At 64.5% G+C, this 103,290-nt stretch carries 97 protein-coding genes, 1 tRNA gene and 2 riboswitches; of the genes, 34 read left to right on the top strand and 64 right to left on the bottom strand.

Annotated features, from left to right (window positions below; translation table 11 throughout):
• Both smpB and dapA read right to left on the bottom strand, forming a co-directional pair.
• Positions 1 to 439, bottom strand: a 439-nt coding sequence (smpB, locus tag PZ895_RS07080; protein WP_275838319.1) for an SsrA-binding protein SmpB, incomplete at its 3' end; no start/stop codon positions are given.
• A 25-nt stretch (positions 440 to 464) separates the two neighbouring features.
• Positions 465 to 1,346: a 4-hydroxy-tetrahydrodipicolinate synthase gene (gene dapA / locus PZ895_RS07085; RefSeq protein ID WP_275838320.1), complete on the bottom strand. Its 882-nt coding sequence runs from the start codon at positions 1,344 to 1,346 to the stop codon at positions 465 to 467.
• A gap of 251 nt (positions 1,347 to 1,597) precedes the next feature.
• Between dapA and PZ895_RS07090 the strand changes: the two genes are divergently transcribed.
• Complete coding sequence (locus PZ895_RS07090; protein ID WP_275838321.1) at positions 1,598 to 3,694, top strand: lytic transglycosylase domain-containing protein; 2,097 nt, start codon at positions 1,598 to 1,600, stop codon at positions 3,692 to 3,694.
• A gap of 312 nt (positions 3,695 to 4,006) precedes the next feature.
• Here PZ895_RS07090 and PZ895_RS07095 read toward each other — a convergent pair whose 3' ends face one another.
• Entirely contained in the window at positions 4,007 to 5,125 is a 1,119-nt protein-coding gene (locus PZ895_RS07095) for a porin (protein WP_275838322.1), read from the bottom strand.
• 413 nt (positions 5,126 to 5,538) lie between these two features.
• Here PZ895_RS07095 and PZ895_RS07100 point away from each other — a divergent pair.
• Positions 5,539 to 5,628, top strand: a tRNA-Ser gene (locus PZ895_RS07100).
• A gap of 191 nt (positions 5,629 to 5,819) precedes the next feature.
• On the top strand, positions 5,820 to 6,596 hold the full coding sequence (locus PZ895_RS07105; RefSeq protein ID WP_275838323.1) for an SDR family oxidoreductase: 777 nt from the start codon (positions 5,820 to 5,822) through the stop codon (positions 6,594 to 6,596).
• Here PZ895_RS07105 and PZ895_RS07110 read toward each other — a convergent pair.
• Entirely contained in the window at positions 6,589 to 7,290 is a 702-nt protein-coding gene (locus tag PZ895_RS07110; RefSeq protein WP_275838324.1) for a hypothetical protein, read from the bottom strand. The two genes, PZ895_RS07105 and PZ895_RS07110, sit on opposite strands and share 8 nt — an antisense overlap.
• 194 nt (positions 7,291 to 7,484) lie before the next feature.
• On the opposite strand from PZ895_RS07110, the gene PZ895_RS07115 reads away from it, so the two are divergent.
• The 3 genes from PZ895_RS07115 to PZ895_RS07125 all read left to right on the top strand — a co-directional run bounded on the left by PZ895_RS07115 (position 7,485) and on the right by PZ895_RS07125 (position 12,206).
• Positions 7,485 to 9,506 carry an exopolysaccharide transport family protein gene (locus tag PZ895_RS07115; protein ID WP_275838325.1) on the top strand — a complete coding sequence of 674 codons (2,022 nt, stop codon included), beginning with the start codon at positions 7,485 to 7,487 and terminating at the stop codon, positions 9,504 to 9,506.
• Positions 9,507 to 9,510: 4 nt separating this feature from the next.
• Positions 9,511 to 10,755, top strand: a complete 1,245-nt coding sequence (locus PZ895_RS07120) for a VpsF family polysaccharide biosynthesis protein (protein WP_275838326.1) — start codon at positions 9,511 to 9,513, stop codon at positions 10,753 to 10,755.
• Positions 10,756 to 10,820: 65 nt separating this feature from the next.
• Positions 10,821 to 12,206, top strand: a complete 1,386-nt coding sequence (locus PZ895_RS07125; RefSeq protein ID WP_275838327.1) for a hypothetical protein — start codon at positions 10,821 to 10,823, stop codon at positions 12,204 to 12,206.
• Here PZ895_RS07125 and PZ895_RS07130 read toward each other — a convergent pair.
• Positions 12,203 to 13,306: a glycosyltransferase family 4 protein gene (locus PZ895_RS07130; RefSeq protein ID WP_275838328.1), complete on the bottom strand. Its 1,104-nt coding sequence runs from the start codon at positions 13,304 to 13,306 to the stop codon at positions 12,203 to 12,205. The genes PZ895_RS07125 and PZ895_RS07130 overlap by 4 nt on opposite strands.
• Before the next feature lie 190 nt (positions 13,307 to 13,496).
• Between PZ895_RS07130 and PZ895_RS07135 the strand changes: the two genes are divergently transcribed.
• The 6 genes from PZ895_RS07135 to PZ895_RS07160 all read left to right on the top strand — a co-directional run bounded on the left by PZ895_RS07135 (position 13,497) and on the right by PZ895_RS07160 (position 21,764).
• Positions 13,497 to 14,930 (top strand): oligosaccharide flippase family protein, encoded by a 1,434-nt coding sequence (locus PZ895_RS07135; RefSeq protein WP_275838329.1) that lies wholly within the window; start codon positions 13,497 to 13,499, stop codon positions 14,928 to 14,930.
• A gap of 2 nt (positions 14,931 to 14,932) precedes the next feature.
• Positions 14,933 to 16,060, top strand: coding sequence for a glycosyltransferase (locus PZ895_RS07140; protein WP_275838330.1), 1,128 nt, complete (start codon positions 14,933 to 14,935; stop codon positions 16,058 to 16,060).
• Positions 16,057 to 17,361, top strand: a complete 1,305-nt coding sequence (locus PZ895_RS07145; protein ID WP_275838331.1) for a glycosyltransferase family 4 protein — start codon at positions 16,057 to 16,059, stop codon at positions 17,359 to 17,361. Before PZ895_RS07140 ends, PZ895_RS07145 begins: the two co-directional genes overlap by 4 nt.
• A 7-nt stretch (positions 17,362 to 17,368) precedes the next feature.
• Positions 17,369 to 19,309, top strand: a complete 1,941-nt coding sequence (locus tag PZ895_RS07150) for an alginate lyase family protein (protein ID WP_275838332.1) — start codon at positions 17,369 to 17,371, stop codon at positions 19,307 to 19,309.
• Complete coding sequence (locus PZ895_RS07155) at positions 19,306 to 20,289, top strand: GNAT family N-acetyltransferase (protein ID WP_275838333.1); 984 nt, start codon at positions 19,306 to 19,308, stop codon at positions 20,287 to 20,289. The genes PZ895_RS07150 and PZ895_RS07155 overlap by 4 nt, the downstream gene beginning before the upstream one ends.
• 62 nt (positions 20,290 to 20,351) lie before the next feature.
• Entirely contained in the window at positions 20,352 to 21,764 is a 1,413-nt protein-coding gene (locus tag PZ895_RS07160) for a hypothetical protein (protein WP_275838334.1), read from the top strand.
• Positions 21,765 to 21,785: 21 nt separating this feature from the next.
• Here PZ895_RS07160 and PZ895_RS07165 read toward each other — a convergent pair whose 3' ends face one another.
• The gene (locus PZ895_RS07165) at positions 21,786 to 23,099 is read right to left on the bottom strand and encodes a UDP-glucose/GDP-mannose dehydrogenase family protein (protein WP_275838335.1); all 1,314 of its coding nucleotides are present in this window, start codon (positions 23,097 to 23,099) and stop codon (positions 21,786 to 21,788) included.
• A gap of 202 nt (positions 23,100 to 23,301) precedes the next feature.
• Here PZ895_RS07165 and PZ895_RS07170 point away from each other — a divergent pair, with 202 nt between their 5' ends.
• The 3 genes from PZ895_RS07170 (at position 23,302) to PZ895_RS07180 (ending at position 26,661) form a co-directional block, all read left to right on the top strand.
• Positions 23,302 to 24,480 carry a serine hydrolase gene (locus PZ895_RS07170; protein WP_275838336.1) on the top strand — a complete coding sequence of 393 codons (1,179 nt, stop codon included), beginning with the start codon at positions 23,302 to 23,304 and terminating at the stop codon, positions 24,478 to 24,480.
• Between the two features lie 224 nt (positions 24,481 to 24,704).
• Positions 24,705 to 25,439 carry a TorF family putative porin gene (locus PZ895_RS07175; RefSeq protein WP_275838337.1) on the top strand — a complete coding sequence of 245 codons (735 nt, stop codon included), beginning with the start codon at positions 24,705 to 24,707 and terminating at the stop codon, positions 25,437 to 25,439.
• A 115-nt stretch (positions 25,440 to 25,554) separates the two neighbouring features.
• Positions 25,555 to 26,661 carry a pyridoxal phosphate-dependent aminotransferase gene (locus PZ895_RS07180; RefSeq protein WP_275838338.1) on the top strand — a complete coding sequence of 369 codons (1,107 nt, stop codon included), beginning with the start codon at positions 25,555 to 25,557 and terminating at the stop codon, positions 26,659 to 26,661.
• On the opposite strand, the gene PZ895_RS07185 is transcribed toward PZ895_RS07180, so the two are convergent.
• The 6 genes from PZ895_RS07185 to PZ895_RS07210 all read right to left on the bottom strand — a co-directional run bounded on the left by PZ895_RS07185 (position 26,662) and on the right by PZ895_RS07210 (position 31,689).
• The gene (locus PZ895_RS07185; protein ID WP_275838339.1) at positions 26,662 to 26,895 is read right to left on the bottom strand and encodes a hypothetical protein; all 234 of its coding nucleotides are present in this window, start codon (positions 26,893 to 26,895) and stop codon (positions 26,662 to 26,664) included.
• Between the two features lies 1 nt (position 26,896).
• On the bottom strand, positions 26,897 to 27,985 hold the full coding sequence (locus PZ895_RS07190; RefSeq protein WP_275838340.1) for a hybrid-cluster NAD(P)-dependent oxidoreductase: 1,089 nt from the start codon (positions 27,983 to 27,985) through the stop codon (positions 26,897 to 26,899).
• 205 nt (positions 27,986 to 28,190) lie between these two features.
• The gene (locus tag PZ895_RS07195; protein ID WP_275838341.1) at positions 28,191 to 29,438 is read right to left on the bottom strand and encodes an aromatic ring-hydroxylating dioxygenase subunit alpha; all 1,248 of its coding nucleotides are present in this window, start codon (positions 29,436 to 29,438) and stop codon (positions 28,191 to 28,193) included.
• Positions 29,439 to 29,550: 112 nt separating this feature from the next.
• Positions 29,551 to 29,763: riboswitch (cobalamin riboswitch) on the bottom strand.
• A 74-nt stretch (positions 29,764 to 29,837) separates the two neighbouring features.
• A complete protein-coding gene (gene purD / locus PZ895_RS07200) occupies positions 29,838 to 31,109 on the bottom strand; it encodes a phosphoribosylamine--glycine ligase (RefSeq protein WP_275838342.1) in 1,272 nt (423 codons plus the stop codon).
• Positions 31,110 to 31,165: 56 nt separating this feature from the next.
• Positions 31,166 to 31,438 (bottom strand): Txe/YoeB family addiction module toxin, encoded by a 273-nt coding sequence (locus tag PZ895_RS07205; RefSeq protein WP_275838343.1) that lies wholly within the window; start codon positions 31,436 to 31,438, stop codon positions 31,166 to 31,168.
• The gene (locus PZ895_RS07210) at positions 31,435 to 31,689 is read right to left on the bottom strand and encodes a type II toxin-antitoxin system prevent-host-death family antitoxin (RefSeq protein ID WP_275838344.1); all 255 of its coding nucleotides are present in this window, start codon (positions 31,687 to 31,689) and stop codon (positions 31,435 to 31,437) included. Before PZ895_RS07210 ends, PZ895_RS07205 begins: the two co-directional genes overlap by 4 nt.
• Before the next feature lie 98 nt (positions 31,690 to 31,787).
• Here PZ895_RS07210 and ubiA point away from each other — a divergent pair, with 98 nt between their 5' ends.
• Complete coding sequence (gene ubiA / locus PZ895_RS07215; protein ID WP_275838345.1) at positions 31,788 to 32,762, top strand: 4-hydroxybenzoate octaprenyltransferase; 975 nt, start codon at positions 31,788 to 31,790, stop codon at positions 32,760 to 32,762.
• Here ubiA and PZ895_RS07220 read toward each other — a convergent pair whose 3' ends face one another.
• The 3 genes from PZ895_RS07220 to PZ895_RS07230 all read right to left on the bottom strand — a co-directional run bounded on the left by PZ895_RS07220 (position 32,763) and on the right by PZ895_RS07230 (position 35,951).
• Entirely contained in the window at positions 32,763 to 33,326 is a 564-nt protein-coding gene (locus tag PZ895_RS07220) for a DUF6101 family protein (protein ID WP_275838346.1), read from the bottom strand.
• A gap of 201 nt (positions 33,327 to 33,527) precedes the next feature.
• Positions 33,528 to 34,955, bottom strand: a complete 1,428-nt coding sequence (locus PZ895_RS07225) for an FAD-binding oxidoreductase (protein ID WP_275838347.1) — start codon at positions 34,953 to 34,955, stop codon at positions 33,528 to 33,530.
• Between the two features lie 9 nt (positions 34,956 to 34,964).
• Positions 34,965 to 35,951, bottom strand: coding sequence for an L-threonylcarbamoyladenylate synthase (locus PZ895_RS07230; RefSeq protein ID WP_275838348.1), 987 nt, complete (start codon positions 35,949 to 35,951; stop codon positions 34,965 to 34,967).
• A 148-nt stretch (positions 35,952 to 36,099) separates the two neighbouring features.
• On the opposite strand from PZ895_RS07230, the gene PZ895_RS07235 reads away from it, so the two are divergent.
• Positions 36,100 to 36,402, top strand: a complete 303-nt coding sequence (locus tag PZ895_RS07235; RefSeq protein WP_275838349.1) for a hypothetical protein — start codon at positions 36,100 to 36,102, stop codon at positions 36,400 to 36,402.
• Positions 36,403 to 36,405: 3 nt separating this feature from the next.
• On the opposite strand, the gene glyS is transcribed toward PZ895_RS07235, so the two are convergent.
• The 5 genes from glyS to PZ895_RS07260 all read right to left on the bottom strand — a co-directional run bounded on the left by glyS (position 36,406) and on the right by PZ895_RS07260 (position 42,923).
• On the bottom strand, positions 36,406 to 38,712 hold the full coding sequence (gene glyS, locus PZ895_RS07240) for a glycine--tRNA ligase subunit beta (RefSeq protein ID WP_275838350.1): 2,307 nt from the start codon (positions 38,710 to 38,712) through the stop codon (positions 36,406 to 36,408).
• Positions 38,713 to 38,793: 81 nt separating this feature from the next.
• Complete coding sequence (locus tag PZ895_RS07245; RefSeq protein WP_275838351.1) at positions 38,794 to 40,731, bottom strand: DUF2207 domain-containing protein; 1,938 nt, start codon at positions 40,729 to 40,731, stop codon at positions 38,794 to 38,796.
• An 8-nt stretch (positions 40,732 to 40,739) separates the two neighbouring features.
• Complete coding sequence (locus tag PZ895_RS07250; protein WP_275838352.1) at positions 40,740 to 41,309, bottom strand: LemA family protein; 570 nt, start codon at positions 41,307 to 41,309, stop codon at positions 40,740 to 40,742.
• Positions 41,310 to 41,375: 66 nt separating this feature from the next.
• Complete coding sequence (locus tag PZ895_RS07255; RefSeq protein ID WP_275838353.1) at positions 41,376 to 41,972, bottom strand: cysteine hydrolase family protein; 597 nt, start codon at positions 41,970 to 41,972, stop codon at positions 41,376 to 41,378.
• The gene (locus tag PZ895_RS07260; RefSeq protein WP_275838354.1) at positions 41,973 to 42,923 is read right to left on the bottom strand and encodes a glycine--tRNA ligase subunit alpha; all 951 of its coding nucleotides are present in this window, start codon (positions 42,921 to 42,923) and stop codon (positions 41,973 to 41,975) included.
• A gap of 135 nt (positions 42,924 to 43,058) precedes the next feature.
• On the opposite strand from PZ895_RS07260, the gene PZ895_RS07265 reads away from it, so the two are divergent.
• Entirely contained in the window at positions 43,059 to 43,346 is a 288-nt protein-coding gene (locus PZ895_RS07265) for a hypothetical protein (protein WP_275838355.1), read from the top strand.
• 21 nt (positions 43,347 to 43,367) lie between these two features.
• Here the strand turns inward: PZ895_RS07265 and PZ895_RS07270 are convergent, their stop codons facing one another.
• Positions 43,368 to 45,371, bottom strand: coding sequence for a tetratricopeptide repeat protein (locus PZ895_RS07270; RefSeq protein WP_275838356.1), 2,004 nt, complete (start codon positions 45,369 to 45,371; stop codon positions 43,368 to 43,370).
• Between the two features lie 124 nt (positions 45,372 to 45,495).
• Positions 45,496 to 46,512 carry a polyprenyl synthetase family protein gene (locus tag PZ895_RS07275; RefSeq protein ID WP_275838357.1) on the bottom strand — a complete coding sequence of 339 codons (1,017 nt, stop codon included), beginning with the start codon at positions 46,510 to 46,512 and terminating at the stop codon, positions 45,496 to 45,498.
• 144 nt (positions 46,513 to 46,656) lie between these two features.
• Here PZ895_RS07275 and PZ895_RS07280 point away from each other — a divergent pair, with 144 nt between their 5' ends.
• The 6 genes from PZ895_RS07280 (at position 46,657) to moaB (ending at position 50,238) form a co-directional block, all read left to right on the top strand.
• Positions 46,657 to 46,878 (top strand): DUF2007 domain-containing protein, encoded by a 222-nt coding sequence (locus PZ895_RS07280; RefSeq protein WP_275838358.1) that lies wholly within the window; start codon positions 46,657 to 46,659, stop codon positions 46,876 to 46,878.
• Complete coding sequence (locus PZ895_RS07285) at positions 46,875 to 47,642, top strand: methyltransferase (protein ID WP_275838359.1); 768 nt, start codon at positions 46,875 to 46,877, stop codon at positions 47,640 to 47,642. Before PZ895_RS07280 ends, PZ895_RS07285 begins: the two co-directional genes overlap by 4 nt.
• A 64-nt stretch (positions 47,643 to 47,706) precedes the next feature.
• Positions 47,707 to 48,561: a S49 family peptidase gene (locus PZ895_RS07290; protein WP_275838360.1), complete on the top strand. Its 855-nt coding sequence runs from the start codon at positions 47,707 to 47,709 to the stop codon at positions 48,559 to 48,561.
• 72 nt (positions 48,562 to 48,633) lie between these two features.
• Positions 48,634 to 48,819, top strand: a complete 186-nt coding sequence (locus tag PZ895_RS07295) for a hypothetical protein (RefSeq protein WP_024586313.1) — start codon at positions 48,634 to 48,636, stop codon at positions 48,817 to 48,819.
• Positions 48,806 to 49,696 carry a 4-(cytidine 5'-diphospho)-2-C-methyl-D-erythritol kinase gene (locus PZ895_RS07300; protein ID WP_275838361.1) on the top strand — a complete coding sequence of 297 codons (891 nt, stop codon included), beginning with the start codon at positions 48,806 to 48,808 and terminating at the stop codon, positions 49,694 to 49,696. The genes PZ895_RS07295 and PZ895_RS07300 overlap by 14 nt, the downstream gene beginning before the upstream one ends.
• Positions 49,693 to 50,238, top strand: coding sequence for a molybdenum cofactor biosynthesis protein B (gene moaB, locus PZ895_RS07305; RefSeq protein ID WP_275838362.1), 546 nt, complete (start codon positions 49,693 to 49,695; stop codon positions 50,236 to 50,238). Before PZ895_RS07300 ends, moaB begins: the two co-directional genes overlap by 4 nt.
• On the opposite strand, the gene PZ895_RS07310 is transcribed toward moaB, so the two are convergent.
• On the bottom strand, positions 50,239 to 50,694 hold the full coding sequence (locus tag PZ895_RS07310; RefSeq protein WP_275838363.1) for a glycosyl transferase family 2: 456 nt from the start codon (positions 50,692 to 50,694) through the stop codon (positions 50,239 to 50,241).
• A 146-nt stretch (positions 50,695 to 50,840) separates the two neighbouring features.
• On the opposite strand from PZ895_RS07310, the gene PZ895_RS07315 reads away from it, so the two are divergent.
• A complete protein-coding gene (locus PZ895_RS07315; protein ID WP_275838364.1) occupies positions 50,841 to 51,995 on the top strand; it encodes a PA0069 family radical SAM protein in 1,155 nt (384 codons plus the stop codon).
• A 131-nt stretch (positions 51,996 to 52,126) separates the two neighbouring features.
• Positions 52,127 to 52,789, top strand: coding sequence for a ribonuclease HII (locus PZ895_RS07320; RefSeq protein ID WP_275838365.1), 663 nt, complete (start codon positions 52,127 to 52,129; stop codon positions 52,787 to 52,789).
• A 169-nt stretch (positions 52,790 to 52,958) separates the two neighbouring features.
• On the opposite strand, the gene PZ895_RS07325 is transcribed toward PZ895_RS07320, so the two are convergent.
• The 13 genes from PZ895_RS07325 to PZ895_RS07385 form a co-directional block, all read right to left on the bottom strand.
• The gene (locus tag PZ895_RS07325; protein ID WP_275838366.1) at positions 52,959 to 53,438 is read right to left on the bottom strand and encodes a F0F1 ATP synthase subunit B; all 480 of its coding nucleotides are present in this window, start codon (positions 53,436 to 53,438) and stop codon (positions 52,959 to 52,961) included.
• Between the two features lie 9 nt (positions 53,439 to 53,447).
• On the bottom strand, positions 53,448 to 54,023 hold the full coding sequence (locus PZ895_RS07330; protein WP_275838367.1) for a F0F1 ATP synthase subunit B: 576 nt from the start codon (positions 54,021 to 54,023) through the stop codon (positions 53,448 to 53,450).
• A gap of 107 nt (positions 54,024 to 54,130) precedes the next feature.
• Entirely contained in the window at positions 54,131 to 54,355 is a 225-nt protein-coding gene (locus PZ895_RS07335) for a F0F1 ATP synthase subunit C (RefSeq protein ID WP_024586321.1), read from the bottom strand.
• Positions 54,356 to 54,446: 91 nt separating this feature from the next.
• Positions 54,447 to 55,196: a F0F1 ATP synthase subunit A gene (locus PZ895_RS07340; protein ID WP_275838368.1), complete on the bottom strand. Its 750-nt coding sequence runs from the start codon at positions 55,194 to 55,196 to the stop codon at positions 54,447 to 54,449.
• 46 nt (positions 55,197 to 55,242) lie between these two features.
• A complete protein-coding gene (locus tag PZ895_RS07345) occupies positions 55,243 to 55,629 on the bottom strand; it encodes an AtpZ/AtpI family protein (protein ID WP_275838412.1) in 387 nt (128 codons plus the stop codon).
• Between the two features lie 221 nt (positions 55,630 to 55,850).
• Positions 55,851 to 56,966 (bottom strand): cell wall hydrolase, encoded by a 1,116-nt coding sequence (locus PZ895_RS07350; RefSeq protein WP_275838369.1) that lies wholly within the window; start codon positions 56,964 to 56,966, stop codon positions 55,851 to 55,853.
• Between the two features lie 283 nt (positions 56,967 to 57,249).
• Positions 57,250 to 58,683: a ribosome biogenesis GTPase Der gene (gene der / locus PZ895_RS07355; RefSeq protein WP_275838370.1), complete on the bottom strand. Its 1,434-nt coding sequence runs from the start codon at positions 58,681 to 58,683 to the stop codon at positions 57,250 to 57,252.
• Positions 58,680 to 59,345, bottom strand: coding sequence for a tetratricopeptide repeat protein (locus PZ895_RS07360; RefSeq protein ID WP_275838371.1), 666 nt, complete (start codon positions 59,343 to 59,345; stop codon positions 58,680 to 58,682). The genes der and PZ895_RS07360 overlap by 4 nt, the downstream gene beginning before the upstream one ends.
• A gap of 119 nt (positions 59,346 to 59,464) precedes the next feature.
• Positions 59,465 to 60,034 (bottom strand): NnrU family protein, encoded by a 570-nt coding sequence (locus tag PZ895_RS07365; RefSeq protein WP_275838372.1) that lies wholly within the window; start codon positions 60,032 to 60,034, stop codon positions 59,465 to 59,467.
• Positions 60,035 to 60,085: 51 nt separating this feature from the next.
• Complete coding sequence (locus PZ895_RS07370; protein WP_275838373.1) at positions 60,086 to 61,195, bottom strand: YbfB/YjiJ family MFS transporter; 1,110 nt, start codon at positions 61,193 to 61,195, stop codon at positions 60,086 to 60,088.
• Positions 61,196 to 61,335: 140 nt separating this feature from the next.
• Positions 61,336 to 61,686, bottom strand: coding sequence for an arsenate reductase (locus PZ895_RS07375; protein ID WP_275838374.1), 351 nt, complete (start codon positions 61,684 to 61,686; stop codon positions 61,336 to 61,338).
• A gap of 4 nt (positions 61,687 to 61,690) precedes the next feature.
• A complete protein-coding gene (guaA, locus tag PZ895_RS07380) occupies positions 61,691 to 63,253 on the bottom strand; it encodes a glutamine-hydrolyzing GMP synthase (RefSeq protein WP_275838375.1) in 1,563 nt (520 codons plus the stop codon).
• Positions 63,254 to 63,305: 52 nt separating this feature from the next.
• Positions 63,306 to 63,764, bottom strand: a complete 459-nt coding sequence (locus PZ895_RS07385) for a PaaI family thioesterase (protein WP_275838376.1) — start codon at positions 63,762 to 63,764, stop codon at positions 63,306 to 63,308.
• Positions 63,765 to 63,883: 119 nt separating this feature from the next.
• Here PZ895_RS07385 and PZ895_RS07390 point away from each other — a divergent pair, with 119 nt between their 5' ends.
• A complete protein-coding gene (locus PZ895_RS07390) occupies positions 63,884 to 64,276 on the top strand; it encodes a GFA family protein (RefSeq protein WP_275838377.1) in 393 nt (130 codons plus the stop codon).
• Here PZ895_RS07390 and PZ895_RS07395 read toward each other — a convergent pair.
• The 4 genes from PZ895_RS07395 to katG form a co-directional block, all read right to left on the bottom strand.
• Complete coding sequence (locus PZ895_RS07395) at positions 64,273 to 64,623, bottom strand: cupin domain-containing protein (RefSeq protein WP_275838378.1); 351 nt, start codon at positions 64,621 to 64,623, stop codon at positions 64,273 to 64,275. The two genes, PZ895_RS07390 and PZ895_RS07395, sit on opposite strands and share 4 nt — an antisense overlap.
• 52 nt (positions 64,624 to 64,675) lie before the next feature.
• Positions 64,676 to 65,128 (bottom strand): TspO/MBR family protein, encoded by a 453-nt coding sequence (locus PZ895_RS07400; protein ID WP_275838379.1) that lies wholly within the window; start codon positions 65,126 to 65,128, stop codon positions 64,676 to 64,678.
• A gap of 128 nt (positions 65,129 to 65,256) precedes the next feature.
• Complete coding sequence (locus tag PZ895_RS07405; RefSeq protein ID WP_275838380.1) at positions 65,257 to 66,546, bottom strand: RsmB/NOP family class I SAM-dependent RNA methyltransferase; 1,290 nt, start codon at positions 66,544 to 66,546, stop codon at positions 65,257 to 65,259.
• Positions 66,547 to 66,684: 138 nt separating this feature from the next.
• Positions 66,685 to 68,898 carry a catalase/peroxidase HPI gene (gene katG / locus PZ895_RS07410; RefSeq protein ID WP_275838381.1) on the bottom strand — a complete coding sequence of 738 codons (2,214 nt, stop codon included), beginning with the start codon at positions 68,896 to 68,898 and terminating at the stop codon, positions 66,685 to 66,687.
• A 130-nt stretch (positions 68,899 to 69,028) separates the two neighbouring features.
• On the opposite strand from katG, the gene PZ895_RS07415 reads away from it, so the two are divergent.
• Positions 69,029 to 69,922, top strand: a complete 894-nt coding sequence (locus PZ895_RS07415; RefSeq protein ID WP_275838382.1) for a hydrogen peroxide-inducible genes activator — start codon at positions 69,029 to 69,031, stop codon at positions 69,920 to 69,922.
• On the opposite strand, the gene PZ895_RS07420 is transcribed toward PZ895_RS07415, so the two are convergent.
• The 4 genes from PZ895_RS07420 to PZ895_RS07435 form a co-directional block, all read right to left on the bottom strand.
• A complete protein-coding gene (locus PZ895_RS07420; protein ID WP_275838383.1) occupies positions 69,915 to 70,325 on the bottom strand; it encodes an MAPEG family protein in 411 nt (136 codons plus the stop codon). The two genes, PZ895_RS07415 and PZ895_RS07420, sit on opposite strands and share 8 nt — an antisense overlap.
• A gap of 8 nt (positions 70,326 to 70,333) precedes the next feature.
• On the bottom strand, positions 70,334 to 71,836 hold the full coding sequence (gene guaB, locus PZ895_RS07425; RefSeq protein WP_275838384.1) for an IMP dehydrogenase: 1,503 nt from the start codon (positions 71,834 to 71,836) through the stop codon (positions 70,334 to 70,336).
• 111 nt (positions 71,837 to 71,947) lie between these two features.
• The gene (locus PZ895_RS07430) at positions 71,948 to 72,439 is read right to left on the bottom strand and encodes a CAP domain-containing protein (protein WP_275838385.1); all 492 of its coding nucleotides are present in this window, start codon (positions 72,437 to 72,439) and stop codon (positions 71,948 to 71,950) included.
• Positions 72,440 to 72,561: 122 nt separating this feature from the next.
• On the bottom strand, positions 72,562 to 73,545 hold the full coding sequence (locus PZ895_RS07435; protein WP_275838386.1) for an MBL fold metallo-hydrolase: 984 nt from the start codon (positions 73,543 to 73,545) through the stop codon (positions 72,562 to 72,564).
• A gap of 175 nt (positions 73,546 to 73,720) precedes the next feature.
• Here PZ895_RS07435 and PZ895_RS07440 point away from each other — a divergent pair, with 175 nt between their 5' ends.
• Positions 73,721 to 75,136 (top strand): MFS transporter, encoded by a 1,416-nt coding sequence (locus PZ895_RS07440; RefSeq protein ID WP_275838387.1) that lies wholly within the window; start codon positions 73,721 to 73,723, stop codon positions 75,134 to 75,136.
• On the opposite strand, the gene PZ895_RS07445 is transcribed toward PZ895_RS07440, so the two are convergent.
• From PZ895_RS07445 to hisD, 7 genes are all read right to left on the bottom strand, one after another.
• Positions 75,112 to 75,852, bottom strand: coding sequence for an RlmE family RNA methyltransferase (locus tag PZ895_RS07445; protein ID WP_275838388.1), 741 nt, complete (start codon positions 75,850 to 75,852; stop codon positions 75,112 to 75,114). The two genes, PZ895_RS07440 and PZ895_RS07445, sit on opposite strands and share 25 nt — an antisense overlap.
• On the bottom strand, positions 75,849 to 77,219 hold the full coding sequence (locus PZ895_RS07450) for a Ppx/GppA phosphatase family protein (protein WP_275838389.1): 1,371 nt from the start codon (positions 77,217 to 77,219) through the stop codon (positions 75,849 to 75,851). The genes PZ895_RS07445 and PZ895_RS07450 overlap by 4 nt, the downstream gene beginning before the upstream one ends.
• A 93-nt stretch (positions 77,220 to 77,312) precedes the next feature.
• Positions 77,313 to 78,062, bottom strand: a complete 750-nt coding sequence (locus tag PZ895_RS07455) for an energy-coupling factor transporter transmembrane component T (protein ID WP_275838390.1) — start codon at positions 78,060 to 78,062, stop codon at positions 77,313 to 77,315.
• Positions 78,056 to 79,705, bottom strand: a complete 1,650-nt coding sequence (locus PZ895_RS07460; protein ID WP_275838391.1) for an ATP-binding cassette domain-containing protein — start codon at positions 79,703 to 79,705, stop codon at positions 78,056 to 78,058. The genes PZ895_RS07455 and PZ895_RS07460 overlap by 7 nt, the downstream gene beginning before the upstream one ends.
• On the bottom strand, positions 79,680 to 80,264 hold the full coding sequence (locus PZ895_RS07465) for an ECF transporter S component (RefSeq protein WP_275838392.1): 585 nt from the start codon (positions 80,262 to 80,264) through the stop codon (positions 79,680 to 79,682). Before PZ895_RS07465 ends, PZ895_RS07460 begins: the two co-directional genes overlap by 26 nt.
• 58 nt (positions 80,265 to 80,322) lie before the next feature.
• The gene (locus PZ895_RS07470; RefSeq protein ID WP_275838393.1) at positions 80,323 to 80,934 is read right to left on the bottom strand and encodes a YkoF family thiamine/hydroxymethylpyrimidine-binding protein; all 612 of its coding nucleotides are present in this window, start codon (positions 80,932 to 80,934) and stop codon (positions 80,323 to 80,325) included.
• Positions 80,925 to 81,038: riboswitch (TPP riboswitch) on the bottom strand. (Overlaps the previous gene by 10 nt.)
• 67 nt (positions 81,039 to 81,105) lie before the next feature.
• Complete coding sequence (gene hisD, locus PZ895_RS07475) at positions 81,106 to 82,383, bottom strand: histidinol dehydrogenase (RefSeq protein ID WP_275838394.1); 1,278 nt, start codon at positions 82,381 to 82,383, stop codon at positions 81,106 to 81,108.
• 121 nt (positions 82,384 to 82,504) lie between these two features.
• On the opposite strand from hisD, the gene PZ895_RS07480 reads away from it, so the two are divergent.
• From PZ895_RS07480 to PZ895_RS07500, 5 genes are all read left to right on the top strand, one after another.
• Positions 82,505 to 83,053: a cupin domain-containing protein gene (locus tag PZ895_RS07480; protein ID WP_275838395.1), complete on the top strand. Its 549-nt coding sequence runs from the start codon at positions 82,505 to 82,507 to the stop codon at positions 83,051 to 83,053.
• Positions 83,054 to 83,150: 97 nt separating this feature from the next.
• Positions 83,151 to 84,200, top strand: coding sequence for an ABC transporter substrate-binding protein (locus PZ895_RS07485; protein WP_275838396.1), 1,050 nt, complete (start codon positions 83,151 to 83,153; stop codon positions 84,198 to 84,200).
• Between the two features lie 71 nt (positions 84,201 to 84,271).
• Complete coding sequence (locus PZ895_RS07490) at positions 84,272 to 85,315, top strand: ABC transporter ATP-binding protein (protein ID WP_275838397.1); 1,044 nt, start codon at positions 84,272 to 84,274, stop codon at positions 85,313 to 85,315.
• The gene (locus tag PZ895_RS07495) at positions 85,312 to 86,496 is read left to right on the top strand and encodes an ABC transporter permease (protein ID WP_275838398.1); all 1,185 of its coding nucleotides are present in this window, start codon (positions 85,312 to 85,314) and stop codon (positions 86,494 to 86,496) included. Before PZ895_RS07490 ends, PZ895_RS07495 begins: the two co-directional genes overlap by 4 nt.
• A gap of 1 nt (position 86,497) precedes the next feature.
• Entirely contained in the window at positions 86,498 to 87,283 is a 786-nt protein-coding gene (locus PZ895_RS07500; protein WP_275838399.1) for an ABC transporter permease, read from the top strand.
• Here the strand turns inward: PZ895_RS07500 and PZ895_RS07505 are convergent.
• From PZ895_RS07505 to recQ, 13 genes are all read right to left on the bottom strand, one after another.
• Positions 87,280 to 88,221 carry an ABC transporter permease gene (locus PZ895_RS07505; protein WP_275838400.1) on the bottom strand — a complete coding sequence of 314 codons (942 nt, stop codon included), beginning with the start codon at positions 88,219 to 88,221 and terminating at the stop codon, positions 87,280 to 87,282. The two genes, PZ895_RS07500 and PZ895_RS07505, sit on opposite strands and share 4 nt — an antisense overlap.
• The gene (locus PZ895_RS07510; RefSeq protein WP_275838401.1) at positions 88,221 to 89,270 is read right to left on the bottom strand and encodes an ABC transporter permease; all 1,050 of its coding nucleotides are present in this window, start codon (positions 89,268 to 89,270) and stop codon (positions 88,221 to 88,223) included. Before PZ895_RS07510 ends, PZ895_RS07505 begins: the two co-directional genes overlap by 1 nt.
• A gap of 12 nt (positions 89,271 to 89,282) precedes the next feature.
• Positions 89,283 to 90,818, bottom strand: a complete 1,536-nt coding sequence (locus PZ895_RS07515) for an ABC transporter ATP-binding protein (RefSeq protein WP_275838402.1) — start codon at positions 90,816 to 90,818, stop codon at positions 89,283 to 89,285.
• Entirely contained in the window at positions 90,818 to 91,855 is a 1,038-nt protein-coding gene (locus PZ895_RS07520; RefSeq protein WP_275838403.1) for a BMP family protein, read from the bottom strand. The genes PZ895_RS07515 and PZ895_RS07520 overlap by 1 nt, the downstream gene beginning before the upstream one ends.
• Positions 91,856 to 92,000: 145 nt before the next feature.
• Positions 92,001 to 93,200: an AMP-binding protein gene (locus PZ895_RS07525; protein ID WP_275838404.1), complete on the bottom strand. Its 1,200-nt coding sequence runs from the start codon at positions 93,198 to 93,200 to the stop codon at positions 92,001 to 92,003.
• A gap of 25 nt (positions 93,201 to 93,225) precedes the next feature.
• On the bottom strand, positions 93,226 to 94,062 hold the full coding sequence (locus PZ895_RS07530; protein ID WP_275838405.1) for an ABC transporter ATP-binding protein: 837 nt from the start codon (positions 94,060 to 94,062) through the stop codon (positions 93,226 to 93,228).
• Between the two features lie 63 nt (positions 94,063 to 94,125).
• On the bottom strand, positions 94,126 to 95,439 hold the full coding sequence (locus PZ895_RS07535) for an ABC transporter substrate-binding protein (RefSeq protein ID WP_275838406.1): 1,314 nt from the start codon (positions 95,437 to 95,439) through the stop codon (positions 94,126 to 94,128).
• Positions 95,440 to 95,503: 64 nt separating this feature from the next.
• The gene (locus tag PZ895_RS07540; protein ID WP_275838407.1) at positions 95,504 to 96,580 is read right to left on the bottom strand and encodes a branched-chain amino acid ABC transporter permease; all 1,077 of its coding nucleotides are present in this window, start codon (positions 96,578 to 96,580) and stop codon (positions 95,504 to 95,506) included.
• A 3-nt stretch (positions 96,581 to 96,583) separates the two neighbouring features.
• Complete coding sequence (locus PZ895_RS07545) at positions 96,584 to 97,543, bottom strand: branched-chain amino acid ABC transporter permease (RefSeq protein ID WP_275838408.1); 960 nt, start codon at positions 97,541 to 97,543, stop codon at positions 96,584 to 96,586.
• Positions 97,544 to 97,563: 20 nt separating this feature from the next.
• Positions 97,564 to 98,391 carry an ABC transporter ATP-binding protein gene (locus tag PZ895_RS07550; RefSeq protein ID WP_275838409.1) on the bottom strand — a complete coding sequence of 276 codons (828 nt, stop codon included), beginning with the start codon at positions 98,389 to 98,391 and terminating at the stop codon, positions 97,564 to 97,566.
• On the bottom strand, positions 98,388 to 100,301 hold the full coding sequence (locus tag PZ895_RS07555; protein ID WP_275838413.1) for an AMP-binding protein: 1,914 nt from the start codon (positions 100,299 to 100,301) through the stop codon (positions 98,388 to 98,390). Before PZ895_RS07555 ends, PZ895_RS07550 begins: the two co-directional genes overlap by 4 nt.
• Before the next feature lie 236 nt (positions 100,302 to 100,537).
• Positions 100,538 to 101,212: a Crp/Fnr family transcriptional regulator gene (locus PZ895_RS07560; RefSeq protein WP_275838410.1), complete on the bottom strand. Its 675-nt coding sequence runs from the start codon at positions 101,210 to 101,212 to the stop codon at positions 100,538 to 100,540.
• 99 nt (positions 101,213 to 101,311) lie between these two features.
• Positions 101,312 to 103,114: a DNA helicase RecQ gene (recQ, locus tag PZ895_RS07565; protein WP_275838411.1), complete on the bottom strand. Its 1,803-nt coding sequence runs from the start codon at positions 103,112 to 103,114 to the stop codon at positions 101,312 to 101,314.
• Positions 103,115 to 103,290 lie beyond the last annotated feature (176 nt).

Below are 103,290 nucleotides of genomic sequence, written 5' to 3' on the forward strand. Positions count from 1 at the left end.
GGCTCCAGTCGCGCTTTTTTTCGGTCTCGCGCTTGTCGTGCAGCTTCTTGCCGCGTGCCAGGCCGAAAAGCAGCTTCGCGCGGCCCTTTTCGTTGAAGTAGATCTTCAACGGGACCATCGTCATGCCTTCGCGCTCGACGCCCTGCTTCAAGCGCGCCATCTCCTTCTTCTTCAGGAGAAGCTTTCGGCGGCGGCGCGGCTCGTGGTTGAAGCGGTTGCCTTGCGTATATTCGGGAATGTACGAGTTGATCAGCCAGATCTCGCCGCCTTCGGCGGACGCATAGGATTCGCCGATATTCGCCTGGCCCTCACGCAGCGATTTCACCTCCGTACCCGTCAGCGACAGGCCGGCCTCGTAGGTGTCGGTCACCTCGAAGGAAAACCGTGCCTTGCGGTTTTCGGCGACCAGCTTGGAATTGTTGTCCTTGTCCTTGCTCATGAATCGGCAACGCAAAAAGCAGGCATCAGTTCATCAGCCCGGCATGGATCATGGCCGCATCGATCGCCTTCGCCGTCGATTCCTCGACGGTGACGAGCGGCATCCGCACGACATTTTGAACCCTGCCGAGACGCGACAGCGCGTATTTGGCGCCGGTGACGCCGGCCTCGATGAAGATCGCCTTGTGCAGCGGCATCAGCCTGTCCTGCAATTCGATCGCGCGCTCGCGGTCGCCGGCGAGCGAGGCGCGCTGGAATTCGGCGCAGAGACGCGGTGCGATGTTGGAGGTGACCGAGATCGCCCCCTGCCCGCCATGCGCGTTGAAACCAAGCGCGGATGCGTCCTCGCCGGAAAGCTGGATGAAATCCGGCCCGCAGGTGATGCGCTGCTCGGAGACACGCTCGATCTTCGCCGTCGCGTCCTTGACCCCGACGATGTTCGAAAAGTCCTTCGCCAGCCGTCCCATCGTCTCGGGCGTCATGTCAATTACCGAGCGCGGCGGGATGTTGTAGATGATGACGGGCAGCTTCACCGCCTTCGCCACCTCGGCGAAATGGGCATAGAGCCCGCGCTGGTTCGGCTTGTTGTAATAGGGCGTCACGACCAGCACGGCATCCGCGCCCGTCGTCTCGGCGAACTTCGCCAGTTCCACGGCCTCCGTGGTCGCGTTCGATCCCGCACCGGCGATCACCGGCACGCGGCCGGCCGCGACCTCGACGCAGATCTCGACGACCCGGCGATGTTCCTCATGGCTGAGCGTCGGTGATTCACCCGTCGTTCCGACCGGAACCAGCCCGTTCGTTCCCTCCGCAATCTGCCACTCTACCAAGCTGCGAAAGGCTTTCTCGTCCAGGGCGCCGTCCTTGGTGAACGGGGTCACGAGCGCGGTCATCGAACCTGTGAACATGATCTGGAAGCTCCTGGAAAGGCACGCGGCAAGCAGAAAACGGCTATTTAGCCCGCCTTCTAGACGATCATCGAAGGATGCACCATAGTCTTGAGACGGTCCGCGTCCCAATTTCGCCTCGCGGCGCGACAGAATGCGCGGCATTCGAACGATGACGATAACCAATCGTTTACGTCGTCTTCACCCGCGGCCCCTAGCATGGATGTCTCGTTAACCTAACTGTCCATGAAGACCGACCCAGGACCGAAAGAATGCAGGCAAAACTCAGGACCCGCGTCGCGCTTACCGGCTTGACCCTCGCCCTTGTTCCAGGGCTCGCGTTTGCCAATCCGGTACTGCCCTCCAATCCGCCGATTCCCGGCCAGCGGCCCTATCAGGCAGCGGCCAGCGGCGTCGACAATGCCTTCACGACCGGCTCGGTCGTGGCGCAGTCGGCCGCGGCGATGGCGACCGAACTCGTCGTGACCGGCGATGTTTCCAAGCTGAAAGCCGGTCTCGACGCCCTGCAATCGGGCAATATCTCCCGCGCGCGCCTGACGCGCGACAACCTGCCGTCGAATTCGCTGGACCGCCAGATTCTTGCCTGGGCGATCGCCACCAGCGGCGCGGACGGTGTGCCTTCGGGTGAAATCGCGCAGGCCGCATTCGCGCTCAAGGGCTGGCCCGGCATGTCGCGTCTGCGCGCCAATTCCGAGCGCGCGCTGCTGCGCGAAAATCCCGGCCCGCAAGGTGTCCTGCGTGCCTTCGGCGATACGCAGCCCGAAACGCCCGAAGGCATCATCGCGCTGACCCGCGCGCATCTGGCGGTCGGCAATACGCAGGCCGCGAAAACCGTTCTTGCGCCCTATTGGCGCAACGAGCGCATCGAGCCGCGCGAAGAGGCGGCGATGGTGCGCGAATTCGGACGTCTGCTCACTGCGGCCGACCACTGGCACCGCATGGAACGGATGCTCCACATCGACCGGATCACTTCGGCCGAGCGCGTTGCGGGGCTCGCAGGCGGCGAGGCGCTAACGCGTGCCTGGGCCGCCGTCATCCGCGGCGAATCCAGCGCCGGAAAACTTCTCGCCGCCGTGCCGCAGGCGCAGCGCAAGGCCGGATTCTACTTCGCGCAGGCACGCCATCTTCGCCGTGCCGAGCGCTACAAGGAAGCGGCGCAAGTCGTTCTTCAGGCGCCGAAGGACGCCGCTTCCCTCGTCAATGCCGATGCGTGGTGGATCGAGCGGCGCGTCCTGTCGCGAGAACTGATCGACATCGGCGAGAACCGACTCGCCTATCAGGTCGCGGCCGCTCAGCCCGCCGAAAGCCCGGCCAATTCGGTGGACGCGGAATTCCATGCCGGCTGGTACGCGCTGCGCTTCCTCAACGACGCGGCAACGGCAAGCCGCCATTTTGCCCGTATCGTCCAGATCGCCGAAGGGCCGATCTCGCTGTCGCGCGGCCATTACTGGCTCGGCCGCGCCGCGGACGCCGGCGGTCCGGGCAATGCGCGCGACCACTACCAGCGTGCGGCGCGCTACGGCACCGCCTTCTACGGCCAGCTTGCCGCCGCGAAGCTCGGCGCGACGACGATCTCGGCCAGCTTCCCGTCTCCGACCGATGCCGACCGCCGCAATTTCGAGGGGCGCCAGGCGGTGCAGGCGATCCGCCGCCTCGAGCGCGCCGGCCACCAGGGCCGGGCGAACACGCTTTACCGCGATCTGGCGCTGCAACTCGACAGCATCGGAGAACTGGCCCTGCTCGCCGTCATGGCCGAGCGGCGCGGCGACCATCCGCTGGCGCTGCGCGTCGGCAAGTGGGCGGCCGGCCGCGGCCTCGACGTCGGCGCGCTCGCCCATCCGGTCGGCGCCATTCCGGGCAATGCCAACATCTCGGCCGCCGGAAAGGCGCTCGCCTATGCCATTGCCCGGCAGGAGAGCGAGTTCAACATTTCCGCCCGCTCCGGCGCAGGCGCGCTCGGCATCCTGCAATTGCTGCCCGGAACGGCCCGCGACATGGCGCGCAAGGTCGGCGTTTCCTACGATCAGGCGCGCCTGACCCGTGACGCCGGATACAATGCCGCGCTCGGCGCCGCCTATCTCGGCGAACAACTCGACCGCTTCAATGGCTCCTATATCCTGACTTTCGCCGGATACAATGCCGGCCCGAACCGTGCCGCCCAGTGGGTCGGCCGCTATGGCGATCCGCGCGGCCAGAACATCGATGCCGTGGTGGACTGGATTGAGCGCATCCCGTTCCACGAGACGCGCTCCTACGTGCAGCGGGTTATGGAAAATTATCAGGTCTACAAGATGCGCCTTTCGGGGCGAACCGACGTGGTTGCCGATCTGGTCGGCGGACGTCGCTGACCATTTGACGAAGTGACGATCGCAAAGGGCGGGCCTTCGGGTCCGCCCTTTTTCTGTCGGGTCGGACGAAAGTGGAAGGCATATCCCCTCCCGACGCGACTTCACGCGCGACCCGACGCGTCGCGTTCGTGCCGTCCTGCGGAAATGCCCGTCTGCGGCAAGCGTCTTCGGTCCGGCAATCATCATCATCGGGCAAGTTCAATATTTCGAGATGCCCGCCGGCCTAAAGCGGATATCGCATGTCCGTCACAAACGAAAAGAACCCGGCGGTTGCCCGCCGGGTTCTCCATTCAAGCTTTGGAAAGCTCGGTCTTAGAACGAGCGCTGCAGACGCAGGAAGCCCGAGTTCGTCGAAGGACGCAGGTCGATGTCGGTGTAGACATACTCAGCGCGGACTTCGAAGTTCGTGACCGGGGTCCAGATCAGCGACGCTTCAGCCTGCCAGCCGTCGAGGCCGGTGTTGGTGCCGAGAGCAGGCGTGAAGTTGTGGATGTCGTTGAAGTACTGGGCGCCGACCGAAGCAGCGAAGGTCTGCGAGAACTGCTGACGGTAGGAGGCCAGGACCGACCATTCCGAGCCGACCGAGTAGGCATTCGCGTTGTCGGCATAGTAGCCGATCAGGCGGAACGAGGAGCCCGGTGCGTTCGGGACGTTGAGCTGGATACCAGCCTGAGCAGCCCAGCCGCCATCGTTGACTTCGAGGTTGTTGAAGCCACGGTCTTCGTCATAGGCAGCCTTTGCCCAGACGCCGCCCCATGCCTGGTTGTACGACACGACGCCGACAACATCCGGGGTGTAGTTGCTGTTCGCATCGTCTTCGAGCGAGATCGTGGCTGCGAAGCCCGATGCGCCGCCGAAGGTGTACGAGACCAGCTGGCGCTGCTGGTAGCCATAGGAGAGGCCACCCCAGGAGTGCGAGCCGAACTGGGCAACGCCGGCGCCCTGCGAGGCAACCCAGGCCGATTCGGTGTAACCGGCGCGGAAGCCGCCGAGTTCGAGGAAGGCCTGATCGAAGCCGACATTGCCGCGGCCGTCCGACGAACCGGTGCGGCTGGTGAGCGGGCCATTCAGGTTCGAGAAGGCGTTGAAGTCAGCCTGAACGCGGAGGTAACCGCGCAGCGTGCCCCATTCGGTGTCCGAACGGGCGTCGAAGTTGACGCGAGCGCGGGTCGACTTGTTCCAGCGGTCGGCAGCGAAGCCGTGATAGTTGCCAGCTTCGTCGGTCGCACCCATCTGGTACCAGACGAGACCGGAAACCTGAAGGCAGGTCTCGGTGCCCGGGATGTAGAAGAAGCCGGCGCCGTACATGTCGCAAACGCGAACGTACTCGACGGGCTCCGGCTCGGCATAAACGATGGCGTCGGCAGCCTGGGCACCGGAAACGGCAACCAGTCCTGCGGCGGAGCCGAGAAGAAGGCTCTTAATGTTCATTTCTGACCTCCAGTCAAAAGTTGTTTAGCGGGTCTGGGCTCTTTTTGCTGAAGGACAGCGTTTCCCTGCCCCATCCCCAATCTCAGAAAAAGGAAGCGTGTTTCGCCGCCCCTTCTTCGATCATGACAATACGCAGGACCGCTCCCCGATCAACCGCGTTTGCACCGTCGGGGACGTTCATGCACCCCTATGGAATAGGCTTGTTGCACAAAAGCCACGTTTTACCCCATCGCCTTTACGCTCTATTAATAGCTGTGGCGCGAGCGCAGGCCCGAACGTGCTCATAAACGCCTGCCGCGACGGATGGAATCGATCATGTCCGGGCGAATCGCCCGTTTCGAGTCGTTTTTCCGCGCTTCGAGGGATTGTCCGTATTGATTGTGAGGACCGACTTCTTTATCGACCGGTTCACCGGAGAGGTGGCCGAGTGGTCGAAGGCGCTCCCCTGCTAAGGGAGTAGACCCGGAAGGGTCTCGAGGGTTCGAATCCCTTCCTCTCCGCCATTTTCGGCGCTGCTTTATTTTTCCCGATCAGGACTGCCCTCCAGGCTCTCGCCCGGCATGGACAAGCCCGCCGCGTTGCCTACTTTGCGATTCTGTATGCAGGTGCGATCAGATTGCAGGGTCGGGGCGCTCGCGGCGGCGGTCGGCGAATCGGCGGGCGCTCGCGCGCAAGCGATATGGGAGAGGATGATATGGATCTCGGCATCACCGGACGTCATGTGCTCGTCACCGGAGGATCGAAGGGCATCGGGCTTGCCTGCGCCAGGGCGTTCCTGGACGAAGGCGCCAGGGTGACGATCGTCTCGCGCAGCCGCGAAAACCTTGAAAAGGCAGCTTCGATCCTCGGCGATGTCGGTCTCGTCGCGGCCGATCTTGCCCATGCCGCAGAGGCCGTGCGCGCGGTTATGGAGGCCGAGGCGGTCGGCGGGCCGGTCGACATACTCGTCAACAGTGCCGGCTCGGCGCGGCGCACCCCGGCAGACGATCTTTCGCCGGACCATTACCGCGCCGCGATGGACGCCAAGTTCTTCAGCTACGTCAACGTCATCGACCCCGTCGTGAAGCGGATGGCAGAGCGCGGCGCCGGGGTCATCGTCAATGTCATCGGCAATGGCGGCAAGATCGCCTCGCCGATCCACATCGCCGGCGGTGCGGCCAATGCGGCGCTGATGCTCGCCACGGCGGGTCTTGCCAATGCCTATGCCGGACGCGGCGTTCGGGTGCTCGCCGTCAATCCGGGCCTGACCGAGACCGATCGCGTCGCGGAGGGGCTTGCCGCCGACGCGGCAGCGCAGGGCATCACGGTCGAAGAAGCACGCCGGCGCGGGGTGTCGCGGATCGCGCTCGGCCGTTATGCGCGGCCTGAAGAAATCGCCGATGCGGTGGTTTTCCTCGCCTCGGGCCGGGCGAGCTACGTTTCCGGCGTATCGATCACGATGGACGGCGTCGCGGTGCCGACGATCATCTAGGCTCGTCGAGGCTGCTCACCATCCGGCGGAGTCTTTCGAGCGTCTGCTGGATGGGATCGAGGTCGGTCCGACCGGGCTCCGTCTGACCGCTTATTCCTTCGCGAAGACCGCGCAGGCGGGCGAGCTTCAGCTCCTCGTCGCGAATCAGCCCTCGCGCCTGTTCGAGCGCGGCATTGCATCTGGCGATTTCCTCGGCCAGCCACCCGGCCTTCGACAGAGCCAGCGTCAGGCGCTTTTCGGCGTCGTGCAGGTCGACTGCCGACGCATGAGACTCGGGCCGGTCCATCTGCCGGCGAATGTCCTCGAAAGCCTCTTGGTCGATCGCGGCGTCTTCCCGCTCACCCGCCGCGCCTTCCCCTGTCAAACGGGCGATCCAGCCGCCGAGGCGCGCTGTGCGCAATGTGGCGCGGCTGCGTGACGGAGACGCCGCCAGAATGGTGTCGTCGTCCTTGCCTGCCGAACCCAGCCCAAATCTCTTTTTCGGCTGCATGTCTTCGCCGGCCAACCGGCGCAGGAGTGGAGGTCGCGTGGCGCCTGGCGCTTCGGGTGCCGGCTTCGGCGTCGTTTCGACGACTTGCGGAAAGGGCTCCGTCTCGATCTCCGGTTCGACCGAGAGAAGCGATGCGGGGGCGCGCGGCGCCGAGCTATCGGGTGCCGGTTCCCTGCGCCGAAACCTGTCCGCAAATCGCGCCATTGCCATGCTCTGTCCGTCCTCGAACCGGCAGACGCGCGTCTGCGGCCATCAGAACCTAAATCCACATGGGTAATGAAGGGTTAACGCTTCGAATTGTGCGGTCCGTCATGGTGAACATCTTCTTAAGGAGTGTCCCTTAGCCTTGCGCGCACGGAACTGACGGCGCATCGCGCCCTATCGACGAGCGAGGCAGGATGAGCGACGTGGCATTCGGTGGCGCCGGCCAGCCGCAAGGCATTCACGACGACGGCAAGGTCACTATCTTCGATTTCGCCGCACTGCTGCGCACGCTGCGTCGCCGGCTCTTGTGGATCGCCGTTCCGACGGTCGCCTTTCCGGTTCTCGCCGCAGCGGTGTCGCTTGCGATTCCCAACTATTACTGGGCGAGCGCGCAGGTGCTCGTCGACCCGGAAGGTATGCAGGTTCTGGAAGGCGAACTCGCCACCAACGGTCGCTCGGAGCAGACCGCTCTCATCTACGCGCAGAACCAAGCCTACATCATGGGCTCGAACCGGGTTCTGATGGAAGTCATCGAGCGCGAAGGACTGGCGCGCGACGAGGAATTCGGCGTTCCGCCTCCCGGCTTTCTTGCGTCGTTCTTCCCGGCTTCGTCCAGCGCCGTGCCGCCGGAGCGGATCGCGCTTCGCGCATTGCAGCGCAATTTCAACGTGACGCTCAACGAGGCGAGCTTCGTCGTGGAAGCATCCGTAAAGTCGAAAGACCCGCAAAAAGCAGCCCGCCTCGCCAACGCGATTGCCCAGACCTATGTCGAGCGACGCGCCGACACGCGCGCGGAAGCGGTGGGCCGTGCGGCGGATGGCCTCTCGGCCCAGCTCGACCGGCTGCGCGAGCGCGTGGAAGACGGCGAACGCGCCGTTCAGGCCTACAAGGTCGCCAACAACATCATCGATGCCGATGGCCGGCGCATCGGCGAGCAGCGACTGGCGGACATCACGACCGAGATCACACGCGTCGGAGCGCGGATCGCCGAGGACGAGGCTCTGGCGGCGGAGGTCGCGCGGCTGCGCGCGGATTCAAGTTCGTTCGGTTCGGTCGCCGAAACCAATCTGACGCCCGCGATCGTGACGCTTCGCGCGCGTTTGACCGAGGCGCGGGAGGAGGAGGAAACGCTCGCCTCGTCGCTCGGCGCGCGCCATCCCTCCTACCAGCTTGCCCGCACGCGTTCCCAGTCGGTCAGCCGTCAACTCGATGCGGAACTCGACCGCTTCGCTCAATCCGTCGGCCAGCGGCTCGCCCGCTCGCGCGCCAATCTCGCCAGCCTCGAAGCCCAGCTTGCAGCGGCCGGCGCAACGGTCACGGCCGAAAACCAGTCGAGCGTCGAGTTGCGCCAGCTCGAACGCACCGCCGCCAGCGACCGGCTCGTCTACGAGGCGTTCCTGCTGCGTACGCGCCAGCTTTCCGAACAGGAACAGGCGGTCAATCCGGAAAACCCGCAGATCATCGCCGCAGCGCTCGCACCGCTCGAAAAGGCCGGTCCACCGCGCACCATGATGACAGGCGGCGCGCTCGCCTTCGGTTTCCTCTTCGGGGTCGGCCTCGCCATGCTGCGCGAACAGTTCGACCAGACAGGAGCCACGACCGTCCAGCGCCGCTCCCCTTCCCGCGCGGCAGCGCCGCCCGTCTTCCGTCTCGCCCGCCCGACCCGGACGGATGACGAGATGGCGCTTCTTGCGACGCGCGGCCAGGCGCCGGCCTTCTTCGAGATCGCCGGGCTGATCGGCCGTGTGCCCACCGCCGGCCCCGTCGCCTGTATCGCCATCACCGGCAAGGACGCGGACGACCGCGCATTCGCCGCGCTGAACACCACGATCGCCGCCGCCAAGACCGGCCGCAAAGTGCTGCTGGTCGATGCGTCCCGATCGGACAACCCGCTGACCGCCGCCTTCGGGCTCGAACGTCATCCCGGATTGAACGACGTCCGTTCGTTGCGCCGCTTCGAGCCCGAATTTGCGCTGGCCGTCGATGCGGCCGGCTTCTCCTTCCTGCCACGTGGGCTCAACGCCATCGGCGCCAGCGACACGCAAAGCGATCTCGATATTGCCGGCTGGGTCGGCACATCCGGCCAGGCTTTCGATCTCGTGATCGTCGACACGGCACCGGGCGAAGCGATCCGTCACGACGGGGCGATCGCCATAGGCGACAACGCCACTCCCGTCGGCCCGGCACCGCTCCTCGCCAGGATCGTGCGGGGCTGAGCGGATGAGCGACGCGGCCATCTCCGGTGCGTTCGGACGCGAACGCGACAGGTCGCTATGGCTGTTCCTGTTCGCCGTGATCATCGGCGCGATCTCGCTTCGTGTGCTCATCACCAACCCGCTGATGAACGAGTTCGTCGAATACACGACCGAGAAGGGCGCGATCTACGAGAAGATCCATTTCGGCACCTATGCGCTATTGGCCATTGCCGCGCTCGTCCCGCTGTTCCGCCCGATCCGCCTCGAATTGTGGGAAGTCGCGCCGTTTCGCGCCCTCATCTCCTTCGGGTTCTGGGTTCTGGCCATCGCGCTTTGCCTCGTCGCCATCGGACGCGGCGGCTCGGCCGGATATCTGATCGATTCCTATGTCGCGGCCGCCGCAGCGGGCCTCCTCCTCTTCATGCTGCCGCTCGCCATGCGCCGGATCGCCGGCCAGTGGATGCTGATCGTTCTTCTGGCGAGCGCCGTGATCGGAATTCTCGAGGTCGGATCGGGAACGCGTTTTCTCCCCTATGATGTCGGCGAGTTGCAGTTTCGCCCGACCGGGCTGATGGGCCACCCGCTCAATCAGGGACTGATGCTCGCAACCGGCATCGGCTTTCTGGTCGCCAGCCCTTTCGGGCTTGCGTTCAAGCTGTTCGGCGCGCTGCTGCTGCTCGTCGGGACGGCTGCGGCCGGTGCGCGCACCGCAACGATCATGGCCGCCCTCGCCATTTTCGCCTGCCTCATGCTGACACGGTGGCTGCATGTCGACGCTGCCCGGCAGGCGTCGATGAAACTGATGGTCTTCGCCTTTGCGGTCATCGCGACACTGCCGGTCATCGGCCTTCTGGTCGGCGCCGGATTTCTCGACCGCTTCGAAGGCGGTCTGATCGACGAAAGCGCCATGGCGCGTCTCGATGTCTACCGCGTATTCACCTATGTCTCATGGGGCGACATTCTCGGCGGAACCGACATCGCCCACATCCAGAACATCGTCGAGACGCGGCTCGATCTTGCCTATATCGAGAGCACGCCCGTCATCCTGACGTTCCAGCTCGGGCTTCCCGGCGCGCTCTTGTTCACCGCGCTTATCGTCGTTCTCTTCGCCCATCTCCTGCGGCTCAACGGGCGCGCGGCCGCCATCGCAACCGCGATCTTCTTCCTCGTCGCGCTGTCCAACAACCATTTGTCCACCAAGATGCCGACCGTCACGATGGTCGTCGTCATGCTGGTCGCCTTCATGCAGCGGCCTGCCGCCCGGCGCTGACTTCAACCTTCCTTAAGCCGATCCCTGTATTCCCGATCCAAGGATTCATCACGGCGGAGAAGAGCGTGCGCCTTCTGGACATTGCGCGCAGTGCCTATGTCAGCAGTCCGGTCGGTTTGCGCCGGTCGATCGCGCCGTTCATGGCGATGGTCCCGACGTCACTGAAATATGGCAGCGCCTACCGCACATGGCGCGGCAACATCGCCCGCAGCGTCCACGATCCCGGCTTTGCCGATGCCGAGCGCCGGCGCGCCTTTGCCGAACTCCTCGCCATCGCCTCGAAAAGCCCGTTCTACGCCAAGATCATCGGCAGCGATGTCCGGCTTGAACCACAGGACATTTCCCGCCTGCCCGTCCTGACGAAGGATGACCTGATGCAGGCGGGGACAAGCGCGCTCGCCGTGCCGAAAGCAACGCTCGACGCCGGCAACACCAGCGGATCAAACGGCGAAGCGCCGTTCGGCTTCTATCTCGACCGCGACCGCTCGGTGCGCGAGATCGCATTCATCCACCATGTCTGGAGCCGGTGCGGCTTTCAGGCGGGCGAGCCGCGCGCCATGCTGCGCGATGCCTATCTCTACGACCGCAAGGGCTTCATCCACGAATGGGAAGCCGCGCTTGGCGAGTTGCGCCTGTCGGTCTTCCCGATGACGCCGCAGGACATGGACCTTTATCTCGACCTGATCGACCGGCGCCACATCCGCTACCTGCACGGCTTCCCCTCGGCGATGGAAATGCTCGCGCGCCACATGCTTGCATCGGGACGCCGGCTCGACCTGCCGCTCAAGGGCGTGTTTCCGATCTCCGAGCCGATCTTCGCCCATCAGCGCGAGACGATCCGCGCCGCCTTCGGCGATGCCGCGATCCTGCCCTTCTACGGCATGAGCGAAAAGGCGATCTTCGCCGGCGAGATCGAGAGCGAGCCGGGCACCTACGAGTGCGAACCGCTCTACGGCATCGCCGAACTCGTCGACGATACGGGCGCCCCGATCACGGAACCCGGTCGCGAGGGACGCCTCGTCGGCACCTCGTTCATCACGCGCGGAATGCCGTTCATCCGCTACGACACGGAAGACCGCGCGAAGCTGGTGCGGCCCGCCATGCGCGAGAACGGCTGGCGGATGCGCGTGGCGCAGATCACGCCGCGGCGCAAACCCGCCTGGCTCGTCGACCACGAAGGCCGGCGCGTCGTCTCGACCGACTTCACGCCTTCCGACCCGGCCTTCTTCGAGGGCATCCGCGAATTCCAGTTCTATCAGGACACGCCTGGCGTCTGCGTGATGAAATACGTACTGAGCGAAAGCGGCACGACGGAACAGGCGGAGGGCATCGCCGCCACCCTTCAGCACAAGGCCGGCAGGGCCATCCAGTTCCGGCTGGAAAAGGTACGCACGCTGATGGCGAGCAAGAACGGCAAGCGTCCGTTCATCGACCAGCGCCTGAAGGTCTAGGCGGCCTTTCGCGCGCCTTCCATCAAGTCGCGATAGCGCTCGATCAATCCTGGAACGACCGTCTCGGCCGTGTAGTTCTGCGCGATGCGCATGGCTGCCCGGCGCGACAGGTCGGACCACTCACCGCTCGCAACGATTTCGCGCACGGCCTGCGCATAGGCCTCGCCACCGTCCTGTTTCTCGAATATCCGGCCGCACTGGGCGACGATCGACCGGTTGAAGCCATTGTCGGCGCAAAGCGGCACGAGCCCTTCCGCCATCGCCTCGGTCAGGGCGTTGGAGTGACCTTCCCCGTCATGGCGTGTCGGGAAGATGAAGAAATGCGCGCCCCGGATCGTCCGGCGCACATCCTCGGCCTTGATCGCGCCGCGGAACGTCACCGGCAATCCGTCCGCGAGCGCATCGAGGCGCCTGGCATAGTCGGGCGATGCCCCGCCCAGCACGTCGAGCGTGGCGTCATGTCCCGTCGCGACGAGCGAACGCACCGCCTCGATTGCGGTCTCGATGCCCTTTTCCGGCACGATCCGCGCCAGGAAAACGAGCCGGACCGGACCGACCGGCGCGCCGGGCTCGAGACCTCCCGGTCCCTGCGATACGTAGTTCGGCAGATAGTGGACGGGCGCATCGGTGAAGCGTCCTGCGAACTCCACATATTCGAGCCCCTCCACCGTCACCAGATCGGCGCGGCGCAGAAGCTGGGCCTCCGCGCGCGCGCGCATGGCTCCGGGCCGTGACATCTCGCGCATGAAGCAGCCGGCACGGATGTCAACCACGATCTTTCGGCCACGCGCCTTCGCATTCATGCAGATCACCGCCTCGGGCAGGATGAAGTGCCGGCGCAGCGGTGTGATGTGGAGAATGTCGAATCGTCCCGCTTCGGCCAGCACCCGCGCTGCCGTTCCGGCGAAGTTCGAGGCATAGGCGAGCGCCTTGCCGGCAGGCGTAAGCCGCTCGGGCGCATAGGGATATTCGATCACCGCGAGCCCATGGCCGCGCAGGTCGTCGATCAGCCGCCGATTGGCCGATTCATATCCGCCCCGCGCCGGTTCGCCCGGTCGGGCGATCGGTCCGCAATAGGCAATGCGTGGCGGAACGTTCATGGCCGGCTCCTGCAGAGATCGGATGGACCCTAACGCCAAACGATTTGCAGACCGCTAACGACATCGTCGCGCCTTGCCGTCACCGGTCAACGGCTTGGTAACCCAACTCGCCGAAAGCCGGCGTCGTTCACCATTACTTGGCTGATCTCCCGTAACGTGCAGCCGAAATCGAACAGGCGCGCGCATCCTCATGCTGATCCGATCCACGATCATCTATCTGCCGGCAATCCTTTTGCCGCGCATCTCGGCGATCCTGCTTCTGATCGTCACGACGCGGCTCGTCAGCCAGACGGAATATGGCCTTCTTGCGCTCGTCGTTGCGATCGGCGAGATGACGGATGCGGCCGTGTCGAACTGGCTGCGCATCGCGCTTCTGCGCCTCGGCGGCACCGGCACCATTGCATCCGGCAGCCTCAAACGCGCGACGACCGTTCTCATCGGCACTTCCGCCGCCGCCATCCTCGTCGCGATCTTCGCCTCCATGCTGATCGTCCCGGAGCGCGCTGGCGAATTCGCCCTTGCCGTATCCGCCTACATCGTCGCCGGCAGCGTCTCGCGCCATGCGCTTTGCATTCTCCAGATGCAGCAGAGACGCGTCACCTATACGATGATGGAATTCGCGCGCTCGATCTGCGTCATCGTCCTGCCGATCACGGCGATCATCTTTGTCGAGCCGACCTTCCTCGCCGCCTCGCTCGCCACCAGCCTGGGCACGCTTACCTGCGGGATCGTCGGCCTGCGCATCGCCTACAGACAGGTCGAACGCGGTCCGGCACGCTTTTCCTATGGCGAACTCTTCTCGCTCGGCGTGCCCCTGATCGTTCTGGCACTGATCAGCTTCGGGCTCGACGCCATCGAACGGCCGCTCCTGAAACTGTTCCACGACGCAGGCGTCGTCGCGGTCTATGCCGCCGCCTACGCGCTCGCGCGCCAACCGATCGACATTCTCGGCAATGCCATCAATCAGGGCGCATTTCCCGAAATGGTTTCGATCTTCGACACGCGGGGACCGGCGGCAGCGGGCGCGTTCATCGTCCAGCAGCTCAATTTGATCGCCATGCTGATCCTCCCGGCGGCCGCCTTCCTGATCGTGCTCGGCCCCGACATCGTCGGCCTGATTCTGCCCGAGAACTACCATGCCGACGCTTCTGCCGTGTTCCCGGTCGTCGTCGTTTCGGTCGTGCTCTTCAACTTCAAGGTCTTCGTATTCGACAATGTCTTCCACGCCCACAAGCACAATTGGCTGCAATCCGCCTCACTGCTGCCCGGCGCCGTGATCGGCATCGCGCTCAGTCTCTACCTGATCCCGACATATGCGGCGCTCGGCGCGGCATGGGGGTATCTGGCGGCCTGCGGCATCGGACTTTTGACCAGCATCGCCATGTCGTCGAGCCTGCTCAGACTGCCGATCGCACTCGGTGATCTCGCCCGCGCGCTCGCCGTCGCTCTCGGCGTTTTCGTCGCCACCGCAATCGTCCGGCAGTGGGCGGCCGACGAATGGGTGCTCGTCCGTCTCGTCCTAGCAGGCGCTGCCGGCGGCATAGCCTTTCTGGCGCTCGTCGCCCTTCTCCATCGGCAGGAGGCGCGGATGCTGATGACCAATTTGCGGCTGAGGCGGGCATAGGGATGCGCATCGGGCTTTATCTTCCAAGCCTCGAAGGCGGCGGCATCGAACGGCTCCATCTCGGCCTCGCGCGCGAGTGGATCTCGCACGGCCATCTGGTCGAGCTCGCGCTCAACGAGCGGCGCGGCGAACTCCTTCGCGACGTTCCCGAAGGCTTGCGCATCGTCGATCTCGGCATTCGCCGACAGGCGGCCTCGGTTCCCGCCCTCATCCGATATCTGCGCGCGTCGCGACCGGATGTCGTCATGGCCGGTCACGACCACAACAACATCATGCTGTGCGCGGCCGGCTTCGCGCGCCCGGCGAAGACCCGCATCGTCGTCAGCCAGCACAACACGCTGTCGGCCAACGACACGCGCGGCGTCAAGTTCGGCCCGGTTCCGATCCTCTACCGCGCCCTGTTCGGCCAGGCGGACGCCATCGTCGCGGTCTCGTCCGGCGTCGCCGACGATCTGGCCGGGATGTGTCATCTGCCGCGCGGCCGGATCGACGTGATCCATAACGGCATCATCCCGGACGACCTCGCGCACCGTATGGCCGCTCCGGTCGACGCATCGCTTTATTCCGAAGGCAGCCCCACCATCCTGGCCATGGGCCGCATGGTCGAGCAGAAGGATTTCGCGACGCTGCTGACGGCGTTCGCGCAAATCCGGCAGTCGCGGCCGGCGCGGCTCGTCATTCTCGGCGACGGTCCGCTACGGCCCGCGCTCCAGGCGCAGGCCGAGGCGTCGGGCATTGCAGGCGACGTCGCCATGCCGGGTTTCGTCGACGCGCCCTTCGCGCATCTCGCGCGGGCCGCTCTCTTCGTCCTGTCCTCGCGTCACGAAGGCTTCGGCAACGTCGTCGCCGAGGCGCTGGCCTGCGGCACGCCGGTCGTTTCGACCGACTGCAAGCACGGTCCCGCCGAAATTCTCGACGGCGGCCGCTACGGCGCGCTGGTGCCGGTAGGCGCCCCGGCTGTCATGGCCTTGGCCATCCGCAATGCGCTCGACCGCACCTGGGACCGCGAAGCCCTGCGCGCACGCGGGGCCACATTTTCCGAAGCCGCCTGCGCGGCCCGCTATCTCGAACTCTTCCGGCGCATCGCCCCACGGGGTCTTGCCGAACAGACCCGCAAGGAGGTCGCATGACCGCTCTTCCCAGACACGACCGATCGACGAAAGTCGTCGCCCAACCGACGCCGTCCGCACGCAGCGCGGCCGAAGCGCGCGAACGCGCCGATTCAATTCTGGCGGCCAAGCCCTTGTCGGGAAAAGGCATTCTCATCATCGTCGAGAACCTGCCGGTGCCCTTCGACCGCCGCGTCTGGCAGGAAGCGACGACCTTGCGGAAGGCGGGCGCGACCGTCAGCGTCATCTGCCCGACCGGAAAGGGCTTCGACGCGCTCCACGAGACGATCGACGGCATTCATGTCTATCGCCACAAGCTGCCGCTCGACGCCCACGGCGCGCTCGGTTATCTCGCGGAATATTCGGTCGCGCTCTTCTGGGAAACCGTGCTCGCCTTCCGCGTCCTTCGCCGTCATGGCTTCGATGCCATCCACGCGTGCAATCCGCCGGATTTGATCTTCCTCGTCGCCGCGCTCTTCAAGCCCTTCGGCAAGAAGTTCATGTTCGACCATCACGACATCAATCCCGAACTCTACGAGGCGAAGTTCGGCAGGCGCGGCTTCTTCTGGCAGCTGATGGTACTCGCCGAGCGGATGACATTCGGCCTTGCCGACGTATCCATCGCGACCAACAATTCCTATCGCGACATTGCCATCGCGCGCGGCAGGATGGCTCCCGAAAACGTCTTTGTCGTGCGCTCGGGTCCCAATCTCGACAAGCTGAAGCGCGTGCCCGCAAACCCCGACTGGAAAAAGGGCCGCCAGCATCTCGTCGGCTATGTCGGCGTCATGGGCCAGCAGGAGGGCATCGACCTGCTGCTCGAATCCGTCTCGCATCTCGTCCACGACAAGGGCCGCACGGACATCCAGTTCTGCCTCGTCGGCGGCGGTCCCGCGCTGGACGAACTGAAGGCGCAATCCAGCGCCATGGGACTCGACGATTTCGTCACCTTCACCGGGCGAGCCAGCGACGCGACCTTGTTTGAGGTGCTGTCGACGTCGGATGTCTGCGTGAACCCCGACCGGGTGAACCCGATGAACGACAAGTCGACCATGAACAAGATCCTCGAATACATGGCGTTCGAAAAGCCGATCGTTCAGTTCGAAGTGGTCGAGGGCCGCTATTCGGCGCAGAGCGCATCTGCCTATGCGCGGCCCAACGACCCTGTCCACATGGCCGAGCAGATCGAGCTTCTGCTTGCCGATCCCGAGCGCCGTGCCGAGATGGGGCGCGTCGGCCGCGCGCGCGTCGAGAACCAGTTCAGTTGGGACCATCAGGTGCCCGCACTGATTGCGGCCTATCGCAAGATTTTCAGGCTCTGAGGCAACGATGTCGCTCGGCTGGTACGTCAACCGCCTGCGCAATATGGGCCCCGCCGAGGTTGCGCATCGTGTCGTCGAGAAGAGCCGCAAGCTTTCCTCGAAGGGTCGGCACGAGGGTTGGGCACGCTTCGGCCAACAAGGTGACGTCGTTCCGCGCGTTCCGGGGCTGGAAGATGCCGTGTTGCACGCCTCGCCGCCCGTCCGTGAGGCGCTCGACCGGACCTGCGCCGCGCTCCTTGACGGCCGCTTCTCTGCCCTCGGCGTCGACTGGCCGAAACGCTCGGCCGATACGCTGTTTCCAGTCGACATCTGGCGGCTCGATCCTGTTTCCGGCCTTTCCTGGCCTGGCGCCGACGCCTATTGCTTCGATATCGGCTACCGCCACGAAACACGTTTCGGCGACGTCAAATATGTCTGGGAGTTCAACCGCCTCCAGTTTCTCCAGCCGCTCGCCGCCAAGCTCGCGCTCGACGACGACACAGACGCGCGCCGCGTCATCGAGTCCGTCATCGAGAGCTGGCACCGCGCGCACCCGCCCTTTCGCGGGCTCGTCTGGAATTCCGGCATCGAGCTTGCCCTGCGCGCGATCTCGCTCCTCGTCGTCTCCAGCATCTGCGGTTCGCATCTGTCGCCCGACACGATCCGCCGCATCCGCGAAATCCTCGCTGCGCACGCCTTCTGGCTGACGCGCTTTCCCTCGCGCTTCTCGTCGGCCAACAACCACCTCATCGCCGAGGCCGCAGGCGAATATCTGATCGGCATCGCCCTGCCCGACCTTGCCGGCGCCGGCGTTATGGCGGCAAAGGCGAGAAAGGTTCTCGAAAAGGAAATCGAAAAGCAGATCCTTCCCGACGGCGTCCCGGCCGAACAATCGCCGACCTATGGCGCGTTCTCGATCGAATTCGCGCTTCTGGCCGCCCTCGCCGCACGCCATCAGGGCGATCCGTTCGGACCGAACTTCGAGTCTCGACTGGACCACTTCGCCGGCTGGGTCGCCGCCATTTCGTCGAATTGCGCAGCCCCGGCGATCTGCGACGACGACGAGGGCCGCGTCATCGCGATGTGCGAACCGGAGCCGCGCTATCCGGCGGCAATCGCCAATGCCGCCATGGCCTTTCTCGGCCGCCCCTCACCCGTTGCCGCCCCCGCACCGCATCTGCGTGATGCCATTTTCGGCGAGGCCGCGCAGGCAGAGCCGCGCGCGCATTCGGGCATCATCGCCTTTCGCGAGGGCGGATACAGCGTTCTCGACGCCGAAATCTGTGGCCGACATGCCAGATTGATCATGGATCACGGCCCGCTCGGCTATTTGTCGATCGCCGCCCACGGTCATGCCGATGCGCTTTCCATATTGCTCTGCGTCGACGGCGAACCGATCCTCGTCGACCCCGGCACCTATCTCTATCATTCGGGCGGCGCATGGCGCGACTGGTTCCGCTCGACCCGCGCCCACAACACGCTGACGATCGCCGGCACCGACCAGAGCATCATGTCCGGTGCGTTCAACTGGTCGCACAAGGCGAATGCACGGCTGGTCGAAGCATCCGATACCGCGATCCTTGCCGAGCATGACGGCTATTCCGCGCGCTACGGGGCGACGCATCGCCGGCAGGTGTGCCTCGCCGAAGAGGGTTTGCGCATCGAGGACGAGGTTTCGGGCAAACCGCAGCCCGTCGAGATCTCCTTCCAGTTCGCGCCCGGTCTCGATGTGCGCATCGTCAGCGCCGTCGCCAGCGTCTCCAAAGACGAAATCCCGATTGCCACCTTCACCCTTCCCGGCGACCGGCTCGAAGTCGCCTCCGGCGGAGACGGTTTCGATGGCGGATGGATCTCACCATCCTTCGGCGTCAAGATTCCCGCACCACGCCTGTCGTGGCGTGGGCAGTCCGGCGTCAGTCCGCTCGTCACGGAAATCCGTCTCATCCAACGCCCAGGAAGCCGCCCATGACCGACATCGTCGCCTCCGGCCGCCTCGCCTCCGCATCTCAATCCGGCACCATTGCCGTCCGGCCGATCGTGTCGCTCGCGGAATGGCAAGACCTCATCGCCGGCGTTCCAGCCCCGCATCTGACCCAGGCCCATGCCTATGGCGAGGCGCGGCGCACCAATGGCTGGACGCCGACGCGCGTCGCGTTCGAAGCCGATGGCCGGCCGGTCGCGATCTGCCAGATCCTCGAAAAGCGCATCGCCGGGATCCGGCTCCTGTCGCGCGTCAGCCGCGGTCCGCTCTTCCTCGACGCTGTGCCGTCGCACGAAACCATTCTTGCGGTCTACCAGGCGCTGAAGCGCGGCTGGGGGCGGCTCGGCAAGGGCGCGCTCGTCGTCGCGCCGTCGCTCGAAAGCACACCGGACCGCCTCGAACTGATGCGCGCCGCAGGCTATCGCGTTCTTGGCGAGACCGGCTGGGTTTCCGCACAGGTCGACCTCACGCGCAGCGAGGATGAGATCATCGGCTCCTTCCAGCCGAACTTCCGCAACAAGCTGCGCAAATGCGACAAGCTCGACATCACCCTTCGCGTCGGCAACGAGCCGGAACTGGTCGAGTGGATGATCGCGCGGCATGAGGAGAACAAGCGCGACAAGGCGTTTTCCGCGGTCGACGATCGCTTCCTGCGCGTGCTTCGCGATGCGTCGGGCGAAGATTTCACCATCCTTCAGGCAATCCATCAGGACCAGGCAGTCGCGGGCATTTCCGTCATCCGCTACGGGCTCGGCGCGGAATATTTCGTCGCCTGGTTCGGACCTGACGGGCGCGCCGTCAATGCCGGCAACTACCTTCTGTGGCAGGCGATCCGGCACATGAAGTCGCAGGGCGTCGCCACTCTCGACCTTGGCGGCCTCGATCCGAACACCGGCTACTCCACCTTCAAACGGGGCCTGCGCCCGCGTGAATACACGCTGATCGGCGAGTGTCTGACCCTTCTTTAGCTTTGCAGAATGTTAAGCGCGCGATGACAGATTGGTGATCGCATTCTTCAGGGGGACCGGCCTTGCGGCTGCTCGACATCGCGCGCAGCGCCTATGTGAAAAGCCCGCCCGGCCTGCGCCGGTCGGTCGCGCCGCTCATTTCGCTGATGCCGCTCTCGCTGCGCTATGGCGCGGTCTATGAACGCTGGCGACGCGACATCGCATATGCGCGAACCGATCCCGACTTTTCCACCGCGGCGACGACGGCGGCCCTGCGCACGCTGGCAAGCACGGCAACCCATGCGAGCCCCTTTCACCACGCTCGCTTCGCGTCGGCCCTCGGTCCGGCTTTCGATGCGCGGCGCATCGAGGTGGAAGACCTCGGCCGCCTGCCGATCCTGACCAAGGCCGACCTGCGCGCAGCCGGCGAAGCTGCCCTCACCCGCCCCGCGAAAAGCCTCGTGCGCAACTGCACCAGCGGCTCTAACGGCGAAGAGCCGTTCGCGTTCTTCGTCGACCGCGACCGCTCGGTGCGGGAATTCGCCTTCGTCAACGATGCCTGGACGCGCGCGGGTTACACGAGGTCCGACACGCGCTGCGTTCTCAAGGGATTTCGGATGAAAGGCGCGGAGGATCGCCTGTTCGAATGGGAGCCGGCGCTGAACGAGCTTCGGCTATGCGTCTTTCCGATGAGCCGGGCCGATGTGGCGCTCTATATCGACCTGATCGACGCGCGCGGGATCAGGTTCCTGCATGGCTATCCTTCGGCCATCGAAGTGTTCTGCCGGCACATGCTGGCACTTGGCCGCAGCTTCAAGCTTCCGATCAAGGGCATTTTGCCGATTTCTGAACCGCTTTACAACCACCAGCGAGCCGTCATTCGCGAGGCGCTGGGCGACGTCGCTTTCGCGCCATTCTACGGCCTCAGCGAAAAGGCGCTCTTTGCCCGTGAAATCTCCAACGACGTCTATGAATTCGAGCCGCTTTACGGCATTGCCGAACTCGTCGACGATGCCGGAGCGCCGGTCGTCACGCCCGGTATGGAGGGCCGCCTCGTCGGCACTGGCCTCATCAGTTCGGGAATGCCGTTCATCCGCTACGACACCGAGGACCGCGCGACGCTCGTCGAACCAGGCACGCGCGCCAATGGCTGGCGCATGAAAGTCGAGGCCATCTCGCCGCGTCGCAAGCCGGGCTTCTTCATCGGCAAAACGGGCAACCGCATCATCGCCACCAATTTTCCGCCGCAAGACCCTTTATTCTTTCGCGGCATCGGTGAATTCCAGTTCGTCCAGTCGGAGCCCGGCAAAGCGGTGATCCGCTACGTTGCGGCGGAGGGCGGCAGCGAAGGCGATGCAGAACGTATCCGGGTGGCGCTCGAAGCCAAGGCGGACGGTCATATGGCCTTCACGCTGGAACGCGCCGAATGTCTTGCCAGCGGCACCCAGGGCAAGCGCGCCTTCATCGACCAGCGGCTCGATCTGGCGCGGTATTGAGGCCCCCTCTCCGTCGTTGCCCTACCAGTTGATTCCGTCCACCCGGCCCGTCGCGGCGGCGACGTTGGGCAAACGCGCCATGTCGAGCAGAACCTGATCGGGGCGCATCGCGGTCACGATGGGCTCGTATTCGGGCGCGCGGTTCGTGGCGACGATGATTTCCGAATGCGCGACGATCTCGTCGAGCGAGGACACCATCAACTGCGTCACGTGCGGGATCGCGTTCATCAGATAGGCCTTGTTGGCGCCGACGAGGCGGGCCACCGACACGTTCTTGTCGAAGACGCGCACGTCGCAGCCCTTGCCGATCAGCCGCTCGATCAGTTCCAGGTAGGGGCTTTCGCGCAGATCGTCCGTGCCGGCCTTGAACGAGAAGCCGAGGAAACCGACCTTCTTCTTTCCCTGCCGCAGAACCCAGTCGAGCGCGCGTTCGACCTGCTGCTTGTTGGACGGGATCAGCGAGCGAAGGAGCGGCGCCTCGACGTCTTTTTCCACCGCGAATGCGTTGATGGCGCGCACGTCCTTCGGGAGGCACGAGCCGCCGAAGGCGAAGCCGGGCAGGAGATAGGCGTTCGAGATGTTCAGCTTGTCGTCGGCGAAGAATATCTGCATCAGTTCGTGGCTGTCGACGCCGGCCGCCTTGCACACATTGCCGATCTCGTTGCCGAAGGCGACCTTCAGCGCGTGCCAGGTGTTGTCGGTATATTTGACGAGTTCGGCGACGCGCGGGTCGGTGAGGATCAATTTGCCCGGCAGGCCCTCATAGAGCGCCTTCAACCGGTCTCGGGTCTCCGCGTCGCTGGCGCCGATCACCGTCTTGGCCGGGTTGTCGAAATCGGCAACGGCCGAACCTTCGCGCATGAATTCGGGGTTGGAGGCGACGCCGAAACCTTGCCCGTTGATTTTGCCGGACGAACGCTCGAGCGCCGGGACGGCAAGCGTCTCCAACGTGCCCGGCAGGACGGTCGAGCGCATGACGACGGAGTGGAAGCCGCTTTTTTCTTTCAACGCCGCGCCGATCTGCTCGCAGACCGCCTCGACATGGCCGAGATCAAGCGAGCCGTTCTGCTTGGACGGCGTGCCGACGCAGAGCAGCGAAATGTCCGAGTTCGCGATGGCCTCGGCTGTCGACAAGGTGGCACGCAGGCGCCCGGCCGCGACGTTCGACGCGACCAGTTCGCCGACATCCCTCTCGATGATCGGGCTCTGGCCCGCATTGACGAGATCGACCTTCGTCTCGTTGACGTCGCAGCCGATCACCTCATGGCCGCGTTCGGCAAGGCAGGCCGCGCAGACTGTGCCGACATAGCCAAGCCCGAATACCGAAATCTTCATCGCACCACCCCGTCCGAGTCCAACCATGTCCTCGACAGCATGAATGCGCGGGGACTTGCGTGCACCGTAACTACCAGCGTCAGGTAAAGGTCACCTTAGCGCAGTGGTGAAAAGCCGATCTTGCGGGCTGGACCAACGGCAGACGACTTGACTGGGCGCGCCCGAACCGCATCTGAAAAGGGAACAAAACGATGGAGGCACCATGACGATCGAACAGGTTTCCCGCCACGAAGTCACTCTCGCCAATTGGCGCGAACATCCGTTCAGCACGCTCAGTTTCCAGTCGGTCAGCGAGTTCGTCCCCGTCGCGACGATGACGTGCGCCCGCGAACGTTCGCGTGAGGCGGTCGGCAGCGCGGCCATCCAGGGAATCGCGCTCGACGTCGCCGGGCAGCCGACATCGCTTAACGACTATCTCCGCGCCTCGTGGACCGACGCGCTTGTGGTGCTGCGCGACGGCAAGGTCGTCGCCGACTGGAATGCACCCCATGCCGATCCCGCGCGGCCGCACGTCATCTTCTCGATTTCGAAATCCGTCACCGGGCTGCTCGCCGGCATCGCCGTCGACGACGGGCTTCTCGATCCCGACGCGCCCATTACCGACCATGTCGCCATGCCGCCGGCGAGCGCCTATGGCAGCGCCCGCATCCGCGACCTTCTCGACATGACCGTCGACCTCGATTTCGACGAGGAGTATACCGACAAGGACAGCGCCTTCGATCGCTATCGCCGCGCGATGCTCTGGAACCCCGAGCGGGCCGACACCACTGCCCAGACGATGGAGGAATTTCTTGCCACCCTGCCGCCGCGGCGATCCGGCGAGCACGGCAGACGCTTCTACTACGCCTCCCCCAATACCGACCTGCTCGGGCTCGTCGTCGAGCGCGCAGTCGGCCGACGCTATCATGACTATCTTGCCGAACGGCTCCTGAAGCCGATGGGAATGACCGGTGCATCCTATGTCACCGTCGACCGCGTCGGCACCGCGCGGGCGGCGGGCGGCATCTGCATCACGGTCGAAGACCTTGCGCGTCTGGGCGATCTCGTTCGCATGGGCGGGCGCAACGCGGCCGATCAGCAGATCGTCCCGGCGGCCTGGATCGAGGACCTGCACGCCAATGGCAACCGCCAGGCCTGGGTCGACGGCAATTTCGCCGACATGTTCGCCGAAGGCCGCTACCGGTCCTGCTGGTATCAGGTCGGCGATACGCGCGGTTCATTCTGCGGCGTGGGCATACACGGACAATGGGTCTGGGTCGACCCGGTCAGCCGAATCACCATCGCAAAGACCTCGTCGCGCCCCGATGCCAGCGACGATGCGGGAACAGCGCGCGAGATATCGGTCCTCACGCAGATCGCCCGCCATCTCGAAACTGCCTAAAGGCGCGGCAAATCGGTTAACGAAACCCTTTTCGCCGACGCCGTTGCGCATTGTCTGTGCATTTTTCGTTGCAACGACGCAACAGTTTTCCGCAACGCATCATAGGCCGCGTCTTCCCAATTGCGCCGACGAATATTTCCCGCACATTTTCCTCAGCGACATGGCGCAGACGACCGGAGGGGTTGGCGAGCGCAGTGTCTTCGAGACATCTTTCTGGGGGTCCAATGAACCTGATCCGTACCTCGGCAGCCGCTTTCGCAATCGCCGCCGTTTCCGCTCTTCCCGCGTTCGCAGCCGATGCCGTCGTCTATGAGGCGCCCGTCGTCCTTCAGGAGGATGTCGCCTCCGCGATCGACATCGCCTTCGGCGCCACCTTCACCTCGCGCTACGTCTCGCGCGGCGTCGCGCAGTCGGACGGCCCGACGCTTCAGGGCTATGTCGAGGCGTCCTATGACTGGGCCTATATCGGCGTTTGGGCCTCCGGTGTCGACATCGATCCCGACAAGGTCGAGATCGACGTCTATGGCGGCATCCGCCCGACCTTCGGCAACCTCACGGTCGATATCGGCTACGCGCACTATTTCTACGACGAGACCGGAAGCTGCTGCGGCGAATTCTACGTCAAGCCGAGCTACCAGTTCACGGAAGAGTTCTCAGCGGGCCTCGAACTCTATCACGACTTCAAATTCGACGCGACCTACGGTGTCGCGACGGCAGCTCTCGCCCTGCCCTACGACTTCACTGTTTCGGGTGGTGTCGGCACCAGGTTCACCGGCGGAGACGACATCGACTGGAATGTCGGTCTTTCCTATACCTATGCCGATTTGATCACGCTCGACCTGCGTTATCACGACTCCAATTTCGACCGCGAATACTTCGTCGCCTCGATCTCCTTCGACACCTCGTTCAACTCGGTTCGCGAGATGTTCGCCGGCGGACAGTTCGGCGGCGGCCGCTGATTTCTTAGCCTGCACCTCCCAGACCTGGCCCGTCGAGACATCTCGGCGGGCCTTTTTTGTTGTCATTCAACATGTTGAAAGGTAGTGCGACGGTAGAGATTCAGGAGCCCGCCGCATGATCCGTCCTCGCCTCACCGCCCTTGCCGAAACGCTGCCGGCAACCGTGCCCTTCGTCGGGCCGGAAGCACAGGAGCGCGCGCGCGGAAAAGCCTTCAGGGCGCGGATCGGCGCCAATGAAAGCGGGTTCGGTCCATCACCCGAAGTTCAGGCCGCGATCGCCGCGGCGGCGGGCACAGTGTGGATGTATGGCGACGCGGAAAGCGCCGAATTGCGTGAAAAGCTGGCTGAAAAGCACCAGGTTTCGGCCCGAAACATCGTCATCGGCGAGGGAATTGACGGGCTTTTGGGCCTGATCGTGCGACTTTGGGCCGAAAAAAACGCCGCCGTCGTCACCTCACTCGGCGCCTATCCGACCTTCAACTACCATGTCGCAGGGTTCGGCGCGCGGCTCGTCACCGTTCCCTACGAGGCCGATCGCGAGAGCCTTCCCAGCCTGCTCGACGCGATCAAACGCGAGAACGCGCCGCTGGTCTATCTCGCCAATCCCGACAATCCGATGGGCACGTGGTGGCCGGCCGTCGAGATTCAACGCTTCATCGACGCGCTGCCGGAAACGACCATGCTGGTTCTGGACGAAGCCTATGGCGAGACGGCGCCGGAGGGAACCTTGCCGCCGCTCGACGTGACGCGGCCCAACGTTCTGCGAATGCGCACGTTTTCAAAAGCTTACGGACTTGCCGGCCTGCGCTGCGGCTATGCGATCGGCGAGGCGACGACGATCAACGCTTTCGAAAAGGTGCGCAACCATTTCGGCATGACGCGCATCGCTCAGATCGCGGCATCGGCGGCGCTCGACGATGAAAAATATCTGCAAAGCGTCGTCGCGCAGGTTGCTTTGTGCCGCGAGCGGCTGGCGAAGATTGCAACCGACAATGGCCTGACGTCGATCCCATCCGCCACCAATTTCGTCGCGATCGATTGCGGCGACAACGGCGTGTTTGCGCTGAAGGTCATGCAGGCATTGATCGCGCGCGACGTCTTCGTGCGCAAGCCGATGGCGCCGGGGCTCGACCGCTGCATCCGCGTCTCGGTCGGACCGGCGGCCGAGATCGATATCTTCGAACGCGAGCTGCCAGAGGCGCTGGCGGAGGCGCGGAGCTGATCAGTTGGTGGCGAGATCGGCGAAAAGGGCGCGAAGCCTCGCCGGCCCCTCGCCTTTCGCTTCGCTGGCATCGATTCGGCTGACCTCCCGCGCGGCGGCTTGCTGCCGGTCTGCTTCTGCCGGGAGCCACATGAGCCAGGCGAGAAACACTTCCTCGGGCTCGGGTTGGCGCGGCTTGAAGAGCGCCGGACGTGAGGGTGCCGGCGTCAGGCCGTATTGACGTGCCTGTCCCATCCTACGCCTCCACCGTGACGGGGCCGAGCGGGCGCGAGCAGCAGGCAAGGATGTAGCCTTCCTCGATTTCGTGGTCGAGAATGCCGCCATTGTGGCTCATATCCACCTTGCCGGAAGTCTTCATGGTCTTGCAGGTGCCGCAAAGGCCGAACTCGCAGGCTGCGGGTATGCGGATGCCGGCCGCGCGGGCGGTCTGGAGTACGGTCTGGCCCGGAAGACACAGCGCCTCGACATCGGAGAGCGCAAAGCGCACCGGCTGGGCGTCTGCCGGCGGTTCGGCGGCGATTTCTTCCTCGAACGGTGCCTGAATGCGCTCGATCGCCGGCGCGCCGAAGCTTTCCTGATGGTAATGCGCCATGTCGAATCCGGCCGATTCCAGCATCTCCCGCACCGCGCGCATGAAGGGGTCGGGACCGCAGCAGAAGATCTCACGCTCGCGGAAATCAGGTGCCAGCAGCGGAAGTCGCACCGCGTCGATGCGGCCCATATGGCCGAACCAGCTCTCCCGGCTCGACCGTTCCTCGATCAGGAAGCCGAGCGACAGGCCGGGCATGTGGGCGCCCAGGAGTTCGAGTTCCTTTCGGAAGATGATCTCTTCCGGCCGGCGCGCGCAGTTGACGAAGGCGACATCGGTCTGCGGCGTGAAATCGTTCAGCCAGCGCAGCATCGACATCATCGGCGTGATGCCCGAACCGGCGGAGATGAAGAGATATTTCGCTGCCGGGTGGTTGTGCAGCGAGAAGGTGCCGGAGGGGCCAAAGGCGCGGATGTGGTCGCCGGGCTTGAGATTGTCGAACATCCAGCGCGTGCCGAGGGAATCCTTCTGCGCCTTGACCGTGACGGCGATGGAAAAGGGTCGCGAGGGGCTGGAGGACAAAGTGTAGGTGCGCATCAGCGGGTCGGGTGTGGCCGGCAGTTCCAGTGTGATGAACTGGCCGGGCTGGTAGCGGAACCAGGTCTGGCTGTCGGAGCGGAAGGTGAAGGTCTTGACGTCGGGGGCTTCGTCGACGACCCGCAGGCATTCGAGCACCTGAAGCCGGTCGTCCCAGGGAGTCATTTCGTCGAGATATTTGTAGAGGTGGGCGGTCATTGACGTTGATCCTGGAGGTCGAGTCTTGACGAGCCCCCCTCTGTCCTGCCGGACATCTCCCCCGCGCGGGAGGAGATCACGCGGTGTCGATGACGAGAATAATCTCCCCACTTGCGGGGGGTCCGAAGGACGGGCCGAGACCCGCGGCTCGGGTCAGAGCGGGCGGCAGCCCAGAGGGGGGCAACATAGAGCATGGTCGTATCCCTCAAGCCACCGACCGCAGCGCCGGCTTGGCGTCGCCTGTCAGCCGTTCCTCGGCAAACCGGCAGTACCAGTCCACGAACTGCATGACGCCGCCTTCGTGCTCTTCAGAATACGGCCCAGGCTGGTAGGCAGGCGAGGCGATGCCGAAGGCGTTTTCCTCGACGATGCGGCGGTCCTGGTCGTTGGTTTCGGTCCAGACATGGGTCAGTTCCGCAAGGTCGTAGTCGACGCCCTCGACGGCATCCTTGTGGACGAGCCATTTGGTCGTCACCGCCGTCTGCGTCGCGCTGATCGGCAGGACACGGAAGGTGACGGCGTGGTCGCCGAGAACGTGGTTCCAGGTCGTCGGATAGTGGAAAAGCAGGAGCGAGCCGATGCGGTCGGTGGTGACGGTGTCGGACAGGTTCTTCTTCACCGCGCGCTTGCCCGTCATCGTGTAGCTGACGGCATCACGCAGGAGCGGCACGCGGGTGACCCGGTGCTGGCCGGTCTCGGCGAGCTCAAAGCGGGACGGCAGGCCCGCCGCTGCGCACTTCTGCCAATGCGCGACTATCTCCGGGTCGCTCTCGGCGGCCTGGACGCCGGTGACGGTCGGCGCTTCGGGGAAGGTCTTGCAAAGCTCGGGATGGTTGCCCGCGCAGTGATAGCACTCGCGGTTGTTTTCCCAGACGAGTTTCCAGTTGCCCTTTTCGACGATGGTCGATTCGAAGGCGACCTTCGTTTCCGTCAGCCGGTGTGGCGCGAGATAGGGCTCGACCTGCGCGCGGAAGGGGGCGAAATCGGCGGGCGCGTCGGCAAGGCAGATGAAGAGGTAGCCGGCGACGCTTTCGCAGGCTACGGGCTTCAGGCCGAACTGCGAGGCATCGAAATCCGCACCCATCTGGCGGGCGAAGACGAGACGGCCGTCGAGATCGTAGGTCCACTGGTGATACGGGCAGACGAGTTTGGCCGCCGTTCCCTTAGCGGCCGTGCAGACCCGCGAGCCGCGATGGCGGCAGGTGTTGTGGAAGGCGCGGATCGCGCCCTTGGCGTCGCGCACCACGACGACGGGATAGTCGCCGATCTGCACGGTGAAATAGCTGCCGGGCTTCGGCAATTCGCAGTCATGGCCGATGAAAAGCCAGTCGCGATACCAGATCAGGTCGAGATCGAGCCGGTAGAACTGCGGGTCGATGTAGAACACTTGGTCGAGGCTGTAGCCGGGTTTGCGGCGCTGGAGCCGGGCCAGCATTTCGTTGCGCGCATCCATGTCCTGTCCTGCCTTCATGCAAGGACTGAACTGGTGGAGATTTCGAAGGAGAAGGCCGCGACGGCAAAATGACCGCGCGCGCATCCGCCCCTTGACCGCCCACCGCGATCAGTCGGTTTGTCGAGATTCAGGCTGGTTTCCGGGCTCAAGAGCCGGTCTTCGGATCGCTCCATCGACCTGTCGCAACACCTTCCCAGGCACAATGCCCAGTGGCTCCCGTTGCGACCTCACTCCATTTACCGTTGCGGGGGCAGCGCCGGCTTTTCACCGGCTTCCCAATTCTCCGCCTCGATCAGAAGGCGGCACCTGAACTGACTGCATTCAAGCATTCGCGCGAGGCTTCTGGAAGCTGGAATGCGACATGGGATGAGCATGGGGCGACGCGCTGAAAAATCGACGTCAGCGCGCTTCGCGCTCGACCTCGCGCCAGCCGATGTCACGGCGGCAGAAACCTTGCGGCCAGTCGATCCGGTCGATGGCGGCATAGACCTTTTCGCGCGCTTCACCGACGGTTTTGGCCGTCGCGGTGACATTCAGGACGCGGCCGCCATTGGCGACGATGTCCTCGCCGTTCTTTGCCGTGCCGGCGTGGAAAATCTCGACTTCGTCGCCGACCCTGTCGAGGCCGGGGATGACGCTGCCCTTCTTCGGCTTACCCGGATAACCTTCGGCGGCGAGCACCACGGTGAGCGCGACCTCGTCGCGCCAGCGCGCCGACATGTGCGCCAACTGGCCGTCGGCGGCGGCGTTGAGCAGGATCAGGAGGTCTTCCTTCAGCCGCATCATCAGGACCTGGCATTCGGGATCGCCGAAGCGGGTGTTGTATTCGATGAGCTTCGGGCCGTCCCCGGTCAGCATCAGGCCGGCATAGAGCACGCCCGAGAACGGCGCGCCCATCTCGGCCATGCCCTTCATGGTCGGCTCGATGATGGTTTGCATGACCTCGTCGACGAGCGCCTGCGTCAGGATGGGAGCAGGCGAATAGGCTCCCATGCCGCCGGTGTTCGGCCCGGTGTCTCCGTCGCCGACACGCTTGTGGTCTTGCGCGGTGCCGAAGGGAAGCGCGGTCCTGCCGTCGCAGAGGCAGAAGAACGATGCCTCCTCACCTTCGAGGAATTCCTCGACGACGACTTCGGCCCCCGCCTCGCCGAACCCGCCCTCGAAGCAATCATCGATGGCGGCGAGCGCCTCCTCCAACGTCATTGCCACCGTGACGCCCTTGCCTGCGGCAAGACCGTCGGCCTTGATGACGATCGGCGCGCCGGTCTGGCGGAGGTAGGCTTTCGCCTTCGGGGCGTTGTTGAAGCGCTGATAGGCGGCGGTGGGGATGTCGTAGCGAGCGCAGAGGTCCTTGGTGAAGCCCTTCGAGCCTTCGAGGCGCGCCGCGGCGGCGGACGGGCCGAAAACGCGGATGCCGCGTCCTGCGAGCACGTCGGCAAGGCCGGCGACGAGCGGCGCTTCCGGGCCGACGACGACGAGATCGATCGCCATCAGCTTGCAGAATGTGGCGATGCTCTGATGGTCATCGAGGTCGAGCGTCACGCATTCGGCATGTTCGGCGATGCCGGGATTGCCGGGTGCAGCGTAAAGCCTCGAGAGCATCGGCGAAGCGGCGATCTTCCAGGCCAGCGCGTGCTCGCGTCCGCCCGAACCGATGAGAAGAATGTTCATGACCGCCCTCGCTCTGTCTTGCGAGGGCGATAGGGGCTGACGGTAGCAAGGTCAAGTCAACGGCCATAATGGAAGCGGCAGGCTGCGATCTCGAGTGCCTGTGCATCGCCCTTCCCGGTAACGCGGTAGACGAGGCGATGCTCCTGGGTGAGGCGGCGCGACCACCAGCCGGCCATGTCATTGCGTAGAGGTTCCGGCTTGCCCAATCCGCGAAAAGGGCTGCGACGCGTGTCCTTGATCATCACATTGATCTTGGCGATCATGTCGACATCGTTCAACTGCCAATAGAGATAGTCGTCCCAGCCCTGCTCAGTCCATTGAAGCTTCACGGCTCGATCAGCTCGCGTTCAATCAAACGGCCTGCCTCAGCTTCCGCCATGGAGGCGCGTAGGCGCTCGGCATTGGCGGGCGAGGACAGGAGATGCAAAGTTTCCTGCATTCCCTCCCATTCCGACAGGGGCATGACGACGACCGGCTCGCGGTTGCGACGGGTGACGATGAGCTTGTCGCGATCGTCCAGAACTTTTTCAATGTATCGGGCCATGTTGGCGCGGAATTCGCTGAGATTGGCGACGATCATGGTGGCGGCCTCCGATGGAAGTGTACATATAGCCGTACAATGACGGTTGCGCAAACCGATCGCTTGACGGTGCCGCCCCGCCCTGCCAATCCGTGGCGATGGAAACGATCCAATCCAAGGGCGCGCGCGGGCGCGTCGCCGATGCGCCATCCGGGCATTGGGTCTATCGCGCGCTGCCGCAAGGGGTGTGGCCCTATGCGCAGCTCGCGCGGTGGGACCGGCCGATCGGCTGGTGGCTCCTGCTCTGGCCGTGCTGGTGGTCGGCGGCGCTGGCCGGGGCCGCATTTTTCGACGCGGGCGACGGGGTCGCCGCGCAACTGCCGTCGGTCTGGCATCTGGCGCTGTTCCTGATCGGCGCGATCGCGATGCGGGGGGCGGGATGCACCTATAACGACATCGTCGACGAGGACATCGACGCGATGGTGGCGCGCACGCGCTCGCGGCCGCTGCCATCCGGCCAGGTTTCGCGCCGGCAGGCATGGGCGTTCCTTTTCGGGCAGTGCCTCGTCGGGCTGGTCGTTCTGTTGCAGTTCAACTGGTTCGCGGTGGGGATGGGCATCGCTTCGCTCGGCACGGTGGCGATCTACCCGTTCATGAAGCGCTATACGGACTGGCCGCAACTCTTTCTCGGCTTCGCGTTTTCGTGGGGCGCGTGGATGGGTTGGGCGGCGTATTTCGGTTCCGTCTCGCTGGCGCCGGCGGTGCTTTATCTCGGATCGATCCTGTGGGTGATCGGCTATGACACGCTCTATGCGCATCAGGACCGCGAGGACGACGCGCTGGTCGGCGTGCGTTCGACGGCACGGCTTTTCGGCACGAACACAAAGCCGTGGCTGGTGGCGCTCTATTCGGGCGCGCTGGCGCTGTTTGCAGCCGCCTTTGCCGTCGCCGAGGTCGCTTGGCCTGCCTATCTCGGCCTTGCGGCAGCGGCCGCGCATATGGCGCGGCAGATCGTGGTCGCCGACATCGATGACGGCGACCAGTGCCTCAGGCTGTTCAAGTCGAACTCGACCGTGGGCTGGCTGATCTTCGGCGGGCTGATGCTGGGGAGCGTGGCGGCGGCGCTCGCCTGATCAGCGACGTGCGATGATTTCCTCGCCGCCGACGACGAGGCGCATCCCCAGATTGCCGAATTTGCGGCGAGCCAGAAAGCGCGGGCGGCGGTTTTGGGACACGCGCCGCTTGCGGCGTTCCTTGAACGGGGCCGTCTTCACGCCGCCGAGCGATTCTTCCAGCGAACGGGCGACGCCGTCGGCCTCGAAGAGCAGCATGGGAAGCTGGTAGGCATCCGCCCAGGCGCGCCAGTCTGCCGCAACGTCGTCGAGGTCATGAGCGACGAGAAGCGGAACGGAGAGCATCGGATCGCTGTGCATCAGTTCCAGCGTGACCGTGACGGCACCCTCGCCGTCCTCGATCGCGCGGGCTGCCACGCCCTTGAAGGCGTTGGCCGGCAGAACGACCGTCACCGGAAGCTGGCTCTTCTCCAGAAGGCGGCGGATGGTGACGCGGCGGCGATCGATCTCGAAGGAAACGTCGCCGAATGCGTCCTGCGTCGCATAGGTGGTAGCTTGCGGCAGCCTGAAGGGGTCGAGCCGCATGTCGCGGCCCGCCCAGGCGGGTTTCAGCCCGGTGTTCATGTTTCGCCTTCCTGTCTCTCCTGAGAGCCGCCTTCGGCGGTTTCTCGCGGGCGGTTTTCCGCCTCGTTGGATTGGAGACTAGGCGCGGGCTGTTACCGTCGGCCTTAGATTTTCGGTTAAATTTGTCTGGATGCGCCGGATGGTTATCGCTTTCCAACCCGCTGAAAGGATTGGGAAAGCTCCCTTTCCAACCCGTTAGGATCAGATGATCTTGCCCGGATTCATGATGCCGGCGGGATCGAAGGTGGACTTGATGCGTCGCATCAGGTCGATCGCAAGCGGGGGTGCGGTGGCGATGAGTTCGTCGCGCTTCATCCGGCCGATGCCGTGCTCGGCGGAAATCGAGCCGTGCATCGCGCGGACGACAGCGTGGACGGCGTCGTTCATCTCGCGATAGCGGGCGAGGAACGCGTCCCTGTCGCCGCCTTCCGGCTGGGTGACGTTGAAGTGGAGATTGCCGTCGCCCATGTGGCCGAAGCAGACGAGGCGGACATCGGGGACGACCGAACGTACGGCCGCCTCGCCTTCGGCGATGAAGGCGGGGATTGCGGCGACGGGGACGGAGATGTCGTGCTTGATAGAGCCGCCTTCGGGCCCCTGCGCCCAAGACATGGATTCGCGCAACTTCCAAAAGGCATTGCCCTGCGCGAGGTTCATCGCGAGCGTCGCGTCCGCGACGAGGCCCGCCTCAAGCCCCTCGCCGACGATCTCCTCGATCAGCGTGCGCGCATCCTCGGCCGAGCGGCCGGAGGAGATTTCCATCAGCACATGCCAGGGCTGCGGGGTAGAAAGCGGATCGAGCGTGTCGGGGATGTGTTTCAGGGTGAAGTCGAGCGCGCGCTTCTGGATGAGTTCAAAGGCGGTGAGGCCCGCACCGGCGCGGTCGGACGCGATGGCGAAGAGGTCGAGCGCGGCCCTAGGGCTTTCGAGGCCGATCCATGCGACTTCGCGGCCCTTCGGCTTCGGGACGAGCCTGACCACGGCGGCGGTGATGACGCCGAGCGTGCCTTCGGCGCCGACGAAGAGGTTCTTCAAGTCGTAGCCGGTGTTGTCCTTCTTCAACTTGCGCAGATCGTCGAGCACCTCGCCGGTGGGCAGGACGACTTCGACGCCGAGGCAGAGTTCGCGCGCGTTGCCATAAGCAAGGACGCCGGTGCCGCCGGCATTGGACGAGAGATTGCCGCCGATCTGGCAGGTGCCCTGTGAGCCGAGGGACAGAGGAAAGAGCCGGCCGTTTTCGTCGGCCATTTCCTGGATGGTCTGGAGGATGACGCCAGCCTCGACAATCATCGTGTTCGACTGAAGGTCGATTTCGCGAATGCGGTTGAGGCGACCGAGGGACAGGACGATCTCGCGGCCGGTGCCGTCCGGCATCTGGCCGCCGACGAGCCCCGTATTGCCGCCCTGCGGAACGATGGGCGTGCAGGTCTCGGTGGCGAGTTTCAAGATCGCCGACACTTCCTCGACGCTGCCGGGACGCAGGATGAGCGGGGACGCGCCGCCATAGCGGCCGCGCGGCTCGACGAGATAGGGCGCGAGCGCATCGGAATCGGTGATGGCGTATTTCTCGCCGACGATGGCGGCGAATCTGGAAAGAAGGGCGGAATCGAGAGGCGGCGTGGTCAGCATGGCCGGAGCCTATTTGGCGACGGCCGGATTGTCACGCGGGGCTGCGGCGCGGGCGAGCCGGTCGTTGATCGCCTCGCCAAGGCCATGTTTCGGGATCGGCGTTACGGCGATGGTGGAGGCGCCGGAAGCGTCGAGTTCGGCCAGATGGGAGAAAAGGTTCGCTGCCGCCTCGCGCAGATCGCCGGAGGGCGACAGGTTGCGCGTAGCGAGCGGGCTGCCGGAGATGGAGAAGGAACCGAAGGCGAGCAGCGCTTCGCCGGGCATCAGCGCGGCCGCGTCGAGCCGGACCGAGGCGGCGGGCGCGTAGTGGGAGGCAAGCATTCCGGGCGCTTCGATCTTTTCGGACAGACCGCGCAGGAGCGGCGTGTTGACGACCGCCTCGATATCCTCGGCCGAGACGCCGCCGGGGCGCAGGAGGCGCACCATGCCGTCCTCGATCTTGACGATGGTCGATTCGACGCCGACGGAAGTCGGTCCGCCGTCGAGGATGAGGGGGATTTTCGACCCGAGATCGGCTTCGACAGCGGCGGCGTTCGTCGCGCTGATGCGGCCGGAGGAATTGGCGCTGGGGGCGGCGAGCGGCCTGTCGAGACGGCTGATCACCTCATGCGCCGGCCCGTCCGGCATTCGCAGGCCAACGGTATCGAGCCCCGCGAAGACCAGCGGATGAACCGTGTGGCCGATGCGGAGCGGCAGGACGATGGTGAGCGGGCCCGGCCAGAAGGCGGCGGCGAGCTTGCGCGACAGGCTGTCAAAGATCGCGATGTCGGCCGCCATCTTCATGTCGGCGACGTGGACGATCAGCGGATTGAAGCGCGGGCGGCCCTTGGCTTCGAAAATCCTTGCGACGGCCTCGCCATTGGTGGCGTCGGCGGCAAGGCCATAGACGGTCTCGGTCGGCAGCGCGACCGCCTCGCCTGCCGCCAGAAGCTCCACCGCGCGGGAAAGCCCCGCCTGCCCTGTCACGATGTCCGCCAAATCGATCTTCCGATTCATCTCTCCCGGCCAAGTCGTTGATCCGGGATTCCTTTTCGGCCCGGATTAACGCCGTGAAATTGATGCCGCAAGGCAAAGCTGATCCGAAATGTTAAGGAATTGATGCCGTCATGCGAGGCTCGATCAGTTCGATTGTTCCGGGAAGCCCATGTCACGCGTTCTTCTTGCCACGTCCCTCATTGCCGCCCTGCCCCTTGCGGCCCAGGCCGGGTCGATCAGCGTCCTTCAGGAACTCAAGGGTCCGGCACCGTCGATCATCGCGCGCGGAACGCCGGCGGAGCCGAAGGTCGAGGCCGTGGTCCCGACCAAGGCCGAAACCAGGCGCGTCGTCACGCCGATGGTCATGCGTGGTGGAATTTCCGATGGAACCGCGCCGGTGCTGGCGTCCCGCGATGCAGACGCGCCGGAGGCCGAGTCCGACGCCGAGACGAATGGCGGCGGACTCGAGTAAGGTTCAACCAGCAATCTTCGAGAAATCGGCAACAGCGCCGGTCGCCGCGCGGATGCGGGCGAGCAGTGCGAGGCGATTGGCGCGCACGGCCTGATCTTCGTCATTGACCAGCACCGCCTCGAAGAAGGCGTCGACCGGCGCGCGCAGCACCGACAGCGCCAGCATGGCGGCGGAAAAGTCCTGCGTTTGAATCGCTTGGCCCGCGTTTTTCTCGGCCTGGTTCACCGCGTCGAAGAGCGCGCCTTCCTCCGGCTGGCGGAAGAGCGACGGATCGACGGATGGGGCGATGGCGGTGCCCTTCTTTTCCTCGGCGGCGAGGATGTTCGCGGCGCGCTTGGTGCCGGCGAGGAGGTTCCTGCCGTCTTCGGAATCGAGGAAGATGCCGAGGGCGGCGACGCGGGAGGTGATGAGAAGGAGGTCGTCTGTTTCAGGCGAGATGACCGCGTCGATCAGGTCGTGGCGCGCGCCCTTGTCGCGCATGTAGACCTTGAGGCGGTCATGGAAGAAGGAGAGGAGATCACGCTCGATGCCATTGATGCGTTCAACATCTTGTTCCAAATTGAACGATGCGTCGTCCGCAAACGCTTCAGCTACTCGGTCACGGAGATCATCTTTTGTGGCATCATCGAAATGCGCACCAAGGCTAGAAGCGGACAGAAAAGCGGGTTCGTACTCCAGCTTTCTAATGTCCAGAAGCAGCCTGACAAAGGCGTTGTGCCATTGATTTTGAAGCCCCAATCGCACCCCATTCTCCACCACGATCCTGATCACACCCAGCGCCGCCCTGCGCAGCGCATAGGGGTCCTTCGAGCCGGTGGGCTTCTCGTCGATGGCCCAGAAGCCGACCAGCGTGTCGAGTTTGTCGGCGAGCGCGACGGCAATCGCGACGGGATCGGTCGGCACGGTGTCGGACGGGCCTTGGGGCTTGTAGTGGTCTTCGAGGGCGGCGGCGACTGACGCGTCTTCGTCTTGGAGGAGCGCATATTTGCGGCCCATCGCGCCCTGGAGTTCGGGAAATTCGCCGACGATTTCGGTCGTCAAGTCCGCCTTCGCGAGCACGGCGGCGCGGGCGGCGAGGTCGGGATCGGCGCCGACGATGGGAGCAAGTTCGCGCGCGAGTTTCGCGATGCGCGCGACGCGCTCGCCTTGCGTGCCGAGCTTGGCGTGGAAGGTGACGCCGAGATGGTCGAGCCGGGCCATGCGCTGGTCGAGCGGTTTCTTGAGATCGAGGTCGAATTTTTCGGCCGACGCGGTGAGTTGCTTGAGATCCGGCAGATCGGCCTGGTCGGTCTTCCAGAAATGGACGGCGTCGGAGAGGCGCGCGCGCACGACCTTGCCGTTGCCATGAACGATCTCCTTGCCGCCATCGGTAGCATCGATGTTGGCGGTCAGCAAGAAGCGGTTGGCCAGACCGTCCGCATCGCCTTGCGGCCGGACGACGAAGCATTTCTGGTTGGCGCGGATGGTGAGGCGGATCACTTCCGGCGGGATGGCCAGATAGTCTTCCTCGAACGCGCCCATCAGCACGACCGGCCACTCGACGAGGCCGGAGACTTCTTCCAGAAGCCCCTCGTCCTCGACCAGTTCGAGGCCAGAGGCGAAGGCGAGGTTCCTGGCGTCGTCGAGGATGATGCGCTTGCGCCGTTCGGCGTCGAGCACGACCCTGGTGGCTTCCAGCTTCGAGACATAATCGTCGAAGCGGCGCACGGTGATCGCGTCCGGCGCATGGAAGCGATGGCCATAGGTGATATTGCCCGAGCGGATGCCGTCGATCTCGAAATCGACGACGACCGGCTCTTCGGTTTCGGGGCCGAAGGTGCAGACGATGGATTGCAGCGGGCGCACCCAGCGCATCGAGCCGGGTTTGGCCGACGCAGTGCCCCAGCGCATCGATTTCGGCCAGGGGAAGGCGCGCACCACGGCGGGCACGATTTCGGCGATGATCTCCTCGGCAGCACGGCCGGGCTTGAGCAAATGGGCGACGTAGAAATCACCCTTCTTCGGGTCGGTGTGCGTGTGGGCTTCGGAAACGTCCGACAGGCCCGCCTTGCGCAGGAAGCCTTGGATCGCCTGTTCGGGGGCCTTGGTGGACGGACCCTTGATCTCCTCGCGCACATCCTTCGACCGTGCGGTGAGGCCGCGAATGTCGAGCGTCAGGCGGCGCGGCGTCCAGTATTCGGTGGCGGCCTCATAGGTCAGGCCAGCCTCGACCAGACCATCCGTGACCATCTTCTTCAGATCGCCCGCCGCCTTGCGCTGCATACGGGCGGGGATTTCCTCGGAGCGGAGTTCTAGGAGAAGGTCGGGCATAGGATCGGTCACGATGCTGGTGTGCGAGTGGAACGCTGCCTCTAGCAAGAGGACGGCCGGTTGTCATGCCGGATGGAAAAATTACCAGCCGCCGCCTCCACCACCACCGCCACCGCCGCCGGAAAAGCCGCCGCCACCCGACATGCCTCCGCCGCCGAAGCCGGAGGATGAGGATTGCGGTGCGGGCAGCGAGGCGGTGAAACTGTCCGAAAGCTGGCCGGCGAGCCCGCCCATGGTCGCACCGATGGAGCCGCCGTCGAAGCCGCGTCCGTGATACCACATCGGAGCGACATAGCCCGCGGCGGCGCCCGTCGCGGCGGCAGTCGCCAGCCACGAATCGAAAGCGCGCGACCACGGCTTTTCGACGCCGAGCGCGACGGCATAGGGAAGCAGGGTTTCGAAATGGCGCGGCGACATCTGCGGCGCGCCCTGCATGTTCATGCGCTCTTTTTCGGCGACCGTCAGATACTGCCTGAGGCCGGCGATCTCATCCATCGACTTGCGGCCGAGCGGCGTCGGCGCGCCCATCAGGAAGAGGAAGATGACATTGACCATTACGATGCCGAGGATGGCGGCGATCGGCATGACGTCGGCGGGATCGAGGATGACGGAGAGGATGGTAGTGCTGAGGCCGGAAAAGACGACGAAGCCGGCAAAGCCCATCATCACGACCGCCATCAGACGGCCGCCGAGCGAGGTGGCGCTGCGCATCCGGCGGCCGAAATTGACGGCGAAGACGGAGAGCACGATGGCCGGAATGGCGGCGGCGAACATCAGGCCGAGAAGGCCCTCGCTGAGCCCGCCAAAGGCGATGAAGGCGACCAGCGTCAGCACCGAAAGGGCAATGCCGGCAAAGACATAAAGCCTGTTGTGGCGGTAGAAGCGGTTGCGATGCTCCTTTTCCATCGCCGAGCGGAAGGACGAGCCGACCGCGATGACGCGCGTGCCGTTCGCCTTGTCGACGGTGAGCGTATCGCCCGCCTGCGGCAGATGGGCGAGGATCGCGGCTTCGCCGACGGGAAGGTCCGCGGCAGGCTTTGCGGTGCGGCGGATGGTCAGGTTGCCGTCGAGATCGTCGAGTTCGGTATAGCCCTTGACCGCGAGGTTGATCGTCGCGGCGGAGAGCGCGTCCCAGCCCTGCCCGCGAAATCCGCGCTTGTCGATGTAGTTGGTCAGCGCCGGCGATATGCCCTGCGGCGGCTCCCAGCGCGGCACGACGACGCCGGCCGGCGGATCGCGGCCGACGCGGCTCCAAGCCCACAGGTAGTAGGCAAGGACGACGGCAAGGCCGAGCGCGCCAATGAGAAGCGCGCGGTTGTCGCGCAGCCACCATTCGCGCTCCTGCGCGGCGGTGGGCGGCGCGATCGAACCCTTGGGCATGGATATTGAGACGGTCAGACCCTCGCGCGGCGCCAAAGCCGCGTCTGCTTCCACGACGATGCGGTTGCCCCCGTCGAGCGTTTGTGTAGCGGCGTCTTGTGCGGTCGAGCCGAACGGACCGGTGTAGAAGGTGACGTCGTCGGCCGAGACGCCTTGCGGCAGGCGGATGTCGGCGACCGCGTCGCGGATCGGGAAATCCCAGCCATTGCCGGTGACGTTCCAGTAGAACTCGTCATGGGTGTCGAAGAAGCGCATCTGCCGGCCGGTCGCGTAGGTGATCTCGTAGGTGTGGAGGCCGGGGGCTAGGAGTGTGTCGGCGTCGCCGATGCGGATGCGCACGATGCCCGAGCCGCGCTCGGTGGCGTAAGGCTCGGCATCGCCGTCGCGGGTGATGGAGAGGATGTCGAAATCGATCTCGCGCAGGCGGCCGTCCGCATCCTCGAAGCGCAGCGGAAAGTCGCGGAAGATGCCGCGTCTTATCCGGTCGCCTTCGGCGTTGACGGTGATGGTCTCGGTGACCGCGATCGTGCCGCCTGCTGCGAGGTCGATGTCGGCGCGGAAGGCGGTGATCTCTTCTTGCGCCAGCGCGCCGGAGACGAGCGCCAGGAGGACGAGGAGCGAGGCGAGGATGCGCGTCATGCGAAGGCTCAGGAGAAGGAGACCTGGGGCACGACGCGATCCTGCGGGTTCTCGATCTCGAAATAGTCGGCTTTTTCGAAGCTGAAGGCGCCGGCGACGAGGTTGGACGGGAAACTCTCGACCTTGATGTTCAGATCGCGGGCGGCGCCGTTGTAGTAGCGGCGGGACATCTGGATTTCGCCTTCGAGCGTTTCCAGCGTCGTCTGGAGTTGCATGAAGTTCTGGTTGGCCTTCAGGTCCGGATAGGCTTCGGCGACGGCGAGCAGGCGGCCAAGCGCCTGGGAGAGCATTCCTTCGACCTGCGCACGGCCGGCGACGTCGCCGGCGGGAAGGCTCTGGGCGCGGGCGCGCAGTTCCGTCACCTCCTCGAAAGTGCCGCGCTCGTGGGTAGCGTAGCCCTTCACCGTCTCGATCAGGTTCGGGATCAGATCGGCGCGGCGCTTCAACTGGACGTCGATGCCGCTCCACGCCTCGCGCACCAACTGGCGGGCACGCACGAGGCCGTTATAAGTGACGACCGCGTAGCCGGCGACCAGCACCAGAAGAATGATGAGAATGGTGCCGATGCCGAAATCCATGATGCGCGTCCCGTTTGATGAGGACCGCAAGCTAGCCTTTCCCTCAAAACAAGGGAAGCGGCCGGATCACGCAGCGAGTTGGTCCGTGGTGCAGACGATGGCGAAGCGGTCGGCGAGCATGGCGAGTTCGGCGCGGTGGAGATCGCCGGCGGTCAGCACCTCGCCGTCGTCGCCGGGAACCGGCAGATCGCGGGTGCCAGAGGCGTCGGAGACGACGACGGTCTGGAAGCCGAGGTCGAGCGCGGCGCGGGCCGTCGAGGAAACGCACATATGCGTCATGAAGCCGGCGAGGACGAGGCGCTTGCGGCCGGTGGCGTCGAGAACGTCTTTCAGATTCGTGCCGGCGAAGGCGTTGGGCAGGCCCTTTTCGACGACGGATTCGCCGTCTTTCGCCGCAGCCTGATCGGCGAGCGCGAAGGAGGTCGTTGCGGGATCGAAGAGGCCGCCGGCCTTGCCCTTGTGCTGGACATGGATGACGGGCGCGCCGGCCGCGCGGGCCTTTTCCAGCAGACGGGCGATGTTGGCGAGCGCGATTGCTGCGCCCGGCAAAGGCAGTTTGCCGTCGACATATTCGCGCTGCGCGTCGATGACGACGAGCGCGGTATCGGACAGGGCGGGCGGCGTTAGATCGGCGCCGGCGAGTTCGAGCAGTGTCTTTGCCATCTATGCGGTTTCCAACTTGAGATTGGCGCCACCGGCGTCGGTCAGGAGAAACGCTTCGCCGCAGGCTTTGGCCAGATTGCGCACGCGCAGGATGTAGCTCTGGCGCTCGGTGACGGAGATCACGCCGCGCGCATCGAGAAGATTGAAGACGTGGGATGCCTTGATGGCCTGATCATAGGCCGGCAGGACCATCTTGTGGAGCGTCGCATTGTCGCCTGCCTTCGGCGCGCCGGCATCGAGCAAAGCCCGACATTCGGCTTCCGCATCCTCGAAATGCCTGAACAGCATCGCCGTATTGGCATGTTCGAAATTGTGGCGTGAATATTCCTGCTCGGCTTGCAGGAAAACGTCGCCATAGGTGACTTTTTCCGCGCCATCGCGGCCGTTGAAGTTCAGGTCGTAGACGTTGTCGACGCCCTGCACATACATGGCGAGACGCTCGAGACCGTAGGTCAGTTCGCCTGAAACCGGCGCGCATTCGATGCCGCAGACCTGCTGGAAATAGGTGAACTGCGAGACTTCCATACCGTCGCACCAGCATTCCCAGCCGAGGCCCCAGGCACCGAGCGTCGGGCTTTCCCAGTCGTCCTCGACGAAGCGGATGTCGTGGACCAGCGGATCGAGGCCGATGGCCTTCAGCGAGCCCAGATAGAGTTCCTGGAGGTTGGGAGGATTCGGCTTCAGGATCACCTGATATTGATAATAGTGCTGCAACCGGTTCGGATTCTCGCCGTAGCGGCCATCCTTGGGCCGGCGCGAAGGCTGGACATAGGCCGCATTCCAGGGCCTGGGACCCAGCGAGCGCAAGGTGGTGGCGGGATGGAACGTACCCGCGCCGACCTCCATGTCATAGGGTTGCAGGACCACGCAGCCATAGTCGGCCCAGTAGTCGTGCAGTGCCAGGATGAGCCCCTGGAAGGAGCGCGAGGGATGCATGTGGGGCGCTGTCATGAAACTCTTCGTGTTCGCCTCTCGTCATTGCGGGAGGTCTACAGCATCGAGGCGCCGTGCGTCCAGTTGGCTTGCGATGGCGCTTGCAAGTTGCGGCCGGCGCGCCAGATTGACGAGACAGACAGGAGGCATTCCATGAAGACGACATTTCTTGCGACCTTCGCCGCCGCTATTCTCATCGGTGGCGCAGCACTGGCGCAGAACTTTCCGACCGGCGGCAGCGACGGCTATCAGAACGATCCGGTGACCGGCTATCTTTGCGTGACTCCCGCCTGCGACGTGGTGCGCTTGCCGGAGACGAATTGCGTGTGCTCGAAGACCAATCCCGCGGCGCGCAACCTGTCCGAAACACGGCTTCAATGCTCGATCCGCGAGAACGGGCAGTGGGTGCAGTGCCCGGTTACGCCGCGATATGGCGGGTAGGACCGGCGCGTGGGCTCGGCCTCAATTCTGCGGGAGTATAAGCGTCTGGCCGGGCCGTAGCAGATTGGGATTCCCGCTCAGGTCCGGGTTCAGGTCGAGGATTTCGCGGTAGCGGTTTCCGTCGCCGAGGCGCTCGCGGGCGATGTCCCAGAGCGACTGGCCGGGTCCGACCGCGTGGGTCGCCTCGGGCAAGGCCGTGGCGGCGGGCGCGCTGGCCGCGACCTGCGCGGCGGGTGCTTCGGGGGCGGCGGATATCTCGGCCTCGGTTGCGAGGCTGGCGAAGTCCTGCTCGTCTTCCGGCTCGGCGGCAGCCTCGACCAGACCTTCGCGCAGCTTGCGATTGATGTCCTCGAGCAGGTCATCCTCGGGCTCGAGATCGCGCGCGTGGCTCCATTGGAACGTCGCTTCGAGACGGCGGCCGACCTGCCAGTAGGCATCGCCAAGATGATCGTTCAGGATCGGGTCGCTGGGCAGCAGATTGACGGCGCGTTCGAGTTCGGTCACCGCTTCCTCGTATCGTCCCAAGCGGTAATAGGCCCAGCCCAGCGAATCGACGATGTGGCCGTCGCTCGGGCGCAGTTCGACAGCTTTTTGAATGAGCGCCAGCCCCTCCTCAAGGTTCATGTTCATGTCGACCCACGAATAGCCGAGATAATTGAGAACCTGCGGATGGTCGGGATAAAGTTCGAGCGCCTGATTGAAATTCGGCTCAGCCTTGTCCCACTGCTTGATGCGCTCATAGGCGATGCCGCGCTGGTAGTAGAGGTTCCAGTCCGCTTCGACGGGCGTTTCGATGCGTGCTATCGCGCGATCGTATACCTCGGCTGCTTCCGCGAATTTCTGCTGCGAGGCGTAGACGCCGCCAAGCGCCAGATAGGCGCGGCGGTCGTCGGGCGCAGCTTCGAGAAGCGGTTCGAGATGCTCGACCGCCTCGTCATGGCGGTCGAGATCTGCAAGGTTGAGACCGACCTGCAATTCGGAGACCTGACGGATCGGCGAATCCTCGGGAATGCGGCCGTAGATCTCGATCGCCTCTTCGGCGTTGCGTTGCATTTCTGCGATGCCGCCGAGTTGAAGAAGCACGGCGTCGCTCGAAGGCTGGAGTGCCAGCGCATAGCGAAGATAAAGCCGCACGAACGCCTCGCCGCCGCCCCGATTGAGCGCGGTGGAAAGATTGAGCAGGATTTCGGCGGCGCCCGCCTCGGTTCCGGCAACGAGCGGCGCGATTTCCCCACCCGCCTCGATGGTCTCGCGAAGAGCGACGACGGTCACGCGGTCCGGGGCGAGTTCGTCCGCCTTCGCAAGGATGTCGAGCGCGGTGTCCGTATCGCCGTTTCCGGCACGGAAACGGGCATAGGCTTCATGCGCACGCAAGAACACTTCAGGCGCAGCGCCGCCAGCCTCGATGCTGATGGTCGTCGCGGAAAACGCCTGCTCGGCGACATCGTTGCGGCCAGCATCGGCTGCAATGAGCGCACGGTGGTAATTGACGAAGAGCGCGTACCAGGGCGGCCCCTCGACGGCGTCGAGCCGCGCTAAAGCGGCATCGACCTCACCCGATCCGGCCTCCACCCAGGCGCGCATGATCGACGTTATGAGCCGGTCGAGATCGGATGCCTGCGAAAATTCGAGAAGTTCGAGCGCCTCGTCACTCCGATCCGAACGTATCGCATCGACAGCCAGCGCGAGCCTTGAAAAACGCTCGATGTCGGGCGTGTCGCGCAGATCCTCCGCGAGCGTCAGCGCCTCGTCGAAATCCCCGCGCGAAATCAGAAGCATCATCAGGCTCTGCTGGATCGCCTCGTCGGTCGGGCTGAAGGCCAGCGCCCGCTGATAGTAGGCGATGGCTCGGTTCACATCATTGTCGACCTCGGCCGCGCGGGCGGCGAGATAGGCGCCTGAGAAGGAGTTGACGCTGATTCGGTCCTGCCCGGCGGCGCCATCCTGCGCGAATGCGGGGATGGCGGTCGTCAGCCCGAACGCAAGTGCAAGGGCTGCAAGGACTTTATCGGTGGAGCGCGGCATCGCTTCCCTTCCTGATCGGGTTGCCCGGTTCGAGGGCTAGGCGTTCATGCAAAGCATGGCCTTTTTGGGGTCGCGCTTCAATCGCCCCTCTTTCACGTTCCGGTCACCCGCACACGAAACACGCCTACGACACGCGGCTGATGCAGAAATCGATGACGTCGACGAGCGCGTGCTTGTGGCCGCTGTCAGGCAGCGGAGCCAGCGCATCGCGCGCGATGGCGCCGAAATGGCGGGCGCGGGCAATGGTGTCGTTGATCGCACCGTATTTGACCATCAGGCCGCGCGCCTTTTCGAGGGCGGCGTCGTCGCTCTCGGCGTTCTCGATGGCGCTCTTCCAGAAGGCGCGCTCGTCCGGCGTACCGCGTCGGAAGCTCAAGATGACGGGCAGCGTCACCTTGCCTTCGCGGAAGTCGTCGCCGACATTCTTGCCCAGATCCTTGGCGTTGCCGCCATAGTCGAGCGCATCGTCGACGAGTTGGAAGGCAAGACCGAGATTGACGCCGTAGGAACGCAGCGCAGCCCTTTCAGACTTCGAGGCTCCGGCGATAATCGGGCCAACTTCGGCGGCGGCGGAAAAGAGCGCGGCGGTCTTCGCCTTGATGACAGCCAGATAGTCGTCCTCGGTGGTCTCGAGATTCTTGGCGACGCCGAGCTGCATCACCTCGCCCTCGGCGATGACCGAGGCGGCGGAGGACAGGACGTCGAGCGCGTCGAGCGAACCGACATCGACCATGACACGGAAGGCCTGCCCGAGCAGGTAGTCGCCGACCAGAACGCTCGCCTGGTTTCCCCAGATCATGCGCGCGGTGCTCTTGCCGCGGCGAAGCGCGCTCTCGTCGACGACGTCGTCATGGAGCAGCGTCGCGGTGTGCATGAACTCGACCGCCATGGCGAGCTTGACATGGCCGTCGCCGGAATAGCCGAACATCTGCGCGGCTGCGAGCGTCATCATCGGCCGCAGGCGCTTGCCACCCGACGAAATGAGGTGATTGGCGATCTGCGGGATCATCTCGACATTGGAGCCGGCCTTGGCGAGGATCAGTTCGTTCACCTTGGCCATATCGGCGCGCGTGATGTCCAACAGCGCATCGATCGATGCCGTGTCCTCGCGCGTGCTGCCGATATTCACTACTACGCTCAAAATCGTCTCCCAAGGGCTCTGCCGGGTTCGGCGCGGACCTTATGGCGGCGCCTTATTGCGGGCAAGAGGCGAATTGGCGCAAGACCGGGGTTTCAGGCCATCCGGCGGCTCGCTACAAGGAAGGAAAGCAAGCGAAGGGAAGCCATGAAGGAACTGATGCGCACCAACGATATCGTTCTCATCTCCTTCGTGGAGAGCCTTCTGCGGGACGCCGATATCGATTTCTTCGTCGCGGACCAGAATATGAGCATTCTCGAAGGCTCACTCGGCATCCTGCCGCGCAGGGTGATGGTCGTCGACGACGATCACGCGCAGGCGCGGCGCGTCCTCACGGATGCCGGTATCGTCGACGAACTCAAGCCGTGACATCGAAGACGATCGATGCGTTTCACCGGGGACGGTTTCATCTCGTCCAGCCGGCCGGCCGCGGGCATCGCGCAGGGCTCGACGCCATGCTGCTGGCGGCAGCCGTGCCGGACGGATTTGAAGGCCGGGTCGCCGATCTCGGCGCCGGCGCGGGCGCGGCCGGGTTCGCGGTGCTTTCACGCTGTCGCAAGGCCGTCGCCCTGCTCGTCGAGCGCGAGGCGGACATGGCGTCATTTGCGCGCGCGACGCTGGCGCTTCCCGAGAACATTGCGATGGGCAATCGGGCAAGCGTGATCGAGACCGATGTGACCTTGCGCGGAAAGGCGCGGATGGCGGCAGGACTCGGCGACAATTGCTGCGACTTCGCCATCATGAATCCGCCCTATAACGATGCCGTCGACCGTTCGTCACCCGACGCGCTGCGCAGGGCCGCGCATGTCATGACGGACGGGTTGTTCGAGGACTGGGTTCGCACGGCCACTGCAATCGTGAGGCCGCGCGGCGGGCTGGCGATCATCGCCCGCCCCGGCTCGATCGGAGACATGCTGGCGGCGATCGAGGGTCGCTTCGGCAGCGCCGAACTGATGCCAATACACCCGCGCCCCGGCAAAGCGGCGATCCGCATCGTGTTGCGCGCATGGCGCGGACAGCGCGGCGCCCTCTCGATCGGGCCGCCGCTCACGCTGCATGGCGAAACCGGCAACGCGTTCACGCCCGAGGCGGATGCGGCGGTCAATGGCGAGCGCGCGCTTTATCCGCAATAGGCAGGCGCATTGCGGAAGGCCGCACGAGCCCTACATGGAGAGGGCAACAGGAGACCGACCGAACGTGCGACGCCTCGTCAACAAGATCCTCCCGAAATCGCTGCGCTCCACCGCCGTCACCATTCCGGTGATCCGGCTGCATGGCGCGATCATGTCGGGCGCAAGCCCGCTCCGGCAGAGCCTTTCGCTCGCGACGACGGCCGGGCTGATCGAAAAGGCTTTCGCCGTTCCCGATGCACCGGCCGTCGCGATCTCGCTCAACTCGCCCGGCGGATCGCCCGTCCAGTCGCGACTGATCTACAAGCGCATCCGCGACCTTGCCGAGGAAAAGAAGAAGACCGTGCTGGTCTTCGTCGAGGATGTGGCGGCCTCGGGCGGGTACATGATCGCCTGCGCCGGCGACGAGATCATCTCCGACCCCTCCTCCATCGTCGGCTCGATCGGCGTCGTCTCGGCCTCCTTCGGCTTCCAGGATCTGATCAAGAAGATCGGCGTCGAACGACGGGTGCATACGGCCGGGCAGAACAAGTCGGTGCTCGACCCGTTCAAACCGGAACGGCCGGAGGACATCGAAAAGCTGAAGGCACTTCAACTCGAGGTTCACGAGACCTTCATCGAGCTCGTGCGCGAGCGGCGCGGTGTCAAGCTCACTGAGCATCCCGACCTTTTCACGGGTCTTTTCTGGAGCGGACGCAAGGGGCTGGAACTCGGCCTCGTCGATCATCTGGGAGACATGCGGCAGGTCCTGAAGGATCGCTTCGGTGACAAGACGCGGATGCAGCTCATCACCATGCCGCGCGGCCTTTTCGGACGAAAACTCGGAATTGGCGGGCTGAGCCAGGAAATCGCGCATTCGGCCGCGCAGGGCATTGTCGACACGGCGAGCGAACGGGCGCTTTGGAGCCGTTACGGGCTTTGATAGCGATCACGAAAATGCCTAGTATATGTTCTGTCATGCCCGTCGCGTGATGATCGGGAGCGGATGATCGCAATGCCCCAGCTACTTTTCTTCGCGGCCGTCGGCGCCGCAGCAGTGCTCGGCTACCGGCGCTTCATTCGCGAAGCCGAGAAGATCACGGCGCGCGCGCGCCGCAACGAGAGCGAAGCGCGCACAGGCGCGATCGGTACGCTCGTCAAGGATCCGGCGACCGGCGAGTACCGGGTTGCCAAGGACTGAATCGGGCACGGCCGGCGTGATCGAGCGGCTGCGCCTGCGCGCGCCGGCAAAGATCAATATCGCGCTGCATGTGACCGGCAAGCGCGCGGACGGCTATCACCTGCTCGATTCGCTCGTCGTGTTCACGCAGTTCGGCGACGAGTTGGAGATCGCGCCCGCCAAGGGCGACAGTTTCGAGGCGATCGGACCGTTTGCCGTAGGCGTGCCGACCGATGGACGCAATCTCGTCCTCAAGGCCCGCGATGCGCTGCGCCTGACGCATGGAGCGGGCGAGCCGCTGGCGGTGCGTCTGACCAAGAATTTGCCGCCGGCTTCCGGTATCGGCGGGGGATCGAGCGACGCTGCGGCATTTCTGGCCGGGATGGCGGGGGCGGATGACGACCTGACCGGGATCGCACTGAAACTCGGCGCCGACCTGCCGATGTGCCTTGCGGCCGAGCCGTTGCGGGCACGAGGGGTCGGCGAAGAAATCGATCTCGTGCCGGATTTTCCGGCGCTGGCGCTGGTTCTGGCCAATCCCGGCGTCGATGTGCCGACACCGGAAATCTTCCGCCGTCTGCCCTCGTCCGACAATGCGCCGCTGGCAGGATTGCCGGGTGACGATGTGATCGACTGGCTGCGTGAAACGCGCAACGACCTTCAGGCGCCGGCCATCGCCTATGCGCCGCAGATCGGCCAATGCCTCGACTTGCTGGAAGGTTCGGGCGCGCTTTTTGCGCGGATGTCGGGGTCGGGCGCGACGTGCTTCGGCGTATTCGCAGATATTGACGAGGCAGAACGGGCGGCGGAACGAATGCGGACCGAGAAGGGTTCGTGGTTCGTGGTCGCAACGAAAAGCCATGCCTCGAGAAGCTTCAGGAGACGGATCGAACCATGAGCGAACGCCCCTTCATACCCGTCACTTTCGCCGTGCTGACCATATCGGACACACGCGATCTCGATGAGGACAAGTCCGGCGCGACGCTTGTCGAGCGAATCCGGGCTGCCGGACATGCGCTCGGCGCGCGCGAAATCGTCAAGGACGACATCGCCGCGATCCGCGCCAAGGTCAACTCGTGGGCCCGAGACGAGACGATCGACGCGATCATCACCACAGGCGGCACCGGCTTTACCGGGCGCGACGTGACGCCCGAAGCGCTCGAACCGCTGTTCGAGAAGCGCATGGAGGGGTTCTCGGTGCTGTTCCACAAGATCTCGGCCGACAAGATCGGGACCTCGACAATCCAGAGCCGGGCGACGGCCGGGCTCTTGAACCAGACCTTCGTCTTCGTCCTGCCGGGCTCGCCGGGCGCCTGCCGCGACGCCTGGGACGGCATCCTGAAGGACCAGTTCGACTATCGGCACATGCCGTGCAATTTCGTGGAAATCATGCCGCGGCTCGACGAGCACCTGAAGCGCGGAGCCGGCCAGATCGTCTGATCAGACCGCGTGGATTTCGGCGCGCAGGCGAAGCGGCCTGACCTTCATCGAAGACGTCCTGCGCATCAGAAGGCCCTCGGCGAAGCGTTCGCGCCGCTTCAGCCATTTCGACCAGAACGGCAGTTCCGACTGGCGCGAGCGGGAGAAGATGGCCGGACTCTCGGCGGCCGCGACATGCTCGCGCGCCGCTTCCACCCAGCCGGGAGCGAGACGCGCACCGGGCTTCAGCATCAACACCCATTCGCTTCGCGCCCCGGCCACCGCTTCCTCGCAGCGTGTTCCCGCAAGGAAGATGCAACCCGCATGTTCGGCCACCGTTTCCGTGCCATCGGACGAGCCAAGATCGCAGACGATGACCTCCCGCACCAGCCCTTCGACGGCACCGGACACGAGCGAGGCCAGCGTCTTTGCCAGCCCTTCCTCGTCGTCTTTCGTCTCGATCAGAACCGAAATCATGCCCTTCAATAGCGCAGTCGGAATGAGGTGGCCAGACACCGGTCGGACGAAGAAAGTTCTTGCTTTGTTCTTTTTCGCCGAATAGGAATTGTTTCATCGAAAAGCCGATTCCCGACCCGCCGGCAAAGCGGCGCCAGGAGAGCGACATGGAACAGATCAGACGAGCCGACGTTGCCGCTTTCACAAGCGGAGATGCGCATATGGCCAATGCGATGATCGAGGAAAGCGGCCTGCGCGTGGTGCCGGACAGGCGGCGCGGGCGCGGTGCCGGCGTCAATCCCAGCGTGCGGTTCGAGAAGTTCGAACGTCACGTCTTCGACGATGGCTGGAACTCGTTCGAGGAACTGCCGCCGTTCAAGACCGACGTGCAGATCGAGAAGCCGCGCACGATCATCACCCGGAACGATTCGCCCGACATTTCCTTTGATCGCTCGATCAACCCCTATCGCGGATGCGAGCATGGCTGCGTTTACTGCTTCGCGCGGCCGACGCACAGCTATATGGGGCTGTCGGCCGGGCTCGACTTCGAATCGAAACTCTTCGCCAAGCCGGACGCGCCGCGCCTTCTGGAAAAGGAACTGTCCAAGGACGGCTACCTGCCGAAGACGATCGCGATCGGCACCAACACCGACCCCTACCAACCGATCGAAAGAGAATGGCGCATCATGCGCGAGTTGCTGGAAGTGCTCGAACGGCACAACCATCCGGTCGGTATCGTCACCAAGTCGGCGCTCGTCATGCGCGACATCGACATCCTGTCGCGCATGGCCGAAAAAGGCCTAGCCAAGGTCGCGCTGTCGGTGACGACGCTCGACCGGAAGCTTGCGCGGGCGATGGAACCGCGTGCAGCGACGCCGCCGCGCAGGCTCGAAGCTGTCCGAGCGCTCTCGGAAGCGGGCATCCCGACCTCGGTGATGATCGGTCCGGTCATTCCCGGCCTCAACGATGCCGAGATGGAGCGCATTCTGGATTCGGCCGCCGCTGCCGGGGCCAAGGAAGCCGGCTACGTCATCCTGCGCCTGCCGCTCGAGGTCAGCTCGATCTTCAAGGACTGGCTGCTACAGCATTATCCGGACCGCTATCGACATGTGATGTCGCTGGTACGCTCGATGCGCGGCGGCAAGGACTATGATGCCGAATTCGGCAAGCGGATGAAGGGGGCAGGTCCCTATGCCTGGCAGATCGGTCGGCGGTTCGAACTCGCCGCCAAGCGGCTCGGCCTCAATACGCAAAGGCTGAAGCTGCGGACCGACCTTTTCGTCGCTCCTCTCAAGCAAGGAGAGCAGTTGACGCTGCTTTAGCCGCTTCTCTCGTCATTTTCCGTCTCCGTCCGGCTTGTCCCCAATCATTGCCCGACGGTGCCCTTCCCGCCCCGCCCCACGGACGGGAAGGACTTGCGGAGAATCGGACGCAATGCGAGCATTGCCGCAACATGGCTCGCCCGCGCTCCGATTCTCCGCTTCTCTTCGACCTGCCCGTCCGTCCGGATTTCCGGATGGAACGCGCCGCCGAACGGGAAGGACTGTGGCCCGTCTGCGGAACCGACGAGGCCGGACGTGGACCGCTTGCCGGACCCGTCGTCGCGGCTGCCGTGGTCCTCGATCCGAAACGCATTCCGAAAGGTCTCGACGATTCCAAGCGCATGACGCATGGCGAGCGCGAGGCGCTGTTCGACGAGATCCTGAAGAAGGCGTTGGCGGTGTCGGTCGCATCGGTGTCGGCCGCTTCCATCGATTGCAGCGATATCCGCAAGGCGAGCCTCGAAGCCATGTGCCGGGCGGTGACGCTTTTGGCGGTTGAGCCGAAGCTGGTGCTTGCGGATGGGCGGGACATACCGCCGGGCCTGAAATGCGACGGCAAGGCGGTGGTCAAGGGTGACCAGCGTTCGCAGTCGATCGCGGCGGCGTCGATCATCGCCAAGGTGACGCGCGACCGGATGATGTCGCGGACGGCGACGATCCATGTGTCATACGGGTTCGAGGTGCATATGGGCTATGCGACCGTGCGCCATCGCACGGCGATCGAGGCGCATGGGCCGCTGACGCGGCTGCACCGATTGTCGTTTGCGCCGTTTCGGCTGGACGCGGCGGAGTAGGACCGCTTTCGTTCAAAGCCGCAGACTTCATTTTCGGCTGCCCCCTCTCCGTCTCGGGCTTCGCCCGAGCCACCTCTCTCCAATTGCATGGGGGCGAGGAAACGCCCTCATCAATGAAACAAAAAAACCCCGCCGGGCGGGGTCTTTCGAAAGTCGATTCCGACAATTGTCAGTTCATGCGGGCCTTCACGTCGTCGAGGGACGATTTGAAGAGTTGCGCCTTGACGTCGGCATCGGCGCGTTCGTCAAGCAGTCGGGCTGCGGCGGCGACGGCGATGTCGACAGCATTGGAGCGGACGGCGTTGACGGCGTCGCGTTCGGCCTGGGCGATCTTCTGCTCGGCGAGAGCGGTGCGACGGGCGACATATTCCTGCGTCCGCGCCTTGGCTTCCTCGACAAGGTGGTTCGCCTCACGCTTGGCGGCGGCGACGATGTCGCCCGCTTCCTGCTCGGCTTCCTTGCGCTTGCGTTGATACTCGGCGAGGAGCTGCTGCGCTTCTTCGCGCAGGCGGCGAGCCTCTTCGAGTTCGTTGCGGATGCGCTCGGCGCGCTGATCGAGCGCTCCGGCGATCTTGCCCGGCACCTTGAGATAGACGATCAACCCGAGGAAGATGACGAGGGCGACTGTGGCCCAGAATGTTGCGTCCATGGCTGGCTCCTATCGAACCTGGCTGACCGCCGCGGCAACCGCCGCGTCGTCGGGCTTGCGATCGATGAGCGCCTCGACGATGGCGCCGGCGGTATCCTCGGCGATCGTGCCCACATCCTTCATGGCCGTCTCGCGCACGGTTGCGATGCGACGCTCGGCCTCGACCAGTTTCTGCTCGAGATCGGCCTCGACCGATTTGCGCTCGGCTTCGGCATCGGCCTTGGCGGCGTCCTGCGCCTCCTGGGCGATACCGTGCGCCTTGACGCGGGCGTCGGCCAGTTCCTGCTCGTAGGCGGCGACCGCCGCGTCGGCTTCTTCCTTGTTGCGCGCCGCCTGATCGAGATCATGAGCAATGCGGTCGCGGCGCACCTCGAGGATGTTGCCGATCCTCGGGAGCACGACCTTCTGCAAGAAGAGGTAGAACAGGCCGAATGTGATCGCCAGCCAAAGAAGCTGGGACGGGTAGGTCGACGTGTCGAAAGGGGGGAAACCCGCTTCGCCGTGACCTTCGTCCTGCACGATCTCGGTCTGCAATTCGCCTTCGGCGGGAGCTGTCTCCTGCGCGTATCCAGGCGTTACGAACATGTGCATCCCCTGCTCATGTTGCCGGTCAATGAAATGACCGGTAGGTCTCGGCACTCGCAAATGACGGCGCGAGCGGGCGCGGATGCGCCCGCCGGCCGGGCCTCATCTTACGTGAAGAGGAGGAGCAGAGCGATGAGGAGCGAGAAGATGCCCAGAGCTTCCGTCACGGCGAAGCCGAAGATCAGGCGGCCGAACTGGCCGTCGGCTGCCGACGGGTTGCGCAGCGCGCCCGAGAGGTAGCTGCCGAAGATGTTGCCGAGACCGAGCGCGGTGCCGGCCATGCCGAGGCAGGCGATGCCTGCGCCGAGAGCGCGTGCTGCTTCTACTTCCATTTTGAAACTCCTTTTTGGATTCGCTTTGGCATCATTCATGCCGGTTGGAAGATGTTCGGCCCAGGGGCCGGTGATGGCTAACCCCGTCCGATCAATGCTCGGGATGGACGGCGTCGTTCAGATACATGCAGGTCAGGACCGCGAAGACGTAAGCCTGCAGGAACGAGACGAGGAATTCGAGACCGGTGATCGCGATGGTCAAAAGCAGCGGCAGCACAGCGCCGATGACGCCGAACGCGCCAAGGCCGCTCAAGGTGGTGACGAAGCCCGCGAAGACCTTCAGCGTGATGTGGCCGGCCAGCATGTTGGCGAACAGACGAACCGAAAGGCTGATCGGGCGCGACAGGAACGAGATGACCTCGATCGAGGCGACGAGCGGCACCAGCACTCCTGGCACGCCATGCGGCACGAACAGCTTGAAGAAACGCGCGCCGTGCGTCTTGAGGCCGTAGCCGACCAGCGTCAGCATGACGATCATGGCAAGCGCGAAGGTGACGATCAGATGGCTCGTCACCGTGAAGAAATACGGAATCATGCCGTACATGTTCGCCACGAGGATGAACATGAAGAGCGAGAAGACGAGCGGAAAGAAGCGCATCCCTTGCGGCCCGGTCGCGTCGCGCAGCATGTTGGCGACGAATTCATAGGACATTTCAGACACCGACTGGCTGCGGCTCGGCACGAGGCCGCGGCTCGACGTCGTCAGGTAGAGGAATGCACCGGTGGTCACGACGGTGGCGACCATGAAGAGCGCGGAATTGGTGAAGGAGAAGTCGAGCCCACCGATCTCGATCGGAATCAATCTGGAGATCTGAAACTGGTGGATCGGATCTTCGGCCATCAGGCGCCCCTCGATACAAATGTCGGCGCAGGCGCGCCGGATAAAACTACGTTTCGTCTCGGCCCCGGCCGCCTTCCGGCGGCTCGACCCCGCGCTCCGCGACAACACCGGCGGAACGAAGGACGTTCAGGACCCCGGCGGCAAATCCGAGCAGAAGAAATACGACGAGACCCCAGGGGGTCGTGCCCGCCGCCGTGTCGATGAACCATCCGATGGCCGCCCCGACCACGATGCCGGCGATGAACTCGCTCGACAGCCGCAGGGCCTTGCCCATACCGGCCATTCCGCCGGTTTTCGAACCGTCCACCTCGACAGCCTTCGCCGGTCGCTTCAACGCCAGCCTGGCGTCGAGCTCGCGGCGGCGACGCTCGAGATCGTCTCCGCTGCCATCCGGCTCCGGGCCTGTCCGGCCGGTTTCGCCTGGCCCGTTCATGTCGGCCACCGCAACCTCCTGACCCGCCTGGCATCCATCTTGGCTTGCCGCTTCAAAGTCGCGCGCAACATATTCAGGGCACCCGCGCCAGTCAAGCCACGGCTCCGGATTGAATCGGACAGGATTTCACCAGGAAAATCATACAATTAGCAGACTGCGACAATGCGCGCAGGCGCCTGCGCCGAGAATCGCCCCGCCAGACCGCGCAAGCGGGCCTGCAATCAGCTCCAGCCGCCGCCCTTGGTGCGATAGAAGATGTGGAGCCCGATCTTCTTCACCTTGTCCATGGTACGCGCCCAGCGTGGGCTGACATAGGTGGCATGATAATGGGTGGAGGAGCCGACCTCGGGCAAGAAGATCTTCCCGGCGGTGACCGCCATCGCAACATCGGAGGCGAGCTTGTAGTGCGGCGCACTGGTCACGCGCGGCTTGGTGCCGTCGCAGGCGAAAGAGAACTGGCAGCGGTTGCGCCAGGTGCGGTTCTGGTAGACGACGCCGCAGATCGTGTTGGGATAGGCCGGGGCACGCACGCGGTTGAGAATGACCTGGGCGACGGCCGCCTGTCCCTTCACCTCCTCGCCGCGTGCCTCGAAATAGATGCCCTCGGCCAGGCACTTCTGCTCCTTGTCGGAAAAGACATGGGGCGGAAGCGGCATCTTCATCCAGGCATGATCGCCCGGTGCCATAGGCGGAATGAAACGGCCATCGGATGGGTCCTCGCCTTTCAAGAGGCTCGCGAATGGCGATGCCGTCGCATAATTGGGCGCAGCCGGCGCATAGGCGGTGGCGAGGATATCGGCCTTCTCGTTGGTGACCAGCGAGGCGAGCACGATCGGCATGTCGTTCTCGATCGGCCGGTGAGTGGGATGGAAGGCGAGCGCGATGTCGAGTTCCTTGCCCTCGATCTCCGGCTTGACGAAGGCCATCGCAAACTCAGGCTCGACATCGTGCAGCGAGGAGGTGCGCTCGAGGATCGAGCCGGCATTGAAGAATTTCGGCGGAGAGACAGGTGCGATCTTCAACAGTCGGCCCTGCTTGCCCGTGCGGTTGACGCGATCCTCGTCGGGCCGGATGTTCTTTTCGCCATCCTGCGAGCGAAGCGCGACCGTGCCGAGGCCGGGAACCTTGAAGCCCGCACCTGCGATCGCGCCGGTCACGGTCGCATCGACGAAGGGAAGCTCCGCCTGCTGGATCGAGCCGGCCTGCGCCTGCTCGACCACCGCGCCCCAGCGACCTGACCCGGTTTCAAGACCCGAGACGAAACTCGTCATGTCCTGGAAAGCGGCGGCGGTGGGAAAGGCCAGCCAGATGCCGATGCCGAAAAGCGCAGGGGTCATCGCAGACCTGCCTTCGAATACGCTTCTCAAGCGACGCGACAAACGCCTTACCTGCAATGATCCCGCTCCATACGCATCTGAAAGCCAACACCGGCAAAAAATGATCGATTAACCTTTATGGGCGGTTAATGACGCTGGGACAGCGCCAGTGGCCCGATCATGTCCCGGTGATGACCGACGGTCGCCCGTCCCCTCAAATCACTCAAGAGACGGCGTTTCGCCAAGGAGTAAGGCGTGAATGTGACTTAGCGGCAATTGAACGGCCGAATGGCCGACATATCCGTCATGTTCTCTTTCTGGCCCGACCGGCGAACGGATTTTCCGACGCGCGCAGCATCATGCGGATCGGCACGCCCGGCATCTCGAAGTCCTTGCGAAGCTCGTTCGTCAGATAACGGATATAGCTTTGCGGCACGGCCTCAGGGCGCGTGCAGGAGAGCACGAATCCGGGCGGGCGAGTCTTGATCTGGGTGATGTACTTGATCTTCAACCGCCGACCGGCGACGGCCGGCGGCGGATGATGCGCCGTGACGCCTTCCAGCCATCGATTGAGACGACCGGTCGAAATGCGCGTGTTCCAGACACGATGCGTCGTTTCGATCGCCTGCATCAGCTTGTCGAGACCGCGCTCGGTTTCGGCCGAGATGGTGACGGCCTGAAGCCCGCGCACCTGCGGCAGGAGCCGCGTCGTCTTCTCACGCAATTCCGCCAGAAGTTCCTGACGATTTTCGATGAGATCCCATTTGTTGAAGGCCAGCACCGGCGCCCTGCCCTCGCGAATGATCAGGTCCGCTATGGTCAGATCCTGCTTTTCGAACGGGATCGTCGCATCGAAGACGATGACGACGACCTCGGCGAAGCGGATGGCGCGCAGACCATCGGCGACCGACAGTTTCTCCAGCTTTTCCTGCACACGCGACTTGCGGCGCATTCCCGCGGTGTCGAACAATTTGATCTTGCGGCCGTTCCAGTCCCAATCGACCGAGATCGAATCGCGCGTGATGCCCGCCTCCGGGCCGGTCAGGAGACGCTCCTCGCCGACGAGTGCATTGATCAGGGTCGACTTGCCGGCATTCGGACGCCCGACGACGGCGATACGCAGCGGCTTCGTCGCGTCATAGGCGGGAATCGCCTCCTCGTCCTCGTCGGAGACGTCTTCGCCGATCAAGGGCTGATCGGCGACTCTGTCGTCCTCGTCTTCCTCGCCCCCGAAGGCCCTTTCCTCGCCAATCGCGGCGACGATGGCGTCGCGCAGGTCGACCATGCCCTCGCCGTGTTCGGCCGAAATGCCGACCGGTTCGCCGAGGCCGAGTTCCCAGGCCTCGAGGAATCCGCCCTGGGCGCCGCGCGCTTCCGCCTTGTTGGCGGCGAGGACGACCGGCTTGCCGAAGCGGCGGACGATGTCGGCGAAGGCGCGATCGTCCGGCATCAGGCCGGTCTTGGCGTCGACGACGAAGCAGACGACATCCGCCTCGTCGATGGCAATCTCCGTCTGCTGGCGCATACGTCCGGCAAGGCTTGCCGCCTCTGCGGTCTCGAGGCCCGCCGTGTCGATCACCTCGAATTCGAGATCGTAGAGCCTGGCCGTATGGGCACGGCGGTCGCGCGTCACGCCGGGCGTATCGTCGACGAGCGCGAGCTTGCGGCCGGCCAGCCGGTTGAACAGCGTCGACTTGCCGACATTCGGGCGGCCGATGATGGCGAGTTTGAAGCTCACGAAGGTTCCTGTGTGCCGCGGATGAGTTCGACCATCATCTGCGCGCGCTGGCGCATATTGGCGGAAACGCGCTCGTCGCCGACGATCAGATCGAAGAGTCGCAAAGCCTCGTCCGACTGACCGTCCTTCCAGGCGGCGAGCGCAAGCGCCTCGCGGGCGGAGTGACGCATCGCATTGTCGTCCGACGTCATCGCCTCGAGGCGGGCGGCGACGTCGTCATAGGAACCATGATCGACCAGAAGATATCCGGCGCGCAACCGCGCCGTGTCGCGGATCGCCTGCGGAATGGCGTTGTCGCTGGCGACGGCATCGAAAGACGCGATGGCGGCTGCATGATCGCCGGCGTCGGCCTGGACGGTGGCGGTGCGGAAGCGGGCCAGCACCGGATAGGCGCCGAAGCCGTCTTCCTGAAGCGCGGAAAGTTCGGCGAGAGCCTGTTCGCTCTGCCCCTCATTGGCCAGCGTCAACGCCTGCGAGAAGCGGTCACCGGAGGCATTGGCCTGGCGTGTCGTCCACCAGTCCCACGCGACATAGAGCATCGTGGCGGCCACGACGACCGCGGCGACACCGAGCGCTGCGAGACCGTAGCGATCCCAGATCTGACGCGCGCGATCCTGTCGAAGCTCCTCATTGACCTCGCGGATGAAACTGTCGTCGGACATCAGGCACAACCATCGTTCGGGGATCAGGGCGCGCCAGGCGCCCGCATTGGCGAGCGTTTTAGCCGAAATTCGCCGTCATGGAAGGGTAAATCCCCGCGCGGCGCGGCGGGGCGGCAAAATCACGCGATGACAGGCACGCCGATCAGCCATTCGTGGAGAACGAAGGCGAAGAGCACATAGGCGACAAGGCCGACGACGATCGCTGCCACATCCCATTTGACCGGCCCCGGCGTCGGCCCGTCATCACCCCGTCGGTTGACCGAAATGCGGTCGAGCACCGCCCATGCGAGGAAAGTGCCAAACAGCAGCAACGCCGCCAGATCGCCATTGGCGAGAAGATGGCCGAGCGCCCAGACTTTCACGGCAACCAGCATCGGATGCTTCAATGCCGCCTTGATCCGGCCTGCTGGCAATTGGGACGCCGCCAGCGCGATGAATGCGAAGACCATCAGGAGAAGATTGAGATGGCGCGTCCAGACCGACGGTTCGTAGAGGATTGGCGCCGTCTGCCGCGCGAGACCATAGCCCCAGACGATCAGCACGAGGCCGGCAAGGGCGACAATCGAATAGAGCCCCCTCCATGCTCCCCGGCCACGCGCGGCGATCTGCGCATCGCGCAGCTCCGGCGCGATGATCCTTACCGAGTGAATACCGAGAAAGAGGATGAGTCCGAAAATGAGAATCAGCATTGCACGCCCCTTTGCTGACCATTCTAATATGTCGACTGCGCCAGCGACAGGTCAGGAACGCGTCGCCGTCTTCGATGACAGGGCCAGCCAGGCGGAGATGGCCAAAGCCAGCGCGGCAAGGACGGACGGCCAGAAAAAGCCGCCGGTCCAATCCGCGACGATGCCGGCCACGACCGGGCCGACGATCTGGCCGAGACCGAAGGCGGCGGTCATGACCGAAAGCACCTTGCGCGGCGACGGGCCGGCAAGGTTTCGGCCGATCTGGATGCCGAGCGCCGTAATGGCGACGAAAGTGTTGCCGAGCAGGATACCGCCGAGGAGCGGGCCGGTCATGCCGCCAAGCGCGACGCTCGCCATGACGCCGGCAGCCTCGACGCCGCATCCGACCGCGAAGACCGGCCGCAAACCCCACCGCCGCGCGGCCAGCGCCCACAGGTATACCGACGGGATGACGGCAAGGCCGGTGACGAGCCAAACCAAGGCTTCGAGCACCGCGCCGCTTTCGTTGCCACGGACGATGGCGATGAGAAAGGTGGCCGTCACGACATAGCCGAAGCCGAAAATGCCATAGGCCCAGACGATCCGTTTCAGCGCGGGCGAGAAGACGAGCGCCGGCTCCTTGACGTCCGAACCGCCCTGCCCGCCTGCGCGCGGCAGGAGCAGCCAGATCACGACCAAGGCCGCCAGCGACAGGGCGGCCGCGCCGACCCAGTTCGCCCGCCAGCCGAATTGACCGAAGGCGAGCAGCGCGACCATCGACGACGACAGGGCGATGCCGACGCCGACGCCACCGAAATGCATCCAGTGCAGATCGCCACGATCGAGCCTGCCAAGCCCGGCAAAGACGATGCTCGACAGGAAGACCATGACGAAGGCGCTGGCAACGCCGGCTGCAAAGCGGATCGCGAGGAACGCGGCCAGATCGTCGGTCAGCGCCATGGCGAGACAAAGCGCGGTGCTGAGCGCGAGGCTTGCCAGCGACAGCGCCCGCTCCCAGCCATGCGCCCAGCCGCCGCCGGCGATCAGCGCGCCGACGAGATAGCCGGTGTAGTTGGACGCGGCAATGAAGCCCGCTTCGGACGTGGTCTGGCCGAGGGCGGCCATCATACCCGGCAGGATCGGCGTATAGACGAAGCGGCCGACGCCCATGGCAACGGCCATGGAGAGCATACCGGCAACAGCCAATCTGAACGGAGAAACGGAGAGGGCGGGTGCGTGCATTCTGCGACGAGATTAACGAGAGGCGATCGCGGTGCAATGCAAAAACTTCGCGCAAGCCGGCTTTGGCGCGCGCAGTTCGTTCAGCGCCCGAAAAGCTGGGCGTAAAGATTGGGCTTGAAGCCGATCTCGATCGTCTCGCCGGTATCGAGCACCGGACGCTTGATCATGGTCGGTTCGCCGGCCATCAGGGCAATCGCCTTGTCTTCGTCGAGATCGTCGCGCGTTTCGGCTGGCAGCGCCCGAAAGGTGCGACTCGCCTTGTTCAAGACCTTCTCCCAGCCGGCGGCTTCGCACCAGCGGGAAATGTCGTCCTTACCGATGCCGCCGACGCGGTAGTCATGAAAGGCATAGGCGACGCCATTGGCGTCGAGCCAGGCGAACGCCTTCTTCATCGTGTCGCAATTGCGGATGCCGTAGATCGCGACGGTCAACGACTCATTCCCACTCGATCGTGCCGGGGGGCTTGGAGGTGACGTCGTAGACGACGCGGTTGACGCCCTTGACCTCGTTGATGATGCGGGTGGCGGCGCGGCCGAGGAATTCCATGTCGTAATGGTAGAAGTCGGCCGTCATACCGTCGACCGAGGTGACGGCTCGCAGGGCGCAGACGAATTCATAGGTGCGCCCGTCACCCATCACGCCGACCGTCTGGACGGGAAGCAGCACGGCGAAGGCCTGCCAGATGGCGTCGTAGAGGCCGGCCTTGCGAATCTCGTCGAGATAGATTGCGTCGGCCTCGCGCAGGATTTCGAGCTTCTCGCGGGTGATGCCGCCGGGGCAGCGGATCGCAAGGCCAGGCCCGGGGAACGGATGGCGGCCGATGAAGTGCTCTGGCAGGCCGAGTTCCTTGCCGAGGACGCGCACTTCGTCCTTGAAGAGCTCGCGCAGCGGCTCGACGAGCTTCATGTTCATGCGCTCGGGCAGGCCGCCTACATTGTGGTGCGACTTGATCGTGACCGACGGGCCGCCGGTGAAGGAAACGCTTTCGATGACGTCGGGATAGAGCGTGCCCTGCGCCAGAAAGTCCGCGCCGCCCAACTTCTTCGCCTCTTCCTCGAAGACCTCGATGAAGAGACGGCCGATGGTCTTGCGCTTCTTCTCCGGATCGCTTTCGCCTTCGAGCGCACCGATGAAGCGGTCCTGCGCATTCACGAGTATCAGCGGCAGATTGTAGTGCTCGCGGAACATGGCGACGACGTCGGCCGCCTCGTTCTTTCGCATCAGGCCGTGGTCGACGAGGATGCAGGTCAACTGGTCACCGACCGCCTCGTGGATCAGCAGCGCGGCGACGGAGGAATCGACGCCGCCAGAGAGTGCGCAGATGACCTTTCCGTCGCCGACCTGATCGCGGATCGCCTGCACGGCCTGCTCGCGGTAGGCGGCCATCGTCCAGTCGCCGGCAAGACCCGCGATCTTGTGGACGAAATTCGACAGGAGCTTCGCACCGTCCGGTGTGTGGACGACTTCTGGGTGGAACTGGACGGCATAGAATTTGCGCTTCTCGTCGGCGATTGCCGCGAAGGGGGCGCCGGTCGAGGTGCCGACGACGCGAAAGCCTTCGGGAATGGCGGTGACGCGGTCGCCATGGCTCATCCAGACCTGATGGCGAGTTCCCTTGGCCCAGACGCCGGTGAAGAGCGCGCATTCGTCCTCGATGTCGAGGAAGGCGCGGCCGAATTCGCGGTGATGCCCGCCCTCGACCCTGCCGCCGAGCTGTGCGCACATGGTCTGCTCGCCATAGCAGATCCCGAGGACCGGGATGCCTGCCTCGAACACGATTTGTGGCGCGCGTGGGCTGCCCATTTCCGTCGTCGAGGCGGGGCCGCCCGACAGGATGACGGTCTTGGGGCCGATACGGCGGAAGGCTTCTTCGGCGAGCTGGAAGGGAACGATCTCGGAATAGACGCCCGCTTCGCGCACGCGGCGCGCGATGAGCTGCGTGACCTGGGAGCCGAAATCGATGATGAGGACGGTGTCTGGATGGGCTTCGTTCGTCATGACGGGCCTTTAGAGAAAAGCGACTGCGAGCGCAATGGGCGCGGCCGCCCGATCACCCGCGAATGCCGGCGCGGCCGGAGACGACCATGATCGTCGCCGTCATGGTTGCGACGAGCTTGGGATTGCGGTCGCCATCGATCGCATAGGCCTGACCGTCGGCGACGATGATGGTGCGGCCCGGCTTGGTGACGGAGCCGCGGAAAAGGAAGCGGTCACCCTTGCCAGGCGAAAGGAGATTGACCTTGAACTCGATCGTCAGCACGGCGGCGTCGGCCGGCATCAGCGAATAGGCCGCGTAGCCGCAGGCAGAATCGAGCGCGGTGGAAATCATGCCGGCATGGAGATAGCCGTGCTGCTGGGTCAACGATGTCTGATAACCCATTTCGATCTCGACGATACCTGGCGTTACGCTGGTCAGGGAAGCGCCGATCGTGCGCATCACCTCCTGGCGCGCGAAGCTCTCGCGTACGCGTTCCTCGAAATCGCCATCCGGCTTCAAGAGATCGGTCATGGGTCACCTTCATGCTGTGATGCGCTTATTGCAGAGCAGCATGACGGTGGCAATCGGGCTTCCGCAAGGCTTCTACGCCTGTATCATGCCAGCCGTTCGAATGACGGGAGGGCTGAGCCATGGACGGGGTTACCGGAGGCTGCGTGTGCGGCAAGCTGAGGATCGTTGCAACGGCGCGGCCATACCGGGTCGGTCTTTGCCACTGCCTGACATGCCGCAAGCATCACGGGGCATTGTTCCATGCATCGGCGATCTTTCCAGCCGATGCCGTAACGGTCGAGGGCGAGGCGCGCGGCTACAATGGCCGGTTCTTCTGTGCCGATTGCGGTTCGCCCGTCTTCGGTCGCAGCGGCGACGAGACCGAAGTGAACCTTGGGGCGCTGGATGCGCCCGACCGGTTCATGCCGACTTATGAGTTGTGGACCGTGCGTCGGGAATCGTGGTTGCCGCCCTTTCCCCTCAAGCATCGCTACCAGCACGATCGGAAAGGCGAAGGCCGAGCGGAGGACTAGTCCTGCAAATTTGCCTTGAATTCCTGTATGACACAGCCGTTGGAATGGATGCAGGTGGCCTTCAGGCGGACATCGCCGATGCTCTTGAAGCCATGCCAGATACACGCTTCGACCAGCACAAGGTCGCCGGGTCCTGCGATGTGTTCGTCGTCACCGACCACGAAACGCGCTGCCCCTTCATGGATGACCCACATCTCCGGATAGGGGTGGCGGTGAAGCCCAGGCCCCTCTCCTTTCGCGGTGTCGATGAGGAAGAGCGAGACCGGCGCGCCGTGCTCGCCGCCTTCGAAGAGGACTGTACCCCCGGGTGACGGTTTCTGGTCGGAACGGCTCAGGATCATGGGCATCGCAGACCTCTTGCGTGATGGCGCCAAGGAATGGCGCGCGGGCACGCAAACGTCAATTCAGCAGCCAGATCGAGCCGTTGAGGAGAGTCGCGAAGGCGACCCATGCGGCATAGGGCAGGAAGAGGACGGCGGACGTCCGGTCGCGATGCCAGTTGATGCGGACGAAGGCGAGGATCGAGGCCAGCAGCACGACGATGATGAGGAACGCAAGGCCAATCTGGTTGAGGGTGAAGAAGACCGGCGACCAGAGGAAGTTGAGGCCGAGTTGCAGCCACCAGACGGACATCGCGCCGCCGGTGCGCTCCGCGTTCCAGACCCGCCAGCCGGCGACGGCGATCAGGACGTAGAGGATCGTCCAGACCGGCCCGAAGATCCAATTCGGCGGGTTGAAGGGAGGCTTGGCGAGCGCCTGATACCATTCGCCGGGAACATTGTTGATGCCGATCAGCGAGCCGCCGCCGACGACGAGGATGACGAAGAGGGCAAGAGTAAGGAAACGGGTCATGGGGCGCTCCGGCGGTGATTGCCGAGCATCTGGCGCTTTCGACGGAAAGGTCAATCGATGCGGGAGCCGCTGTAAGCGGTTGAGAAGGGGGCGGGTCGCGGAATGGCAACTTTGTTTCAGGTCTGCCTTTACGAACTGCGCTCCAGCACTGCCACGAAGAAGCCGTCCGTACCGGTGCGATGCGGTGAGAGGACGATGCCGCGCGCGGGAGCGATCCGTGCCTTGTCCGACCGGCCGGGAAAGACCGCGTCGAAATGGGCCGCATGATCGACGGGCGTGAAATCCGGGTCGGCGGCGACGAAGTGGTCGATCTGGGCGCCGTTTTCGGCGTCGAAGACCGAACAGGTGACGTAGACGAGGCGGCCCCCCGGCTTCACGAAGCGTGCGGCCTTCTGGAGGATTTCGGCCTGTTCGCCGGTGCGGATTTCGAGCTGTCGGTCGGTCAGACGCCATTTGGCGTCGGGACGTCGCCGCCAGGTGCCGGAGCCGGTGCAGGGCGCGTCGATGAGAACGAGGTCCATCTGGCCTTCATGGCCCGACAGGCCGGCGGCGCCTGCCACGACCTGCGCGTTGCGGACCCCCGCCCGTTTCAGCCGGTCGAAGATCGGCGCCAGCCGCGACTTGTCGGCGTCGTGGGCGAAAATCTGGCCCTTGTTCGCCATCGCGGCGGCGAGCGCGAGCGTCTTGCCGCCGGCGCCTGCGCAATAGTCGAGCACCTGCATTCCGGGCCCGGCGCCCGCGAGTGCGGCTGCCATTTGCGAACCCTCGTCCTGAACCTCGAACCACCCTTTCTGGAAGGCCGGCTCGACCTGAACGTTCGGATGGCGCCCTGCGCCTTCAATGGGCGCAATGCGCAGGCCATGCGGCGCGATGGTCGTTTCCTGTGCGCCGGTCTGCTTCAATTCGGAGGCGACACGATCCATCGGGGACTTGAGCGTATTGACGCGCATGTCGAGCGGGGGACGGGCAGCGAGTGCAGCGGTTTCGGCGATCCAATCCTCGCCAAAGGTCTTGCGCAGAAGGGACTCGCACCAGTCGGGACAGTCCGCCTGGACGAGCGCGGGCGCGTCAGCGAGTCTATGCTGCGACAGGGCCTCGGCTTCATCCGCGGTGGGCGGTTCGGGCGCGAAGCGGTCGCCTTCGACCGCGGCAGCGATGTCTGCGGCGGACATTCCGTTTTCGAGGGCCAATGCTCCGAGCGCCATGCCGCGCGGGGTGTCGGAGCCGGCGAGCCAGCCGGCGGACCGTTTGCGGCGTAGCGCGTCATAAACGATGTTGCCGATGGCGGCGCGATCACCCGCACCGGCGAAGCGATGCGACAGTCCCCAATCCTTCAGAGCCTCGGCCGCCGGCCTGTGGCGGGCCTCCATGTCGGTCAAAACCTCTATGGCTGCTGCCAGCCTGCCGCCCAAACGCATGTCGTCATCCTGTAGTCGGTTGCCCGGATAGGCGCTTGCTAGCGGGAGCGGACGCGCGCGGCAACAGGAAAATCGGCGGTAAAAAAAGAGGAAGGCCGGGCAAATGCCCGGCCTTCGATCTGTATTTGGCAACTACGATCAGGCGGCCTTGCGGCGCGCTTCTTCCTTCAGGTCGAAACGGTCGAGTTCCATGACCTTGACCCAGGCGGCGACGAAGTCCTTGACGAATTTTTCATTCGCGTCGGCGCTGCCATAGACTTCGGCAAAGGCGCGGAGTTGCGAATGCGAGCCGAAGATCAGGTCCGCCCGCGTTGCGGTCCAGCGCTTCTCGCCCGTCTTGCGGTCATTGCCCTCGAACACGCCGTTCGAGCCTTCGATGCCCTTCCACTTCGTGCCCATGTCGAGCAGGTTAACGAAGAAGTCGTTGGTGAGTTTGCCGGGCCGCTCGGTCAGGACGCCATGCTCGGGACTGCCGACCTCAAGGACGCGTAGACCGCCGACGAGCACGGTCATCTCCGGCGCGGTAAGCTGGAGCAACTGGGCACGATCGACCAGATGTTCCTCGACCGACATGATCGGGTTGCGCACGTAGTTGCGGAATCCATCGGCCTTCGGCTCCATGTAGTCGAAGGATTCGACCTCTGTCTGTTCCTGCGTTGCGTCCATGCGGCCCGGCGTGAACGGAACCGTCACGTTATGGCCCGCATCCTTCGCCGCCTTCTCCACCGCGACGGAGCCGGCAAGCACGATCAGGTCGGCCAGCGACACCTTCCTGCCCCCCGCATTGAATTCACCCTGGATCAATTCCAGCGCGGCGAGCACCTTGGCGAGTTCGGCGGGGCGATTGACGTCCCAGTCCTTCTGCGGGGCAAGGCGGATACGCGCGCCATTGGCGCCGCCGCGCTTGTCGGATTCGCGGAAGGTCGATGCCGACGCCCATGCGACGGAGGCAAGTTCCGACACCGTGAGCCCTTTGGCGGCGATCTTCTGCTTCAGCGCCGCGATGTCCGATGCATCGACGAGCGGGTGGTCGACTTCGGGAATCGGGTCCTGCCAGATCAGCGGCTCCTTGGGCACCAGCTTGCCGCGATAGAGCTTCAGCGGCCCCATGTCGCGATGGGTCAGCTTGAACCATGCCTTGGCAAAGGCCAGCGCAAACTCCTGCGGATTGGCATGGAAACGGCGTGAGATGCGGTCATATTCGGGATCGGTGCGCAGCGCCATGTCGGCGGTCGTCATCATCGGGGCGTGCTTCTTCTGGCCGTCATGGGCGTCCGGCACCTTGCCGTCGCCGGTCGTGCCGACCGGCTTCCACTGATGCGCGCCGGCCGGGCTCCGGGTCAGTTCCCATTCATGACCGTAAAGCGTGTCGAAGAAGGTCATGTCCCAGGTGATCGGCGTCGGCGTCCATGCACCTTCGATGCCGCTGGTGATGGTATGGCCGGCCATGCCGCTCTCGAAGGTTGAAGCCCAGCCGAGACCCTGATGCTCGATCTCCGCGCCTTCAGGCTCGGAGCCGACATGGTTTGCGGGACCTGCGCCGTGCGCCTTGCCGAAGGTGTGGCCGCCGGCGACCAGCGCGACGGTCTCCTCGTCGTTCATCGCCATGCGGCCGAAGGTTTCGCGGATATCGCGCGCCGACTTCATCGGGTCCGGATTGCCGTCCGGGCCTTCCGGATTGACGTAGATCAGGCCCATCTGAACGGCGCCGAGATCGCCGTGAAGCTCACGGTCGCCCGAATAGCGGCTGTTGGCGTGCGAACTGTCGGCCAGCCACTTGTCCTCGGCGCCCCAGTTCACGTGATTTTCCGGCTCCCAGGTATCGGCGCGGCCGCCGCCGAAGCCATAGGTCTTGAAGCCCATGGATTCGAGCGCGACGTTGCCCGTCAGGATCATCAGGTCGGCCCAGGACAGCTTGCTGCCGTATTTCTGCTTGATCGGCCAAAGCAGGCGGCGGGCCTTGTCGAGATTGCCGTTGTCCGGCCAGCTATTGAGCGGCGCAAAGCGCTGCTGGCCGCGCCCGCCGCCGCCGCGTCCGTCACCGATCCGGTAGGTGCCGGCGCTGTGCCAGGCCATGCGGATGAAGAACGGGCCGTAATGGCCGTAGTCGGCCGGCCACCAGTCCTGCGAATCGGTCATCAGCGCATGAAGATCCGCGATGACTGCATCGAGGTCGAGGCTCTCGAACTCTTTCACATAGTCGAACGCCTCGCCCATCGGATTGGCATCCGGCGTGTTCTGGTGCAGCACGCTGACATTGAGCTGGTTCGGCCACCAGTCGCGGTTCTGCCTCCCTCTCGAATGCGGAATGGGGCACTTTCCTGCGCCCTTGTCGTCAACCTTGGCGTCCATGATCATATCTCCCTGGCGAAATTGCTCGGTGGCCCGAAATCGGAATTCCAAACTTGCTTTAGAGTGGAGATATTCGACCGGAATGATAATTTCAAATTGCGATTTCTTGGATCGACGATAATTTGTCATTATGATCAAGGTGACCATCCGGCAGATGGAATATTTCGTTGCGCTCGCCGAAACGCAGCATTTCGGCCGCGCGGCGCAGCTTGCCGGCGTCACGCAACCGGCGCTTTCCGCACAGATCGCGGAGATGGAGGACAAGCTGGGAACGCGACTGTTCGAGCGTACGCGGCAAGGCGTAACGCTGTCGGAGGACGCGCAGTCGCTTTTGCCGCGCATCGAGCGCGTGCTGGCTGAAATGCACGAGATCGAGGGGCTCGCGCGGCGCGAGCGCGGGGCGATGTCGGGCCGGTTGCGGCTCGGGGTCATCCCCACCGTCGCGCCCTACCTTCTGCCCGCCATCCTGCCGGCGATCGGTGCGCGCTTTCCCGATCTTTCGCTTGAATTGAAGGAATCGGTGACCTCGACGCTCGTCGAAGAGACTCTCGCCGGACGGCTCGATGCGTTCATCGCCGCCCTCCCCCTCGACGACGCGCGGCTTGCCTCTGCGCCGATGCTCGATGACGGCTTCCTGCTCGCCGTGCCCCAGAACGACCCGAATTTCATCGAGCCGCCCGTCCCGCCCGAGAGCCCGCAGCTCGAACGGTTGATCCTTCTCGAAGAAGGACATTGCCTGCGCGATCAGGCGCTCGCGATCTGCGGATCGGTCAAGCCGCTCGCCATGTCGAATTTCGGCGCGACGAGCCTGACGACACTTTTGCAGATGGTGGCGCATGGCCAGGGACTGACGCTGGTGCCGGAGATGGCTCTGGCGGCCTCGCGGGCACTGCCGGGCGTCAAGTTCGTCCCGTTCTCCGCACCGATTCCCTCGCGGACGATCGGCATGGCTTGGCGAAAGCGGGCCGCGCGCGAGGCAGATTTCCGCGCCCTCGCCGAGACGATCGGCGCGCTGGCTAGATAATGGCGATCGCCAGCCAGATCCACATGATCGCCAGAACGAGGAAGCCCAGCGAGAAGGCCGGCTGGCGATAGCGGATGCGGTTCGACGTCACGTGGATATAGGCGTGGACGTAACGCGAGAGAACGAAGATCCAGGCAAGGAGGACGGCGAAGAGACCGGCCGCACCGACGGCGTAGAGCGCCAGACAGCAGGCGTGAAATAGGATCGGCAGTTCGAACTGGTTCGTCAGATTGTTGCGCACGAAGAGACTTTCGGGCGGCTCGTTCGTATTCTCGCGGAACTGCGAAATCTTGGTCGAACCGGCCTGAACGGCAGCCTTGCGGCGCAGGAACATCAGGACATATATGGCGTAGACCAGCGCGACATGCGCCAGCATCGGCCAGAAGATTGCGGTCTGGTTCATAGCCCCTCTCAACTCATACCGGGATAGTTCGGACTTTCGCGGGTAATCGTCACGTCATGCGTGTGGCTCTCGCGCCAGCCGGCGTTGGAGATGCGCACGAAGGTGGCGCGGTTGCGCAGTTCGGCAAGGTTCGGCGCGCCGACATAGCCCATCGCCGCCTTGAGGCCGCCGACGAGTTGGTGGAGGACGCCGGCGACCGGGCCCTTATAGGGCACCTGGCCCTCGATGCCCTCCGGCACCAGCTTGAGCGTATCGCGGACCTCGGCCTGGAAGTAACGATCGGCCGAGCCGCGCGCCATCGCGCCGACCGAGCCCATGCCGCGATAGGATTTGTAGGAGCGGCCCTGATGCAGATAGACCTCGCCGGGGCTTTCGTCGGTGCCGGCCAGAAGCGAACCGACCATTGCCGCCGACGCGCCGGCCGCGAGCGCCTTGGCGAGGTCGCCCGAGAACTTGATGCCGCCATCGGCGATGACGCCGACGCCGGACTTGTCGGCTTCCTCGGCCGCGCCCATTATGGCGGAAAGCTGCGGCACGCCGACGCCGGCGACGATGCGGGTGGTGCAGATGGAGCCCGGTCCGATGCCGATCTTGACCGCATCAGCCCCCGAATCGATCAGTGCTTTGGTCGCCTCGGCCGTCGCGACGTTGCCGGCGATGATGCGCACCGAGTTCGACATCTTCTTGGCGCGCAGCACTGCGTCGAGGACGCGTTGCGAGTGACCGTGGGCGGTGTCGATGACGATCAGGTCGACGCCGGCGTCGATCAGGCGTTCCGCGCGCTCGAAGCCGTCATCGCCGACGCTGGTGGCGGCAGCGACGCGCAGGCGACCCTGCGCATCCTTGGAGGCGTTGGGGTTGAGCTGCGACTTCTCGATGTCCTTGACGGTGATGAGGCCGACGCAGCGTCCGTCGCCGTCGACGACCAGCAGCTTTTCGATGCGGTGCTGGTGGAGAAGGCGCTTGGCCTCGTCCTGACTGACCGTTTCCTTGACCGTGATCAGATCGCGATGCGTCATCAGTTCGCGGACCGTCTGCGCCGGGTCGGAGGCGAAGCGGACATCGCGATTGGTCAGGATGCCGACGAGGCGGCCGGTGCGGTGACCGCCGGTGCCGCCATTCTCGACGACCGGGATGCCCGAAATCCCGTGCGCGCGCATCAGTGCCTGCGCATCGCCGAGCGTGGCGTCGGGGCCGATCGTGACCGGATTGACGACCATGCCGCTTTCGAACTTCTTGACCTGGCGGACCTGTTCGGCCTGTTCGGCGGGAGAGAAATTGCGGTGAACGACGCCGATGCCGCCGGCCTGCGCCATGGCGATGGCGAGCCGCGAATCCGTAACCGTGTCCATGGCGGCCGACAGGATCGGGATGTTCAGTTCGATGTCGCGGGCGATGCGGGTGGAGACATCCGTCTGTCCCGGCATCACATTCGAATGGCCGGGCTGCAACAGCACGTCGTCGAAGGTGAGCGCGATTGCGCCGGTTGCGGATTCGATGATTTTCGCCATTGCCATTCCTCGCCGGGAAACTTGGATTGGCGGCGGCTCGTAACACGTCCCCTGCCATATGGGAAGCGCTGCGGTGCAGCATGACTGCTCATTTTCGTCGCTCCGACCAGGTCAGGCCGCGAGCACCATCGCCCAATAGCGCTGGGCGGGATCGCGCGGATCGGTGACATAGCCAAGGCCGAAACGTGAAAATTTCGCATCGAGCATGTTGCGGCGGTGACCGGGCGAATTCATCCAGATGTCCATGACGCGAACGAGGTCCATTCGGCCGCGGGCGAGATTTTCCGCCGCGGCGCCATTGGTGTTCACCTTGCCCATGCGCGTCTGAAACGAACGGCCGATGCCGGTGTCGTGCGCCATCCGGCCCGATTGCGCCATGTAGCCGGCCTGGACGATCGCCGCCGTCTCAAGCTCGCGGTCGGCGCGGACCGCGCCCAGCGAATTGGCTTCGCGGATGCCGGCGAAGAGCGGCGTCCCTTCGCGGCTCATCCGCACGCTCTCGCCGGACGGTCCTCGGGACAGGCATCCCGCCAGCGGCGCAAGCACGATTGCCGCGCTACCCAGAACGAGAAGCCGGCGGCGATCGATCGTCGTTTCCGTCATGAATATCCGTCGAAGATGTCTTTCGTCGCGTCGTCCTTTTCCGGGCGATTGCGGCGAAGCTTGGGCGTTACGCAAATCCCGGCCGCAAGCAAGCGGCCGGGATTTGCGGGATTGCGGCAAGATTACAGATCGAACTGATAGGTCGCCGGAACGTAGCGGTACCCCGGATCGACCTTCTCGACATAGCCCACAGCCGGAAACGGCATGTGATAGCCGATGAAGGGAATGCGATCGGTGGCGATCATGTCGAACAGGCGCTTGCGCGTCTCGACCGCCATGTCCTTGTCCATATCGAAGCGAACATGCCAGTCGGGCCGCATCAGCGAGGCGACATAGTGATTGGCCGCGTCGGCAACCAGCATCAGGCGGCGCCCGCCGCTTTCGACCGAAAATGCCAGATGGCCGGGCGTATGTCCGAAGGCGGCAACCGCCGAAATGCCCGGCACCACCTCGTCGCCATCCCCGATAAAGGTCATGTTCTCGGCCAGCGGCACGACATTCGCTTCGACCGCCTGCGCGGCATTGGCGGTCTGGCCTTCGGCACGCTCAGGCGCCGTCCAGAAGTCGTATTCGGCCTGCCCGGCGACGTAGCGGGCATTGGCGAAGGCCGGCTCGCCGCCTTCCATCAATCCGCCAATATGGTCGCCGTGAAAGTGAGTGAGGACGACGATATCGATCTCGTCGGGCTGATGGCCGGCAGCCTGCATCCGCTCGCGCAACTGGCCAAGCCCGTTGGCGCGTGCGCCCTCGCCCAAACCGGTGTCGAACAGGACCTTTTCCGCCCCGGTATCGATGACGACCGGCGCGAAGCCGTTGACGAACTGGTCGGGGGGAAGAAAATTTGCCTCCATCAGTTCCGCGACGGCCGTCGCCTCCTGATCCTCGCCAAAGATCGGATGCGGGCCTTCCGAGGGACGTCCGCCATCGAGGATCGTGGTGACGCGAAAATCGCCGAGCTTGAAATTGTGGAAGCCCGGATTGGCGAGTTCCGATGCGGTCGCGATCTGCGCGCTTGCGGCGCGGACCATGATCTGCGGAGCGGTCAAGGCCATCGCGGCTCCTCCTGCCAGCTTGAACATCGTTCGACGATCGGTCGTGCCTGTCATCGACTTTCTCCCTGCATTGTTTAGCGATGCCGCATCAAATGGACCAGACCTCGACAGCGGCAAACGCTCTCACACAGAAGTGAACCGTTCACATGTGCAATTGTGCAGACAGCGCGCTGCGTGTTAGGTGCGCGCCCATGCTCCCGCTCGCGCGCCTTTCCACCGGACGCTCTTCTTGAACCGCACCATTCCGCTCATCCTCGCGGTCGCGCTGTTCATGGAGCAGATGGATTCGACCGTCATCGCGACGTCGCTGCCCGCGATCGCAGCCGATATCGGGACGAGCCCGATCACGCTCAAGCTTGCGCTCACCTCCTATTTCGTGGCGCTAGCGATCTTCATTCCGATCTCGGGCTGGATGGCCGATCGGTTCGGCGCCAAGCGCGTCTTTCGCATCGCCATCGGCGTCTTCGTCGTCGGCTCGATCTTCTGCGCCTTTGCCAATTCGCTCGAAGCCTTCGTCGGCTCGCGCTTCCTGCAAGGCATGGGCGGCGCGATGATGACGCCGGTGGGACGTCTGGTTCTCGTGCGGGCGACGCGGCGCGACCAGCTCGTCTCGGCGATGGCCTGGCTGACCGTACCGGCGCTGATCGGACCCTTGATCGGCCCGCCCGTCGGAGGTTTCATCACCACCTATTTCACCTGGCACTGGATCTTCCTGATCAACGTGCCGATCGGCGTCCTCGGCATCATCGTCGCCGGTCGCGTGCTGCCGGAAATGCCGGGCGGAATCGCTGCACCGATCGACTGGCGCGGCTTTACGCTGGCAGCACTCGCGGCGGCGGGAATCGTGTTCGGTCTGTCCGTCGTGTCGCTGCCGGCGCTGCCGCCTGTCGTCGGCGTCGCGACGCTCGTCATCGGCACTGTCGCATCCGTGCTCTATGTGCGGCATTCGCGCGCGACGTTGTCACCGATCCTTGATCTGAGGCTGTTCGACAATCCGGTGCCGCGGATCGCGATCCTGTCGGGCTCGATCTTCCGGATCGGCGTCGGCGCGACGCCGTTCCTGCTCCCGCTGATGTTCCAGCTTGCCTTCGGGCTCGACGCGTTCCAGTCGGGGCTATTGACGTTTGCAAGCGCGATCGGTGCGATCTCTCTGAAGTTCTTCGCGACCAGAGCGCTGCGCGCATTCGGCTTCCGCACGGTTTTGCTCATCGCCGTCATCGGCGGGGCGAGCCTGATCGCGGTCAACGGGTTCTTTACGCCCGCCACGCCCTATGCCGTCATCATCGGAACGCTGATCGTCGCGGGCTTCCTGCGCTCGCTGTTCTTCACATCGAACAATGCGCTCGTCTTCGCGGAGATCGACGACAGCCAGGCCAGCCAGGCGACGGCCATCGCCGCCGTCTCGCAGCAGATTTCGATCGCGCTCGGCGTGGCGGTCGCCGGCATGTTGCTCGAAGCGCATCATCTTTGGACCGGCGAACCGATCGGGCTCGACGCCTTCTCCTTCGCCTTCTTTGCGGTCGGCGGGCTGGCAGCACTCGCGATCCTGCCGATCCTCGGCCTGTCTCACACGGCCGGCCGAACAGTGTCCGGTCACGGCCTCACGAGGCACAAGGACGATCAGGCCTCGCTACCGGGCGCGTGATCCCCATCCGGCTCCGGCCGGCCCTTGAAATCCTTGGCCAGGATGAAGAGTTCGACCGAGGCGTCGCGCGAGGCCGGCGGCTTGACGTGGTGAACGGTTCGGAAGTGGCGCTTAAGAAGATCGAGCAGCGCATTCTCCGTTCCGCCCTGGAATGTCTTGGACAGGAAATGCCCGCCGGGCTTCAAAACCGAAATGGCAAAATCGGCGGCGACCTCGCACAGGTGCATGGTGCGGATGTGGTCCGTCCGGCGATGGCCGGTGGTCGGGGCCGCCATGTCGGAGATGACGAGATCGGGAGCGCCGCCGAGCGTCTCCATGAGACGCTTCGGCGCGTCATCGTCGAGGAAATCCATCTCCAGAAGCGCAGCGCCCGGCACCGGATCGACATGCAGATAGTCGATGCCGACGACCGTGGGCGCGTCGAGGGGCGACTGCACGCGAGCGGCCGCAACCTGGCACCAGCCGCCCGGGGCCGCCCCCAGATCGAGGATTTTCTGGCCGGGCTTCAGGAGGTTGTACTTGTCGTCGATCTCGATCAGCTTATAGGCCGCGCGCGAGCGGTATCCGTCTGCCTTGGACCGGTGGACGTAAGGATCGTTGAGATGGCGTTCGAGCCAGCGGCGCGACGAGTTCTTGAGGCCGCGCTTCTTTTTCACGCGGGTCTTGAGCGCGCGGGCGCCTGTCGGGCCGGAGCCGGGTTTGACGGGTTTCGTCATGCGTTCAACGGTCTCTTTTTTCGGGCCCGGCGCCAGACTCCATCGTCGGCCATGAGTTCGGACAACATGCCTTCACGAAGGCCCCTGTCGGCAACGCGCAGGCGCTTCGACGGCCAGACGCGGCGGATGGCTTCGAGGATCGCGCAGCCGCCGAGGACAAGATCGGCGCGGTCGGCGCCGATACAGGGATTGGCGACGCGCTTTTCGAATTCCCAGTCGAGCAGGGTCGCGATCATCGCATCGACCTCGGCATTCTGAAGCCACAGGCCGTCGACGCGGCGGCGGTCATAGCGCTCCAGCCCAAGATGGATGCCGGCGAGCGTCGTCACCGTGCCCGACGTGCCCAGAAGATGAAAGCCGTCATCGGCAAGGACATGCGAAAGCCGGTCGCGGCCTTCGAACCGGTCCAGCATGTCGGCGACGTCGTCCACCATGGAATCGAAAACCTCGCGCGTCACATGCCGGCCGCCGAACCGCTCGGCGAGCGAGACGACGCCGACGGGCAGCGACGTCCAGGAGACGATGTGGTTGGCAAGGCGCGGCGTGCGGTGGCGCGAGACGTCGACCAGCGCGATCTCCGAAGAGCCGCCGCCGATGTCGAACAGGACGACGCCCTTGGTGCCGCGCTCGACCAGCGAGCCGCAGCCGGAGACGGCGAGCCGCGCCTCGGTCTTGCGGTCTATGATCTCCAGCGACAGGCCAGTCTCGCGCCTGACGCGGGCAATGAACTCCGCGCCGTTCGCAGCCGAGCGACAGGCTTCGGTCGCGATCAGGCGGACGCGCTTCAGGCGCCGGTTGCGCAGTTTGTCGGCACAGACCTTGAGCGCCTCGACGGCGCGGTCCATGGCGGCGTCGGACAGGCGGCCGGACGCCGTCAATCCCTCGCCCAGCCGCACGATGCGCGAGAATGCGTCGATGACGCGGAACTGGCCGCCCTTGCCGGGGATGGCGACCAGCAGGCGGCAATTGTTGGTGCCGAGATCGAGCGCGGCATAGACATGCGCCTCGCCGCCATTGGCATCGCGGCCGTTGAAACGACCGGCCATCGGCGGGGGAGATGGTGCGGCTGCGGCCTGTTTGGGCTGCGGTTGCGGCTGCGGCGGCTGTTGCTTTGCCTCGACTGGATGCATCCCGTTCCGGGAGGCATCGTCGCGCGCGAACACCTTGCGGCCCCGCTTGCGCTTGCGCCTTTTACGCGCCTTGACGGGCTTCTCGCCCATCTTGTCGTCGGATCTGCCATTGGCATGAGGCTGCGCATCCGCACCGCGCCCACCATGCGGCGGCCGCGAATACCTTTTGCCGGCGTCGCCACGCGGCTGGCGCGCCCCGTCCGACGGCACGTCATTGCCGTATTCGGGGTCTGTCACTCGATTCCCTTCGGCGCCGCGCCAGCACACAAAGCCGGCTTGCAGGCGCTCCTGACTTTCACGTTGGCTAAAGTGTAACAGCCCTTGCTGCGTTCACCAAGCCCGCCGCACGCCGGATGTCGCAATGAAAAGCATCGCCAGGATTGCGAAGGCCGCGACGACGAAGAACGCTTCTGCCCGCCCGGATCGCGGAGCGCCGACGATGGTGCGCGCGGGACCTGCGCCCAGGCCCCGCGCTTCCATGGCGATCGCGGCGCGGTTGGCTCTACGGATGGCGAAGGCGAGAAGCGGGACGACGAGCGACGCCGTCTCCAAGGGACCGGGAATGCGGCGCGGGGCGCGGCCTTTCTTCATCGCGCGGGCAAGACGAATCTGCTGCGCTTCGGATGCGAGGTCCGGCACGAGATGCAGCGCGGAAAAGAGCGCGTATCCGATGCGCGGTGAGAGCCGCCAGTTCGCCATCAGCGCCTTGATGAAGCGGCCGGGCTCGGTCGTCAGCACGAAAACGGCCGAGACCATGCCGCAGGCGATGGCGCGCAGGAAGAGGACGATGCCGGCCGAAAAGGCGGGCGAACCGAACGGCGTCTCGGCGGCCATGCGCGTGGCGAAATCGCTTTCCTCGCGAAAGAGCGTCGCGGTCGTCAGGAACCCGAAACCGAACAGCGCGAAAGGAACCATCAGCGCGAGAACGAGCAGCGGCGAGCGGCGTTCGATGAAGATCAGCGTGAGAGCCGCGAGAGCGATGATGCCAGCCTGAAAGCGCGGATCGAAGACGGCGATGGAAGCGGCGAGCCAGACGAGACAGACTATGAGCTTGGGCAGGGGATGAAGCGCGCTCAGCATGGTGCGGTCTCCATCCAGTCGGCCAGCCGGAGGAGTTCAGGCGCGTACAGGCCCGCCTTGCCGAGAAGTTGGTGGTCTCGGAGGATGTCGCGGAGCGGCGCGTCGGCAGCAAGCGATCCGTCATGCAGAACGATGCCGCGCGAACAGGTCTTCAGCGCGAAGTCCATGTCGTGGGTTATGACGATGACCGCCCTGCCCGCCGACGCAATCTTCGCGATGCGCGATGCGATCTCGTCGCTGGCGGCGGCGTCGAGGCCGGCGGTTGGCTCGTCGAGGACGAGGAACGGCCAGCGCTTATCCGCCGTCAGAGCGGCGAGCGCGAGGCGGCGCTTCTGGCCTTGCGACAGTTCGAAGGGGTGCTGCGTGGCGACTTTTTCGAGACGCCAGGCAGAGAGGAGCGAGTCGACATGTATCGAGCTCCTGCCGAGGATCGATTGGAGTTCCGCGCGGACGCTGGCTTCGGTGAATTGCGTTTCGGGTCGCTGGAACGCGAAGCCGCCGGCGGGACCGGTTCGGGTTCCGCCCCTGAGGCGCAAGAGACCGGCGAGCGTCGCGCCGAGCGTTGACTTGCCCGCACCGTTGTGGCCGAGAAGCGCGATGGTCTCGCCGGGGCGGATCTGAAGCGTGACGTCGTGCAGGACGGGCTTGGCGAAAAGCGGCGCGCAGGCGGCGCGGTCGAGTGTCACCAGCGCTTCGCCGATTGGCGGCACCGGCTCGGCGATGCGGTCCGAGAGGAAATGGCGGATCACCGTGCCGGCGGCGGATCGATCGCCCGGCGACAGCCGGTCCAGGGCGGCGATGATCTCAGCAAGTGTCAAAGGCGGTGGCTCGAGGACAATCCCGATCCCGTGCAACAGCCGGTCGAGGTCGGATGCCAGCGGGCGCCAGATGCCTTCCAGCGCAAGGCGTTCGCCATGTATGCGGAAGATGTCGCGCGGCGGGCCTTCGGCAATCAACAGGCCGTCGCGGCCGATGATCGCAACACGGTCGATCATGTCGATCAGTCCGTCGAGGCGGTGGTCGATCACAAGCGATGTGCGGCTCTCTTCGCCGATGACGGCGTGAAGCCGCGCGGCGGCCTGAGGCGACAAATGCGCAGTGGGTTCGTCGGCGATGAAGAGTTCGGCCTCCTGGGCCAGCGCGGCGGCGAGCGCGACGACCTGCTTTTCGCCGCCGGAGAGCGACGTGGTGCGGCGTATGCGCCAGTTTGCCGGTATGCCGACCCTTTCAAGCGCGCGTTCGACGCGGACGGCGATTTCGCCAGCCGCGAGCGCCCGGTTTTCGAGCGCGAACGCCACTTCGTCGCCGACCGTCATTCCGCAAAGGGTCTGGTCGGCGTCCTGGAAGAGTTGGGCGACGGACGACGACCATTGCGCCGGCGATCGGCTTGCGGCCGGTTCGCCGAGCGTTGCCACCTCGCCGCCCACCTCGGCCGGGATCGTGGCCGGAACCAGTCCCGTCACCGTGCCCAGCAGCGTGGACTTGCCGCAACCCGACGGACCGAGGATCAGGAGCCGCTCGCCCTTCCTGAATTCGAGCGACACCGGGCCGACGGCGAGGTTGTCGGCGTAGGGATAACGGACGGCGACCTCTCGCCATGCGACGGCCGGCGCCGCGTCAGGCGCGCTGAAGGCGACGTTCATGGTCGATCTTCAGGCCGGAGAGCACGCCGGTCTTGTAAAGCGCCTCGACGACGAGATGGCCGGCGAGCCCGCCGAGGATCGCACCGCTCAGGCAACGCAGCGCGAACATGGTGACGAGCAGGCCGGGGGCCAGCGCGCCGTAGTCGAAGCGGACCCAGGTATAGGCGAAGGAGGCGACCGCGGCGCCGACGCCGGCCAGCATCAGCACCGGCAGGCGGTAGTTCTTCCAGCGCGTGGCGGCAAATACGGCTTCGGCGCCCGCGCCCTGCACGAGACCGGTGACGAGCAGCAAAAGTCCGGCCGGGCTGCCGAGAAGCACCTGCACGAGCGCGGCCAGCACTTCCGACAGGAGCGCTGCGCCCGGCTTGCGGATGATGGCGGCGGCGATGATCGAGACGATGAACCAGAAGCCCATCACCACATCCATGGTGACGGCGCCGAAGATCGCCTGCGCGATCAGCCAGACCTGCACCCAGGCCAGATAGAGAACGCCGAAGACGGCACCGAGAACGGCGACGATGAGGATTTCGCGCAGGGTCCAGCCGCGAGTGGTCAGCATGACGATGTTTCCTTGGAACGAGAGCGGCGCGCCTTCCGGCGTGCCGGAGGGACGAAAATCAGCCGATCCTGGTCGGACTGTTCGCGGAGACGGTCAGGTCGAGCGCGACATGGCCGTTGGGGGCGCCGAAGCGCAGGAATGCTTCGCTCAAAGTGGCGAAGACCGGGCCGGCGTCGCCGCGCAGCTTGGTGCAGAAGTTCTTCGACTTCTCGAACACGCCGGACGACTTCAGGAAGTCGATGCAGCCATAGATCTCTTCCATGTGGTGGCTGCCGCCAAGCGGATAGAGCGAGAACTGGGCCGCGACCTCGATTTCTGTCAAGCCTGCCTTCGCGACCGCATCACGCGCGGCGGCGATTCGTTCGTCAAGCGGAGCGGCCGTGCCGAAATGGGCCGAGGGCGTACAGATGTCGTCGTCCGGTTCGCCCGGACAGCCACGCGAGACGGCGGCGGAAAGGACGCAATGGACCCCCGCTCCGGAGGCCGACACGAAGAGGTCGCGCATGGCCGGGAAGATTTCCTCCGGCGGACCGACGATCAGCGTCGAGACGTCGTCGGTCTCGATGCGGAAGCGTGGCCGGTATGGCTCAAGCGCGTCGACGGCCTCGAGGATGACCGCGACGAAATCGTCGCACATCGGATAAAGGGAAAGTTGGGCACCTGAAAACATGAACCGCCTCGCTCCGCTGGTATTACCCAGATCAGCTTGAGGGTCCGCAAGCATGTCGCTTCGCGTCTCAGCCCCGGCATTACGGAGCACCCCTGTGGAATGGCGGCAGGGGTAACATCGCATTTGCCGGCTTGGCAAGGGGGTATCTGCCAAGCCGGCAATCGCTGAACTTTAAGCCAGACGCAAGGCAGCGGCGCGGCGATGGCCTTCCATGCCTTCGGTCGCGCTCTGGCGGATGGCGGGCGGGGCCACGGCCGCGACGCCCCGCGCGTCGAGCCGTTGATGGGTGCAGATCTTGACGTAGGACCCGACCCAAAGCCCGCCCGTGTAGCGCGCCGCCGCCATGGTGGGCAGCGTGTGGTTGGTGCCGCAGCACTTGTCGGAATAGACCACGCTCGCCTCGCGCCCGATGAAGAGCGAGCCGTAATTGCGCAGCTTGCTTGCGGTGGCCTGCGGATCGATCGTGTGGACTTGCAGGTGCTCGGCGGCGATGAAGTCCGAATAGGCCAGCATCGCGGCCTCGTCGGCGCAGACGACGATCTCGCCATAGTCGCGGAAGGCGGGGCCGGCGACATCGGCGGTCGGCAGGTCCTTCAACTGCCGGTCGACCTCGGCAAGGGTCGCGTCGGCCAGTTTGCGGTCGGTCGTGATCAAACCGACGCGGGTGCGGACATCGTGCTCGGCCTGCGCCAGCATGTCGGTCGCGATCATGGCCGGATCGCCGGAGGCGTCGGCGACAACGTAGATTTCGCTCGGGCCGGCCAACTGGTCGATGCCGACCGCGCCGAACACCTGACGCTTCGCCTCATTCACGTAGGCGTTGCCCGGTCCCACGATCTTGTCGACGCCCGGCACGCTTTCGGTGCCGTACGCCATCGCCGCAATGGCTTGCGCGCCGCCGATGCGGAAGATGCGGTCGGCGCCGGAGAGATGACAGCCGGCGATCATCGCCGGATGGGCGCCGGGCGGCAGGCAGGCAACGACTTCCGAGCAGCCCGCGACCTTGGCGGGCACCAGCGTCATCACCGGGGCAGACAGGATCGGGTAGCGCCCGCCGGGCACATAGGCGCCGACCTTCTCGATCGGGATGACGCGGTGGCCCAGATGCAGACCAGGCAGTGCCTCGTAGTCGAGCGGCTTGATCGTCCGCATCTGCGCGACGGCGAATTCGCGGACGCGCTCGATGGCGAATTCGGTATCGGCGCGTGTCTGCCGGTCGAGGCCGGCGACCGCCGCCTTGCGTTCGGCGGCCGAGACTTCGAGCGTTTCGACGTCGAGCTTGTCGAAACGGCGCGCATAGTCGCGGACGGCGTCATCACCCTTGTCGCGAACGGCGGCGAGGACTTCGCGGACGGTGGTTTCGACATCGCCCGTGTCAGTGACGGCGTCGCGCGTCGGCGCTTTCACATGGTCGATCTTGGCCCTGAGGGCATCGGGAAGCTTGCGCATCGAGAACTTTCGCCTGAGAGGATCGAAAGCATTGTGCGCAAGGTCGCGCTTGCCACAAGCGAACGGCAGAGCCTTGTCGATTAAACTCACCACGCATAGGCTGCACCGGAAGGAGATAACGATGCCGCGAATTGGAACCAAGCTGCACGAACTGCGCCGCCGGCGATCGCTCAGCGTGCGCGAGGTGGCGAAGCGGTCAGGGGTGTCACATTCGGCGATTTCGCTGATCGAGCGTGACCGGATGAGCCCGTCGGTCGATACGCTGACGGCCATCCTCGATGCGCTCGGCACGACGCTTACCGGATTCTTTCTCGACCTCCAGTCCAACCTGCCGGCTTCGCCTTTCTACGGCACGGCCGATCTGGTCGAAATCGGTCGTGCGGATACGATTTCCTACCGCATGATCGGCGCCAACCATCCCAACAGGCAACTCCTGATGCTGCATGAATCCTACGCGCCGGGCGGCGATACGGGCGAGGCTTTCTCGCACTCGGCGCAGGAGGCAGGCATGGTGCTGACAGGCGCGATCGAGATCACGGTGGGAGAGGAACGGCGTGTTCTCGCGCCCGGCGAAGGCTATTATTTCGACAGCCGCCTGCCCCACCGTTTCCGCAACGTCTCGGACGGCGAAAGCACGATCCTTTCCGCCATCACACCGCCAACCTATTAGCTCGAATTGGTGATAATTCTGTCCAGCAAAGGTTTGGCGGTTTCAACTGCCCAATTCTATGATTGGATATCCAAAATTCATAACGCAGGGGAAGAAAATGAAATCGACAGTCAAACGTCTTGCGCTCGCCTCCTCCTTCGCCGTTCTCGCCATCGCCTCGTCCTCGGCCCAGGACAGGAACCTGACCATCGTCTCTTGGGGCGGCAACTATCAGGACGCACAGCGCGCGATCTATTTCGAGCCCTTCACCGCCGAGACCGGCACGACCGTCACCGAGGAATCCTGGGACGGCGGCTATGGCGTGATCGCAGCCAAGATGGAAACGCGCCCGGCCGACTGGGACATCGTGCAGGTGGAGACGGAAGAACTCGCGCTCGGCTGCGCCGACGGCATGTACGAGACCGTCGACTGGGAAGCGCTCGGCGGCGAGGACAAATTCCTGCCGGCTGCCGTGCATGAATGCGGCGTCGGCGCGATCGTGTGGACGACCGGCCTGTCCTATGACGCGGAAAAACTGACCGAAGCGCCGACCGGCTGGGACGATTTCTGGAACACCACCGAAATTCCCGGCAAGCGCGGCCTGCGCCGCGGCCCGAAATACTCGCTCGAATTCGCCCTAATGGCGGACGGCGTTCCCGTCGACGAGGTCTATGAGGTGCTTGGGACCGACGAAGGCGTCGACCGCGCCTTCGCCAAGCTCGATGAAATCAAGGGTGATATCGTGTGGTGGGAAGCCGGCGCACAGCCGATCCAGCTTCTGGCTTCGGGCGAAGTCGTGATGACGACGGCCTATAACGGCCGGCTTGCGGGCATCAACAAGACCGAGGGCACGAACTTCCAGATCGTCTGGCCAGGCTCGATCTACGCGATCGACTCGTGGGTGGTCCTGAAGGACTCGCCCAACAAGGATGCGGCGTTCGAGTTCATCAATTTCGCCAGCCAGCCGGAAAACCAGGCCAAGCTGCCCGAATTCATCGCCTACGGTCTGACCAATGTCGAAGCCGGAGCAGCGCTCGCGCCGGAAGTGGCGGACGAACTTCCGACCGCGCCCGAAAACCTCGAAGGCGCGATCGCGCTCGACGGCGACTTCTGGGTCGACAATATCGAAGAACTCAACGAGCGCTTCAACGCCTGGCTCGCCCAGTAGGCGAAAGCGATGGCGCGCCCTGTGCAGGGGTGCGCCCTTTATTCTTCAAATCCAGCAATCGACGGGGCGGCATGACGGCGTTCATCGAGCTTCGCGACGTGTCCAAGACCTTCGGTCAGGTCACGGTCGTCGAAGGGCTCAATCTCGAAGTCCGCAAGGGCGAATTTCTGAGCCTGCTCGGTCCTTCGGGTTCAGGCAAGACGACGATCCTGATGATGCTGGCAGGATTCGAGGGCGCCACGTCGGGCGACATCCTGCTCGATGGAGAGAAGATAAACCATCTGCCGTCCTACAAGCGCGGCATGGGTGTCGTCTTCCAGAACTACGCGCTCTTTCCGCATATGAACGTTGCCGAGAACGTCGCCTTTCCTCTGGAAATGCGAGGCGTGCCCAGATCCGAAGCCCGGCCGCGGGTGAAGGCAGCGCTCGACCGCGTGCAACTCGGCCATCTGGCGGATCGCCGCCCGGACCAGCTTTCCGGTGGCCAGCAGCAGCGCGTGGCGTTGACCCGCGCGCTCGTCTACGAGCCGAAAGTGATCCTGATGGACGAGCCGCTCGGTGCGCTCGACAAGAAGCTGCGCGAGGAGATGCAGCTCGAAATCCGCGAACTACACCGCCGACTGGGGCTGACGATCATCTTCGTCACGCACGACCAGTCCGAAGCGCTGACGATGTCCGACCGCATCGCGATCTTCGATGCCGGCAAGATCGCGCAGATCGGAACGGCGAACGAGGTCTATGATCATCCGCACAACCGATTCGTCGCCGAATTCATCGGCGAGACGAACCTTCTCGACGGGGTGGCCGGGGGACCGACCGTCGTCGAACTTGCGAACGGGGCGACCATCGCCGTGCCCGACCACGGCCATGCAAAGGGGAGTCGCGTCTCCGTCTCGATCCGGCCCGAACGGCTCCGGCTCGACGGCAGCGGCGAGAACCGGCTTCAGGCGACGGTTTCCGACGTGGTCTATCAGGGCGACCATTTGCGGCTTCATCTCGATGCGGGCGGAAATGCACTCGTCGCGCGGCTGGAGCGCGGCGCCACGGAACGTCAGGCCGGCGCGGTCGTCACCGTCTCGTTCGCGGCGGCCGATTGTTCGGTGTTTCCGGCATGAACGCGGTCTCGGCACGCCAGCGTGGCCGGGCGGCGCTGCTGATCGCGCCGCTGGTGATCTTTCTGGGCGTCTTCTTCCTGTGGCCGCTCTGGCTGATGGTCGACGTGTCGATCCGCAACGATGCGATCGGCGGCGCGTTTCCACGCACGTCGGAACTGATAGGAAGCTGGGACGGCGAGGCGATGCCGGAGGCCGATATCCAGGCCGCGCTGGTCGAGGATCTGCGCGAGGCGTCTCAGTCGACGCTGGGCGCGGCCGTGCGGACGCTGAACAGCCAGGTTTCCGGGTTTCGCACGCTGATGGGCCGCACCGCGACGGCCGCGCGCGATCTCGGGGACGGCCAGACGCTCGACCTTCGCCAAATCGACGACCGCTGGGCGGAACCGCGCTTCTGGCGGGCGATCCAGGTCTCGGTGGCGCCTTACACCGACCGCAACCTTCTCGCCGCGCTCGACCTGCAACGCTCGGATACGGGCGAGATCGAGCAAATGGCGTCTTCGGCCTCGGCCAACCGGCTGATCATCTGGCGCACCTTCGCCATCGCGGGCTCGGTCACGCTGCTCTGCGCGCTCATCGGCCTGCCCTATGCGATGCTGGCGGCGTCGGTGACGGGGTGGAAACGCAATGCGCTGCTGCTCGCCGTGCTGCTGCCGCTGTGGACCTCGCTGCTCGTGCGAACCGCAGCCTGGTTCATCCTTCTCCAGAACGAGGGCATCATCAACAGGACTCTGATCGGGCTCGGCTGGATCGACGGGCCGCTGCCGCTGATCTTCAACCGGCTCGGCGTCGTCATCGCGATGACGCATGTGCTCTTGCCCTTCATGGTCCTGCCGATCTTCTCAGTCGTCTCGGCGATCCCGAAGAACCTGATGCCCGCCGCGGCCTCGCTCGGCGCGCGGCCGCTGCGCGCCTTCTGGCGCGTGCTCCTGCCTCTTTCGATGCCCGGCCTGCTCGCCGGCTCGCTGCTCGTGTTCATGGTGGCGATCGGCTATTACATAACGCCTGCGCTCGTCGGCGGTCCGAACGACCAGATGATCTCGTCCGTCATCGCCTTCTATGCGCTACAGACTGCGAACTGGGGCATGGCCGGGGCGCTCGGCATCCTGCTCCTTGGCGTGACGACCGTGCTTTACCTCGTCTATGGCCGGCTTTCGCGCGGCGGCGCGCCGACGGGAGCCTGAGATGCTGCGTGTCGCCCAAGCCATATTCGGTATCGCCGCCGCCCTCTTCCTGATCCTGCCGATCGTTGCGATCCTGCCGCTCGCCTTCACGTCGAGCATCTTCCTCAACTACCCGATCCCCGGCTATTCCCTGCGCTGGTTCGCAGAACTCGGCGAAAGCGCGCAATGGCGCAATTCGATCATCAACTCGCTGATCATCGGCTCGGGCGCGACCATTCTTTCCGTCGTGCTCGGCACGCTCGCGGCGCTCGGCCTGCGCGGACGCGGTATCCCGTTCCCCAACGTGCTGCGCACGATCTTCCTGCTGCCGATGGTGGTGCCGGCGGTCGTCCTTGGCGTGGGATTGCAGATTTCACTGGCGCAGATCGGTCTTGCGAGCAGCTATCCCGGCGTCATCTTTTCGCACGCCGTCCTTTGCGTGCCCTTCGTTGTCGTCTCGGTGTCGACGGCCTTGCAGGGCATCAACCCGACCGTCGAGCGGGCAGCGGCAAGCCTCGGCGCCTCGCCGACACGCGTGTTCCGCCGCGTGACGATGCCGCTCGCCATGCCGGGAATCGTGACGGGCGCGGTTTTCGCTTTCGCGACTTCGCTCGACGAGGTGGTGCTGACGCTGTTCGTCGCCGGTCCGAACCAGCGCACGCTGGCACGGCAAATGTTCTCCTCGATCCGCGAGAACATTTCGCCGGCGGTCGCGGCTGCGGCACTTCTGCTGATCGTCGGAACGCTCCTCCTGGCCCTGCTCGCCGCCTATACACGACGGCGCGCGGCCAAAACGGTCGAAGCCTAGCGTTCACCCTTCTGATACGGGATCATCAGCGCCTTCGGGTAGCTCGCACGACGGGCGACGAGCACGAGCGCGGCGATCGACAGGAGATAGGGCATCATCAGGAACACCTGATAGGGCACGATGCCGCCGGCGACCTGCTGAAGACGGATCTGGTAGGCATCGAATGCCGCGAAGAGCAGTGCGCCGATGAGCGCCTTGCCGGGGCGCCACGAGCCGAAGACGACGAGCGCGATACAGATCCAGCCGCGGCCGTTGACCATCTCGAAGAAGAACGAGTTGAAGGCGGACATGGTGAGGAACGCGCCGCCGACCGCCATCAACGCCGAGCCGACCATGACGGCGCCCATGCGGATGCCGGTGACCGACAGGCCCTGCGACTCGACTGCCGAGGGGTTTTCACCCGCCGCGCGGACTGCGAGACCCAGCGGCGTGCGATAGAGCACCCAGGCGACGACTGCGACAGTGATAAAGGCGAGATAGGTCAGCGGCGTCTGGTTGAAGAGTGCCGGACCGACCACCGGAAGATCGGAAAGATAAGGCACCGCCCAATTTCGGAAGGGTTCGATGCGCGGCGGCGACGGCACCTGGGGCAGGACCACGCGATAGGTGAAATAGGTGAGGCTCGTCGCCAGAAGCGTGATGCCGATGCCGACGACGTGCTGCGACAGGCCGAACGGCACGGTGAGCGCTCCATGGACGAGGCCAAAAGCAGCACCGACGAGCGCCGCGACGGCGACGCCGGTCCACAGATCGCCACCGGCATAGACCGTGACCCAGCCGGCGAAGGCGCCGGCGACCATGATGCCTTCGATGCCCAGATTGAGGACACCCGCACGCTCGCAGATCAGTTCACCCATGGTGGCGAAGATCAGCGGCGAGGCGATGCGGATGGCCGCGACCCAGAACGACGCATTGAAAAGGATTTCGAAGACATCCATCAGCGCCACCTCACCGAATAGCGCGACAGCATGATCGCGGTGACCATGGTCAGGAGCGCGGTCGCGACCATAACCTCGGCGATGTAGCTGGGAACACCCGCCGCGCGGCTCATCGCGTCGGCGCCGACGAAGATGCCGGCAACGAAGATCGCGGCCGCGACGACGCCGAGCGGATTGAGCATGGCCAGCATGGCGACGACGATGCCCGTGTAGCCGAAGCCCGAGGACAGATCGAGCGTGAGGTTGCCCTTGAGGCCGGCGACTTCGGAAAAGCCGCCGAGTGCGGCGAGCCCGCCGGAAATCAGCGCCGTCTTCATCAGCACCGCATTGACCGGAATGCCGGCGAAGCGCGCAGCTTCGGCATTGGCGCCGACGGCCCGCATCTCATAGCCGAGCGTGGTCTTCTTCATGACGAACCAGACCGCGAAGGCAGCGACGAGCGCGATGACGAATCCATAGTGAAGCCGCCTGCCCTCGACGATGCGGGGTAGCCTGGCATCGGCCGAGACCATCTGCGACTGCGGCCAGCCGAGGCCCATCGGGTCCTTCAAGACACCTTCGAGCAGCATGGAGACGAAGAGCAGGACGACGAAATTGAGAAGCAGTGTCGTCACCACCTCGTCGACGCCGAAGCGGGTCTTGAGGATGGCCGGGCCGAGCAGGACGAGCCCTCCGGCGAGGATCGTCGCCAGCATGATGACGGGGATCAGGATCGGCGCGGGCAGCGGCAGAAGGCCGGTTCCGAGCACGACCGTAACGATGCCGCCGACATAAAGCTGCGCTTCCGCGCCGATGTTCCAGAGGCGGGCGCGGAATGCGACGGCGACGGCAAGGCCGGTGAAGATCAGCGGCGTCGCACGCGTCAGTGTCTCCAGAAGCGCGAATTGCGAGCCGGCCGCGCCCTTGAGCACCAGCCAGAACACAAACAGCGGTGATGCGCCGGAAGTCATGACGAGCAGGGACGCGATCAGAACAGTCGCCGCGACCGCACCGAGCGGATAAACAACAAGCATCACCCGCGACGGGCGCGGTTTCGGCTCAAGCCGCATCGAATTCGTTCCTCACGCCGCCTCCAGCCCGAGGCCGGCCATCATTTCGCCGAGCTCGCCGACGCTTTTTTCGCCGCGCGCGAAGGGGCGCGAGATTTTCCCCTCAGCGATGACATGAACCCTGTCGGAGAGCGACAGGATCTCGTCGAGATCTTCGGATATCAGCAGCACCGCCGCACCCCGGTCCCGCGCGTCGATCAGCCGTGCGTGGACATAGGCTACGGCGCCGATGTCGAGACCGCGCGTCGGCTGGTTGGCGAGGATAACGACCGGATCGGGATCGAGCGCGCGACCGAGGATGAGTTTTTGCATGTTGCCGCCCGACAAGAGCCGGATGCGGGTTTCGGGCGACGGGCATTTGACGTCGTAGGCTGCGATGAGGCGTTCTGCGAATTTTCGCGCGGCGGTCCAGTCGATCATGCCGTATCGCGAGAATGGTTTCCCACGGTAGCGTTCGGAGATCACGTTCTCGGTCAGGCTCATGTCGGCAACGGTACCGACCGCATGGCGGTCTTCGGGAATGCGGGCGATGCCACGATCGAGCGCGGCGCGCGGCGACCATCCGGGCGGCGGCGCCTCACCGATCAGCAACTGGCCGGACCGGGGCGACAGGGTGCCGGAGAGGAGACCGGCAAGCGCTGCCTGTCCGTTGCCGGAGACGCCGGCAATGCCGGTGATCACGCCGCCATGAAGTTGCAGCGAGACATCGCGCAGCGGCGTGCCGGATGCGGCGACGGTCGAGACGGATTGCAGTTCCAGAAGAACCGGTCCGGGCTCGCGCGGTGCGGCCTTCGGCAATGACACTTCCTGCCCGACCATCAGCGCGGCGAGTTCCCGGCGCGTGGTTTGCGCCGTCCGGCGCTCGCCCGCAAGACGCCCGCCGCGCAGCACGACGACGCGGTCGGCGACCGCCATCACCTCCTTCAGCTTGTGCGAGATGAAGATGATGGAAAGGCCCTCTGCAACCAGAAGCTTGAGCGTGGCGAAAAGGGCCTCTGTCTCGCCGGGCGTCAGAACGGCCGTCGGCTCGTCGAGAATGAGAACGCGCGCGTCACGGTAAAGCGCCTTGAGGATTTCGACGCGCTGGCGTTCGCCAACGGCGAGTTCCGAAACGGGCCGCGACGGGTCGATGGCGAGTCCGAACTCGGCGGAGAGCCTTGCAATGCGCGCCCGCGCCGACGCCCGGTCGAGGCGCGGCGACCAGATGCTTTGCGTGCCGAGCGCGATGCTCTCCAAAACCGTCAGATTGTCGGCCAGCGTGAAATGCTGGTGGACCATGCCGATGCCCGCAGTCAGCGCGGCGCGCGGATCGCCAGGCGGCAACGGCTTGCCGAATGCCTCGATGGCACCTTCGTCGGCCACGTAATGACCGAAGAGGATGTTCATCAGGGTCGTCTTGCCGGCGCCATTCTCGCCCAGAAGGGCGACGATCTCGCCCCGTTTCAGGTCGAGATCGATCGCGTCATTGGCGATGAGCGCGCCAAATCGCTTGGTGATGCCGGCGAGGCGCAGAACGATCTGCGCCTGCCGCGCCGTGTCGTCGGCCATCAGCTCGAGGTCGGTTCTTCGTCGTTGATCTCGACGGTGAAAGAACCGTCCTTGATCGCCGCTTCCTTCTCCGCGACGAGTGCCTTGATCTCCGCGGGAACCTTGTCCTCGAACGTGCCGAGCGGCGCCATCGACGCGCCGCCCTCCTTCATGAAGGAATAGACGCCGTAATCGGCCGCCGTGAACGTGCCGGCGCGCACTTCCGCGATCGCCTTGTCGAGCGTCGGCTCGAAATGCCAGAGCGCGGAGGCGACGACCGTCTCGGGATAGTCGGCCTGCGTATCGATGACGTTGCCGATGGCGAGGATGCCGCGCTCCTGCGCCGCGTCCGACACGCCGAAGCGCTCTGCATAGAGAACGTCCGCGCCGGCATCGATCTGCGCGAAGGCGGTCTCCTTGGCCTTGGGCGGGTCGAACCAGGAGCCGATGAAGGCGACCTGGAACCTGACGTCCGGCCTGGTCTCGCGCGCGCCCGCCATGAAGGCGTGCATCAGGCGATTGACCTCGGGAATCGGATAGCCGCCGACCATGCCGATATTGCCGTTTTCCGACATCGCGCCGGCAATGAGGCCAGTGAGATAGGAGGCGTCCTGAATGTAATTGTCGAAGGGTGCGAAATTCGGTACCGCCGGATCTTCCTTGAAGCTCGATCCCATGAGAAAGGCGACGTCCGGATAGTCCATCGCGACCTGCCGGGCGGCCTGCTCGACGCCGAAGACCTCGCCCAGGATGAGCTGGTTTCCGGCCTCGCAATATTCGCGCATGACGCGCTCATAGTCCGAGTTCGAGACGTTTTCGGAGAATGTGTATTCGATGTCGCCGCGCTCCTGCGCAGCCTGCGCCGCCAAGTGGATGCGGCTCACCCATTGCTGCTCGGTCGGCACGGTGTAGACGGCCGCGACCTTGAGCGGTTCCTGCGCGAAGAGTCTCGTCGGCAGGCTCGCTGTCACGGCGAGAACCGCACCGGCGCCGGCGGTTTTGAGCAGATGACGACGAGACACGGCGAAGCGGCGTGACGATAGGTTGAAGCTGGACATGGCTGTTCCCTCTGGGCCTGAGATTGATGGTCCCGTCGATTTCTTGTTTGACTTGAACGTAATCCAAGAACCGAAGCGCCACAATCGGGCGCGCGACATGATCCACGGCATCGCGCGTCCGGTCAGAACGAGGCCAAACGGCGGCTCAGGTCCGCTCGTCGGCGATGACCCTGCCGTCATTGGGAAGATGGCCGACCGGGACGATCTCGACCGTTCCCTTGAGCTTGGTGATCTCGGAAAGCTTTTGCGCGGCAGCCGCGCCCAATTTCTGGTCCGGGTGCTCGATCTTCAGGACCATCGCGTCCTGTTCACCCGCGCGCGTCACGACCAGACGCATACGGCCTGAGATCGCCAGCGCCTTGCCAAGCGCGGCAAGCTGTTCGGGCCGCACGAACATGCCCTTGACCTTGGTCGCCTGATCGGCGCGCCCCATCCAGCCGGCGATGCGGCGGGAGCCATCATCGGACGAAAGCGTCCGCGACATGTCGCCGGTCGCGAAGCGGATGAGCGGATAGTCGCGGTTGAGGCGGGTAACGACGATCTCGCCGACCTCTCCGTCGGGTAGCGGATCGTCGGTGCCGGGTCGGACGATCTCCAGCACGACGCCGTCATTCACGGCCATGCCCTCGCCGCCATCTTCATAGGCGACGATGCCGAGATCGGCCGTGCCGTAGCACTGGACGACCGAAATGCCGCGTTCGACAAGTTCCGCCCGCAGGCTCGGCGGCAGCGCCGCGCCCGACACCACGGCCCGCGTGATCGAGCCGGCATCGACACCGGCCTCTTGCGCCTTGTCGACAAGGATTTTCAGAAAATCCGGCGTGCCGATATAGACGGTCGGCCGGAACTGGCCGATCGCGGCAAGCTGGTCGGCCGTGTTGCCCGGCCCTGCCGGAATGACGGCACAGCCGAGCGCGTGCGCTCCGCTTTCGAACATCGCGCCGGCCGGCGTCAGATGATAGGAAAACGTGTTGAGGACGATGTCCTGCGGCCCGACGCCGGCCGCCGCCAACGCTTTGGCCGCGCCCCACCAGTCCCTGCCATGACCTTCAGGATCGAAGATCGGGCCGGGCGAGACGAAGAGCCGGGCGAGCGAGCCGACCGGCGTCGCCGTCAATCCGCCGAAAGGCGGCGCCTTGGCCTGCAATTCGACCAGTTCGGACTTACGCAGCACGGGCACCGCGCCGAGGGCATCGCGCGTGGTCAACGCCTCGATTTCGACGCCTGCCAGCCGCTCGGCCCAGAATGGCTGCCGCTCCGCCGCGCGTGAAATATGCGCCCGCATCGCCGACAAAAGCTCGGCGTCGCCGCCATGCGCCGAAACGACGTCTCGATGCTCGACCATTCTGTTTTCCTGACGGTTCATGATCTTACGCCAGCCAGCGCTTGCGGCGCTTGTAGTGCTTCACGTCGCGGAAGGATTTGCGCCCCTCGCCGCCGACGCCGAGGTAGAATTCCTTGACGTCGTCGTTCTCGCGCAGCGCCTTCGCCTCGCCGTCCAGAACCACGCGACCCGATTCCAAGATGTAACCGTATTTGGCGTAGCGCAGCGCGACATTTGTGTTCTGTTCGGCGAGAAGGAAGGAGACCCCCTGCTCGTCATTGAGCTTCTTCACGATTTCGAAAATTTCCTCGACGAGTTGCGGCGCGAGGCCCATCGAGGGTTCGTCGAGAAGGATCATCTTCGGCCGCGACATGAGCGCACGGCCGATCGCCGTCATCTGCTGCTCGCCGCCCGACGTGTAGCCTGCCTGGCTGGTGCGTCGCTCGCGCAGGCGCGGGAAATACTGGTAGACGAGTTCGAGGTCGTCGCGGATCGCGGCCGCGCCGTCCTTGCGGGTGAAGGCGCCGGTCATCAGATTGTCCTCGACCGACAGATGGCCGAAGCAATGCCGGCCTTCCATCACCTGGATACAGCCGCGGCGCACCAGCGTATTCGGCGACAAGGACTGGACTTCCTGTCCCTCGAACAGGATCGACCCCTTGGTCACTTCGCCGCGCTCGGCGTGGAGAAGGTTGGAAATCGCCTTCAACGTCGTCGTCTTGCCGGCGCCGTTGGCGCCAAGGATCGCGGTGATGCCGCCGCGCGGCACGGAAAGCGAGACGCCTTTCAACACCAGGATGACGTGATCGTAGATCACCTCGATATTGTTGACCGCGAGGATCGGCTTGGCGGTATCGGGAACGGGGGCGGTCGTTGGTGTCATCGCTGTTTCCATCACCTGGAAAAATGCGCGGCGGGGAGATTTGCCCGCCGCGCGTGACGCGTCCTATTCGGCGCAGTCGTCGTTCATCTGCCAGGGCTGGTTGGCCGCAGCATAGTCGGCGGAAGCCTTCTCGACCATCGGGTCGATGACCGCGCGGTCGGCGGTCAAGAGGTCGGAGACCTTGACGAACTTTTCGCCGTCCCACTCGATCATCCAGGCGCTGGCGTGGCCGGTATGGTTCGAGCAGCTCATCGCGAAGGGCGCCATCATCTCCTCGGCACCGAGTTCGGCAAGGCGCGCCTCGTCGATGTTGACGCTCTCAAGCCCCTTGCGGAGCTGTTCCTGCGTGATCATCGGCGTGCCCGCCTCTTCCTGCGCGGCCTCCACGGCTTCTGCCAGGATCACCGACATCAGGATGCCGCGCTGATAGGCGGTGGTGTCGAACTCGCCGGCGCCCTGGTTGAGCTGCGACTTGCCGGCATCGATGACGTGGGTCTTGACGTCCTGCATCAGCTTGGATTCGGAATCGACAAAGTTCCAGGAGATCGCCCGATAGCCCTTGGCGCCTTCACCGACGAGCTTGAGATCGGGCTCATGCGCACCCCACCACACGCTGACGAACTGCTCCATCGGGTAGCGCGTCTTGACCGCCTCGGTGATGGCGCCCGCATTCATCGCGCCCCATCCCCACATGATGACGAAGTCCGGGCGTTCACGCCGGATCTGCAACCACTGGGCCGACTGGTTCTGCATTTCCGTCAGGCCGACGGGAATAGGCAGGAACTGGAAGCCATGCGTTTCGGCCAGGGTCTCAAAAAGCGGCAGCGGCTCCTTGCCATAGGGGTGGTCGAGGTGGAGGAAGGCGATCTTCTTGCCGTTGAGGCTGTCGAGATTGCCGTCCGAAATGCCCTGCATGATCATCGATGCGCCGTCCCAGTAGGAGGTCGGCGGGTTGAAGGCCCATTTGAACGTCCTGCCGTCCTGCATGGCTGAGAAGCCGTAGCCCGGCGCGAACATCGGAATCTCGTCGACATTGGTGCGCGGAAGAACCTGCAACGTGATGCCGGTCGACCAGGGTTGCGTGACGAGCGCGCCTTCCGACTTCAGCTTCTCATAGCACTCGACGCCCTTTTCGGTGTTGTAGCCGGTTTCGCATTCCTCGAAGACGATCCTGACGCCACCGATGCCGCCGTCGCGCTCGTTGAGCATGGTCATGTAGTCGAGCTGGCCGTTCATGTGCGGCGTGCCGGTCGCCGCGAACGGGCCGGTGCGGTAGGACATGTTTGGCAGCTTCAGCACTTCCTGCGCGAGGGCCGGCGCGGCGATGCCCGCCGAAAGGATGCCCGCCGCAAGAGCCGTGGTATAATTCAGTTTCATCAGTCGCTCCTCCACTTGCGCCCGTTTTCGGGCTTTGCCTCAATCAACCCGCACCGCTCACTCCTCAGTGCGGGAATGGCCAGATGATCAGCTTCTCGCGGATGACGGCCCAGAACCGCGCGAGCCCGTGCGGCTCGACGATCAGGAAGCCGATGATCAGCGCGCCGATGATCATGGTGTTCAGATGCTCGACCATGGCCGAGGAAATCGGCAGGCCGAACAGGGCCGGCACCGTGCCGATGATGACCGGCAGCGCCACGATCAGAAGCGCGCCGAGATAATTGCCAAGGATCGAGCCCAACCCGCCGATGATGGCGATGAAGAGCACCCGGAAGGACAACTGGATGTCGAAAAGATCAGCCTCGGCCGCGCCACGCCACAGGAAGACGAAGAGCGCGCCGGCGATGCCGACGATGTAGGACGAGACGAAAAAGGCCGAGAGCTTCGCCTTCATCAGATTGATGCCGACGAGTTCGGCCGCGATGTCCATGTCGCGCACGGCCTTCCAGGTGCGCCCGATGCGTCCGCGCGTGATGTTGATCGCCAGGAAAGTGACGATGCAGACCACCGACAGGACGACGAAATATTGGCTCATCGCCGAGGCCCGCGCGCCCGTCACGGTGACGCCGAACATCTGCGTGTTCGGCACTTGGATCGCGCCAGAAGCATTGTAATTGTAAAGCCATGCCCATTTCTGGAACAGCCAGACGAGGAAGAACTGCGCGGCGAGTGTCGCGATGGCCAGGTAAAAGCCCTTGATCCTCAGCGACGGCAGGCCGAAGGCGACGCCGACGGCAGCCGAGAAAAAGCCGGACAGGGCGATCGCGACGATGATGTTCAGTTCGGGAAAGATCGTCACCAGCTTGTAGCAGGCATAGGCGCCGACGCCCATGAAGGCGCCCGTGCCGAGCGAAAGCTGCCCGGCATAGCCTGTCAGGATGTTCAGCCCGAGTGCGGCAAGCGCATAGATCAGCACCGGGATCAAGAGCGCGCGGAACATGAAGTCGCTTGCCGTCAGCGGGAAGACGACGAAGGCGACGACGAGGATCAGCGCGAGAAGGAGCGCGTCCTGCTTGACGGGAAAGAGCGCATAATCCGCCTGATAGCTGGTCTTGTACTGGCCGGCGACGCGATAGAACATGGATTACACCCGCTCGATGATTTTTTCGCCGAAGAGGCCCTGCGGGCGCACCAGAAGCACGAGCAGCGCCAGCATGTAGGCGAACCAGGCTTCCGTGTTTCCGCCGAGGAGCGGCTGGCCCCAATAGATTTCGAAGACCTTTTCGAGAATGCCGATGGCGAGACCGCCGACAATCGCGCCCGTCACGCTTTCAAGCCCGCCAAGCATCAGGACCGGGAGCGCCTTCAGCGCGATGACCTCGAGCGCGAAGGAGACGCCGGCGCGCGCGCCCCAGACGATGCCGGTGGCCAGCGCGATGATGCCCGCGATGAACCAGACCAGGACCCAGATGGTCGACAGCGAAATGCCGACCGAAAGCGCCGCCTGATGATCGTCGCCGAGCGCGCGTATGGCGCGGCCCATCTTGGATTTGTTGAGGAAGACGAGGAGCGCGACGACGAGAATGACCGCGCCGACGACGGCCGTCACGTCCTTCTGCTCGATGGAGACGAAGCCGCCGAAGGGCTCCATGATCCAGCTTCCGGTCGGGATGCCGAGTTCGGAGGTGATCATCACCTTGTTCTCGCCGCCGAAGATCGTCTCGCCGAGCCCGATCAGGAAGAGCGTCACGCCGATCGTCGCCATGAAGAGGATGATGTCGGGCTGGTTGACGAGTGGGCGCAAGACAACGCGCTCAATGGCGACGGCGAGGAAGAACATGACGACCAGCGTCAGCGGGACGGCAAGCAGCGCCGGCACGCCGCGCTCATGCAGGCCGACCAGCGTCAGCGCCGCGAAGACGACCATGATCCCTTGCGCGAAGTTGAAGATGCGCGAGGACTTGTAGATCAAGACGAAGCCGAGCGCGATGAGCGCATAGAGCACACCGGAGACGAGCCCCTCCCAGACGACCTGGAGGAAGAAGTCGGGCGCGGCGAACATGTCGGCGAAGGGCGCCACGAAGATCGAATGCAAGCTTTCCATTCAAAAGTCCTTCCGGTCGCTCAATGTGGTACGCCGAGATAGGCGTCGATGACGGCCTGGTTGTTCTTGACCTCGTCGGGCGCCCCGTCGGCGATTTTCTTGCCGTAGTCGAGCACCACGACGCGGTCGGACAGGTCCATGACGACGCCCATGTCGTGCTCGATCAGCGCGATCGTCGTCCCGCGCTGCTGGTTCACATCGAGGATGAAGCGGCTCATGTCCTCCTTCTCCTCCAGATTCATGCCGGCCATCGGCTCGTCGAGAAGGAGAAGGGACGGTTCCATCGCCAGCGCGCGGCCGAGTTCGACGCGCTTTTGCAAACCGTAGGGCAGCTTGCCGACCGGCGTGCGGCGGATGTGCTCGATCTCGAGGAAGTCGATGATTTCCTCGACCTTCTCGCGATGCTCGATTTCCTCGGCCAGCGCCGGCCCGTGCCAGAGCATCTGCCAGCCGATCGAGCGCTTCATCAGGACGGAGCGCCCGGCCATGATGTTGTCGAGCGTCGACATGCCCTTGAAGAGCGCGACGTTCTGGAAGGTGCGGGCGATGCCCTGGCGGACCGCGTGATGCGGCTTCATTGCGCGCCGCTCCTGGCCGCGGAAGGTAATGGTGCCGACCTGCGGCGTGTAGAAGCCGTTGATGACGTTGAGCATCGACGTCTTGCCGGCGCCGTTCGGACCGATGATCGCCCGGATCTCGCCCTTGCGGACATCGAAGGAGATGTCGGTGATGGCCTTGACGCCGCCGAAGGCGAGCGAGACGTTCTTCACCTCCATCAGCAGATCGCCCTTGGCGATGTCGTCCCCTGGAGGCGCGACGATGACGTGATGGTCGGGGTGGGCGTTCATTCGGCGGCCTCCCGCACCGGCTGCGCGGCGCCGAAGACGGGCGCGTCGACGATCTTCACGTTCGCGCTGATCTTGCCCTTGCGGCCGTCCTCATAGGTGACTTCCGTCTCCACGAAGCGCACGGTCGAACCGTCGTAGAGCGCTTCGATCAGCGGCGCGTAGCGCTCGGCGACGAAGGCGCGACGCACTTTTTGCGTGCGCGTCAGTTCACCGTCGTCGGCGTCGAGTTCCTTGTGCAGGATCAGGAACCGGCGGATTTGCGCCGCGGCCATCATCGGCTCGCCCGAAAGCCGCCGATTGGTCTCCTCGACATTCTGCGCGATCATCTCGTAGACGAGCGGGTGCCCGGCGAGTTCCTGATAGGACGCGTAGGCAATGTTGTTGCGCTCGGCCCAGTTGCCCACCGCCTGAAGGTCGATGTTGACGAAGGCCGTGGCGAATTCCCGTCCGTCGCCGTAAGCCACCGCTTCCTTGATGTTGGGGAAGAACTTCAACATGTTCTCGAGATATTTCGGCGCAAAGAGCGCGCCGTTCGCTAGTTTGCCGACATCCTTCGCCCGGTCGATGATCTTCAACTGGCCGTCAGTGTCGAAGAAGCCGGCATCGCCGGTCTTCACATAGCCATCCGGCGTCATCGTCTCGGCCGTCTTCTCATCGTCGAGATAGTAGCCGGAGAACATGCCGGGCGAGCGGAACTGCACCTCGCCATCGTCGGAAATGCGGATGTCGACATTGGGCGCGGGCGGGCCGACCGTGTCGGAACGCACTTCGCCGTCCTTCTGGCAGGTCACGTAGAGGAAGGCTTCGGTCTGGCCGTAAAGCTGCTTCAGGTTGACGCCCAGCGCGCGGAAGAAAGAGAACAGATCGGAGCCAATCGCTTCGCCGGCCGTATAGGCGACGCGGATGTTGGACAGGCCGAGCACGTTCTTGAGCGGTCCGTAGACCAGGATTTCGCCCATCGCATAGGCGGCGCGCGCGGATGCGGGAACCTCGCGCCCTTCGAGGATCGCCTCGCCATATTTGCGCGCGACCTCGATATAATGGCGGTAGATGCGCTGCTTGAGCTTGCCGGCATCCTCCATGCGAATGGTGATCGAGGTCAAAAGACCCTCGAAGACGCGCGGCGGCGCGAAATAGAAGGTCGGCGCCAGTTCACGCAGATCCTGCGCGACGGTCTGGCTGCTTTCCGGGCACGCCATGCAGAAGCCCGCGACATAGCCTTGCGCATAGTTCAGATAGTGATCGCCAACCCAGGCGAGCGGCAGATAGGCAAGGACGCTGTCCCTTTCGGTCAACCGGTCGAAGGCAACGGTATCCTGCGCGGCCTTGACCGCATTCTTTGCCTTCAGCATCACACCCTTGGAGCGTCCGGTCGTGCCGGACGTGTAGAGCATGATGGAGACGTCCTCGCCCGAGGCGTTGCGGATCGCTTCTTCCCAGCGAACCGCAAGTTGGTGGTCGTCCGCCTGTGCGCGGCGTCCCATTTCCTGCACGTCTTCGAAATCGTGCAAGGCGCGCTTGTCGTAGTCGATAAGGCCGCGCGGCTCGTCATAGATGATTGCCTGGAGCGACGTCAGACGGTCCGCGAAGCTGTTGAGCTTGTCGACCTGCTCCTGGTCCTGCACGATCGCGAAGCGCACGTCGGCATGGGACAGCACATAGGAAAGTTCGTCTGCGACCGCGTCGGCATAGACCGGAACCGGTACGCCGCCCAGCGACTGCACGGCGCAGACCGCCCAGTAGAGCTTCGGCCGGTTCGCGCCGATGATGGCCACGCGGTCGCCATGCTGGACACCGAGCGTGGCAAGGCCAGTCGCGAAATCGCGGATCTCGTCGCGCTGCTGGCTCCATGTCCAGCTTTGCCAGATGCCACGATCCTTGTGACGCATCGCCGGACGCGCCCCGAACATCTTCGCATTGCGCAGAAGATATTTCGGAAACGTATCGGGCAAGGTTTGACCCTCAGCCAATTTCGTTCCTCCTCGGGCGACGTTGCGCCCGTTCCTCCCGGAGGTTCACCCCCCTCTTGTTGACGAGGAAAGTTTCACGAATCGGCGACGCGTTCAACTTGGGCCTTGACAGACAGGGCGCCTGATAGTCTCTTTGATCGGCAGCGCGTCTGCCTCTCCCCCACGTTCCGTATCTCTCACGCTCCGTAATTTGCGAGACGCTCCACCGACAGCGGCCGGATGATCCCCGGCTCGAGCGCAATCAGCCCTTCATCGGCCAACTCCTTGAGGCAGCGATTGGCGACCTGGCGCGAGATGCCGGCGAGATGGCCGACCTCTTCCTGCGTGATCTCGATGACGCCGCGCACCTGCGGGCTCAATACCGGATTGCAGATCCACGACAGATTGCGCGCCACGCGCGCCTTGGCGTCGAACGAACGGTCATGTTCGGTGATGGCGATGAACTGCCCGAGTCGTTCGTTGAGTTGACGCACGAGGAAGCGGTTGAAGCCGACGCTGTTCTTGCACAGCCAGACGAAGGTCGCGCGGTTCATCAGGAGAAGGCGCGTGTCGCGCAGGGCGACCAGATCGTATTTGCGCTCTTCATTCTTGAGCATGGAGCCTTCGCCGAACCAGCCCCCCGCCCCTATCCCCGCAAAGGTGATCGCCTTGCCGGTCAACGCCACGGCACTCATCTTGACGAGGCCCGTCACGACGCCGGTCCATGCATCGAGCCTGTCGCCGCGATGGCAAATGTAGCTGTTCTTGGAATAGACGCGTTCCGAGATGCCCTTGGCCGCGTGTTCGATCACGTCGTCGGGCAATTCCTCCGCCCAGATCGCGGATCGCACGATGTCGATTTTGCTGGTCATCCGATACCTGAGTTTGGATCCGGCTCAGAGCTTCGTGCATGGACCGGCAATGTCAAGCTGGCAACGACATGTTGCGGCTGCCGCAATTTCGTCGGCGCGCTATGCGTGCTCGGCGATCACCGCCAGAAAGGCCGGACCGTATCGGTCGAGCTTGGTCTCGCCGATACCGGGCACGTCGGCCATTTCCATCCGCGATGCAGGCCGCGCCGCCGCCAGTTCGATCAGCGTCCTGTCGTGAAAGATCACATAGGGCGGCAGGTTTTGCGTGCGCGCGATTTCAGTGCGTTTCTGGCGCAGCGCCTGAAACAGGGAACGATCCGCATCCTTGACGGCGGCAGGCTGCACGGCGCCCGCTCCGACCTTTTGTCGCCGTGCGCGCGGGGCCGCCGGCACTCGCAGCATCAGCCTTGGCTTGTCGCGCAGGAAATCCAGACCCGCGGGCGCGATCGACAGGCCGCCATGGCCGGCAAGATCGACGTCGACGAGACGCAGCGCGATCAACTGGCGCAGGATAGCCCGCCATGTGCGGTTATCGTGCTCCGCGCCGATGCCGAAAGTCGATATGCGGTCGTGGCCGAAGTGGACAATGCGATCGTTTCGGGCGCCGAGAAGCACATCGACGACATAGGCTTGCCCGAAGCGTTCTCCGGTGCGGTAGATGGAGGAAAGCGCCTTCTGGGCGGCTATCGTTCCATCGAACAGTTCCGGCGGCCGGGCGCAGGTGTCGCAATTGCCGCATGGTTCACAGTGATCGCCGAAATAGGACAACAACGCCTGACGGCGACAGCCTGCCGTCTCGGCCAGCCCCAGCAGCGCTTCGAGCTTCTGGCGCTCCATGCGCCTGCGCGGATCGGGCGCGTCCGATTCCTCGATGAAGCGGCTGCGCAGCGCGATGTCCTCGGAGCCGTAAAGCATCAGCGTGTCAGACGGCAGGCCGTCGCGCCCAGCCCGGCCCGTCTCCTGATAATAGGCTTCGATGCTGCCCGGCAGGTCGATATGGACGACGAAGCGCACATCGGGCTTGTCGATGCCCATGCCGAAGGCGACGGTAGCGACCATGATGACCGCTTCGCCGCGCTGAAAGCGCGTCTGGTTGGCCTCGCGCGCCGTCTTGTCCATGCCGGCATGGTAGGCGAGCGCGTCATGGCCCTGGTCGCGCAGCCAGGTAGCGGTTTCCTCGGTCTTTCGTTTCGACAGGCAATAGACGATGCCGCTCTCGCCCTCGTGACGACGGAGGAAATCCTTCAGTTGCGCGCGCGGATTGTCCTTTTCCTCGATGGCGTAGCGGATGTTGGGACGGTCGAACCCGTCGATGAAGGCATCGGATTGGGCAATGTCGAGATGGGACAGGATTTCCGCGCGCGTCGGCTCGTCGGCGGTCGCCGTCAGCGCCATGCGCGGGATGCCGGGGAACTGGCGGACGAGCGCGTCGAGTTGGCGGTAGGAGGGGCGAAAATCGTGCCCCCACTGCGACAGGCAATGGGCCTCGTCGATGGCGATCAAGGACAATTGCACCTGGCCAAGTCGTTCCAGCACCTCCTGGCGCAGCAGCGTCTCGGGCGCAACGTAAAGCAGGTCCAGATCGCCGCCGTGGATATCGCGCCACAACGCGCGCCGCTCGTCGGCCGGCAGGTCCGAATTGAGAGCGGCTGCCTTGACGCCTGCCTGCCGCAGGGCCGCCACCTGGTCCGCCATCAGCGCCAGCAACGGCGATACGACAAGGCCCATGCCGGATCTGACAATGGCGGGGATCTGGTAGCAAAGCGACTTGCCCCCGCCCGTCGGCATCAGCACGAAAGCGTTGTCGCCGCCGATGACATGCTCGACGATGCGCGCCTGCGGTCCCCTAAACGCATCATAGCCATAGACGGTCTTGAGGATTTCAAGGGCGGTGGAGGTCATCGGCATCAGCTAGAGAATCACAAGGATGTTTCTCATAGCAGCTTTGCCGCGACAACGAGCGCCCGCCATTCCTTTTAATGCAATGCCCCTAGGCCGCAAGCTCATAAATTGTGTTGGCAACCGCTAGCGCGACTGATTCAAGGGGCTCCCTGACGATGAGGCTCTTCGATGACGCG

This window comes from Mesorhizobium sp. YIM 152430 (assembly GCF_029210365.1).
Lineage (GTDB): Bacteria > Pseudomonadota > Alphaproteobacteria > Rhizobiales > Rhizobiaceae > Aliihoeflea.

What these genes read in the sequence shown, in the direction of transcription:
- PZ895_RS07245 (WP_275838351.1), bottom strand. Translation starts at nt 40,731, where the DNA reads ATGACGCGCATCCTCGCCTCGCTCCTCGTCCTCCTGGCGCTCGTCTCC.
- PZ895_RS07365 (WP_275838372.1), bottom strand. Translation starts at nt 60,034, where the DNA reads ATGCTGATTCTCATTTTCGGACTCATCCTCTTTCTCGGTATTCACTCG.
- PZ895_RS07155 (WP_275838333.1), top strand. Translation starts at nt 19,306, where the DNA reads ATGACCGACATCGTCGCCTCCGGCCGCCTCGCCTCCGCATCTCAATCC.
- PZ895_RS07490 (WP_275838397.1), top strand. Translation starts at nt 84,272, where the DNA reads ATGACGGCGTTCATCGAGCTTCGCGACGTGTCCAAGACCTTCGGTCAG.
- PZ895_RS07415 (WP_275838382.1), top strand. Translation starts at nt 69,029, where the DNA reads ATGATCAAGGTGACCATCCGGCAGATGGAATATTTCGTTGCGCTCGCC.
- PZ895_RS07235 (WP_275838349.1), top strand. Translation starts at nt 36,100, where the DNA reads ATGTCACGCGTTCTTCTTGCCACGTCCCTCATTGCCGCCCTGCCCCTT.
- PZ895_RS07280 (WP_275838358.1), top strand. Translation starts at nt 46,657, where the DNA reads ATGAAGGAACTGATGCGCACCAACGATATCGTTCTCATCTCCTTCGTG.
- PZ895_RS07110 (WP_275838324.1), bottom strand. Translation starts at nt 7,290, where the DNA reads ATGGCGCGATTTGCGGACAGGTTTCGGCGCAGGGAACCGGCACCCGAT.
- PZ895_RS07185 (WP_275838339.1), bottom strand. Translation starts at nt 26,895, where the DNA reads ATGGGACAGGCACGTCAATACGGCCTGACGCCGGCACCCTCACGTCCG.
- PZ895_RS07175 (WP_275838337.1), top strand. Translation starts at nt 24,705, where the DNA reads ATGAACCTGATCCGTACCTCGGCAGCCGCTTTCGCAATCGCCGCCGTT.
- PZ895_RS07095 (WP_275838322.1), bottom strand. Translation starts at nt 5,125, where the DNA reads ATGAACATTAAGAGCCTTCTTCTCGGCTCCGCCGCAGGACTGGTTGCC.
- PZ895_RS07180 (WP_275838338.1), top strand. Translation starts at nt 25,555, where the DNA reads ATGATCCGTCCTCGCCTCACCGCCCTTGCCGAAACGCTGCCGGCAACC.
- PZ895_RS07510 (WP_275838401.1), bottom strand. Translation starts at nt 89,270, where the DNA reads ATGCGGCTTGAGCCGAAACCGCGCCCGTCGCGGGTGATGCTTGTTGTT.
- PZ895_RS07230 (WP_275838348.1), bottom strand. Translation starts at nt 35,951, where the DNA reads ATGAATCGGAAGATCGATTTGGCGGACATCGTGACAGGGCAGGCGGGG.
- PZ895_RS07310 (WP_275838363.1), bottom strand. Translation starts at nt 50,694, where the DNA reads ATGATTTCGGTTCTGATCGAGACGAAAGACGACGAGGAAGGGCTGGCA.
- dapA (WP_275838320.1), bottom strand. Translation starts at nt 1,346, where the DNA reads ATGTTCACAGGTTCGATGACCGCGCTCGTGACCCCGTTCACCAAGGAC.
- PZ895_RS07250 (WP_275838352.1), bottom strand. Translation starts at nt 41,309, where the DNA reads ATGGATTTCGGCATCGGCACCATTCTCATCATTCTTCTGGTGCTGGTC.
- PZ895_RS07130 (WP_275838328.1), bottom strand. Translation starts at nt 13,306, where the DNA reads ATGAACGTTCCGCCACGCATTGCCTATTGCGGACCGATCGCCCGACCG.
- PZ895_RS07455 (WP_275838390.1), bottom strand. Translation starts at nt 78,062, where the DNA reads ATGCTGAGCGCGCTTCATCCCCTGCCCAAGCTCATAGTCTGTCTCGTC.
- PZ895_RS07505 (WP_275838400.1), bottom strand. Translation starts at nt 88,221, where the DNA reads ATGGATGTCTTCGAAATCCTTTTCAATGCGTCGTTCTGGGTCGCGGCC.
- PZ895_RS07495 (WP_275838398.1), top strand. Translation starts at nt 85,312, where the DNA reads ATGAACGCGGTCTCGGCACGCCAGCGTGGCCGGGCGGCGCTGCTGATC.
- PZ895_RS07540 (WP_275838407.1), bottom strand. Translation starts at nt 96,580, where the DNA reads ATGTTCTATCGCGTCGCCGGCCAGTACAAGACCAGCTATCAGGCGGAT.
- ubiA (WP_275838345.1), top strand. Translation starts at nt 31,788, where the DNA reads ATGGAAACGATCCAATCCAAGGGCGCGCGCGGGCGCGTCGCCGATGCG.
- PZ895_RS07520 (WP_275838403.1), bottom strand. Translation starts at nt 91,855, where the DNA reads ATGTCCAGCTTCAACCTATCGTCACGCCGCTTCGCCGTGTCTCGTCGT.
- guaB (WP_275838384.1), bottom strand. Translation starts at nt 71,836, where the DNA reads ATGGCGAAAATCATCGAATCCGCAACCGGCGCAATCGCGCTCACCTTC.
- PZ895_RS07325 (WP_275838366.1), bottom strand. Translation starts at nt 53,438, where the DNA reads ATGGACGCAACATTCTGGGCCACAGTCGCCCTCGTCATCTTCCTCGGG.
- PZ895_RS07435 (WP_275838386.1), bottom strand. Translation starts at nt 73,545, where the DNA reads ATGACAGGCACGACCGATCGTCGAACGATGTTCAAGCTGGCAGGAGGA.
- PZ895_RS07385 (WP_275838376.1), bottom strand. Translation starts at nt 63,764, where the DNA reads ATGACCGATCTCTTGAAGCCGGATGGCGATTTCGAGGAACGCGTACGC.
- PZ895_RS07480 (WP_275838395.1), top strand. Translation starts at nt 82,505, where the DNA reads ATGCCGCGAATTGGAACCAAGCTGCACGAACTGCGCCGCCGGCGATCG.
- PZ895_RS07335 (WP_024586321.1), bottom strand. Translation starts at nt 54,355, where the DNA reads ATGGAAGTAGAAGCAGCACGCGCTCTCGGCGCAGGCATCGCCTGCCTC.
- guaA (WP_275838375.1), bottom strand. Translation starts at nt 63,253, where the DNA reads ATGACGAACGAAGCCCATCCAGACACCGTCCTCATCATCGATTTCGGC.
- PZ895_RS07465 (WP_275838392.1), bottom strand. Translation starts at nt 80,264, where the DNA reads ATGCTGACCACTCGCGGCTGGACCCTGCGCGAAATCCTCATCGTCGCC.
- PZ895_RS07115 (WP_275838325.1), top strand. Translation starts at nt 7,485, where the DNA reads ATGAGCGACGTGGCATTCGGTGGCGCCGGCCAGCCGCAAGGCATTCAC.
- PZ895_RS07460 (WP_275838391.1), bottom strand. Translation starts at nt 79,705, where the DNA reads ATGAACGTCGCCTTCAGCGCGCCTGACGCGGCGCCGGCCGTCGCATGG.
- PZ895_RS07150 (WP_275838332.1), top strand. Translation starts at nt 17,369, where the DNA reads ATGTCGCTCGGCTGGTACGTCAACCGCCTGCGCAATATGGGCCCCGCC.
- PZ895_RS07515 (WP_275838402.1), bottom strand. Translation starts at nt 90,818, where the DNA reads ATGGCCGACGACACGGCGCGGCAGGCGCAGATCGTTCTGCGCCTCGCC.
- PZ895_RS07395 (WP_275838378.1), bottom strand. Translation starts at nt 64,623, where the DNA reads ATGCCCATGATCCTGAGCCGTTCCGACCAGAAACCGTCACCCGGGGGT.
- PZ895_RS07545 (WP_275838408.1), bottom strand. Translation starts at nt 97,543, where the DNA reads ATGGAAAGCTTGCATTCGATCTTCGTGGCGCCCTTCGCCGACATGTTC.
- PZ895_RS07445 (WP_275838388.1), bottom strand. Translation starts at nt 75,852, where the DNA reads ATGACGAAACCCGTCAAACCCGGCTCCGGCCCGACAGGCGCCCGCGCG.
- PZ895_RS07530 (WP_275838405.1), bottom strand. Translation starts at nt 94,062, where the DNA reads ATGACACCAACGACCGCCCCCGTTCCCGATACCGCCAAGCCGATCCTC.
- PZ895_RS07535 (WP_275838406.1), bottom strand. Translation starts at nt 95,439, where the DNA reads ATGAAACTGAATTATACCACGGCTCTTGCGGCGGGCATCCTTTCGGCG.
- PZ895_RS07295 (WP_024586313.1), top strand. Translation starts at nt 48,634, where the DNA reads ATGCCCCAGCTACTTTTCTTCGCGGCCGTCGGCGCCGCAGCAGTGCTC.
- PZ895_RS07400 (WP_275838379.1), bottom strand. Translation starts at nt 65,128, where the DNA reads ATGACCCGTTTCCTTACTCTTGCCCTCTTCGTCATCCTCGTCGTCGGC.
- PZ895_RS07485 (WP_275838396.1), top strand. Translation starts at nt 83,151, where the DNA reads ATGAAATCGACAGTCAAACGTCTTGCGCTCGCCTCCTCCTTCGCCGTT.
- PZ895_RS07350 (WP_275838369.1), bottom strand. Translation starts at nt 56,966, where the DNA reads ATGACCCCTGCGCTTTTCGGCATCGGCATCTGGCTGGCCTTTCCCACC.
- PZ895_RS07550 (WP_275838409.1), bottom strand. Translation starts at nt 98,391, where the DNA reads ATGAACGCCCACCCCGACCATCACGTCATCGTCGCGCCTCCAGGGGAC.
- PZ895_RS07225 (WP_275838347.1), bottom strand. Translation starts at nt 34,955, where the DNA reads ATGCTGACCACGCCGCCTCTCGATTCCGCCCTTCTTTCCAGATTCGCC.
- PZ895_RS07390 (WP_275838377.1), top strand. Translation starts at nt 63,884, where the DNA reads ATGGACGGGGTTACCGGAGGCTGCGTGTGCGGCAAGCTGAGGATCGTT.
- PZ895_RS07470 (WP_275838393.1), bottom strand. Translation starts at nt 80,934, where the DNA reads ATGTTTTCAGGTGCCCAACTTTCCCTTTATCCGATGTGCGACGATTTC.
- PZ895_RS07420 (WP_275838383.1), bottom strand. Translation starts at nt 70,325, where the DNA reads ATGAACCAGACCGCAATCTTCTGGCCGATGCTGGCGCATGTCGCGCTG.
- PZ895_RS07330 (WP_275838367.1), bottom strand. Translation starts at nt 54,023, where the DNA reads ATGTTCGTAACGCCTGGATACGCGCAGGAGACAGCTCCCGCCGAAGGC.
- PZ895_RS07525 (WP_275838404.1), bottom strand. Translation starts at nt 93,200, where the DNA reads ATGGTCGAGCATCGAGACGTCGTTTCGGCGCATGGCGGCGACGCCGAG.
- katG (WP_275838381.1), bottom strand. Translation starts at nt 68,898, where the DNA reads ATGGACGCCAAGGTTGACGACAAGGGCGCAGGAAAGTGCCCCATTCCG.
- PZ895_RS07270 (WP_275838356.1), bottom strand. Translation starts at nt 45,371, where the DNA reads ATGCCGCGCTCCACCGATAAAGTCCTTGCAGCCCTTGCACTTGCGTTC.
- PZ895_RS07260 (WP_275838354.1), bottom strand. Translation starts at nt 42,923, where the DNA reads ATGACAGCGCCCCACATGCATCCCTCGCGCTCCTTCCAGGGGCTCATC.
- moaB (WP_275838362.1), top strand. Translation starts at nt 49,693, where the DNA reads ATGAGCGAACGCCCCTTCATACCCGTCACTTTCGCCGTGCTGACCATA.
- PZ895_RS07140 (WP_275838330.1), top strand. Translation starts at nt 14,933, where the DNA reads ATGCGCATCGGGCTTTATCTTCCAAGCCTCGAAGGCGGCGGCATCGAA.
- PZ895_RS07430 (WP_275838385.1), bottom strand. Translation starts at nt 72,439, where the DNA reads ATGACGGAAACGACGATCGATCGCCGCCGGCTTCTCGTTCTGGGTAGC.
- PZ895_RS07135 (WP_275838329.1), top strand. Translation starts at nt 13,497, where the DNA reads ATGCTGATCCGATCCACGATCATCTATCTGCCGGCAATCCTTTTGCCG.
- PZ895_RS07220 (WP_275838346.1), bottom strand. Translation starts at nt 33,326, where the DNA reads ATGAACACCGGGCTGAAACCCGCCTGGGCGGGCCGCGACATGCGGCTC.
- PZ895_RS07255 (WP_275838353.1), bottom strand. Translation starts at nt 41,972, where the DNA reads ATGGCAAAGACACTGCTCGAACTCGCCGGCGCCGATCTAACGCCGCCC.
- PZ895_RS07145 (WP_275838331.1), top strand. Translation starts at nt 16,057, where the DNA reads ATGACCGCTCTTCCCAGACACGACCGATCGACGAAAGTCGTCGCCCAA.
- PZ895_RS07340 (WP_275838368.1), bottom strand. Translation starts at nt 55,196, where the DNA reads ATGGCCGAAGATCCGATCCACCAGTTTCAGATCTCCAGATTGATTCCG.
- PZ895_RS07560 (WP_275838410.1), bottom strand. Translation starts at nt 101,212, where the DNA reads ATGACCAGCAAAATCGACATCGTGCGATCCGCGATCTGGGCGGAGGAA.
- PZ895_RS07315 (WP_275838364.1), top strand. Translation starts at nt 50,841, where the DNA reads ATGGAACAGATCAGACGAGCCGACGTTGCCGCTTTCACAAGCGGAGAT.
- PZ895_RS07210 (WP_275838344.1), bottom strand. Translation starts at nt 31,689, where the DNA reads ATGATCGTCGCCAATCTCAGCGAATTCCGCGCCAACATGGCCCGATAC.
- PZ895_RS07345 (WP_275838412.1), bottom strand. Translation starts at nt 55,629, where the DNA reads ATGAACGGGCCAGGCGAAACCGGCCGGACAGGCCCGGAGCCGGATGGC.
- PZ895_RS07370 (WP_275838373.1), bottom strand. Translation starts at nt 61,195, where the DNA reads ATGGCCGTTGCCATGGGCGTCGGCCGCTTCGTCTATACGCCGATCCTG.
- recQ (WP_275838411.1), bottom strand. Translation starts at nt 103,114, where the DNA reads ATGACCTCCACCGCCCTTGAAATCCTCAAGACCGTCTATGGCTATGAT.
- PZ895_RS07195 (WP_275838341.1), bottom strand. Translation starts at nt 29,438, where the DNA reads ATGGATGCGCGCAACGAAATGCTGGCCCGGCTCCAGCGCCGCAAACCC.
- PZ895_RS07265 (WP_275838355.1), top strand. Translation starts at nt 43,059, where the DNA reads ATGAAGACGACATTTCTTGCGACCTTCGCCGCCGCTATTCTCATCGGT.
- PZ895_RS07090 (WP_275838321.1), top strand. Translation starts at nt 1,598, where the DNA reads ATGCAGGCAAAACTCAGGACCCGCGTCGCGCTTACCGGCTTGACCCTC.
- PZ895_RS07170 (WP_275838336.1), top strand. Translation starts at nt 23,302, where the DNA reads ATGACGATCGAACAGGTTTCCCGCCACGAAGTCACTCTCGCCAATTGG.
- PZ895_RS07405 (WP_275838380.1), bottom strand. Translation starts at nt 66,546, where the DNA reads ATGCGTTTGGGCGGCAGGCTGGCAGCAGCCATAGAGGTTTTGACCGAC.
- purD (WP_275838342.1), bottom strand. Translation starts at nt 31,109, where the DNA reads ATGAACATTCTTCTCATCGGTTCGGGCGGACGCGAGCACGCGCTGGCC.
- hisD (WP_275838394.1), bottom strand. Translation starts at nt 82,383, where the DNA reads ATGCGCAAGCTTCCCGATGCCCTCAGGGCCAAGATCGACCATGTGAAA.
- PZ895_RS07190 (WP_275838340.1), bottom strand. Translation starts at nt 27,985, where the DNA reads ATGACCGCCCACCTCTACAAATATCTCGACGAAATGACTCCCTGGGAC.
- glyS (WP_275838350.1), bottom strand. Translation starts at nt 38,712, where the DNA reads ATGCCCGACCTTCTCCTAGAACTCCGCTCCGAGGAAATCCCCGCCCGT.
- PZ895_RS07320 (WP_275838365.1), top strand. Translation starts at nt 52,127, where the DNA reads ATGGCTCGCCCGCGCTCCGATTCTCCGCTTCTCTTCGACCTGCCCGTC.
- PZ895_RS07105 (WP_275838323.1), top strand. Translation starts at nt 5,820, where the DNA reads ATGGATCTCGGCATCACCGGACGTCATGTGCTCGTCACCGGAGGATCG.
- PZ895_RS07555 (WP_275838413.1), bottom strand. Translation starts at nt 100,301, where the DNA reads ATGTTCGGGGCGCGTCCGGCGATGCGTCACAAGGATCGTGGCATCTGG.
- PZ895_RS07360 (WP_275838371.1), bottom strand. Translation starts at nt 59,345, where the DNA reads ATGTCCGACGACAGTTTCATCCGCGAGGTCAATGAGGAGCTTCGACAG.
- PZ895_RS07120 (WP_275838326.1), top strand. Translation starts at nt 9,511, where the DNA reads ATGAGCGACGCGGCCATCTCCGGTGCGTTCGGACGCGAACGCGACAGG.
- PZ895_RS07165 (WP_275838335.1), bottom strand. Translation starts at nt 23,099, where the DNA reads ATGAAGATTTCGGTATTCGGGCTTGGCTATGTCGGCACAGTCTGCGCG.
- PZ895_RS07500 (WP_275838399.1), top strand. Translation starts at nt 86,498, where the DNA reads ATGCTGCGTGTCGCCCAAGCCATATTCGGTATCGCCGCCGCCCTCTTC.